This is a genomic window from Streptomyces sp. NBC_01142 (assembly GCF_026341125.1).
Taxonomy (GTDB): domain Bacteria; phylum Actinomycetota; class Actinomycetes; order Streptomycetales; family Streptomycetaceae; genus Streptomyces.
In genome coordinates this window covers 113,961-229,303 of the sequence record NZ_JAPEOR010000004.1, presented here as the reverse complement: position 1 = coordinate 229,303, position 115,343 = coordinate 113,961, and the positions used below count along the sequence as shown (strand labels likewise).

Genomic DNA, 115,343 nt, shown 5'->3' with positions numbered 1-115,343 from the left:
GACGACGCCGCGACCGCCGCCTTACGGCATGCTGTCGACTCCTGCGCGGGCCCGCTGCGCGCGGTGTTCGCCTGCATCGGGGCCCCCTCGACCAAGCAGACCGTCGCGGACACCGACGTCAGCGAGTACGAGGCGGTCCACCAGGCCAACGTCGTCAGCTTCGTCCGCACCTGGCACGCCCTCGCCGACCGGGCCCGGCACGACGGCGCCCGCGTTCTGGCGGTCGGCTCCGACGCAGGACAGGCGGCCCGTCCCGGCAACGGCCCGTACACCGCGGCGAAGGCCGCCCTCGCCTCCCTCGTCACCACCCTGGCCAAGGAGGAGCTGCACCACGGCGTCCGGGTCAATCTCCTCGCACCGTCGCTCATCGACTCGCCCCTCGCCCGGCAGATCATGTCCCTCAAAGGCGTCACCGACCCCGACGCCTACTACGAGCAACTGCCGTGGGGACGCCCCCTGTCCCTGGACGAGGTCGCCGCCACCTGCATCGACCTCGCTACCGCTGAGCAGTGGTCGTACGCCACCGGCCAGATCTATCCCCTGGGGGCGGCACTCTGATGGTCGACGCCGTCCGCGCCCGGCAGCTGGGCATCGTGCACATGCTCCGCAGCCGCACCAACGTGCCCGCCAGCGAGCTGGCCGACCGCTTCGGCGTCACCGAACGCACCATCTACCGCGACATCACCACCCTCACCGCTCACGGCATCCCCATCCAGGCCCAGCCCGGCAAGGTCGGCGGATACCGGCTCTCCCCCGATACCGCCCTCGACCCGCTCACCATCGACTCCGACCACGCCCTGCGGCTGTACGTCCTGGGATTCCTCGACCCCGACGCCGCCGCCACCGAAGACCGCGCCCGCGCGGTCGGCATCAGCGACACCGTCCAAGAGGTCATCCGGCGCCTGGCCCGGCGCATCCACTTCGACACCGCCGACTGGTACTGGCGCGACGAAGGCTCCGGGCACCTTCCGATCCTGCGCACCGCCATGCTCGCCGCGACCGCCGTCGAAGCCACCTGGCGCTCCAAGACCGGGAGCCAGGAGACCGCCCTCCTCAAGCCCTACGGCGTGGTGTGGAAGGCAGGCGAGTGGCACATGGTCGCCGCCCGCGCCACCGGCGGCCCCTCCCGGTTCCGACTCAACCTGGTCGACCGGCTGGTGCCCACCGACCTGACCTTCGCCTACCCCGAGTCCTTCTCCGTCCGCGACTGGTGGACGCAGACCATGGAGGACTACGGCAAGGGCGAGGTACGCGTCGCCCTGAACGTCACGGCTGCGGCACGCGACGAGATGCTGCGCCTCAGCCTGAAGTCCACGTCCCAGGTCCATGAACACGACGACGGGTCCCTGACGATCGTGCTGTTCGTCGACCGGTGGGAGTGGTTGATCCCGCTGGTCAGCAGCTACGGCCCGGACGTCGTCGTCACCGAACCGGAAGCGCTGCGCGCGGCGATAGCCGGCCAGCTGCGCCGCACCCTGGCCGTCTACGACACCGCCGCGCCCCCGGGCCCAGCGCCGCCGGACGGACTCCCCGACGACGACTCCCGCCTGAGATCCACCCACGGCCGCCACCCAGGAGCATGACGTGACCCCCCGCCACCTCGAACACGCCGACACCATCGAACTGCCCGTCACCGGAGACGGGCCCTTCGACTTCCTCCACACCCTCTGGAAGCCGTCCCACTACGCCACCGGGCTCGAGGCACACACCGCCACCCGCTCCTGGCGCACCTTCCGGGCCGGCGACCTCGTCACCGGCGTACGCCTGCACGCCGAAGACCAGCTCGTCATCGCCGACATCTACACCGACGGCGACTACAAGCCCAGCCACGGCGAGCACCTGGTACGCCGACTGACCACTTCCTACGGACTGGACGAAGACCTCAGCCAGTTCACCGAACTCGCCGCCGCCGTACCGCAGATGAGCGAGCCGCTCCAAGCGCTGTCCGGCATGCGGCAGAGCTGCCCCGAAGACCACTTCGAGATCGCGGTGGTCGCCCTGCTCCTGCAGAACGTCACCATCGCCCGCACCACCCAGATGACCCGCAACCTCCTCACCCACCACGGCCAGCTCGTCCACTTCGACGGCATCACGCTCCGGGCCTGGTTCACGCCCGAGGAACTGGCGCACGTCTCCGCCGAGACCTTCAAGGAACAGGACCGCCTCGGATACCGCGCCAAGACCCTGCCCCACTTCGCCGCCTTCTTCCGTGATCACACCACCGAGGAACTCCAGAGCGCCGGCGACCTCGTGCAGACCTTCCAGCAGATCAAGGGCGTCGGCCCCTACACCGCCGCGATCATGGCCTCCCACGCGTCCCGGAACAGCGACTCCTTCGGCCTGGACGTGTGGAACCGCAAGATCCTCGCCCGTCGGCTCCTCGACGCCGAAGACGCCGTGCCGGAAGCCGTCACCCGCCGCCTGAACGAACTCTTCCCCGGCCACGCCGGAACCGCCGGCCTGTACTTCGTCGAGCACGAGTACCTCAACACCCCAGTAGCGCCACTCCTCGACCCGGACGGCATCGACGCCTGGAACGAGGCCCTGGAACACCCCGCCCCCTGACCTGACCCCACCACCCACCCGGCAGCGGCCCGGCCGACGCTGCCGTCACAGGCATGCGTCCACGGCCGCGAGGACAAGTCCACGAACGGGTGACACGCCGCGTTCGAGTTCATCTCCGCCGACCCCGGGCGCGGCCCCGGCGCCCACTACCCATCAATAGAACATTCGTCCAATATCTGCCCCCGACCAAGCCGTTACGGACCCCCCACGGGGGCGTTCTTAGAGCACCAGTACCCCTCACGCGCCCAGACGGAGGACGCCATGAATCCCGTACTCGCCCTTGCACATCAGCCTCTCGGATTCGAACAGCGGCGGCCCTCGACTACTCCTCTCGCCCGCCACGCACAGCGGGTTGACGCCGTCGCCCCCCGCTCAGCACGACCGGATACGAGGTGGACCGCATGAGCGAGCCCACCCATGCAGCGACCAGCCACCGCGGCAGGACGCAGGCGCGCCGGCACGCCCCTTCGTCGATGTCGCCCGCCACCCACGACGGTGGCTGCCGGGCGGCATCTTCCAGGGTTCTGCCCATCAGCCAGCCTGTCCTGGCAACGCGGCACGCGGTCAGCGGGAGCCGATCATGACCGATCCGTTGCGCCCGGCCGCACCGAGCGCCCGATCCGTGCCGCACGCACGTACCGAGCCCGTGCCGCTCCCTCCGGCGTCTGCCCCGCCTTCGCCCGAAGGCGCGGAGCTCGGCGACGAACTCAAGGATGCCTACTGGTCGACCTGGGATGGTGAGGCCTCCCGCACCAGCATGTGGAAGATCTTCGCCAAGCTCCCCGCGATCATCCGCCGCGTATTGGGGATGGCGTGGCGCGCCGACGCACGGGCCACCTCGGCCGTGATCGTCCTGCAGCTGGGTTCGGCGGCGATGGCGGCGTTCGGGCTCCTGGCCTCGATCGGCGTCCTGCAAGCCCTCTTCGCCCAGGGCGCCACCCCAGACCGGATCCGCGCCGCGTTCCCGTCCCTGGCTCTGGTGGCTGGGCTGCTGATGTTCCGTGCCGTGCTCGATGCCGGGGTCGCCTTGTATCAGGCCCGGCTGACACCGAAGATCCGCCGCATTGTCGAGATGGATTTCCTTCGCCTGGCGGCCCACGTGCGGCTTGAGGCCGTCGACGACGCGAACTGGGCGGATGACTCCAACCGCGCCAACGACCGGGGGCTCTACTACGCGCGCCAGTCCATCACCCAGATCATGGAACTCGCGTCCGCGCTCCTCGGACTCATCGGTGCCGCCTCTGTTCTGACCCTGCTCCACCCGGTTCTTCTGCCGCTGCTTCTCGCCTCGGTGATTCCGCAGGGGCTCGCCTCGGTGCGCTCCGCACGCATGCGGTTCCTCAGCCAGGTCCGCTACAGCACCCTCCAGCGGCGCGTGCGGCTGTTCACCTGGCTGCTGCTGGACCGGGACGCTGCCGCGGAGCTGCGCTCCTCGACCGCGCAGCCGGCATTGCTGGGCGAGCACGAGCGCATCGCCCGGCGGATCGAGGAGGAGGACACCCGGCTGGGGCGGGCCGAGGCCCGCACGGCACTGTTCGGCCGAGCAGTCGGCGGTGTGGCCACCGGCCTGACCTACGCCGCGCTCGCCTGGATGACGATCGTGGGCTGGCTGCCGCTGGCCTCCGGCGGCGGCGCCGTTCTGGCAATCCGGGCCAGCCAGGGCACCCTGACCCGGATCGTCCTCGCGACCCACTACGTGTACGAGCACGCCCTGTGGGTGTCGGACCTGTACACCTTCCTGGAGAAGTGCCGCACGTTGCTCCCACGCCGCACCGGGATCGCCGCACCCGGCCAGGTCAAGACGATCAGCATCGAGAACGTCGCCTACACCTACCCCGACGGGAAGAAGCCCGCGCTCAACGGCGTGTCCCTGGAACTGGCCGCAGGCTCCACCGTCGCGTTCGTGGGGGCGAACGGCTCGGGCAAGTCCACGATGTCCAAGCTGATCGCCGGGTTGTACGAGCCGACGGCCGGCAGCATCACCTGGGACGGCACCGACGTGCTGACGATGGACGCCGAAAGCGTGCAGGCCCAGGTAGCCATGGTCCTCCAGGACCCAGTGGAGTGGCCGCTCTCGGCCCTCGCGAACATCACCATCTCCACCGGGACGATCACGCAGGCCGATCCGGAGCGGGCACACGAGGCCGCGACGGCGTCCGGCGCTGACAGGGTCATTGCCGGGCTGCGCCAGCAGTGGACGACCCCGCTCTCGAAGCGGTTCAAGGACGGCGAAGAACTCTCCGGCGGGAACTGGGCGAAGTTCGCCGTGGCCCGCGGTCTCTACAAGGACGCCGCGGTCCTCCTGCTCGACGAGCCGACCGCCAGCATGGACCCGCGTGCCGAGCACGCCGCCTACACCGCTGTGCTGCGCGGCCGCCGTCGCGCGGACCGCATCACGATCCTGATCTCCCATCGGCTGGCCAGCGTGATCGAGTGCGATCGGATCTTCGTGTTCCAGGACGGCCAGATCATCGAAAGCGGTGATCACACTTCGCTGATGGCTCAACACGGCGAGTACCACCAGATGTTCACCCTCCAAGCCGCCGCCTACCAGGCCGAGGCTCCGAGCAGGAACGGGGACAGCGGATGAGCGCCGCCGACAGGCGGATCGCGCCCGCCCCACGCACTGAGTGGCCGGAGCACTTCGAGGACCACCTGGCCGGGATCGACTGCCCGATCTGCACCAACGACTTCACCGCCGAGGACATCACGTGGGGCCTGCTGATCAACAAGGGCCCGTTCGCCAACGCCTATCTGTGGCGCAGCGGTCAGGTCCGCGGCTATGTGGTGGTGATTTTCACCGCGCGGCACGTCGCCGAGCCGACCGCGATGACCTCCGCTGAAGCCGCGGGTTTCTGGAACGAGGCGCTGGCCGCCGGTCGCGCGGTGGAGCAGTACTACCGCCCGCTGAAGCTCAACTACCAGCTCCTCGGTAATGCCGTGCCAACGGCATTACCACATCACTCCCCGGCGCTCTGCCGCCCAGGATCCAGCGCCCGGCGGGCCGCTCCCTTTCGACGTCCTCGATCACGGCCGTCAGGACGAGGAGCAGTTGCAGTCCGACGCCCGGGGCCTGCGCGAGCTGCTGGGCTGGACCGGGTCCTCGGTGGTGTCACGGTGAGCGCGGAGTCCGCCGTGATGGTGGTGGCGGGAGTCCTGGCGCTGTACTACCGCATCATCCCGACCGAGGTCTCCGAGGGGCCGTCAGGGACCGCCACCTGCAACTACGTGGCCCGGGATGCCGAGGGCCGGCGATGGTTCGTGAAGGCCTATCCGGCGAGCGCTGATCTGGTGGCCGAGCGGCGCGCCCTCGAGCTGGCCGAGTTCGCCGCGCGCGGCGGGGTCCCGGCACCGGTGATGCGCCGCACCCTCGACGGTGATCTCATCGCGGCGGGCGGCGGGTTGTCGGTGTCCGTCGCCGCGTTCGTTGAAGGTGCCGAGACAGCGGAAGACGGTCTGTCCGGCAAACGGTGGGCCGCCGTCGGCGAGACCGTGGGCCAGCTGCACCGCACCCTCGCCCGCCATCCGGACGGGCCGCCGCGCCGCGCCCCCGCCCGCGAGGTCTGCGACGTCAAGCGAGGCCGACAGCGCTTGGAGCGACTGCTCGCCCGCTATGCGAAGCAGCCCCCGAGCTGCCCCTTCGAGGTATGGGCGAGGGAAGCCGCTCGGGAGCGGCTGGAGGGACTCGCCGCCACGGCTTCCATGCTCAAAGCACTCCCGCCGACCCTCGCCGTGCAGATCGTTCACGGCGACCTTTCCTCCCTGAACTTGATGCTGAAAGGCGAGAAGGTCGCCGCAGTGATCGACTTCCGGCCGCCGTCGCACCGCAGCCCGATGTGGGAGCTGGGCCGCATCGTCCTCGACCCGCGCACGGTTCTCGCCGCCCCCAACTGGCCCGCGGGTCTGGCCGCAGCCGTCGCTGCCTACCGGGAGGCCAACCCGGCCATGTCGACGGAAGACCTGCTGACGGTGCCACGGGTAGCGGCCGGCTATCTGGCCTGCTCCGCATACCCCCTCTCCGAGCCGCTCGACGACCCGTCCGCGGTCACCTCTCAGCTGGAGGCGTACGGGCGGGACCGGCATCAGGCGCAGCGTGTGCTGTGGGAGCGCCTGACGGAAGCCGAGGAGGTGCTCCATGACCTCCTCCACTGACCCCTCCTCCTCCCCCGGCGCCCGGCTGTCGCTGTGGCGACACCGCGACTTCCGGCGCTACCTGACCGGGCAGGCAGCCAGCGTGACCGGCAGCTCGATCAGCAGCATGGTGATCCCCGTGCTGGCGGTGCTCGAACTGGACGCGACCACCGCCGAGGTCGCCTGGTTGACGTTCCTGGGCCAACTGCCGCCCGCACTGCTGGCGTTGCACGCCGGGGCCCTCGCCGACCGCCATTCCAAGCGGAAGCAGATGATCACCGGCGACCTGGTCAGCGCTGTCGCGCTGGCCAGTGTGCCGGTGGCGGCCGCGCTGGACCGGCTGTCCCTGACCCAGCTGATGGTGGTCGCGGCCGTGCAGGGCGCGGCGGGGGTGCTGCACGATGCCGCCGCGATCAGTCTTCTGCCCGGCCTGGTCGACCGGTCCCTGCTCCAGCGGAGCAACAGCCGCATCGGCGGGCTTTTCGCCGTCGCCGCCACCGCGGGCAGCAACCTCGGCGCCGCCCTGACCGCGCTCCTCGGCCCGGCCCGGGCGCTTCTCGGGGACGTCCTGTCCTACCTCGTCAGCGCCTGGTGCACCGCCCGCATCCAGGCCCTCGAAAGCCCCCGGCCGGCAGCGGAAGAGCGCCGGCTGCACACCGAGATCGGTGAGGGCCTGCGCTACGTGAACGGCGACCACCGGCTGCGCACCCTGACCCTCGTCAACGCCACGACCTCGTTCGCCCTGGCGCTCCTCAATACCTTGTGGGCGCTGTACTTGCTCCGGTCCCTCGCCCTGGGCCCGACCGCGTTCGGCGTGGTCCTGGGTATCGGAGCCCTGGGCGCGGCGGCGGGTGCTCTGGCCGCCCCGTCGCTCGCGGCGCGGTACGGGCCCGGGCCGATGATGCTCGCCGCGCTCGCGATCACTCCGCTCACCCAGGTCCCTCTGCTCCTCGCCTCCTCGGGCCTGGTCTGGCAGTTCGCCATCGGTGCCGCCCTTTTCCTTCAGCTGGCTTGCGCCGGGGCGGCGGGGACGACCCAGCGCACCATTCGCCAGGTCATCACCGCCGACGGCATGCAGGCCCGCATGCAGGCCGTGAGTACCTGGCTCACCTCCGGTGCACGGCCGGTGGCCGCGCTCCTCGCCGGCGGACTCGGCACCTGGATCGGCGTGCGCCCCACCCTGGTTGCCGGTACCTGCCTCCTCGTCGTCCCCCTGGTGGTTCTCTACCGCTCCCCGCTGCGCAGTCTGAAGGACATGCCCGGCTCACCCGCCGTGGCTGCTCCTTCAGCCGAGGCCGTCACACCTCCGACGCCGTCGGGGCCGATCGTCCCGAATCCCGCAGTCGCCGTGGATGTGCGGCACGACCGCTCTTCGGAAGGTGGCCCGTGAGCACGAACCCGGACACGGCGCCCATGGCCCGGAGCCGTCATCGGCGGCCCCGCCGTCGGGCGCGCCCCTCCTGCTCAGCACCTACTCCCTGCCCTTCAACGTCCGAGGTGATCACGTGCCGCCCTCCCGCTCTCATATCCGCGCGACCGTCGAGGCCTATCTCAGCCGGCATGCCGAGGAACGGGACGCTCTGGAGGGGTTGCTGGCTGTCCTGGACGGCACCGGGGAGCCGTCGAGCCGGGCCACGCTGCCCGGTCACGTCACCTGCAGCGCGGTGGTCATCGACCGCGACCGGCGGGTGCTCCACATCGGCCATCGGGTGACAGGGCTGACCCTTTGCCCAGGCGGCCACGTTGAGGCGGGTGACCGTACGCTCCTGGCCGCGGCCGTGCGGGAGGTGTGCGAAGAGGCCGGGCTGCGTCCCGGCGACCTGTGCCTGACCCCGCAGTTCCTCGACGAGCCGATCGACGTGGACGTCCATGACATCGACGCCAATGCGGCCAAGGGCGAGGCCGCTCACCAGCACTTCGATGTCCGTTTCGCCTTCTACCTCACCGCCGAGCAACCGCCCGCGCTCGCTCTGCAGGACGAGGAAGTCGCCGGGGCCCAGTGGCTCCCGTACGCCGACGTGCGCTCGCCCACACTGCGGGCCAAGCTCCTCGCTGCCGAGCCGCACGGCCTGGATGGGCGCCCGGAGCCCGTCAGCGCCAACGCCCTTATCCACAACGGAGCTGGCCGGTACCTCCTTCATCTACGAGATGACCGCGAAGGCATGTGGGAGCCCTGGGTCCTGGCCCTCGTGGGAGGCAAACGGTCGCGGGACGATGCCAGCCTCGAGGCGACACTGCGGCGCGAGCTCGCCGAGGAGACGCCGGGCCTGGAACCCACGGGCCTGATGCCGTTCGCCGTCCAGGAGGCGACGAGCGTCGACGGCCTGGCGGTGCCCATCAGCGTCAAACAGGACACGCGGCGGGCGCCTGGGCCCACGTGCGCCAGGGCGTGCTCACGCGGCTCCAGCAGGCGCAGGCGCTGCTCCCCGGCGGCGTGCAGTTGCTGTTCATCGAGGGCTACCGGCCCCCGTACCTGCAGCGCCGGTATTTTGAGGAGTACAGCGATGACCTCGCCCACGCCCATCCGGACTGGCCGGCCGCCACGCTTCGCGAGGCCGCCAGCCGATTCGTTTCGCCTCCGGAGATCGCTCCGCACTCCGCCGGCGCGGCCGTCGACGTGACGCTGATCCACCACCAAGGCCGCGAGCTGGACATGGGCACGAGCGTCAACGCCTCCCCGGAGGAGTCCAACGGCGCCTGCTACACCGACGCCCCCAACCTGAGCGACCGGGCCCGCACGAACCGGGCCGCCTTGGGCCGCGCACTGTCCACCGCAGGCTTGATCAACTACGGGACCGAATGGCACTGGTCGTACGGCGACCGGTACTGGGCGCTGCAGACCCAGCAGCTGGTTGCCCTCTACGGCCCCGTCGAACTGTCCTGACACCGACCACCCCGCCTTCCACCAATGAGGAGCGATCTGTGGGATACACCCGGACTGACTGGTCGGAGCACTACACCGAAGGGCGAGGCTTCCGACGGCTCGGGGACGAGGAGAAGGCGCTGCTCGTTGAGCACGCGCCGGCGCCCGAGGGCGGCTGCGCGCTCGACGTCGGCTGCGGAACCGGCGAGATGGCCGCATACCTCGCCTCGCTCGGTTACACCGTCGACGGCGTGGACTTCGCCGAGGGCGCTCTCGCGCGGGCCCGCGCGGAGCACGCCGGCGTGGAGGGGGTGCGCTGGCTGTGCCTGGACGTGGAGTACGACGACCTGGCCGACCTCGCCGAGGCCGGCTACGACCTGATCGTCGTGCGGCTGTGCATCGTCTTTATCCGCGATCGTGCTCGTGTCCTGCGCCGTCTGGCCGCGCGGCTGCGCGAGGGTGCGGTGCTGGTCATCATCACTCCGGTCGTGGAGAACACGGCGGAAGAGCGGCGCCACATCGCGCTGGACGAGAAGGAGCTCGACGCGCTCACCGACGGGTTCGAGCACGTCGAGCGGTTCGACGCGGAGGGCCTGGCGGTGCTGGCCTTGCGCGGGCCGGCCGGGTCGTTCAGCGCGGAGGAGAAACTGCGGCCCGAGCCGCAGGCCGTTTTCGGTGCTGCGATGGTGGTCACCGACGCATTCGGCAGGGTCCTGCTGGGCCGCTCGACCCGGGGCATGTGGGAGCTGCCCGCGGGCCGCGTCGAGACAGGCGAAGCCGCACCGGCTGCCGCTGTACGGGAGTTGGCGGAGGAGACCGGGCTGACCACGCGCGTGGAGGACGCTCACGTCATCACCGTGCTCCACGACGACCGGCTGGACGTGCGCCGCATCACCGCCGTGGTCCGCGTCACCAACTGGGACGGTGACCTCGGCCTGCCCGAGCCGCACCGCTTCGTGCGCTGGGAGTGGCACGACCTGAACACCCTGGACACCCTCGGGAAGATCTTCGCGCCCAGCGCCCAGGCCCTCACCGCAGTGTGGCCCGGAGTGCTGCCGGGGCTGCCGCCCGTCCACTCCTACGCGTGCATCACCGCCGTCCCGCCGCTGCCCGGAGAGCCAGCCGAGGCCGGCCGGCTGCGCGAGCGGATGGCGGACACCGTGATCGGCAAAGGCTGGGCGCCCTCGCCGCAGGTCCAGGCGGCGCTACGCGAGGTCCCCCGGCACCGGTTCGTCCCCGAGGCTCCGCTGGAGACGGCCTACCACGACGACCTCGCCGTGGTGACGGTCCGGGAGTCGCCCCAGACCGCGCTCAGCTCCGTCTCCGCGGCCTGGCTGCAGGCCGACATGATCGAGCAACTCCGGCTGGAGCCGGGGATGACCGTGCTGGAAGCCGGATCGGGCGGCTACAACGCAGAGCTCCTGGCGCACGTCCTCGGACCCCGCGGGCGCGTGGTGACCGTGGACGTCGACCCGTACGTGGTGCACCGCACCAGGCGGCTGTGCGCGGAAGCCGGCAGCGGCCGAGTCACCGCCGTCCTCGGCGACGGCGGTCTCGGCGCGCCCGGACACGTCCCCGCCCAGGGGTTCGACGGGGTGATGATCACACACAACGCGGCTGACATCGCCCCGGCCTGGCGGGAGCAACTCGCCGAGGGGGCGCGGTTGGTGGTGCCGCTGGAAATGGGCGGCTACACCCGCTCGCTCACCCTGGTGCGGCGCGGCGACGTGCTGCACTGCGAGCACTGGACGTACTGCGGGTTCGTGCGGGACCGCGGCGCCGCCGCCCGCACGGCCCCCGCCGTCCGTCTTGCCGACGCCGAGGTCACTGTGCGGTGGGAAGACGGTGGTCCTGGCAACGCCGCCGGGCTGGAGGAGGCGCTGCGCGGGCGCCGGCACGAGCTCACCACCGGTCTCGTGGTGCGGGGGACCTTCAACTTCGAGACTTTGCAGGTCTACGCCGCGACCACGCTGCCCGGGTTCTGCCGCCTGGCCGCCCCGGAAGGATCCACGCTGGTCACGCAGCGGGACGCGGCCGCGATGCTGGCGGACGACTCCCTCGCCTATCTGACCTATCGCGTGGTCAAGGGCGCCCCAGATCCGGCCGACCGCCTCACCGAGTTCTTCATCCACGCGTACGGCCCGGCCGCCGACGAGTTGGCGAAGCGCTTCGCTGACTGTGTGCGCACCTGGGACCAGAAGGTGCGCGAGAGCGGCTACCCGCCGATGACCGTCCATCCCGCTGGCACCCCTGACGAGCAACTGCCAGCCGGTGATGTGCTCGACAAGCCCTCCGCACGGCTCGTCTTCCAGTGGCCGGACCGCGCTTCCGACGGAGTGCAGGGCCTGCTTGCAGCAGGCGGACAGCGTGCCTGACGCCGACGGAGTGATCCCCGTCGACGGCCGCCCGCCCTTCGTCTGATCCCCGGCACTCTCCGCCCCTGAGAAAGGCCTCCAACCCGTGGCGACCCCCACTCCCCACCCAGCGGGCACACCAAGCAGCTCACAACGACCATCCCGAAACCAGAGGCGCACGACCGCAACACCGTGAACACACATTGCGCCTGCGTGCTCCCCTGTGCATCAAAGAATCGCATTCTGATGGTTTACGGAGACCCGATAAATTTGCGAGGGCGCGAGAGAGAAGAGGACCGCAATAGGGACCTTCCGCTCTGAATTCATTAACATCTTCCTATGACGCGCCCAGACATAGCGGAACAGTCGGCAAGTCACCTCATTCCCGCGCAGAGTCATGCGCTGGACGTACCGAACGTGCGTAACTTCCGCGATGCCGGAATCTCCTCACTGAAGACCGGCCTGCTCTTCAGGTCAGGGTCACTCAACCGCCTCACCGACGCTGGGGTGGAACGCATCCGCGAACTCGGCATCCGCACCGTGATCGACCTGCGCAGCGGTGCCGAGAACAACGTCTGGCCTGGCCAGAAGCAAGGTCTGGAGGTCACGTGGATCGCGCTACCCGCTCTGCCGGACCGGGCCGGGCTCAAGCGGATGGGGCTGAGCGACTTCTCGGGGTTCGACGGGAAGGACTGGCCGGTGGATCCCGGGAGGCTCTACCCGTTCATGGCGGTCTACGCCGGGCCCGCCATCGCGCGGCTGGTCAAAGAGCTCAGCCGTCCAGACGTCGCGCCGGCGGTCGTCCAGTGCGCCGTCGGCAAGGACCGGACGGGTCTGGCCATGGCCGTGATCCAGTCACTGCTCGGCGTGGCCTGGCAGGACATCGTCGCGGACTTCGTCCAGTCCAACATCGAGCTCGCCCTCGCAGCCGGCCCTACCTCCTTCGTCGACGAGGCGGGAGTGACGCGGTACTCGCACCCCGTGTCCGAAGAACTTCTCCGGTCCGCCATGGAGATCATCACCGCTGACCACGACGACCTCGCCGCCTACCTCCAGGCGCACGGGGCGACACCGCAAGACCTCACCGCGCTGCGGTCACTGCTCCTGCCCTGACAGAGTGCCGACCGTCTGCGGCCCACCGCCCACAAGAGCGGCGGGCCGCAAAGCAACTGGCGACTCTGCGCCATCTTGCGGGTGACGCTCCGTGCCGAGAAGGTCACCCACAGGCCGCGCAAGAGACGCGTGGAACTCGTGCTCGCTGATCGGCCCCAGTCAAAAGAGGTCGTCTCCCGGGCACGTCCCGAAATTACCGATCTTGAAAACGGCGCGCTTTCCACACCATGGTGTCGACTTCAGCGACCTTGGGCCGCCGCAGCTCCCGGCTCCGCTAGGCTCGCTCGGGTTGCAGGACGGACTCTGGATGTCCTGGCATAAATGAGTGCTGCGCGGTGCGCGCGAGCCAAATGGCGATCAAGGTGTGGGAGCGACGGCAATGACTGATGCGTCAGGTGGTGCTGTCGCACTGACAGGGGGTCGCATGGCGTCGGAAGTCCTCCGAAGGGACGACACGGTACTTAGGCCCGCGTCGGATTCCTCGGAATTCATGGCTTCCCTTCTGAAAATCTTCGAGCAGCAGAATTTCCTTGGGGCTCCGAAATACCTGGGTCAGGTGGACGGCAAAGACATCCTCTCCTATATCGAGGGCGACGTTCCGGCGAAATTCCAGCCCTGGTCCAACGACCAGGTGAGGGCAGCGGCCCGTCTTCTGCGTGAGATGCACGACGCCACGCGGGGAAGTGATCTGGCCGGCCGGTTCGACGTGGTGTGCCACCACGACCCGGGGCCGAACAACTACGTCTTCCAGGACGGTGTTCCGGTCGCGCTCATCGACTTCGAGCAGGCTGCTCCAGGAGGTCGGTTGGAGGACGTCGCGTACATGGCCTGGACGTGGTCGATCTCGTCCAAGCAGGTCATGCCCCTGGAGGACCAGGCGGCACAGGTACGGCTCATCGCCGACGTGTACGGGCTGGAGGACGCCGAGCGCCGCGCCCTGGTCGACTGCATCCTCGAGCGCCAGTCGCGCAACGTCCGCTTCTGGGCGGAGTTCTTGGCACACCCGGAGACTGCCCCTGCTGCTCCGGACGTCCTGGCCGATCGGATCGCCTGGAGCAAGCGGGAGCATCACTTCGTCTACGCGCACCGTGAGGTCTTCGACCGGGCGCTGGCCTGACGTTCGGGCTCAGCCGCCGGCCTGCGGGGCGGGGTGGCTCGGCGCCGGGGGGAGCCCGAACATGGCCCCGCTGGTGCGGGCGAGCTGAGCGATGTCGACGGTCCGTCCGTCACGGCTCACGAACGGTGGTACGGGATGGTCGAGGGGCGGGTTGGCCAGGAAGAGCACGGTCAGGCGTCGCGGGAGCCGGTGGTTGCGGACCTGGTGGTAGAGCGGGGGGATATCGTCACCGGTCATCGTGGTGAGGAGGCTGCCGGGCATCGCCAGGAGCTGGCTGTCGTGGACCGGGACGGAGCTCATCCGCCCGTCGGTTTCGATCTCCAGTCCCGGGCCGTCGGCGACGGCCAGCGTGAGCAGGTGACCGTCCTCGTGCCGGTCCTGCAGCAGGTCGCGGTCGCTGGGGTGGTACCAGTTGATCTCGAGGTAGGAGTAGTCGCGGAACGGCAGGGCCTCTTCCCGCTGTTGCCCGTAGTGGGCCGCCAGCTCGGCGAGCACGTTCTCGGTGATGGCGGCGGCCACGGCCCAGTAGTCGCGGAGCGCCTGGAGAAACGGCGTGACGGTGGGCGCGTCGTGGTGCGGGACTGTGGCGGGGTTGTCCGCCCAGTAGGTGAAGCTCTCGTTCATGTCGGGCCGGTCAGGGCTGATGGAGTACTGACGCCCGTACGGGCGGAAGCCGTAGGTGAAGTCGGCGCTGCCGTGGTTGCGCTTGACGGCCTCGTCCTGGATGAAGAAGTCGGTGGCCGCCGTGTGCAGCGCGGTCAGGGCCTTGGCGGCGTCCGCGGGCAGGTCGATAGTGGCGCGGGCGTGTGCGAGAAGCTCGGCGGTGATGGCGCTCGGGGTCATGGCGGACTCCTTCGGGCGGGCGCGTTCGGTGGGGCGGCCGGTCACAGGAAGTAGAGACGGCTGAGAGCGGTGTGCTCGGCGGGCGGCGAGCTGATGGGGGTGTCGTCGAGGGTGACGCGGCCGTCGCCGGGGTCGACCCGGACGTGGCCGGTGCGGTCGTTGAGGCGCATGGTGGCCAGCCCGATGCTGCGGGTGTCGCGGACGGGGACGCGGCGGCGGCGGGTGGGCAGCTGGTCGGCACCGCTGGCGTGGGCGGCCTGGCTAACGAAGGCGACGGACAGGTCGGCCGCGGTCTCCCCGAACGCGCCGAACTGCGGCCCCAGCACGAGGGGTTGGCAGGTCTCGGTGGAGGCGTTGGGGTCTCCCGTGACCCCGTAGGCGGGGTACCCAGCCTTGAGGACGAGGTGGGGCTTGGCGCCGAAGTAGCGGGGGTCCCACAGCACGATGTCGGCAAGGCGCCCGGGGGTGAGGGCGCCGATCTCGTGGGCCATGCCGTGGGCGAGGGCGGGATTGATGGTGAGCTTGGCGACGTAGCGCAGGATGCGCTCGTTGTCGTCGGTGGTCGGCTCGGGATCGAGGGTCTTCATCTTGGCGGCGACGGCGAACGTGCGGCGCACGGTCTCGCCGATGCGGCCCATGGCCTGAGAGTCCGAGGACGTGATGGGGATGACGCCGAGGTCGTGGAGGACGTCTTCGGCGCCGAGGGTGCCGGTGCGGATCCGGTCGGCAGCCAGGCGCAGGGCGTCGGGGCTGCCGGGGTCGAGCCGGTGGACGGTGGCGATCATGTGGAGGTGTTCGGCGGCGGTGTCGCGGGTGAAGGGCAGGCCGGGGTTGGTGGATGAGCCGATGATGTTGGGGACGCCGGCCATCTGCAGCACGTTGGGGGCGTGTCCGCCGCCGCAGCCTTCGACGTGGAAGGCGTGCAGGGTGCGGCCGGCGATGACGGCGAGGGTGTCGTTGACGTAGAGGGCCTCGTTGAGGGTGTCGCTGTGCAGGGCGACTTGGACGTCGTGTTCGTCGGCGACGGTCAGTGCGGTGTCGAGGGCGCGGGCGTGGGCGCCCATGTCCTCGTGGACCTTGAAGCCGGACGCGCCGCCTTCGGCCAGGGCCCGGACGAGTCCGGCGGGGTGGGAGCTTGAGCCTCGGGCCAGCAGGGCGATGTTCACGGGCCAGGCGTCGAAGGCGCGCAGGGCGTGGTGCAGTTCGGTGGGGGCGGTCACGCCGCAGCCCCAGGTCGGGCCGAAGTTCTGGCTCACGACGGTGGTGACGCCGGCGGCGAGGGCGGCGTCCAGGATGCGCGGGGAGACGAGGTGGACGTGGGTGTCGACGATGCCGGGGGTGGCGATGAGGCCTTCCCCGGCGATGACGGTGGTGCCGGTGCCCACGACGACGTCGACCGCGTCGAGGGTGTCCGGGTTTCCAGCCCGGCCGATCGAGTGGATGCGGCCGTCCTTGATGCCGAGGGATACCTTGCGGATGCCGGCGACCGGGTCGACCAGGACCACGTTGGAGACGACGAGCTCGCAGGTATCGGGGGCGAGTTCGGCCTTCATGTGCATGCCGTCGCGGGCCGTCTTGGCGTAGCCGGTCACGAACTCCTCACCGCGCAGCTGCGCGTCGTCCTCCACGCGTAGGATCAGGCCGGTGTCGGCGAGGCGGATCCGGTCGCCGATGGTGGGGCCGTGGAGCTCGGTGTAACGCAGGCTGCTCATACGGGGTGGCCTTCCTGGGCGGTGGCGGAGCCGGTGTCGAGGTAGCCGTCGGTGTGGGCGCGGTGCAGGCTCCTCTCGTGTGCGCCGGGCGCGTCCAGGGGGCCGTCGACGAGTCCGGCGAAGCCGATGACGATGCGGTCGCCGCCCAGCGGGGTGAGGGTCACGGTCCGGGGTGTGCCGGGGTCGAAGACGGTGACCGAGCCGACCGGGAGGGCCAGGCGGGTGCCGTAGGCGGCGGCGCGGTCGAAGGCGAGAACCCGGTTCGCTTCGAAGAAGTGGTAGTGGCTGCTGACGCTGACGGGCACGTCGCCGGTGTTGGTGACCGTGATCGTGACCGGGGCGGCGTAGTCGGGGGCAAGGGCGGGGGCGGCAAGGACGGCGCCGGGCGCGGTCTGCGGGTCGTCGGCTGCCGGGATGGGGTCGGTGATGACGATGAGCTTGGTGCCGTCGTCGAAGACGGCCTCGACCTGGATCTCGGTGAGCAGGTGCGGCACGCCGGGCAGGACGTCGGCGGCGGTGAGGACCTGGCGGGCCTCGGTTGCCGCTTCGTCCACGCGGGCTCCGTCCCGGGCGGCCTCGCAGGCGGCGTGGGCGATGAGCGCGGTCGCCTCGGGCACGTTGAGCCGCAGACCACGGCCGCGGCGTTCCCGGGCGAGCAGGGTGGCCAGGTACAGCTGGAGCCGGTCGCTCTCGGCGGGGGTCAGGCGCATGCGGTCCTCCTCGGTGCGGCACGGTGGGCTGGCGGGGTGGCTATTCGCCGATGACGACGCCGCAGGCCTTGGCGTGGGCGCGGATCGTCACGCGGGCTTCGGCGAGTTCCTCGAAGGACACCTCGGGCATCAGCGCGGCGGCGTAGTCACGCATAGCGTCCTCCGGGGGGATGACGGCCTGCCCGCTCCAGCGCTGGGCGATCTTGGTGAGGACCGGCTCGCAGGCGATGCTCAGGCCCAGCCGGGATGCGGCGGCCTGCGCGGCGGCCGGGTCGGTCAGGTAGGTGTAGTCGCGGGCGCCGGGCTGCGGGGAGAGCACCTCGACGTCGACCGCGGAGAAGACGCCGCGGGTGCCGCCCTCGGAGATCAGCGCGAGGATCCGCTGCAGGTTCTCCTCCAACAGGGCCCGGGTCATGCCGATATGGCCGACGACGAAGCCGGCCCGGATGAGCAGGCCGTGGTCGCGGGCGACGGTGATGGCCGTCGAGTTCTTTTCGTACAGCCGCTCGGCCTCGACCAGGACGTCGCGGCGGCGGCCGCCGACAGGCTTGTTCATCGCCGCCAGCGACAGGGGCGCCCCGGCGTCCATCCCGATCATGATCTGGCGTACGCCGAGGCCGGTGAGCAGTGCGGTGCGCCGCGGGTCGGCGATGCCGTCGGCGCGCCCGTAGCCGACCAGCACGGGCCGGTCAGTGTTCGGGAGTGCCTTCCACCAGGCGGGCTGGGTGGCGTTCATGGCGGTGAGGAGCTTGGCGAACGTGAGGGGCAGTTCGTCGGCGGTCAGGTAGAGGTAGTCGTAGTCGGCCGTGACGGCGGCTTCCACGACGTCCCAGGCCTGGGCGGCGGTCAGTTGGTTGCGCCACAGCATCCCGGGGTGGATGGAGCAGAAGCTGCAGGCGTCGTCGCCCGCGAATTTGACGCAGCCGCGGCCGATCTCGACGGGGACGCCGGCGCTCACCTTGCGGCCCAGCAGCTCGTGCAGGCGCGGCGCGATGCGCTGCTGGAAGTGCCCGGTGTAGAGGGGGGTCTGATGGAAGGCTCGGTCCACGAGGGAGTAGTCGAATCCCGTGAACACGGGCTCGGCGCCGGGCGGGGTGAGGTGCGCGCCGCCGCCGGTGCGGTGGACGAGGCCGGGGAAGGCGCCGGGGTCGATGTCCGCGCCGGTGCGCAGGGCGGCGATCAGGCGGGTGAAGGGGCCGATGATCTCGTTGCCGACGAACCCGTAGTCCAGGCAGGGCGCGGCGGCCATGCACTCGCGCCACAGGGAGGAGAAGTGGTCGTTGCCCGCGACGGTGGTGATGTGCGGGTCGGTGTCCTTGGTGTGGCGGGCGATGAGTACGCCGGCCTCGAAGTTCGCGGTGAGCATGCCCAGGCAGACCGCCAGGATGCGATCGGCGTGTTCGGTGATGTAGGTCAGGACGTCCCCGAGGTCGATGACCGTGCCGTCGATGTAGAGCGGGGTGAGCTGAGGGTTCTTCTCCAGGGCGGAGGCGAGGGACAGGGCGCCCAGGCACAGGAAGTCCGACCAGTCACTGTGCTCCTCGGGCCGGGTCACGGTCAGCAGATGTCCGTCGATGACGGTGTTGGAGTTGGGCGGGACGATGACGAGGACCTGATCGCGGGGCATGGCGGGTCACCTTTCTGCTCGGGGCGAGGACTGCGGTGCGGCGCATTCGGCGGCTCAACGCCCGGCGACCTCCGGCCAGCGCTGCTCCAGGTCCCGCGCGCTGCGGGCGAGGACGGCGTGCGAACGGGAGGAGTTGGCGGGCAGATGACCTTCCTGGCGCCACTGGTAGCGGCGCAGGGCGACGAGGACGGCCGCGTGCAGCGCGGCGTCCCGGACCAGAGCAGAGTCGAGGACGATGCCGCTTCCGGTGCGGTAGCCGCGCATCAGGCGGCGTGCACGCCGTACCGAGAACCCGGTGGAGGAGCAGCACAGGCCGATCAGCGCCATGCCGACATCGACGACCGGAAGGTCCGCGGAGCAGTCCTCCCAGTCGATGAGGACGACTCCACCGCTGCCCGTGACGATGACGTTGTCCGGGAACACATCGGCGTGCACCGCCACGAGCGACTCGCTCTCGCTCTGCGCGGTCACGTGGGCGACGGCTCGGTGGGTGGCGCGGGCCCACCGGGCGAAGGGGGTGTCGGGCAGGTTGGCGAGGAGCGCCGCCTCGGAGCTGGTCAGCCGAAGGTGGGGCGTCAGCGTCGCGTCCGGCGCCGGTACGGTGCGGTGGGTGCGGCCCAGGACGGTGCCGACGTCCTCGACGAGATGCGGCGGGAGCACCGCGTGGTGGCGGCCGGGGATGTAGCCGCACACGATCACGGGGTGCCCGGTATGGCTGGTGACCCAGCCGCCGTCACGGTGCCGGCGCAGGCGTGGGGCCGGGATGTCGGCCTGCTCCAGCCGGTGCAGGAAGCGGGCGTACTCCTCGGCGGCCTCCGGGGCCTTCTTGCGGAGCTGGGTGATCACGACCAGGCCGTGAGGGGTCTCGGCGAGCGCGTGGGTGTTCTCCATGCCGCCGAGTAGCGGTCGCAACCCCGACGGAGTCAGCCCGTACGCGTCGAGGACCGCGGTGAGGCCGGGGTCCGTGGTCTGTGCGCGGTGGCCCGGGGTCATGTCCTCACCCCTGGGTGACGGAAGGCGCTGGTGATGGCGGCGACGGTGGGGTGCCCGGCGGTGACGGCGGCGATGGCCTGGTCGAGGTGGCCCAGCGCCATGCGGATCTGCGGCGGCGTGAACGTGCCGGCCTGGTAGGTGAGCGTGCCGCTCAGGGCCCCGGCCCGCTCCTCGATGACCCAGCGCTGTTCGATGGTGGTGGGCGCCGTCCGCGGGCCGGTCTCCTCCATGTCGATGTCCTGGCAGTCCGCTCCGTCCAGGGTCAGCGTGTGGGTGCGCATGGTGTTGAGGGCGAGGGTGACCTGATACAGCGGGGCCGCGCCCTGGTGCAGGTCCCGCTTGAGGTCCTGGATGGGCAGGGCCTGGTGCTCAAGAGCCTGGCGTACGGCCTCGTTCGCGGCCTCGGTCAGCCCGGCGGCGGTCAGCTCGGGGTGGAGTCGGAGCCGGATCACCGCGGTGTTGACGAAGTAGCCGATCAGGTGCTCGGTGTCCGGCCGGGCCCGGTTGGAGATCATCATTCCGATGCGGATGTCGGTGGCCGCGCTCTGGTGGTGAAGGAGCAGGGCGAGCGCGGCGAGGAACGGGCCGGCGAGCGGGCCGCGTGCGCCGCCACGTGCGCTGGCGCGAAGACCACGGACAGCAGGGGCGGGAATGTGGACGCGCTGGACGTTGACCGGGCGCCGCCCGGTGTCCTGCTCGACCGGCTCGCGGGTGAAGGCCATGGCCGGGCCAAGATGTTGGAGGCGCTCTCGCCAGAAGGTGAGTTGGCGGCCCAGCTGCGGGCTGCGGCGTTCGGTGCGCATGTCGCGGCTCACGGCGGCGAAGGTGCGCGGCAGTGGCGGCAGGTCGGCGGGGCGGCCGGTGCGGGCGGCGTTGTAGAGCTCGGCGAGGTCGCGGTAGAGGATGCCGATCGACCATCCGTCGCTGACGAAGTGGTGGATCTGCAGGAGCAGGACGTGCCGGTGCTCGCCGAGGCGGATCAGGTGGGTGCGGAAGAGAGGATCGATGCGCGGGTCGACGTGGAGCGGCTGGCTCTGGGCGAGCAGCGTCTCCCGGCTCGGATGGGTGCCGTGGGACAGGAGGCTGTGGTGCACCTGGTCGGGCAGGGAGCCGGCGACGAGCTGGATCGGGGTTGTGTCGGCCAGGCGGTGCAGGCGGGTACACAGGGCGGGTTGCCGGATGATCAGCGCGGATACGGCTCGCTGCAGGGCTCGGGTGTCCAGCGGGCCGTCGATGAGGACGGCGCCAGTGTCGATCGGCCGCAACCGGGTCGGCTCACCGAGCTCGGGCCAGACCCCGCCGGGGCGCGCGAACTCATCGGCGATCAGCCGCTCTTGCCCCGGGGAGAGCGGCGCCGTCTCCACGATCACCGACCGGGCCGTCATGCGCTTTCCTCCGTCCCGTTGGTCCCGTCGGCGGGGATGCCGCCGAGCAGGGTGTGCAGCAGGACGAGGCGCTCGCCCTCGGGCAGCAGCCAGCGCACCGGGTCGAAGTCGACGCCGTGCACCGGGCACAGCCCGAGATCGGCCTCGGCGGCCCGCTGGCACAGCAGCTGCCCCATGTATCCGGCGTTCAGGAGGGCGAGCGGCTCGGCGTCCGGCCCGTACAAGGGCGCGGAGTCGGTGGGGTCGGTGACGAGGAACAGGGCGAAGGCGGCGCTCATGGCCGCAGGCCGGTTGACCGGGCCCAGGTGCACGGCCGCCGGATCGAGGTCGATGCCGGTGGCCTGTGCGATGAGGTCATGAGCGTCGGGGTGGTAGCGGTAGACGCCGCCGTCCAGACCGGCCACACGTCCGGGGTTCGCGTAGAGGTGGAGTTGGACGCTGTAGAGCCCGCCGGCCGAGGGGTACAGGAAGCCGCTGCGCCCGGGGGCCGGGTCGCGGCGCAGGCTCTCCAGCAGGTGTCCCAGTGCGTCGGCCGTCACGGGCTGGTCGCTGAAGCGACGCGGGGTGAAGCGCCGGGCACGGGGGGATGTCGCGCTGGGCGGCGCGGCGGGCAATATCCGGTGGGCTGGAGCGGGCGGGTAGGCGGGCCGGGCGGAGCGGAAGGTCTCCCGTTCTTCGGGGTCGGTGAGCGTCGGGAGGGCCGTCCACGGCGAGGTGTCCGTCACTGCCGTGGGGAGATGGTCCGTGCGGTCGCCGTCGGTGTGCTGGAGCAGGGTGCGCAGGGTGGGGGCCTGGTAGAACTCGGTGAGGTTCGGTCGCAGACCGGTGTGCTGCTCGACGAGGTTGGCCATGCGGATGACGTCGATGCTGGTCAGTCCGGCATCCAGGAGGTCGTCGTCGATGCCTGCGGGGGCGGGCAACAGCGCGCACAACGCGTCCTGCAGGGGCCCGGTGTGCTCCGCTCCCCCGCGTTCCGGGGCGGGCGCGGTCGGGTCGGGCTGGGGGACGGCGCGCGCGAGTTCCGCGCGGTCGATCTTGCCGGTCGCGGTGCGCGGCAGGTCCGTCCGCTGGGTGAGGGTGGCCGGGAGCATGTGGGCGGGCAGGCGCTGGGCGAGCTCGGCACGCAGGTCGGGCAGCAGGCGTGTAGAGACGACGACGGAGTGCAGGCGCCGGTCGGTCCGCTCGCCGGTGACGATCACGGCGGCCTGTTCGACGCCGTCCAGAGCTCCCAGGGCGGTCTCGACTTCGCGGAGTTCGACGCGGTAGCCGCGGATTTTGACCTGGTCGTCGCGGCGGCCGAGGAACTCGATCGTGCCGCCTGGCAGGAGGCGTCCCCAGTCCCCTGTGCGATACCAGGTCTGACCGGTGCGGCCGTCGAAGACGAACGCGGTCTCGGTCAGCTCGGGTTCGCCCCAGTAGCCGAGGGCGGTGCCGTGGCCGGTGATGTGGATCTGACCGGGGGCCCAGACCGGGCAGGGCAGCAGATTCTCGTCGAGGACCTGGACGCGCTGGCCGGTCATGGAGGCGCCGTAGGGGATGCTGGCCCATCCGTCCTCGATGTCTCCGATCTCGTGGAGGATCGACCAGATGGAGCCCTCCGTGGCTCCGCCCAGGGAGATGATCTGGCACTCCCCCGAGCGGTCCCGCAGCTGGCCGGGGAGCGCAAGCGGGATCCAGTCGCCGCTGAGCAGCCACAACCGAACTGATTTCAGGCTGTCTTCGGGGGTGGCGGGCAGGGCCTCGAGCAGCAGCCCCGCCAGGGTGGGCACCGAGTTCCACACGGTGACGCCGCAGGTGCGGATCAGCCGGACCCAGGCGGCCGGATCGGTGCGCTCCTCTCGGTTGGGCAATACGAGGGTGGCTCCGGCGGCGAGTGCACCGAACAGGTCGTACACGGCCAGGTCGAATGTGAACGGACTCGCCCCGAGCAGCACGTCGCAGGCGCCGACGTCGTAGCGGCGGCTGATGTCGAGCACGGTGTTCAGGGCTCCGAGGTGGGAGATCATCACGCCCTTGGGCCGGCCCGTCGAACCGGACGTGAAGATGACGTACGCGAGGTCGGTGTCCTTACGGGGCCGCGGGCCGGGCTGCTCCCCGGACGGAGCCGGGTGGCCGTCGTCGATGACGATGACCCGCGTGGGCAGCGGGGCGAGTCGGTCGGCCGCCGTGCGGTGCGTCAGCACCAGCTGTGCGCCGGTGTGGGTCAGAAGGTCGTCGATGCGCTGGGCGGGCCAGGAGGCGTCCATGGGGACGTAGGCGTACCCCGCGAGCAGCACGCCGAGGGCCGCGATGGCCTGTTCCGCCCCGGGGTCGCAGGCCAGGGCGATCAAGTCACCGTCGGGCGGCGCGGCGCTGATCAGGGCGGCCACCTCGCGGGCGCGGTCGTGGACGTCGCCGTAGGTCAGCGTCCGGCCGCCGCACCGCAGCGCGACCCGTTCGGGGTGGTCTCGGACGCGGTCCAGGAAGGGCTGGTGCAGAAGCTGCCCGCCGCCGAGCGGCCCGGGGAGCTCCACGGGGGCGGCCGGCAGGACGAGGTGCGGACGCTCACAAGCCGCCGGGTCCTCGATCAGGGTGCGCAGCACGGCGGTGTGTTCGTCCATCAGGGCCTGGACGAAGCCCTCGGGCAGTGCTCGGGCGAGGGTGTCGAGGTTGATCACCAACTGGCCGGCGGCCTCGTAGGTCTGGTAGTCGAGCAGGACCTGCGGGGTCTGTCCGATGCCGTGGACGATCCGGCCGGGGAACGGGCCAGGGTCCTCCCCGGGCACCTCCATGTCGAGGGTGCTGGTGAACACTACGGGCGCACCGGCTATCCCCTGGGGGGTGCCGCGAAGGTCGCGCAGCACGTCGACGCCGCTGTAGGTGCTGTGGTCCAAGTCCGCCCACAGCTGGTGCTGCAGCGTGCGCAGCCGCTCGGCGAACGTCGCCCCCGACAGGTCCACGCTCGTCAGAACGGTGGAGGTGAAGTCGCCGACGACCTGGTTGATCTGCGGGTGGATCGGCGGCCGGTTGTAGACGGTGACGTTGATCAGGAAGGAGCGGGTGTTGGTGAAGCGGCCGAGGCTGTCGCTGAATGCGGCAAGCAGGAGCGCGGACAGCGTTGTCCCGTGGGCGGCGGCCACGGCCCGCAGTGCCCTGAGCTCCTCGGGCGCCCACAGGGACTGCAGGCGGTGGAAGCGGGGATGGTCGTCGCCGCGGTGGGTCGGAAGGACCGGCAGCGGTGCCGGTGCGGGCAGCTCGGGCAGGCGGGCGCGCCAGTGGGCGCGGTCGCGGCCGTAGCGGTCGCTGGACGTCACGGTGTGCTGGTGGGCGACGTAGTCCGCGAACGTCATGGTGAGCGGCGACAGTTCGGTGTCCGGGTCCCGGTAGAGGGCGGTGGCTTCGCGGTAGAGGATCTGCCAGCTCAGGGCGTCGCCGATGAGGAGGTCGAAGGACAGGAACAGCCGGGTCACGCCGTCGGGCAGGAGGGCGGCTTCGATCGTGAAGAGCGGCCAGGCGGCGGTGTCGCGGCGCGGGTGGGACAGCCGGGTGCGGGCGGCTTCGAGGTGATTCCCGCAGTCGGCGCTCTGCCGCAGATCCAGGGTGCGGATCTCGTACGGAGCCACGGTGGGCAGGATCTGCTGCCGCCCGTCCTTCGTGATCACGGCGCGAAGCATGGGATGCCGGTCGATCAGGGTGCGCCACACGCGGGCGAGCCGGTCGACATTGAGGTGAGGCATCTCCACCTCGGCGTACAGGTGGGAATCGACGCCGCCGAGGTCGAAGTCGTCGCGGCGGCCAGCCCAGTAGGCCTGCTGGATGCCGGTCAGCGCGAAGGGCTCGTTGCTCTCGCCCATGCTCGCGGGCAGCGGGGGCAGCGCGCCGGGAGGCTCGGCGCCGGTGGCGCCCAGGACGAGCTTGCGCAGAAGCTGGGCCAGGGCCCGCGGGGTGGGCGCCTGGAGGACGGCGCCGAGGGGGAGGTCGACGGCAAACGCGGTCCGCAGCCGGGTGACCAGGCGCAGCGCCAGCAGGGAGTGCCCGCCGGCGGCGAGGAAGTCGGTGTCGGGTTCCGCGGGGTGGCCCAGCAGTGCGGTGAAGTGGGCGACGACGACGGTGAGGGCCGGATCCTGGCCGTACTCCGCCGCACTGCCGGAGCTCGTCGGCTGCGGCGGGGCGTCGGGGAACGGCGCGAGGGCCGCGGTGTACGTGGCGAGGTCGCCGACCTCGTCCTGGGTGCTGGGCTTCAGCCGGGCGAGCAGGGCGCACATCACGTCCAGGGCCGCGCCCGCCTGCTCGTCGCTGATCTGGGAGCGGTCGTTGACCAGGCGCAGTCGCAGTCCGGTCGTCATCTCCACGACCAGGGTCAGGGCGTGGCGGGTGCGGCCGCCGTACGCCTGGATTCCCGCAGCATCCAGAACGAGGAGCCCGCCGTCCTCCTCCGCGTCGGCCGGGTGTGCGGGCGTGTGAGGGTAGTTGGCGATGGCGATGACGTTGTCGTACAGGCTCTGTCCTTCGGGAATTCCGCCCCAGGTGTGCAGGTCGGCGGAGGAGCAGCCGCTGTGCTGGTCGGCGCGGGTCAGTTCGTCGTGGACGCGGCTGATCCACGCGCCGACGTTCTCGTGCGGGTCGGGCGGGCAGCGTAGGGGCACGGTCGAGGCCAGCGGGCCCGCGAGGGTCGCGGCGTCCGGGTAGGGGCGGGATCGCCCGGAGACGGTGACGCCGAGCGCTGTGTCCGCCCGGTCGCGCTGGCGGGCGGCGATCAGGCTCCAGCAGGCCACCAGAGCCGCGGAGGCGGTGGTGCCGTGTACCTGAGTGAAGGCGGTGAGGTCCGCGACCAGCGTGTCGGGCAGGTCACGGGTGTGCGAGGCGAACCTGTCGGCGCTCTGGGCTGGGGGTGTGCGCGGCAGCGGGGCGCAGCCCGGGTATCCGTCGAGGTGCTTGGTCCAGTGGGCCTGTTGCTGCTCGCGGGGCTGTCCGGCCAACCAGTCGGCGTACGGGCCGAACGGCGGCTGCGGGGCTGGGCAGGAGCGGGTGTTGTAGCGGTGCAGGAGTTCGGTGGCGAGAAGCAGGTGGGCGCGGCCGTCGAGGATCGCGTGGTGGTGGCTCCACACGAGCTGGTGGCGTCGGGCGTCGAGGTGTTGGACGGCCAGGCGCAGCAGCGGTGGGCGGTGCAGTTCGAAGGGGGTGTACCGCTGGCGGTGGAGGAGCAAGTCGAGGTCAGCGCGCTGCTCGGTGTCGGTCTTGCCGCTGCTGTCGCACTGCTCGATGGGTAACTCGGCGCTGGCGCAGACGACTTGCCGCGGCTCACTAGAGAGGTCCCAGAGCAGGGCGGTGCGCAGGATCTCGTGGTCCGTGACCATCTGTGTGGCCACGGCCTGCAGTCGGGCGAGGTCGAGCGGGCCGGTCAGCGGGAAGACGGTCTGCTCGACGAATACGGCGGTGTCGGGGCTGGTGAGGGTACCCAGCAGGAAGCCCTGTTGCGCGGGCGTCGTGGGGTAGAGCGCGCTGAAGGCGGTGTTACTCATGGTCCCTCGATTCCGAAGGCAGCGGTGATCTCGGCCAGTTCGTGGGCGGTGGCAATGCCGGCGCCCGGTGACGGGAGCGCTGCGGCGTGGCGGGCGAAGGCCGCGACAAGGCGGGTCACGGTGGCGTCGGGCATCCAGCTCGGGCAGGCCCGCCAGCGGATCTGGAGCGCGCCGGGCTGGGTAAAGCAGACGACTTCCAGCCCGAAGAGCGGCCCAGCCGCTCCGATGGGCGGCAGCTCCAGCGCCCCTTCCGGAAGTTCACCGAGGTAGTTCAGGGCGAGGGGTGCCAACGCCCCATGCGGTGCCGGGGAGGTCGGGGAGGTGTTCTCGAGCTGGGTGTGCACCGCGCCGACTAGGGCGGCCGGGTCGGCCAGCAAGGCACGTGCGGCGTGCACGGGGTGCAGGGAGGTGAGCCAGCCGACCGTGGCGGCGAGGTCGTGCCCGGCGCGGTCACGCCCGTGGAGCTCCACGCACAGTGCGGCGGGCAGGTCCGGCCGGACCTCGGCGACGGCGGCGAGCAGCGCACTGGCCAGGAGCGCGAGCGGTCGGCGTGAGGACTCTTTCCGTGCCGTGATCAGCGTGTCGCGGACGTCCGGGCCCAGGCGGGAGGCCGTGGTGCGCGGGCTGTCGGTGAGCCACGGCCCGGTGGGCAGCTCGGGCACGTGCTGGGCCGACTTCAGCCAGTGGACGTATCCGTCGTCGCTCGCCGCCGGGTGCGAGGCGGGGTGGTCGTAGGCGTGCCACAGATCGTGGGTGAGGATCTGCAGAGAGACGAGGTCGGCGACCAGGTGGTGGACGATCCAGGCGATCCGGGGCGCGCCCCCACCGCCGATCAAGACGAGGTCGACGAGCGGACTCGTCAGGCCGAGGTGCCCCTCGCGCTCGGCCAGGCCGCGGTCCACGACCTTGTCGTGGTCCCCGGCCTGATGCCCACTCAGGTCCAGGAGGTGGATGCCGCGCGCGGTGAACGGGGCGAGCCGGGCCGACCAGCCTCCGCTGTCCGCGAAGGAGAAGGTGGAGCGCAGCGCCGGATGCCGGCGCACGACCGTTTCGTACGCCTGCTGCAGCCGGATCGGATCGACGTTCTGGTGCGGCGCCGCGGCCAAGTACCGCAGGGTCCAGGTCCCGGGTACCGGCCGGCTGGTGAGGACGGCGGTCTGCAGGGCACTGAGCGGAACGGGCCCGTCGGCAACCGGGGCCTCGTCGACGGCCTGGGCGGTGGTGAGAACCTCCGCAATCCGGCCGAGGGTGCGGTGGTGCAGTACGTCGTGAACGGTCAGGCGCAGGCCGGCCCGCTGTACGGCGCTGGCGTAGAGGACGGCTTTGAGGGAGTCGCCACCGCTGGAGAAGAAGTTGGCTTCCTTGCTGTGCGGCGGCTCGCCCAGGACGTCGGTCCACAGCCGGGCGAGGGTGCCCAGGACCGGATCGTCGTGGTCTGGCAGGCCTCCGCGGTCGGCGGGGGCTGGGTCCGGATTGGGGGGTTGGGCCAGGGTGCGGCGGTCGACCTTGCCGCTCGGCTGCAGGGGCAGGGCGTCCAGAACGTGCAGGTGGTCGGGGCGGGCGTAGAAGGGCAGTTGCCGTTCGCACAGGGTCCGGGCCACCTCGATGACGCTGTCCTTCTGTGCCGTGGTCGCGGGGACGAGGAAGGCGCTCAGGACCGGGGTCCCGGTCGCGTTGGTGCGGGTGGCAACGACGGCGGCGTCGGCGATGGACGGGGCACCGGTCAGGACGGCTTCGATCTCGGCAGGTTCCACGCGGTAGCCGTGGATCTTCAGCTGGTCGTCGATCCGGCCGAGCACCTCCAGGTGGCCGTCGGGCCGGATCCGGGCGAGGTCACCGGTGCGGTAGGCGTGCTCACCCCGCGTGTCGGTGGAGAAGCGGGCGGCGGTCTCCTGGGGCCGGTCCTGGTATCCGGCGGCCACTTGGGGCCCGTTCACGACGAGTTCCCCCGTACCGCCGGGCGGGATGGGTTCGTTGGTGTCCGGGGTGCGCAGTTCCACGGTGGTGTTCCACACCGGCCGACCGATGGGCACCGGGTCCGGAACGGGTGTGCCGCAGCGGAAGGTGTAGGCGGTGCAGCCGACGGTGGCCTCGGTCGGCCCGTACTCGTTGGTCACCGTGAGGCCGGGCACGTCCAACCCCGACAGGGCATGGCTGGTCAGCTGCTCGCCGCCGACCACCAGGTGCCGCACTGCTCGGCCCAGTTGCTCGCCGGTGAGGAGCTTGGTCAGCAGCTTCAGTCCGCCGGGGGTCACCTTCAGCGGACTCAGGTCCCGCGCTTCGCTGAGCGTCCGGGCCACGTCTACCGGGTCGTCGGACGGCACGAGATGGACGCGCTGCCCGGTCATGAGCGGCAGCAGCAGGCCGGTGACGGTCAGGTCGGCGCCGATCGAGGAGTGGACCAGGGTCCCGGTGCCGCCCGCGGTGTCGTAGTGGTGGGAGGCCCAGGTCAAGTACTGCATCAGCGCGCCGTGGGTGATCGGAACGCCCTTGGGCCGGCCGGTCGTTCCGGAGGTGTAGATGAGGTAGGCAGTGCCGGAGAGCCGGGTGCGCGACGAGAGCCCCGCCGTTGAAGTGGTCACCGTGGGCGGCTCGTCGGCGCGGAGCTCGGCCAGCCCGGCCGGGGTCGGCAGACCGGTGGTGTCCGCGTCGGTGATCAGCAGCCGGGGTGCGGCATCGGCGAGGAGGTCGTCGATGCGGGCGGGCGGCCAGGTGGGATCGAGAGGTACGTAGTGGGCGCCGCAGCGCCATGCGGCCAGCAGCGCGGTCAGCATCGGGATGCGGCGGCTCGTGCACACGGCGATTCGGTCGCCTGGCGCGACACCCCGTTCGTGCAGGACCTCGGACAGTGCGGCGCTGGTGTCCTGAAGATTCCGGTAGCTGACCTGGGTGCGGTCATCCGCGGCCGCCGGGGCGGTCGGGGTGCGGTCGGCCTGGGCGTCGAAGGCCTCCAGGATCGTGCGGACGGGCGCGGGGCGAGTGGCCCCGGACATGCGGCTCGGGAGTGTCCCGGGGGCGTGGAGGTCAGACATCTCGGGTGGTCTCCTGTCCGTTCAGGTCGGGCAGACGCCGGGCCAGCTGAGGCGGAGCGGGGTGAGGCGGACGCAGGGCGGCGCGCAGGTGGTCCAGGGGCAGGCCAGGCCGGGAACTGACGGCGTGAAGGACGAGCGGGTAGGCCTCGGTGAACCAGTCGGCACGGTCGGGCCCGTGAGTCTGGGCGTCGATGCGCAGAAGGGCACTCGCACCCTCGGGGTGCTCTTGGAGGTCGAGCATCAGCGGGTAGGGCTGCGGCCACTGTGCGGGTTCGACGGGGGTGACCCGGCAGTTATGCAGGGTGAGGGGGTGGGACGGAGGCGGCTGCAGCGTGAAGAGGTTGTCGAACAGGCCGCCCGAGGCCGGGTGGGCTTGGGTGAGCAGCCCGTACGGCACCTCGGAATGGCGCAGTGCGCGCGTGCTGGCGCCGATCGCCGCCGTGAGGTGGGCGCCGAGGTGGGAGGACCAGTCGATGCCGGTGCGGATGGGCACCAGGTTCGTGAAGAAGCCGACCGTGCCCGTGTAGGCCGGGTCCTGCCGGTTGGCCACGGGGCTGCCGCTGATCAGCGTCGTGGCGTCACTCGCCGCAGCCAGGAGTAGCTGGTAGGCGGCCAGGTAGAGATGGAACGGCGTGGTCGCACGGCTTTGGGCGGCGGCGCGTACGCGTTGGGTCAGCGGCAGGTCCAGGGCGAACCGCACATGATGCGGCGCCGGGACCGTCTCGTGCGGGAGCGCGAGTACTGGTCCCACCGGCGTGGTTGGGAGCGGTCCGAGGGTGTGGTGGATCTTCTCGACGGCCGCGCGGAAGTCGCCCCGATCGATGCGGTCGGCCAGGGACCTTTGGTAATCCGCGAACGGTGCCGGCGTCGCGGTCTCCAGTGCGTCGGGGGCGGCGTAGGTGGCACTGAGGTCCCGGTGCAGAACGTCCATGGACCAGCCGTCGCAGGCGCTGTGATGCGCTGCCATCAGGAGGAGGTGGTCATCGGGCGCCAGGCGGAGCACGGCAGCCCGCAGCATCGGCCCCGCCTGGAGGTCGAACCGCGCCGCGAAGAATGCGCGCGCGGCCTTCTCGGCCGCCGCGTCGCACCCGGCTGCCGAGTGGGCCGTGAGGTCCCCGAACTCGAGGTTGAAAGTGCTGGGCGGCATCAGGTGGCAGCGGAGGCGTCCGTCGCTGCCGTCTAGCGCGGTGCGCAGCGCCGGATGCCGTGCCACGACGGTCTGAAACGCATGGCGAAGACGGCCGGTGTCTAGGGGCCCGGTGATGTGGTGGGCAGTGGGGATGATCTGGCTGTTGCCGTGCACCTGGATGTGCTCGGCGGCCCAGATCCGCGCCTGTCCCAGGGACGGGACCGCCTGCTCACCCACGTCAGCGGGGGCCGCGGGGGCCGGCTCAATGGGGCGCGACAGGCGGGCGCAGCCCCGAACGGTGGGCTGATGCAGCAGGTCCCCGATGGCGAGGTGTACGCCGGCCCCGTGCAGTCGGACGCAGATCACCGCCGCGGTGAGTGAGTCGCAGCCCAGGGCAAACAGGTCGTCCAAGGCACCGATGGGCTGGACACCGAGGGTCTCCTCCCACACGACGGTGATCTGGCGCTCGGTGGCGGTCTCTGGAGCGACGAACACGGTCGAGAGTGCGTCCTGTTCTCCTGGCTGGGTGACGGCGGCAGCGCGGTGCGCGACGTCGAGGGACACGGGCCAGCGAACGTGCCCGCGGTCAGTAGCGTGAGCACGGCTCGATTGGAGGCGGGGCGGGTGCGGTCGCGGGGCCTCGATCTCCCGCCAGTCCGCGCGCACCAAACGCGCCCGGTCGAGTAGGGCTCCGATAGGAGGTGATGTCGCGGCGAAGTACGTGTGTGCGGTGCGGACGAAGGCGTGGGCCGGCTGGTTGCGGGGGCCCGACGCGGCGCGCAACTCGACCGCGCTCAGTCCCGTGGTGGCCGCCTGCTCCCCCAGGACCTGGAGCAGTCGCCACTCCACGTTGCGGCCCAAGGCCCGGCAGCTGAGGAAGAAGTCGCGGACGCGCAGGATCCCGGCATCGGCATCGGCATCGGCGAAGGCGAACCCGACCAGCCCGTAGTCACCGAACCGGTCGTGTACCCGGACGGTGAGGGCGGTGCCCGGCCCAGTGAGGAGCTGGCGCACCGTGGCCGGGGTGTGGCGGCGCAGGAGGAGATTGAACTGAGTGGTACGCGCGGCCAGTTGGGAGATCCGGTCGACGTCGGCTGTGGCCGCTGGTGCGATCTCCACCGTCAGGTCCAGCTCCCGCAGGTAGGCGGCGAGATCGGGAGTCCGGTCGGCGGCGGCGCGGCGCGCGGCTTCCTGGGTGATCAGCCGGGCACGGGCGCGGTCCTCTTCGGTGGTGGTGCCGTCGAGGGCCAGCTGCCAGGTGGCGCGCAGAGCTTTCGGGATGGCGGTGGGATCCGCCGGGATGTCTACGACGGTCATCGCCGGATGCTGCAGGGCGACCTCGGTCCGCTCTGCGGGGCTGTCGTCGATGAACACCAGGCTCTCGGTGGCGAAGCCCAGGTCCTCGGCGATCACGGTCACCGCCTCCGATTTGCGGCCCCAGGTGGCTTGAACGGCCACGAAGTCGTCCAGGCGCAGCGGCATGTCGGGGTGTGCGGCGAATACCGCGTGCAGGTCGTCGAGGTTGTTGCGTGAGCACAAGGCGAGGGCGCGGCCGGCTCGGTGCTGCTGGCGTAAGAACTCCTGCACCTCGCGGTAGGGGCCGCTGGTGTCGACGTGTTCGGGGCCAACCTCGCCGCAGACCCCGCCCCACAGTGTGTTGTCCGCGTCTACGACCAGCGCTTTGGTCACCGGCCGGTCTGGTGCCGTTATGCGGCGCAGCAAGGTCTCTGCCCAGGCCAGAGGTACACCGTCAGCGGGGGGATCGACCCACGCCAGGCCGTGTGCGGCTGCTTCGGCGCGGGCTTGTGCCATGTCGCCGTCGGCGGTGCCGGGCACAGCGGTGACCACGACGGGGAGGGTGGAGGATGCGGCCCAGTGGGCGGCGGTCGCGATCTGCCGTGTGACCCATGGCTTTGCTGTCCGGGATTGGTTGGGGCGCCGGGCGTAGAGCATGCGGATCTCGGATCCGGCGAACAGGGCGTCCTGCTCCACGGTGGTGTGGAATCCGTTCGCGCGCAGCAGCGCGACCATGCGTTCCAGTCGGCTGGCGATGTCGTGTACCTCGACGACGACCTGGTCGATGAGCGGCCAGTGTTCCGGGTCGATGCCGAGCAGCACGTCCTCCTCGGCGCGCTCGACGTCCACCTTCAGCAGGTTGATCCGGTCGATGTCCTGTTCCCGGACCCACTCGGACAGGCGCCGTACCGGGACGGTCAGCGTCTGCGGCTGTGCGGTGCGCTGGTGGATCGCTGGGGCGAGGGCCTCGGCGACCTGGTCCTTCAGTGCGGCGGCGATCGCCGTGCGCCCGTCGGTCTGCTGACGGGCGTAGACGCGTACGACCTCCTCGTCGGCTGCGGGGTCGGCGTACAACCCGGATTGGAGGGAGGACTGGGGGTAGTACGTGAAGTCCGCCTGGCCGCTGTGGCGTCCGAGCGCCGCTCGCTCCACGCGCGCGGTCAGCCCGTGGGCACGGATGTTCGTCTCGAGGACGTCGGCCACGGCAGGGACGGGCTCGAAGGCGTGGATCTGGAGCTGGGATGCCTGGGAGGCGGCAAACAGCGTGAAGATGCCGATGTTCGCGCCGACGTCGAGGATCACGTCGCTGTCGTGGATCTGGATGCCGGCGCGCAGGTACTGAGCCCGGACGATGATCTCGTCGATCAGCTCGCGCGTCTCGTTCGCGTTGAGCTCTGCGATCGGTGTCCCGTCCGGGAGCCGGCCTGCCAGTTCGACGCTGCTGATCCCGGCCAGCCGGGTCTCCGGCCCGGCGGGCAGATCCAGGCCGGGGGCGATCACGGCCACATTCGCGCCCCAACGCTGGGGTTCCAGGATGCCCGGCGAAGGCTCGGCGACGTGCGCTTCTTCAGGTTCGATGCGGCGCGCCCTCAACGGCAGGCCGATCGTCGTGCCCCACGCGCTCAGCGAGGCGGCGAGGTCAGCAATGCTCGTAGAAGTGATCACCCTGATGTCGAAGCTGGCGGCCCTGACTGCACTGGCGAGATCCGTCAGAGACAGTGCGGGGTCATGACAGACGGCGGTCAGGACCGTCGTCGCCTGCTGAAGGAGCGCCTCCAACCGGGCTTCGTCCGAGTGCTCGCGAGGGGCGGACAGGGCCCACTCCACGCCCTCGTCCGTCATGGCCGCCGCACAGCGCAAGGGCAGGTCTTCCGGCAGCTGGCGTCCTTGCGGGCCCCTGCCGTCGCCGAAGCTGAATCCGGGAAAGGTCCCGGCATCGATCAGCTCGCGCAGTTCACCCAGCTGCCCCGAGGGCCGTTGGGGCTGCCGAATCGACCAGAAACGCGTGTGCTCCAGCAGGTCACGCGCCGGTTCGATGTGCAGAGACCACAAGAGCGGCTGCGTCTGGCCCGTGGCCGGCAGAGCGACGACGGGGGTCTCCGTACCGCTGTTCAGCGCGAGCACGAACGCGTAGACCGTGCGCTGCAGCAGCTCCGCGTCCCGGTTTCCAAACGCCGCGGACCAGGACGACCGGGCGCACACGACCCTCCGGGCCGTGACGTAGGCGGCCTCGTGGCTCGGCGCGGAGTCCGGCACTAGCGGGCCTGTCGATCCTGGCGTACGGCGCTGTGCAGGGTCGAGCGGTGGCGTGGGCACTGTTCCCCCTATGGCCAGACCATCGTGGTGAGGCAGCGCACTTGCGAACGAAGTGGTGGTGGACCTGCGTTGAGTGCGTTGAGCAACTGTGCAGTCAGGCAACGGGCTTGACCTCCCCATAGGAAAGCCCCCGCCGCTCCGTGCAGGAAGGGCGCAGGCGTCATCTCCGGTGGCCTTCCTGTCATCCCGGTGTCATCCAGCGCAGCGACCCTCTCCCGTGCGGCCGTACCTCCGGCGACACTGGTGAGCACGGCAAGCCCGGCTGCGGAGGCGAGCGTTGAGAGACATTGCGGTCCTGCTCGATTACCTGGTTCAGCACCACGGAGGTACCGCTGCGTCGTTCCTGCGGCGCATTGCCGAGCGGCACAAGAACCTTGGCTACGGAGGACTGGGTTCCCACCGGCAGAAGCTGGACCGGTGGAAGAAGGGCACGGAGCCAGACCGACACACGCAACTGGCTCTCGCCGACCTCCTCAACGTGTCCGCGAACGATGTCATCAGGCTCGGGTGGCCTCTCTGGCTCGAACGTGCGGTCCCCGACGTGCTCCTGTCCGCACATCACGCAACGACATCCCTGCACGACGCCCCAGAAAGGGCCGGTGACCCTGTGCAACGACGGCGCTTCCTCATCCTGTCCGCAGCCAGCGGCGTCTCTGCCGCCCTCAAGATGCCCACGCCCGCAGAAGCGGAGAGCGCCGCGACTGGCCGACGTGTAGGAGCGAGCCTCGCTTCGCTGCATGAACAGCGCCTCGACGCACTGCGCCACCTCGACGACCGCATCGGCTCCGGCCACGTCTACTCCGGAGCCGTCGGCGAGTACAACATGATCAGCGACACCCTGCGCTCGGCGTCCTACACCGAGTCCGTCGAGCACCGGCTTGTCGCCGTTGCCGCCGACGCGCAGCGCGCCGCAGGGTGGACCGCCTACGACAGCGGTGACCCGGATACAGCAGAGGAGCACTTCGCCACCGCCGCTGAACTGGCCCTCAAATCGGGTGACCCCGAGGTCATGGCAAACACGTGCGCCTTCTGGGCGATCAAGTGCTACTCGACCAACGAGCCAGGAGCCGCGGCGTCCCTGGTGGAGACCGCCCACGCCTATGGGTACGCCACAGGATCAGCGCGGATGACCGCCATGCTGCACGCCCGCGCCTGTCGCGCCTACGCCCGCGCCGCCGACCCCCGCGCCTCCGACCGCGCGGCCAATGCCGCACTGAGTGCCTACGAAAGGGCAGTGCCTCTCCACGAAGATCTGTCCTCGCTGTACTGGGTCAACCAGGGAGAAATCCACCAGCTGCTGGGGAGTTCAGCATTGAACCTTGGCCGACCCGCACTGGCCCTGCACCACTTCGAACAAGCAGCGGTGTCCAGTCGGAGCGAGACCTACGACGGAGACTCGTTCCCACGCGGCGCGGCAATCTACGAGGCACGTGCCGCTGAGGCATACCTGGCACTGAATGACCTCGACGAGGCGGTCCTCACAGCGCGCCAGGCAATCGATCACATGGGCGGTGTGAGCTCTGCACGCGGCAACAACACGCTCGCCGACCTGCGGGCAAAGTTTCGGGAGCACGGGCGGGTGCCTGTGATCAGGGAGTTCCTGGAGATGACCCGATAGCGACCCGCCTCACCCTCTGGGGCGCTGCCTGCAGCGCACGGTGGAGCGCTCACGGACTACATCTAACCCTCAGCAGCCCTTAGATTACCCTGAGTAGAATTCCCGCATGGCCGAGAAGGAGCACGCTCTCAGCGAGAACCGCGTCCGCCGGATCGGTAAGGAGGTGCACTCGGCCTGCCCGGACTTCGACGCCGAGAAGTTCGCTCGCGACGTTATCGGCGATCTTGCGCGGCTCGCGCTGAAGTCGAGGATCTCCCGCACCAGCCAAGGGCTCAGTACCTACCTCCCGTTCGACGGTCTTGAGGCGGTCGACGTCCTGCTGCGCTCGCTGCCCTCGTCCCCGGAGGAGGCCGGGGCGACCACCGACTTCGGCCTCTACATCTACGCCCCGCACTCGCACTTCGTGGCGCAGTAAGCGCTGCTGCGAGCCGCAGCCGACTGGGACCGCCCGCTGGAGGTCAGGGTCGCGGCCGCGGGCTTCGAGTCGGCCACCGGTTCGCAGGCCCGGCTCCTGGGCAGGTGCCGCGCCCTCGCGGACGCCGGAGCGCGCATCACGCTGACAGAATCGGGGCTGCCCTGGCGGGAGGTGCCCGCGTGGCTGGCCGGAGCGTCCGCCGTGATCGTCCCGTCCCTGCGCGAGACGTTCGGCCTGGTCGCCCTGGAGGCGATGAGCGTCGGCGTCCCGGTGATCGCCCACCCGGTCGGCAACCTGCCCGCCCTGATGGAACACCCGCACGTAGCTGACCAGTTGACGCCCCACGCCCGCTCCGGGGCCAACACACTCCTCGCGGTTGCCGATGCGCTCCTCGCCGATCCGGTAGCCTACGGGCGAACTTCAAAGGCCATGTACCACCTGTCTCAGGACTACAGGCCCGACCGAATCGCCCTGCAATTTCTTAAGGCGGTGTCGTGATGGGTGCTGTAGCCACCCCGTCTCGCTCCTCAGTTGCCCCGCTGTTCCTCGTCGACGGGTTCAACGTCCTGTGGCGCGGGCATTTCGGGTTCCCGGCCCCGATCTTCTCTCGCGACAAGCAGCGCAACCTCACGGGCCTGTTCGCGTTCTTTGCACTGCTGCGGGTGACCCTCCGGGACGATCTCGACACGGATGCGGCCGAGGTGTGCGTCGTCCTGGACGGTGAGCATGGAAGCGCCGACCGTAAGGACGCCGACGCCGGCTACAAGGCCAACCGCGAGTCCACACCGGAGGCGCTGGCCCCGCTGCAATTCCTCACCCCGATGAAGGAAGCGCTCGACGCCTACGGCATCGCCTGGGTCGAGATCGACGACGCCGAGGCCGACGACGTCGTCGCCACCCTCGTCCACCGCCACCCGGACCGCACGATCCGGATCATGAGTGCTGACCAGGACTACTACCAGCTCCTGGACGGCGACCGGGTCCGCATCATCAACCGCTCCCGCAAGGCTTCCAAGCGGATCGTCACCGCCGTCGAGGTCCTCGAACGCTACGGGGTCACCCCTGCGCAATGGCCCGACTACCGCGCCCTGACCGGTGACAAGTCGGACAACCTGCCGGGCGTCAAGGGCATCGGCGCGAAGACCGCCGCGGAGCTCCTCACCGGCGGCCTGTCCCTGGACGAGCTGCCCGACTCGGGGCGGCTCGTCGGGACCAAGGGGGTCGCGATCACTCAGGCGTGGGACGACGTCCTGCGCTGGCGGGACCTGAGCCAGATGCGGCGTGACGTCCCCGTCCGTTGGCAGTCCACCGGGCAGCCCAGCCCCACCCTGCCCCGCCCGGCGGAGGTCATCGAGAATCTCGGAATGTGGTGATGAGTGTGCCCGGATCCGTCTTAGCCGTCATGGCCCACCCCGACGACCTCGAACTGTGGGCCGGCGGCACCCTCGCCCTGCATGCCCGGCACGCCCCGGTGACCGGCGCTGTCCGGGCGCACGACCCGGTACGCGATGCCGAGGCCGCCGCGAGCGCCAAGGTCCTCGGCATCGGCCTCGAACTCCACGAGACCTTGGACGCCGCCGTGATCGACGGGCTGATACGCCGGCACCGGCCCGACGTCCTGATCACGCACCCGATGGACGACGTCCACCCCGACCACCGGGCGGTCGCCGCTGCGGTCCTGGAGGGCCTGCCCGAGGCTCACATCCACACCGGCAGTCCTCGCAGGCTCTACACCTGCGACAGCTACAACTCGCTGACCCTGAACGGGCCGGTCAACGCCCCGGTGATCATCGATATCACGGCGACGTTCGAGCAGAAGATACGCGCCCTGGCGGCACACCAGTCACAGCCCATTGAAGATCACTTCGGGCCGATGGCTCACAACCTCGCGCGGCTGTGGGGTGCCCGGATCGGCACCGCTCACGCCGAAGCGTTCACGCCCCTCCCCATCCTGGGGCGCCTGCCCGGCGCCACCCAGCTCTGACCTTCCTCTCCCCGCACCCTCCTGACGCGAAGGGATGCACCATGCCCATTTCGACCCTGACCACACCCCTCTACCAGTACAGTCAGCTCACCGCAGATCAACAGAACGTGATCGTGGGCGGCGGGATACTGTCCGGCGAGATCGCCACGTTCGACGGCAAGCACCTGCCCGCCCTCGAACACCGCGTCGCCGAACTCACCGGCCGCGCGCAGGCGCTGGCCGTCGACTCGGGATCCTCCGCGCTGCGCCTGGCCATGCGCGGCCTGGGCGTCGGCCCCGGCCACGAAGTGATCATCCCGGAGCTCGGGTGGGTTTCCATCGGCGCCGCGGCTGACATGCTCGGGGCCACCGTCCGCGTGGCCCCCGCCACCGACTCCCTCACTCCGACCTGGGAACAGATCCAGCCGCTGCTCACCGCCGCGACGCGGGCCGTGGTCCTGGTCCACCTGCGCGGCCGCCCCGCACCCGGCACCGCCGAGATCGCCGCGCGCCTGCGCGAGCGCGGCATCGCCCTCATCGAGGACTGCGCCCAGGCCTGGGGCGTGGACGTCGAAGGACGCCCGGCCGGCGGCTGGGGAACCCTGGCCACCTTCTCCACCCACATCTTCAAGCTCATCGCCACCGGCGAGGGCGGCCTCATCGTCGGAGACGACCTCGACACCATGGCCCTGATGCGAGCCATAGGAGGCGACACCCGACAGCCCACCCCGCACGCCGTCTGGCGGTCCAAGGCCCGGATGACCGAACTGGCCGGCGCACTCGCCCTTCCCCAGCTCGGCCACCTGGCGACCCTCGTGGCCGACCTGCGCGCGCTGCAACAGCCCGTGCTGGAAGCCCTGCACGGCCTGCCCGGTGTCACCCTCGTCCCCGAGGGCGCCGACCCCGTCGGTAACGGTTCCCTCGTCGGCCTTCGCCTGTCCGACCCCACGGCGGCCGAGCGCCTGGCGGGCAGCCTCTTCCACGAGGGTTACCGCAGCTGGTGGCCAGGCCCCGGCGACCTGCACACAGCCGCAGCCTGGCCGGTCCAGCCCGACCGCAGCCTGACCGACGCCCGCCGCTACCTCGACGTGCAGATCCCCTGGCTGCCACCGGCCAACCGGGCCTCCTGGGCAGCGGACCTGGCCCGCCACATCGAGACGACCCTCGCGGACATCCGGTGACCGCCCGCCCCGTCCGTGCCGGAATCCTCGGATGCGGCATGGTCGCCGACGAGTACGCCACCACCCTGAACACCAACGCCAGCGTCCACCTCACTGCCTGCGCCGACCTGAACCACGAGCAGGCACTGGCGTTCGCCGCCCGGCACGACTGCGCCGCCCTGCCCGTGGACACCCTCCTCAACCCGCAGAGCGTCGACCTGCTCGTGATCCTCACACCGCCGCGCACCCACGCCGAACTGGCCGAGCAGGCCATCACCGCCCGCATCCCGGCGGTGTGGGTCGAGAAGCCCGTCACCACCGACCCGCGCGCGGCGACCGCACTGATCGCCCAGGCCGCGAAGGCGGGGACGCTGCTGGGTGTCGCGCCGGACACCCTGCTCGGCCCCGCACTCGAGACGGCCGCAGCAGCACTGCGCGACGGACTCATCGGCGACGTGCGCTCCGCCGCAGCCACCCTGCTCAGCACGGGACCGGAACGCTGGCACCCCTCCCCTGCCGTGTTCTACGCCCAACACGCGGGCCCACTGGGCGACATGGGCCCCTACTACCTCTCCGCCCTCGACTTTCTCCTCGGGCCCCTGCAGGTGTCCGCCGCCACCGCCCGCAGACGTGCCGAGCGACGTATCCGCTCCGGCCCCCACGCGGGACAAGCCTTCAGCGCCGACGCTCCCACCTACGTCGCCGCGCTCCTGGAGACCGGCGACTCCGTCCCCGTCACTCTCACCGCCAGCTTCGACGCCGCCGCCACCCACACACCCCACCTGGAGATCCACGGGACCAAGGGAACCCTCGTCCTCCCCGACCCGAACTTCCACGACGGCGAGATACTCCACCGTCCCTACGGCTCCCGCGAGGCCAGCGCCCTTCCGCAGACCGTCATCGGCTTGCCCAGCAGCCGCGGCGCGGGCGTGCTGGACCTCGCCGAGGCACTGCGCGAGGAGCGGGCTCCGCTGTGCACCGCCGAACGCGCGGCCCGCACCGTCCATCTCACGCACGCGATCCTGCATGCGGCCTCACCGTCCCTCCCGGCCCAGCCGCCTAGGCAGGACACCGCACCAACCACCAGCCACTGACCGAGGAGCCACACTCATGTCCTACGGCGCCGTCATATTCGACTTCGGCGGAGTCCTCACCACCAACCTCGACAACAGCGCCCGCGCCTTCGCCCAGGAATGCGGGCTCCCCGACGACGCCTACCTCCACGCGGTCACCGTCCACCCCGAAGGCCGCCGCCTGTACGCGGAACTCGAGTTGGGCAACATCAACCAAGACACCTGGAACGCAGGCATCGCCGAGTTGATCGGGATCGACGGCACCGACCTGATGCGCCGCGCCCTCTCCACGCTGCGGCCCGAACCGCTCCTCGTGGAAGCCGTCCGAGCCATTCGCCGTGCAGGCCTGAAGACCGCGGTGCTGTCCAACAGCATGGGCACGAGTCCGTTCAACCCCTACGAACCGTGGGAGCTGACGGCCAACCATGACATGGTCGTGCTGTCGGAACAGGTCCGGCTGCGGAAGCCGGACCCGCGCATCTACCAGCTCGCCCTGGAAGGGCTCGGGCTGCAGGGACCGGACTGCATCTTCGTCGACGACATCGCCACGAACCTGCCGCCCGCGCAGGCTCTCGGGATCACGACGATCCACGCTACGGACCCAACGCGCACGGTGCAGCAGCTTCGCGGTCTTCTGGGCCTCTCTCTGACGGACTCGCACAGCACACAAGAGACCAGGTGACTGGCCGACGTGCGGGCGGCGAGATCCCGCCGGTCCTGCCTCTGCTCGTCCAAGCTGCTGACCGCCGTCTCAAGGAAGCCAAGATTCGCCTCGCCGCCATCGATGCGGCCCCGCTCGGCAGCACGGTCACGGTCCTCGGCGAGACCTTCACCCTCCCGCAGACTTCGAAACGTGCCGACGGAAGGCCCGGGCGAGTCTGGGATGAGCACGGCAACCGCAGAAACCCTCAAGCAGAGGAAAAGCGAGCATTCTTCGCCTGGACGACGATCGAGATCCTCCGCCACACGGGGATCAGGGTCGAGGAGCTTCTAGAACTCAGCCACCACAGCATCATCCGCTATCGACTCCCCAACACGGAAGAAATCGTCCCGCTACTACAGATCGCCCCCTCAAAGACCGAGAAGGAACGCCTTCTTCTCATCAACCCCGAGCTTGCGGACGTCCTGAGCGCACTCGTCGCGCGCGTGAGGCAGGGTGACGGGAGGATCAAATCCATCCCCTCCTACGACATGCATGAGAAGACCTGGAATTCCCCCATGCCAGTCCTCTATCAGTGGGAAGTTAGCAGCGAACAGCGTCCCATCTCCCTGGGTTTCATCCGAGCAGCACTTATCGACACCCTTGAGGCATCCGGGCTTACCGACAACAACGGGAAACCGTTGCACTTCCAGCCGCACGACTTCCGAAGAATCTTCATCACAGATGCCATCCTCAACGGCCTGCCACCCCACATCGCCCAGGTCATCGCAGGCCACGACAGCATCAGCACCACCATGGGATATGCCGCCATCTACCCATCGGATGTCATCGAAGCCCACCGCGCCTTCATCGCGCGGCGCCGTCAAATGCGACCCACCGAGGAATACCGGGCGATCTCCACTGAAGAATGGGATGAGTTCCTAGGGCACTGGGAGCGAAGGAAGCTCGCTCTCGGGGAATGCGGACGCGCTTACGGAACAGACTGCGCGCATGAGCATGCATGCGTCCGCTGTCCCGTTCTCATCGTTGGCCCAACCGAGAGGCCGCGACTTGAAGAGATCCGCGACAACCTTCGCGACAGAATTGCTGAAGCCGAAAGGGAAGGATGGTTTGGTGAAGTCGAGGGTCTATCAGCCAGTCTCTCCGCAGCTGAAGTAAAGATTGCGACACTCGACTCGAGACGGCAACGACGCGAGTCCGCCGTATTCCTGGGCATTCCTTCGCTTAATCAAATCACTGCCCGCACAAGTGCCCCGGCCCCCCAGCACCTGCCACCCGAAGCGACCCGGACCGCTTTGAGGAAGGTCGCCGCAGACTCCACGTGATCCGCCTGGGCGGGCCGCAGCGACGCGGCCCGCCCAGACCGTGGACGTCTAGTCGATGAAGAGCTCCTCGAGGAACTTCCGCACCACCTCCCGCGCGGTTCCCTCAGCGGCTCCCCGGGCAATGCTGTTCTCCAGGCTGCTGGCGGGCTGCCCGGTTCCACTGGGAGCCGCTGCCTGGTCGTTGCCGGCGGTCGCGTTGCCGCTCTCGGGGTCCGGCGTCTGCGCAGGACGGCGGCGGAACAGGGTCTTGATCTTGTCGAGCAGGGACATCTGTCTTCCCTCGAAAACCGAGTCGAGGGGAACGAGAGAGGCGCCGAAAGCCCTTCCAGCGGAGGGCACGCGTGATTCCTCCCCGCACCCATGGACGCGCGGGAAGCAGATCTCAACTGCGAGAAGCGAAACTTGGACGGGGAACAGGTCGTCGAACACGACCTCCCCGACCCGGCGGTCGCGCATCGAACAGCGCACCGCTGATCGCCGTGACCAGGGCGCCGACCGCCGTGACCAGCGCGATTGCCAGCTTCAAGATCAGACCCTCGGGCCACCTCAACAGGGCACGGGCCCTGGGGTGTTCGGCCTTCGAGGATGAGTACATGACCCCATGATGCCGCATCCGCCGCACACGCGCGTCGTCCGGCTCGGCTTAGTTCAGAGAAGGTCCTCACGCCGCAGTTGTGGGAGGACCTCCTGGTCCAGCACGGCCTCACCCTGGAATCGGTCACGGCGATCGACTCCCCGACGCCGGACAACGCGGTCTCCTACCGGCTGTACACGGCCCGCCGTCCGGAACGCGTGCCGAGCCGCCCCCGCACCAACGCACCTCCTCCGCCGAACACCGCCCTCGGAGTCGGTGTGATCGTGCACGGCCCGGACGGAGTCCTGCTCGGCCGACACCGGCGCCGTACCTGGGAGCTCGCCGGCGGGACCGTCGAGCCGGGCGAGACCTTCGCCGAGGCCGCCGTCCGCGAGCTCCGGGAGGAGGCCGGCCTCGTGGCCGCGTCCGACGACGTGAAGGTGCTTGGCACGCTCCTGGACCGGGTGGGCGACGTCGTACGGCTGACGGTTCCCGTCCTGATCACCCGCTGGTCCGGCATTCCCCGGCAACGAGAGGAGGCCATTGGATCCTGGCGGTTCTGGCGCCTCGACGCGTTGCCCCAGCCGCTGTTCGTGCCCAGCGCCCAGTGCCTGACTGCCTGGAACCCCGGCCTCCCGCTCGATCACCCGCCCGCCCACTTCCAGCCGTACGCCTCCCCCGGTCGGTAGCCCGGCACCGACCACCTTCCGCTACCGCGTTCGACAGAAGGGTCTTACCCGTGCCTCCGTCCTCTTCTGCGTCCCGCCCGTCCCTGCTGGGCGTCTTCGGCCATCCGGACGACGAGTCCCTCCTGGCCGGCGGCGTCCTCGCGCAGCACGCCGCCGCGGGCGCCGCGACCGCCGTGGTCACCGCCGCCTGGGCGCCCGAAAGCCACCGGGCCGGTGAACTCGCCGACGCTTTGGACATCCTGGGGGCGGGCAGGCCGCGGATGCTGGGATTCGCCGATGCCCGCATCCCTGACTCCGCGCCCGGCCGGCCCCGGCTCTGCGACGCTCCGTTGGAGGAGGTGGCGGGGCTGATCGTCGAACACATCCGCGCCGTACGGCCGCAGATCGTCGTCACCCACGACGCCTACGGCCAGCTGACCGGCCACCCGGATCACCTCCGCACCCACCAGGCGGCCCTGCTGGCGTTCCACGCCGCGGGCCTGGAGCACCTCTACCCGCAGGCCGGCGTTCCGTGGCAGCCCGATGCGTTGTACGCCGCGACGCATCCGGATTCGGGGGTGGGCGAACTGGGTGTGCTGTTGACGCGGGTTGGCAAGAAGGTGCTCAGCGTGCCGGACGGGCACGTCACCGCGACGGTCGACGTGAGCGACTGCCTGGATCGGAAGTGGGCCGCGATCTTGGCGCACCGCAGCGAAGCAGCGCGGGAGCGGCCCCTTCCCGGGATCCTTTCCCGGCTTCGCGCAGCGGAGCGGGAGTCGATCATCGCGACGGAGTACTTCACCTTCCTTGGCGGGAGGCCGGCGCCGGGCGGGGCGGTCCTCCAGCAGTCACGGTGAGCTGCTGCCGAGGGGCTTGGTCATGGCCCGGTTGACTTGGTGGTCGCGTCCGGCGACGTAGGAGGGGCAGGGCAGGTAACCGGTGCGGTGGTAGAGGGCCAGGGCGGCGGTGTTGCGCCGTCCGGTCTCCAGCATGATCCGCGTTGCCCCGCGGCTGACGGCGTGCCGTTCGAGGTGTTCGAGGAGGTACCGGCCGATTCCGTGGCCGCGGGCGTCACCGGAGACGTACATCCGTTTGATCTCTGCGGTGTGCTCGTCGAGGAGGCGTACGCCTCCGCACCCGACCGCCTCTTCGCCGAGGTGGGCGATGAGGAACAGGCCGTGGGGCGGGTCGAAGTCCACCTCGGGGGTGGTGTCCGGGTCGTCGGCGAAGCCGTACAGGCCGAGCTGTTCGGCGCGCAGGGCCTGGGTCAGGCGGCGGGCGTCCGGGTGGTCGTAGGGCGCGGCGGTCACGGAGGGCGTCGGGCGTATCGCGGCCGGGGCGTCGGGGGCGGTGGGCACGGAGGTCATGAAGCCGATAGTGCCCTGTCGACGGCGGTGAGCGCACGGGCGCCGTCCGGTGCGCGCATGCGGACGCCGGCTGAACGGCGGATCCGGCGCAGGAGGTTGCGGCAGCGGATGGACTGCACGTCGGGTACCCGGTCGGCGAGTTGCAGGAGGGTGGCTGCGGTGGCTTCGGGGTCGCGGGCGAGGAGGTGGGCGTGCGCGAGGTGGATGCCGTGCAGGAGGGCGGAGCGGGGGAATCCGCTGGTGGGGCCGTGGTCGGTGAGGGGGGAGAGGAGCGTGGTCGCCTCGGCGAGCAGGCGCCTGGTGTGGGCGGGGTTGGTGGCGGCGAGTTCGACGAGGGCGTGGCCGGCCTCGGCGGAGACCTGTTCGGGGGTGAAGTAGTACAGGGAGGGAGGGTCGTCGTCGCGGCGGTGTTCCAGGAGGGTCCGGCAGCGGTCGGTGGCGTCCCGGAAGGCGCTGATGTCGCCGGCCGCGGCGTGGGCGGTGGCCATGCGGCCCCAGGCGCGGGCGCGGACGATGGGGCTGCTGCGGGCGGTGTGGTCGACGGCGGCTTCGGCGTAGCGCAGGGCGGCGGGGGGCTTGCCGGTCGCGGCGTGCTGGTAGGCCAGCATGCCTAAGACGTTGGCGACCGTGGTGGTGTCGCCGGCGGCTCGGGCGAGGCGGATCGCGAGGAGCTGGTAGCGCTGGGCGGCCGCGTTGAGGTCGGCGTCGAAGGCCATCCACCCGCTGAGCTGGGCCATGCCGCTGGCGGTGGCGAGGAGGCGGGTGCCGACGTCGGTGGTGTAGCTGCTGCTGCGGACCAGGTCGAGGACGCCGGCGAGTTCGATGCGCACGTACCGCTGGGACAGGGCTCCGCCTCCGGCGGTGTCGTCCAGCCGCCGCAGGCGGCCTAGGTGGCCTTCGAGGACGTCGACGAACGCGGGCAGGACCTGCTCCTGGGTGCCCGGTGCGGCGGTGCGCAGCGGGCTTTGCCGGGTGGCGTCCCAGACGGCGCTCAGGAGTTGGCTGTCGCCTGCCGGGTGGAGGATGGCCTGCTCTCGCGGGTCGGTGGCGGTCCACGCGGTGGCGGTGGCCAGGACATCGGCGACCGAGCGGCGGCCGACGAGGTCGTCGGTGGCAGTCTTCTCGGCCGTCGCGCCGCCCACAGCGGGCTCTCCCCAGAGGCCCGCCGCGTTGAAGGGGTCGCCGGTGGCCTCGGTGAGGACCGTGGCCGCGAGCCGGCGCACGGTCGCGGAGCGGGGCCTGGTGCCGTTGAGCCAGGCCCGGCCGGCGGTCAGGTGCAAGGTGGGCTGGCCGACGGCTTCCAGGCGCGGGTTGAGTGCCCGGACGAGATCACGGGGTGTCCACCGGGCTGCCCGGAGGGCGGCGGCCAGGGCCTGGTTCGAGGGGGGCGCGGACGCCGACCCGGCGTCCGCCGACGTCGCGTCGCGGAGGGTCATCACGCCCGGACGCTACGTCAGATCTCCTGTGTGGGGCGCGAATTCTCGGCTTTTCTCGCTCTCGCCGCGAAATTCTCAACGTTCTCTCCGGTCTTCTCTGCCGCGGCCTCTTCGGGCGCTGTGTGCTGGTGAGCCCGCCGCCGGCCGACCGCGCCGACGGCTTGGCCGGCCACCATCTGGGCCGTCGCCGCCACCTGTCACGACGCGTACGGCCGCCTACCGGCGGCCGGTGCGCGGGAGTTGGAGGACGCCATGCCGCACCGTTTCGAGCCGGGTCCGCAGCGCGAGCGGATCGCGGCGGCGCTCGCGGATTACGTTCGCGCGGGAGGGCCGCTGTCGGTGGCGGACGGCTCCGGCGTGATCGGGGAGCTGGAGCAGCGGATCGAGAAGGTCCTGGGCCTGCCGGATCCGCTGTCGTTCTCCTCGGGCACCGCCGGGCTGCACGCGGCCTATCTCGCGCTGGACATGCCGCCCGGCTCGGAGGTGATCGGGCCGGTCACCACGTTCCACGCCTCGTTGAGCCCGGCGCTGCACGCCGGTCTCACCGCGGTGCTGGTCGACGTCGAGGCGGCCACCGGGAACCTGTGTCCGGCGGCGTTGGAGGCGGCGATCACCCCGCTGACCCGGTGCGTGACGGTGACGCACTACCTGGGGCATCCCGCCGCGATGGAGGAGATCACCAGGATCTGCCGCGAACGGGACCTGCACCTGGTCGAGGACATCAGCCACTCCTACCTGTCGACGCTGCACGGGCAGCGGGTGGGGACGTTCGGCGACATCTGCGTCGGCAGCATGCAGGACAGGAAGTCCTGGCCCGCCGGGGAGGGCGGCCTGTTTAGCGCCGCGCGCCCGCAGTGGCGCGAGCGGGCGCTGCTGGCCGGCCACTACCGCGGCCGCGCCCTGCTGCTGAAGGACCTGGAGCTGGCGGCGTTCGGGGAGACCGGGCTGGGGCTGAAGATGCGGATGCACCCGCTGGCCGCGGTGGTGGGCCTGGCCAACGCCGAGGACCTGGTGGAACGCCTGGCGGCCCGCCGCGCGCTGCTGGAGCGGCTGAGCCGGGGCTTGGAGGGCCTGGCGGGGGTGCGGCCGCCGGTGGTGCGGCCTGGCGTCGGCATGGGCGGCTGGTTCTCCTACCGGCCGCAGATCCAGCCCGGCGAGCTGAAGCCGGGGGCGGACGTCGACGCCTACCTGCGGCGGCTGCAGGACGCCGGGGTTCCGGCGCACTACCCGTCGGTCGGCTCGCTGGCCGGCATGCCACTGTTCACACGTCCGGTCCCGCTGCACGCGGCGGCCGGCACCTGGCGGCCGCGGCGGTGCGGGCCCTTCCACGGCGAGAGCGCCTACAACGCGGGCCGGATCAGCGTGAGCGTCACCGGCGAGGACACCGAGGAGACGATCGACGCCTACGCCGCCGCCTTCGCCGAGGCGTCGCAGGCCCTGGCCCGGCCGGTGGCGGCATGACCGCCCGGGCAGCCGTCCGCACCGCACCCGCCGAGCCCGACCCGGCGGACCTCGCGCTGCTGGCGCGGCGCCGGCTGTTCGGCTGGTCGCGGGAGATGGCCGCGCAGCGCCGGGAGTTGGAGCGCGGCTGGACGGCGGCGCTCCAGGCCGGCGGCGCGATCAGCCCGCCGCCGGGTGCCGGGGCGGCGCAGCATCTGGCGGACGGCGGCGGGTTCCGTGTTCCGGCCGCGCTGGAGGACGAACTCCCATCGGCGGCGCGGGCGTTCTTCGACGACCGGGTGGTGCGCGAGGGCTGGGTGTATCTGCGGGGCTTCGGCTACTACGCAGCCGACGCGCAGATGTACCTACCCGGCCGCGCTCCCGCGCCCGGCCGACGGTTCGCCGCCATCCAGCGGCGGTGGCCCCGGTACGCGGAGTCCGCCCGCCCGCTGGCGGAGCCCGCAGCGCGGGAACCGGCCGGGTGGTACGCGTGGTTGGCCTGGCTGGCGTTCCTGGAATCGGCGGTGCAGGACGTGTGCACCGCGCGGTGGAGCGCCGCGGTCCTTGGCCACGGCGGGGCGGCCGGGGTGCTGGACGAGGTCCTGGAGGGGCTCTGCGCGCTGCTAGCCGAGGCGGCCTGGAACCGGTGGCAGCCGGACGGCCGTCCGGCCGGTCCGTGCGATCCGGCCACCTGGGCGGAGCGGGCCGGCGCGTTGAGCTCCGATGCCCGGATCCCGGAGGTCCTGCGCGAGCTGGCGCGGGCGCTGGAGGGGCCGGAGGTAGCGGCGGACGCGGTGCGCGCCGTGCGCGAGGGCGACGTGCTGTGGCAGATCGCCGCGGTCGCCCAGACCCGCTGGCCGGCGCTGGCCGCAGCGCATCCGGGCTCGCCGGTGCTGCTGGTCAGCGAGGCGTTCGGCGCGATGGCCGTAGGTCCGGTGCTCGCCGGGATGCTGCCGGCCGGTCAGCGCGGCCGGGTCCGGCTGGCGCTCGCCCGGGGTTCCGTCCACGAGGAGGAGATGGCCCGGGTCTCGGGCACCGCGTGGCGCACCGGGCGTCTGGAGGCGGACGGGCAGGTGGTGGTGCACCTGGACGACAGCGTGTTCACCGGCCGCACCCACGCCGGACTGCGCCGGGCCCTGACCGGCGTCTCGGCCGCGGTGTACCTGGTGCCGCTGACGCTGGACGTGGGCACGCCCTTCAACCACCCGGAGGAGATCACCGCGCTCGGCCGCGGGGTCGGCGAGCACCTGGCCTTCCTGGAAACCGCCGTGCGCGCCGTGGGCGGGGTGCTGCCGCCCGCGCCGAGCCTGTGGGCGCGCCGCAAGGCTCCGGCTCCGCCCCTCGGTGCCGGCGGTGGTCCGGCGCAACCGTGGGAGGAGGCGTTCGCGCGGGTGGCGGGCGGCTCGGACCGGCTGCTGGCGCTGCTGTGGGACCGCTACGCCCTGGAGGTCCGCGATGCCTGACCGCCCGAGCCCGCGACCGTCGGCCGAGGTGCCGGCGTCCGACCTGGTGTTCACCGCGGCGGCCGGCCGCCGGTCCCGCATGGTGTCCTGGCTGGCCTACCAGCAGATGGCCGCCGACGTGGCCGGGCAGATCCGCCGCGCCCACCCCGGTGCGGTGACGCTGGTGGGGATCTTGCAGGGCGGGTGGATCACCGCTCAGTCCCTGGCCGATCTCCTGCCCGCCTCGACGGTGCTGGCCGCCGCCGCCCGCCGCCGCGGCGAGCGTACCGACGGTCTGGAGCTGCTCGCCGCGGCCGACGGGCTTCTTGCCCCCGGGACGCTGCCGCAGGGGCAGCCGCTGATCGTGGTGGACGAGGTCGTCGACTCCGGCCGCACCGCCCGTTTCTTCCTCGGCCACCTCGCCCTGTACGAACCGCAGTTGGCGTGCCTGGCGGCCTCGGACACCGCGGACCCGGCGCCGCACTTCACTGCCTGGTCCATGTCCGACCTGCCCGCGCTGGTCTTGCCCTGGCGGGTCCTGCGCGACGCCGACCAGACCGCGGCGTGCCTGCTGGCCGCCGGCCCCCTGACCACCGCCCAGCTCGACGAGAGGCTGCGTGACCTCGGCCATGACATCGACCCCGTCCTCCTTGAGTTCCACCTCGACCATCTCGCCGCCCGCGACCGGCTCCACCGCGACGGGGACCTCTGGCTCCTTCCCGGCGGGCCGGACGGCGGCTGATCCCGCGACCGTCAGCGGCATCGAGCGGGTGGCCGCGTTCTACGACGCGGACCCCGAGCGGGAGTGGCAGCGCACCCGGTCCGGCCCCTACCACCGGCTGGAGACGGAGGTCATCCACCAGCAGGTCCTGGCCGGGCTGCGCCCGGGAAGCCGCATCCTCGACATCGGCTCGGGCCCCGGCGTCCACGCCCTGGAACTGGCCCGCCGCGGGCACATGGTCGCCCTGTCCGACCTGTCCGCGAACAGCCTGGACAGCGCCCGCGCCCGCTTCCGCGAGGCCGGTCTGGAAGGGCACCTGCTGGGCACGCAACACGGCCCGGCGCAGCACCTGACGCCGCTGCCGGGCCAGTTCGACGCGGTGCTGATGTTCGGCCCGCTCTACCACCTGCTCGACGACGCGGACGCCGTCGAGGCGGTGCGCCGCGCCGCGACCGCGCTGGCGCCGGGCGGCCGGCTCCACGCGATTTTCCTGACCCGCACCTCGGTGCTGCGGGACCTGCTCAAGCGCGGCCGGTTCGCGGAGATGACCGCGCTGACCGGCGGCGGATACCTGGACCACGGCCGCTACGAGCCGCTGTCGACGTTGGCGGCCGACGACTACATGCCGCCCACCCGCACCCACCGCCTCACCGAGGCCGAGGACCTGCTGGCCGCGGCCGGACTGGAGGTCACCGACCGATACTCGCTGGAGGGCGTCGCGGCGTGGATGCGCCCGTACGTCGACCAGTCCGCCGCCGACCAGGCGGCGTTCACCGTGCTGAGCCGCGCGGTGCGGGAGACCACCCAGGTGAGTGAACTCCTCGAAGCGGGCGATCACTTCCTGCTGTCCGCCACACCGGCCGGACTGCCGCGCCCGCGCACCCGGCCCCGCCCGGCGGCGGGACGGGCGGACGTCGTGGGGCGCCACCGCGGCGTGCTGGCCGGCGCCGACGGCCTCATCACCTTCGCCCCGGCCCTCATCCGCCACCGCGGCCGCCGCCTGCTGGCCGTGACCACCGGCCCGGCCGACGCCCGGACCTACATCCCCCGGCAGCTGCCCGGCCGCGCCCCCGAGCCCTGGTACACCGGCGGCCGCAACCGCATCGTCCTCACCGCCGTGCCCGAGCCCGGGGGCGGGCCGGTGTCCCTGGACGGTGCCCGGCCGCTGCCGGTCCCGGACGGCTGCGGCGACGTCACCGGCGTGAGCCTGGTCGTCCACCAGGACGCGCTGCACGCCTACTTCAGCGCCCGGCCCGACGGCGGGGCCTGGGCGATCTACCGCACCGTCAGCCACGACGGCGGAACCACCTGGGCCTGCCCCCACCTCACCCTCGCCCCCGCCGCCGAGGACGGGGCGACCGACGGCGAGCACGTGCTGCTGCCGGCCGTGCTTCACCGCGGCGGCGCCTGGTGGATGTGGTACGCCGGACGCGACGGCCACCACCGGCGCATCCACCTGGCCACCTCCACCGACGGCCTCACCTGGCAGCGCCACGGCGTCGTCGTCACCACCGGCCCGGCCGGCGCCCCGGACGCGTACGCCGCCGACTGCCCCGCCGTCGCCGCGACGTCCGACGGGGGCCTGCTGATGGTCTACGGCGCCGGCACCTCCCGCTCGTTGGCCGCCGAGCACTCCCGCGACGGCCTGACCTGGCGACCGCTGGGCATCGTCCTGCACCGCGGCGGCCGCGGCAGCCCGGACTCCCGCTACGCCTTCTACCCCGCGCTGCTGCCCGAGGGCGGCGGCCGGATCCGGCTGCTGTACGCGGGCGAGGACGAGCAGGCGCGCTGGACGGTGCTGGACGCCGGGCTGCTGGACGCCGCGCTGCTGGCCGAGCGCCCCGCTCCGCTGCCGCTGACCGACGAGATCGCCGTGGCCGTCGACCGCGTCCGCGACGAGGTTCCCGCCCCGTACTGGGAGAGCCCGGAGGACTGCCACGCCCCCGCGCCCGCCTACGCCTCCCCCGACGGGGCGCTCGCCCAGCTGCGGCCGAGCAGCACGCCGGTGTTCGCCGCCCGCACCGCGGCGGGTGCGGTCATCATCAAGCCCGGTCGCGGCCGGGCCTTCGCCGAACGGGAGCACACCGGTCTGCAGGCCCTCGCCCGGCATCTGCCCGTGCCCGCCACCGCGCTGCACTACCGCGGCGAGGACGCGACGCTGGTCTCCCAGGCCGTGGACGGCGTCCCCCTGCGCGACCTGGCCGCCACCGACCCGGGGCGGTTCCTGTCGGTCCTGGGCGAGGTGGCCGCCCGGCTGGTTCACGGCGCCACCGCGACGCTGACCCCCCGCCGGGAGGACGACGTCGACCACTCGCTCCAGACGCCCGCGGTGCTGTCCGGCTGGGTGGAGGACCTCGCCCGCCGGCTGCGGCCCTGGGCCGACCACACCCTGCACTTCAACGGCGCACCGGCCCAGCTCAGTTGCCGCTCACTCATCCACCTCGCGCGCCGCTCCCTCACCCCGACCGCCCTGGGCGGCTGGCTGGTCCACGCCACCGGCGACCTCCACCTGGGCAACGTCCTCGTCCACCCGACCGAGCCGCGCTGGTGGGTGATCGACGCCGAGTTCGCCGGCCTGCACGACCTCGACCAGACGCTGGCCAAGCTGGCCGGCTCCTGCCTGAAGCACACCGGACTGCTCGCCGACGCCGCGGTCCGCGAACACCGCGGCGTCCTGGAGGTCACCTGCCCGCTGGCCGATCCGTTGGGCGGACAGCTCCTCGGCACGACCTGGCTGCTGGACCGGTTCGACGGCCTGCCCCTGGACCGGGCCCGGATCCTCGGCCTGCTCATGCCGGACTTGTACTTCCGCCTCACCCGCGACGAGAACACCCCCGCCGCCGCCGAGGGCCTGGCCGCCCTCGCCCTGGCCGCTCGGATGACTGGCCACGGAGCAGCCCAGTGAACCCCACCCCCCACCAGCCGCTAGCGCCGCCGATGCCCGCGGTCACCACCGTCCTGTTCGACATCGACAACACGCTGATCCCCACCCGCGCGATCTGGCAGAGCGCCCTGGACGCCGTCGCCGCCCGCCTCGCCGGCGCTCACCCCGGCGTGAGCGCGGCCGTCATCACCTCCACCTACGTGAACACCTCCGACCGGCTGTGGGGCGACTATGACCGCGTCCTGGCCCCGCTCGGCTCGCACACTGCCGCCCGCCGCCACGTCTGGGAGGCCGCCCTGCGCGAAGCCGGGATCGAACTGAGCGAGCGGCAACTGGACGCCCACGTCGACGACTTCGCCCACCGGCAGATGCGCGCGATCCGCCCCGTCCCCGCCACCGTCGACGCCTTCCGGCGCCTCGCGGAGGTCTACCAGCTCGGCATCGTCACAAACGGCGACGCCGACCAGCAGCACGCCAAGCTCGAACAGGCCGGCCTCGACCCGTACTTCGAGACCGTGGTGTGCGCGCTGGGCAACGGCCACCGCAAGCCGCACCCCGCGCCGTTCCACCAGGCCTGCGAGGACCTGGCCGTCCGACCCGAGCAGTGCCTGTACGTCGGCGACGAGTGGACCGCCGACGTCGTCGGCGCCCGCGCCGCCGGACTCCACCCGGTCTGGATCACCCCCACCGGGCAGCCCCCGCCCGGGTCGGCGCCGATCACCCGCTTCACCAGCCTCGCCTCCTGCCTGAGAGCGCTGTGCGACCACGCCGCGCGCCGGCCGATCCGCGAAACGGAGCCCACGTGACCACCACGGCTACCATCCTCCCGCCCCCACCCCGGGCGAACACGGCCCACCCCGCCGGCCCCACCCCGCCAGATCCCCGCACCGGGAGCGCTGTCGCCTGCGATCTGCTGGGCCTGGTGCGCATCCCCGCCACCGAGCTGCACCTCGCGTCCCGCGCCGGCCTGGACCCCGCCCTGCTGGACACCTTCCTCCCGGCCGCCAGCGGATCCCGGCCCGCGGCGGGCGCGCGGCACATCCGGCTCGGCCGGGGCCCGGTCTACTACCAGCCCCGTACGGCGCTGCCGTCCTGGGCGACGCTGGGCGAAACCCTCGGCCGCCTGGACCGCCAGGCGCCGGGGCAGGCCCCGGCACTGCGGCACGCGCTGCTCGACAACCTTCACAACCTCGCCGCCGCCGGCGCCTACACCCTCTGGCACAGCCTCACCGACCGCCCCAGCCTCACCGACGATCCGCGCCCGGCCGCGCTGGAACGCCTGCTGGAAACCGCCACCTCCACCGCCGCCGCGCTGCACGGCCACCCCGCCACCGGCCCGTTCGCCCCGCACCCCGGCGACCTCGCGCTGCTGCAGGCCCACGAGGCAGGCTGGCGGACCTTCCGGGAGCTCGACAACACGGTCAAGATCGGCAACGAGCTGCGCTTCCTCGCCGAGCACGTACTGGTACCCCGGCCCGACATCACCACGGTCCTCGCCCCGCTGTACGGGTCGCTGTCCCTCGCGCTGACCGCCCGGACCGTCCTTCCCGCCCTGCTCGGCCGGCCGATCGACGTGCACCTGATCCGCCTCGGGTTCCACGACCAGGGGAACGTCGCGTACCTCGGCGCCGGCGGCACCGTCCGCCACCGTGCCACCGCGCCCCGCGCCTACCGCGACCGCCTGACCGCCGCAGCCCGCGACACGACCGTGCTGGTCATCGACGACAACGTCGGCTACGGCAGCACGCTGCGCGCCGCGCGCACCCTGGTCGAACAACTCGGCGGACGGGCCGTCACCCGCAGCGTCGAATCCGCCTGGACCCTGTACCACCGCTCCGGCCGGCACGACATCGCCGACGCCGCCGACCTGCCGAGCCTGCGCCCCAACCTGCACCACAGCATCCAGAAGCGCCTGACCGGACACCTGCTGCGCGGCGACACCGATGCCTACCTGAGCGACGGAGCCCACCGTGCGGCGGGCACGCTGCACCGGCAGATGGCCGCCAGCTTCGACCTCGCGGTGAGCACCGGCACCTGGACCACCGCCCAACTGGCCGCCATGCGGGCCGAACTCGCCCACGCCGCCTCCTGGAACGAACCGCCCGTCCCCCGCCCGGCCGCGCTCGCCGCCGCCTGAACCCGGAGGCGCCCGCATGCCCACCACCCCCACCCCGGCGACCGCCACGGCCCCCATGGCCGATCCCGCCGGGCCGACCGGCCCGTGGCGGGTGAACGTCGACGTCCGCCACGGCACGGTCACCTCCCTCCCCGGCCTGCCGCCGGGACGGCTGCTCGCCGACCTCCTCGACGACAACGTGCCCACCGCCGTCATCGACCTCGACCGCTCCACCGGCACCAGCACTGCGCTGCTGGAGACGGCCGTGCGCCACCACCCCGGCCGGCTGTGGGCCGGCGGCCGCCTGGCCCCGCGCGACCCGGCCGTCCGCCGCCTCCTGGACGCCGGCGCCGCCGGTGTCCTGCTCGGCTCCACCGGACTGGTCCCCGACGGCCGCCTCGACCCGCACGCCTGGCCGGACTTCACCACCCTCGCCGACGCCGGACAACTGATGCTCTCCCTCGACGCCGTGGACGGACGGATCGTCACCGACGGCTTCACCCGAACCACCAGCGTGCCGCTGACCGACGCCCTGGACGCCCTCCTCGACGCCACCGGCAGCACCCAGCCCATCCTGATCACCGACGCCCGCGCGGCCACCCACCGCACCCCGCCCCCCTGGCACATCCTCGACCGCATCGCGGACCGCCGCCCGCGCTCCCACCTGTGGTACGCCGGCGGCCTGGCCGGATGGGCCGACCTGACGCGCCTGTGGCACGCCGGCTGGGGCGCCGTCGTCGGCCGCGCCTACCTCACCGCCCCCCGCGGCCTGCCCGACGCCGAAGGCCGCCTCCACCGCACCCCGCCCACGGAGAACCCGACATGACCCAGCCCGCCCCCACGCCCGACCGTGACCCGTGGTGGATCAGCAACTACCGCGGCACCGGCTACCTGGAGCGCTACGGAAGCCACGACGGTGCCACCACCCGACGCGACATCGACTTCCTCACCGCCCGCCTCGCCCTGCAGACCGATCACACGATCCTCGACCTGTGCTGCGCCTTCGCCCGGCACACGGCCGAGCTGACCCGCCGCGGCTACACCCACACCACCGGCGTCGACCTGTCCCAGGACCTCCTCGACCACGCCGCCGCCACCGCCGCGGCGGACGGCGAGCGGATCAACCTGCTGCACGCCGACGTCCGCGACCTTCCCCTGGACGACGGCTGCGCCGACGCCGTCCTGCTCCTGTTCAACTCCTTCGGCTTCCTCGACACCACCGACGAGGACCTCGGCGTCCTCCGCGAAGCGTTCCGCGTCCTGCGCCCCGGCGGCCGCATGGTCATGGACCACTTCACCCCGCACCCCGACACCACCGGCATGGGCGCCCGCACCGTCCGCGGCGACCACGCCGAAACCACCCAGCAGGTCACTTGGGGCCCGGTCACGCGCAGGCTGAACCGGCACACCACCACCGCCTACGACGACGGCACCACCGACACCAGCCACAGCTCGGTCCGCCTCTACACCCCCGCCGAGCTGACCGACCTGCTGCACGCGGCCGGCTTCGTCGTCGACGAGCAGTTCGGCGGCTACGACGCCCGCCCCCTCACCGCCGACAGCAGCCGCCACCTCGTCACCGCGCACCGCCCCTGACCCGCCGCACGCCCGGGACGGCCGTGCGGCGCCGGAAACGAAGCTGGGCCCGGCCGCATTGTGCGACCGGGCCCGGCTTCGTTTCCGGGAGGGAGCGTGGTCAGGTCAGGCGGACCGGGAGCCCGTACCGCTTGGCGAGCTCGGCCTTGATCTCCCCGACCGGGACGGTGCGCTCCATACGCGGCGAGTACAGCAGCGAGCTGACGATCGCCGCCGACGCGCCCGCTTCGGTGAACGCCGCCGCCGCGTGCTCGGCTGAACCGGCGCCGCCGGAGGCGATCACCGGCAGGTTGACCGCCTCGGCGATCCTGCGGGTGATCTCCAGGTCGTAGCCCTCGTGCGTGCCGTCCTGGTCGATGGAGTTGACGCAGATCTCCCCCGCGCCCAGCTCCTCGCCCCGGCGCGCCCACACGATGGCGTCCATGCCGGTGGCCTGCCGGGCACCGTCGATGAACACCTCGTACCCGCTGGGAATCTCGGCCGTGACCGGGACGCGCTTGACCTGCATGGACTGCACGATGCACTGGCGGCCGAACTCGGCCGACCCCTCGGTGATGATCGAGGGATTGCGCACCGCCATCGAGTCCAGACTGATCTTCTCCGCGCCGGCGGCCAGCACGGCGTGCATGTCCTCCAGCGACCGGATCCCGCCACCCACCGTCAGCGGCACGAACACGGTCTCGGCGACCTTGCGGATCGTGGCGAGGTCCGCCTGGCGGCGCTGAGCGCTGGCGAGGATGTCGTAGAAGATGATCTCGTCGATGCCGTCCGCGTACACCGACGCGGCGACCTCGGCGGCGTCGCCTACGTCGATGTTGTCCTCGAATCGGCGGGCCTTGGTGACCCTGCCGTCGATGATGTCGAAGCAGGCGATCAGCCGGGTGGTCAGCCCCGTCGTGATGGTCAGGCCGGGCACAGTTCCTCCTGCGGGGTCTTGGCGAACCGCTCGAGGAGGTCCAGCCCCAGCGGGCCGGACTTCTCGGTGTGGAACTGCGTGGCCATGATGTTGCCGCGCGCGACGGCAGAGGTGAACGGCAGACCGTACTCCGTGGTCGCCGCGATGTCCCCGGCGTCCGCGGGGTCAGCGTAGTAGCTGTTCACGAAGTAGAAGTGGCCCGCTTCCGGCAGACCGGCCAGGAAGGGATGGGCCGAGGTGCGGTGCACCTGGTTCCACCCCATCTGCGGCACTCGCACGTCGGCGCCGTCAAAGGCCCGTACGGTCCCGGGCAGCCAGCCCAGGCATGTCGCGTCCTGTTCCTCGCTGGTCTCGAAGAGGACCTGTAGGCCCACGCAGATGCCCAGGAACGGGGTGCGGCCTTCGATAACCCGGGCGTGAAGTGCCTCGGGCCATCCGGCTTCGGACAGGTAGGTCATCGTGGTCCCGGCTGATCCGACACCAGGAAGGATGATCCGGTCGATGCCGTCCAGTTCCGATGGCGAGGTGAGCAGACGGTTCGGCACACCGAGGAAGTTCAGCGCGTGGACCACGCTCTGGCTGTTTCCGGTGCGGTAGTCGATCACGCCGACCACGGGTCGGTCGTCCTGCATGAACGCCTCAATCTAAGGGCCGTCGAGGGCGCCCCGGTTGAAGTAGCTGGCCGCCGTCACATAGACGGCAAAGGTCACTGTGAGTCTATCGGCGGCGACTAGCCGATGCTGCTTGTTCCGCCCGGGCTCTGCGAGTCAGGGCGGAAGAACTGCCCTCTTCCCCAAGCCGTCCCAGTCTCGAGCGCTTCAGCCGACGGGGCTGCTCTGGATGTCCGGCACCTGGGGCAGCCACTGCACGGCGTTGTCGCGGAAGCTCTGATTGACTGGATCGAGGTCAGCTCCGTTGGTGTCGTCTAGAGCCGTTACGACAATGCCGAGTTCCGGGACGTCGCTATCGATCGCCGCGAGGCTGCCGCAGTGGGGGGTGAAGTCGCCGGCCAGTGGACGCGCGGTCAGCCAGCCGCACTGTGCTCGGTCTCCGGCACTGGGGGCAGCCAGTGCACCGCGTTGTCCTTGAAGGACGCGTGGATGGGCACAAGGTCTGCGCCGCTCGTGTCGTCGAGGGCGGTGACGTTGATGCCGATCTCCGGGATGGTGCTGTCGATCGCCGCGACACGGCTGCCACAGGTCGGGCAGAAGCCGCGTTTCGCCTCGCCTTCGAAGGTCTCGTACCAGGTCGGCTCGCTCTCTCCGGTCCAGGTGATCGTCTCGAATCCCACCCACCACATCACAGGGGTGCCACCGAGTTTCTGGCAGTGCCCACAGGCACAGGTGTGAGGGAAGACGGCCGGACCCCGGGCGGTGAAGCGGATGCGGCCGCATAGGCAGCCGCCGGTACGTCCCTCGGCTTCTTCGGCTCCCTGGGCGTCGGCGGTGAGAGTGGCGTTCATCAGCTGATCTCCTGGGATCGGTAGGTTAGTTGAGTCCACCAATGTGCCATCCCTTCCGTAATCGTCAGGACGCCGTCGGCGGCCTGCGGAGGCGTCGCGGGCCGGGCGACAAAGCTCCGGCTCAGGGGCGGCCGAGGGCGCGGACAGCCCATCCGGCGTCGCGCCAGGTGTCGGCGTTGAGGGTGCCGCGGCCGTCGATGACCCTCGGGGTCCCGGCGCGGGTGGCGAGGCGGTGCGGGTCGATGTGGGAGAACTGCGGCCACTCGGTCAGGTGCAGCAGCAGGTCGGCGTCCTGGACGGCGGCGATCGGGTCGTCGGCATAGTCGAGTTCGGGGTGTGCCTTGCGGGCGTTGTCCAGGGCCTGCGGATCGGTGACGGTGACTTCGGCGCCGAGTTCGTGGAGCTTCTGGGCGACGGCGAGGGCGGGCGAGTCGCGGATGTCGTCGGTGTTCGGCTTGAAAGCCGCGCCCCAGACGGTGATCTGCTTGCCCATGAGGTTGCCGCCGAGCTGTTCGCGGGCGAGGTCGCCAATGGCTCGCGGCGCCGGCTGTTGATGGCGTCGACCTCACGGAGGATCGTCAGGGCCTGGTCGACGCCGAGCTCGCCGGCGCGGGCCATGAAGCCGCAATGTCCTTGGGCAGGCAGCCGCCGCCGAAGCCGAGGCCGGGGCGCATGCCGCGGCGGCCGATGCGTGCATCGTGGCCGAGGATGTCGGCGAGCTGGCCGACGTCGGCGCCGGAGGCTTCGCAGACCTCGGCGATCGCGTTGATGAAGGAGATCTTCGTGGCGAGGAAGGCGTTCGCGGACGCCTTGGCGAGCTCGGCCGTCGCCCAGTCGGTGACGATCGTGGGTGTCCCCGCCCCGATGATCTTGTCGAAGCACTGCCGCAGTACCGCTTCGGCCCAGGAGTGTTCATTCTCGAATCCGAGGACGAGCCGGTCGGGGCGAAGGGTGTCCTCGATGGCGAACGACTCGCGCAGGAACTCCGGGTTCCAGGCGACCTCGGTCGCTTCCCCCGCCGGTGCGAACTCGTGCAGGAGGTCGCGGACGCGGGGTGCGGTGCCCACTGGGACGGAGGCTCGGCTGCTGACGCCGCTTGTCGAGCAGCAGCTGGGATCTTGAGTGGATGGCCTTGTCGGATCCGCGGCGTCCCTTCGGCCGGCGCTGCGGGCGGTCCAACAGGCCCTTGGGGATCCACGAGTGGATGAGCCGCGCGTTGGCCTCGTAGCTGGCCGAGGTGGCGTCGGCGACCAGGTCGTCGATCGTCCGGGGCTCCGTGATCTGCGTCCAGGGCTGGTGCACCGTTTGAAATTACATCGGTTCGCCTCGAACCCGGGCGGCATATCGCGCAGTTGAAGCCCATCGGGATGCCACCTCGAAGGGCAAGGCGCGAAGGGCCCGGTCGCTGGATGGTCTGGCCGGCCTCAGCCGATCCGGGCCCCTCGCGCGGAGCGCGATCACCTGTCCGGAAGAGAGACGAGGCACTCCATGACGCTTGACCCTATCCCGACGCCCCCGAGTGCCCGAGCGACCCGGGCTCGTCGGCGGAAGCCGACTCGCAGGTACTTCCGCCTGGTCACCGCTGGCCTCCTCAAGGGCGCCGCCCAGGCCGTCGGGGCTGCGGTCGTCACCGCTGCTCTCTGGTGGTTCCGCAACACCTGACCTTCCGCTATGTGGGCCTGCGTCGACCACTCGGGCGCCGAGATGGCCACCGGCCACGGTCTGCCCGCGACCAGCCTCTGTCCACAGACGCGCAGCCGTACGGTCCCGCTCCCGATCAAGGAACAGAAGGGTCGCGTATGTCCACAATGGCCTGCTTCGAGTCGCTGACGATCGGCTAGTTCGAGCCGATCACGTTGTCGCCGTCGATCTCTGGGGCCCACCTGCCCATGACGAGCGTCAACCCACCGAGGCGGTGCTGGGGCAGCCAGCGCGGATCGTCGTCCGTGTCTCCGGGCCCAACCCGTCCTGGGTTCACGTAGCGACCTGTGCGGCTGCGCGCGGTGGCGAGTTGGTCGTCGGGCTGCTCAGCGCGCTCGCCTCAGCCGGCGCGCGTCCTCCGGGCGTCGCGTTCGTCTACGGGCTCCACAATGCCGGTGAACTGTCGCGCTGGATGGTCGGTCCGACGATTCCTCTCACCGACCCGCGGGTGCCGCCCTTTCAGGAGGTGCGGGACTGTACGCCGACGAGGCGGGGCGCAGGAAGGTTCCTGAGCCCCGCAGTGTCACGCTCCCGTCGGTGTGAAGGGGTGCTCGCACGGTTCGGCGGGGCGTTGGGCTACCCATCCGGATCCGTAGGCGGCCGGGCCGTTCACGGTGCGCACGTGGGTGAAGCCGAGGCGCTCGTAGTAACCGTGCAGGCGAGGGTTGGTCGTCCAGGCGTCGAGCCGCAGCCACTTCATCCCACTGCGAGCGGCCTGGTCTCCGCACCAGTCCAGAATTCTGGCCCCCAGGCGGTCCCCGCCGCCCGGTCGAGCCAAGGTCAACTTATGTACGTAGAAGGATGGTTCGCGTATCTCGTCCTCAGTCCACAGGGCAGGTTCCGCCCTCTGGTCGAGGGTGACCGTAGCCACGGGCGGCGCACTGGGCGACGGCCGGAAGAGGAAGGCCTCGCCGGCCAACACGCTCTCGGTGAGGAGCTCGGGCGGGTAGGGCGTGGACCACTGGTCACTGCCCTGGTCACGCAGCCAGTTCGCCGCATCCACGCGGAACTGGATGAGTCGGGGGATGTCGGCCGTCTCGGCCCGGGCAACGATCACTCGCCGCCTCGCCCCGTACTGCGGAACCGCTCGTACACCGTGATGTTGCGGTGGGCCGGCAACGTGAAGAGGGTGACCTGCACAGGCATGTCGTCCGCGTCGTAGTTGGTGCTGACGATCTTGATGGCAGGCACCGAGTTGCCCTCACCAAGGCCTAGACGCACGTTCTCCCCCGCGGTCGTCGTGTGGGGGTGGATCTCGTCTATGGAGCGGACGATCTCGTGTCCCAGCTCGGCAAGGACTCGGTTCGTGCCGCGGTCGACGTTGTCCTCGAGCATCCAGTCGCTTCCCTCGACGATCCGGAGCGCAACGTACGAGTCGTCGGTGTGAGCCGCAGCCCCGTCCACCATGTTGGTCCTGCGCCGGACGGCGACGAACTCGCCGTCCCGCAGGCAGAGGCGGCTGCGCACCAGTTCCTCTGCCGGCTCGCGCGTGATCTCGTCCATACGCGCGTCGCCCTTGCGGTGCGCGGCGTCGAGCAGGGACGTGTAGACGTCGACGTTGGGCGCCTTCTCGTGGAACTCCGATTGCGGGAAGAAGACCAACGGCTTCCAGTCGTGCACCCAGGCTCCTGAGCCTTTCCGCGTCCGCACGATGCCCTCGGCCCTGAGTTTCTCCAGGACGCGCACCATCGACTGCCGGCTCAGCCCGTACTCGGCACCGAGACTCTGCGCTGCGGGGAGCTTGTCTGGAGATCCGTCCGGCTTACGGAAGTCCCCTTTTTGGATGCGCTTGCGCAGCAGGATGACGACATCGTCGACCGTCGCCTTCTCCTGCGCATTCGGCGGGCGTTTTGTACTCATGGCCGCACCTTAGCAACCTGTCGCGACAGGTTAGCAAGAGTCGCATCGAGCCGTACACCGGCACCCATAGAGGATTGCCCCTCCTGCGGCGCTGTTGCGCGCCCCATCAACTCAACCTGTCAAGACAGGTATTGACGGGCTGCCAGGTGATCGCCTACCTTCGTGATCGGCGCCACAACCTGTCTTGACAGGTTTGGGTATCTGCGACCGCATTCTTCGGGTCTAAGCAGCTCAATTCGGCGCACTGCCGGGCTCGCGCGATGCAAGCCCGCTCCTTGAGAACTGCACAGCGGACACAGGACTGAGCGCCCGCGGGCTACCCATCGGCATCGCCGAACGGCCACCCGAGCGGGCGCGATTGACAGTCCAGGCAACCAAGGCCCGGCACACCCTGCGTGTGCCGCGGCCTTGGCCGTCTGGCCAACACAACGGCCCCGGCCAGGAGTTATCTCCCGGCCAGGGCCGCCCTCGGCCCCTCTGGGGAGTCGCCACTCCCGCCAGGGCCTCATCCGAACACCTCACTCAGCGAGGAGTCCGAACTGTGTCCCAGATTAGTGATCGCCCCGCTCGCGCCGCCGGCCAGGTCGGAGCGACGAGCTCCGCACACTCCAAGACGATCGCCGCCGCGGTGGACACCGCTACGCGTGCCCGCGCCGCCGAGGTCGCGGGGGCGTACCTGTCCAACCTGGCCCTGGCTGCCAAGACGGCGGCCGCCAAGGGGGCGTGCTGATGTCCGCGCCCGCTCCCTTCGAGCCCGTGCACTCGAGCCTGGTCGAATTCGTGGGAATGGCCCGCAGTCGACTCGGCAACCTGAGTCCGACCGAGCGCCGGGTGAGGGCGGCCGAGGCTGCGCGCGACGTGCTGCGCCGCGTGATCAAGCTCGATCTGAAGAGCATGTCGGCGGACGAACTCGTCCTGGAAGTAATGGAGATGCGCGGAGCCCTGACCGGCCTGCTGACCGTCACGGTCCCGGCCGCCACGCCGCCTGCTCGGCCCGAGGACGGTGGACTCACCGACGACGACCTGGTCGCCAGCCTCTTCAACATGATCAGCGATGTGGCGCCGCTGGAGGCCGACGTGGCCGTCCACGTCGGGCGCCCGCTGCCCAACCCGCTGATCGACTCCCTGGTCAGGGCGATCAACGCGCCGGGCCTGCATGACGCCGGCGAGTACCTGGAAGCCCGCGGCCACTGCGGGACCTCCACCGTTCACATCACCGCCATGGCGGCAGCCGGAGGTACGCGGTGACGCAGAGCACGCCCCAGGCTCCGCAGCCTCGCGAGAACCAGATCCTGGCCGAACCCGCCACGGTCGACCGGTGCCGGCAGGACTACAACCGCGGATCCGCCGACCGGGCGACCGCCTTCAAGCAGATGCGCCGGGCGGGGGCGCCTGATCCCTCGTGATCACGGCGCTTCGCCTGCTCCGACCGCCGCCGCCAGGGCGCGGGCGGTGACCCCACGGGCGGCTAGAGCGCCGGTGATGGCCCTTCAGCAACTCGCGGGGGACGGCAGAACCCCGTTACCCCCGCGTCTCCGCCCCTCGGAGCCGCCTCGCACAGGAGAAGTTCGGTGACCACCACCTCCAGCACTCCCCCTACGACATTCTCGGAGGCCGCGGCCGACGAGCCGGGCCGACAGCCGCTCAACAAGGCGCAGCGCGTGATCGTCGGTGTCGTGGTCGGCGGCGCGGTGGTGATCGCCGGAATCGGGTTCGTCGGCTCGTACGCCGCGGTCCGGGACCTTGCGATCCGCAAGGGCTTCGGCACATTTGCCCACGTGTTCCCGCTCGGAGTCGACGCGGGGATCCTTGTCCTGCTCGCGCTGGATCTGTTGCTGACCTGGCTTCGGATGCCGTTTCCCATGCTGCGGCAGACTGCTTGGCTGCTGACTGGCGCAACGATCTCGTTCAACGGTGCCGCGGCCTGGCCCGACCCTCTGGGGGTCGGCATGCACGCGGTGATCCCGATCTTGTTCGTGGTGACGGTCGAGGCCGCCCGGCACACGGTCGGGCAGCTGGCGAACATCACCGCCGGCCGTCACATGGAGCCGGTCCGGCTGATCCGGTGGCTGCTGTCGCCGCTTCCCACGTTCAAGTTGTGGCGGCGGATGAAGTTGTGGGAGCTGCGTTCCTACGACACGGTCATCAAGCTCGAGCAGGAGCGCCTCGTCTACCAGGCCCGCCTGCGGAGCCGGTTCGGTCGCGCCTGGCGCCGCAAGGCTCCGGTCGAGGCTCGGCTGCCGCTGCAACTCGCCCGCTATGGCGTCCCGCTCAGTGCGGGCCGCGACCTCGTGTCGGCATCTCCGCAGACGCCGGAGGGGAACGCGCTGGAGACCCACGTCGCCGACGCGCTCGCGATCACCTCCGCCGGGGACGACCTGCCGGAGGTCCCCACCGGCGAGAGCATGAACGTTCCTCCGCAGCCCGTGAACGCGGGCGCCGCCGGTGGCGTGAACCCCCGCGACGGGAAAGGGCCAACGCAGCGGCGGGCAAACGTGCATGCAGCGGCCGAGCGTGAACCGGGCACCGTGAATCCGGACGTCGGCCCAAGCGTGAACCCGCCTATTCACGCGCCGGCCGACGCCCTCGTGAACGGTTCACGGCAGGGCGGTTCACGGCCGCCCGTGAACCGGTCGGCGAGCGAGGCCGATTCACGCATGAAGCAGTTCACGGCCACCGTGAACGGCATCGCCGTGAACCGCGTGAACTCCGTGAACCCGCTGCTCACGGGCACCGTGAACGGGTTCACGCCGATCGTGAAGCCCCGTGAATTCACGCGTGAAGCCGAGACCGTGAATCGGCCGGACTGGAGCGTGAAGCCGCCGGTGCAGGTGCCCGTGAACCGCTCGTCCGACCGTGAATCGGACGGCGTGAACGACGCCCCCGACACCGTGAAATCGGCACCGGACAAGGCCGTGAACGAGCACCCCGACGATCGTAAAGAGGAGAGCGTGAACGACGGCGAGGACGGCGTGAACGCCGGTGCCGTGAATTCACGACGCACCCGTCGCCTGCACGCCGCGAAGGCGCCGGCGCCGAGCTCGGTTCACGCCGCCGTCGGCGCCCCGAGCCCGGAGGAGGCGGAGCGGGCCAAGGCGGCGGCCGACTGGTTCGCCGCCAAGAAGGCGAACCCGAGCCTGACGCAGAAGGCCTTCGTGGAGGGCCTCGGCCGCTCGCCGGGCTGGATGACCAAGGCCCTCAAGGAAGCGGCACGGAAAGCCGAGGCCGCGGCCGATGACTGAGCCGGTCCGCCAGGACCATCCCAGCGCGGCGCACCTGGGGCTGGGCGTCCCGCCCGGCTCGGGAAGGCCCCAGGCTGCCCGCCCGGCAGGGCCGCTGACCTGCGAAGACGCCGACCACAACGAAGAGTTCATCCGCATGCTGATCCACTTCGCCCTTCAGGGAGAGCGGATCACCGGAGCCTCCGAGGAGGGAGGATTCGTGACCACCGCAGACGAGAAGTCCGACCCGTTCCACGTGCCGCTGCCCGTCGAAGTACCGGCAGCCGCGCCCGTCGTGCCAGATGGCACGGGCATTCCCGAGGGGGCTCCGCCTCTTCCGTCCAAGGCGCCGTACGTTCCCGCGCAGACGCGGCCGGCCGCCTCGACTGAGTCGCTCCGGCCGGTGCGTGCGGGGCGAGGCGACGACTGGTGGACGAAGGGGAAGGACCCGAACAACCCGTGGGCTTCCCCGACGTCCCTCACCCCCCAGGAGGACGACGAAACAGCTGGTCAGAGCCGCGAACCGGCTCCTGTTGAGGACGAGCCGGGACGGGAGCACAGCCGCGGCGAGCGCGAAGAGACTCCTGTGATTCCCGGGCCGATCGTGAAGGAGCCGGCCGACGAGGACAGCGGGCAGGGATCGGTCACCGCGCAGGTGCGCGAGGCGTTCGCTCCGGTGGCGGCCGAACTGCGGGAGCTGCGTGGTCGGTTCGCCCGCCCGTACGAGCCCAGTGACGACGCGGTGGAGAACGGAAAGCGGCTGCGCTGGATGCGTATCCGCCGGTACGGCATCCCGCTCGGTGTCGCACTCATCCCCCTGCCGCCCACTTTGCCGGGCGTCGGGGATGTGGTCGGCGGATACTCCTTGGCCGCCATGTACGCATCGATTCCCCAGTCGTTGCAGGTCAGTTCCGGCTGGTCACTGGGCTGGGCGGCCGTGGCCGCGCTCGCCCCCACCTGCTTTGTGGTGCTGCGGTTCGCCCGTCACCTCAAGGCCCGGCGCAAGCCGGGATTCACGCTGCGCATCGTCACGTCGGCGATGGTCTGCGGCTCAGTCATGTACGGGCCGGTCGGCGCGTACGTCCTCTACCTCATGAATGGACATATCGCGTGAATACCCTTGCTGCAGGAGAAGCGGGAGCTGCCGGATTCGGTGCCGGGGCGACCGTGGTCGGCGTCCTGATCCTGGTCTACGTGATCCGCCTGTGGAAGGGCGGGAAGACGTCCGGACGCGGGTCGTTCCTTTGGGGTGTTTGCGCCGGAATTCTCCTGGGTCTCGGGGGCGGCATCCTCGGCACCATCGGGGCCACCGCCGGCTGGGCGGCCAGCACCGGCGGCGGCATCCTCTCCGGCACGGGTGGAGGCGTACCTACCGGTGGTGCCCCGGCCTCGCCGAAGGTCAACAGCGGGGAGAAGGGCAGCGTCGGGTCCTTCCTGACCGGCGCGGTGATCGTTGCGTGGAACGCCGCGGCCTGGGCCTCCGACCAGAAGGACGGCAAGAACTGGTTCTTCGTCGGAGCGCTCGTCGGTGTCTGCCTCGGCGCTGCCGGCGGCATCTTCGGCACGCTGTCGGGTGCCATCTCCACGACCGGAAACAGCTTCGGCCAGGTCCTGGGAGGACTCGCCGGATAGCCCGCCACTGATCCGGATCTGATCCGCCGGTGATCCGCCCCTGATCGGCCGGCCGATCGGTCCCTGATCGGCCGGCCGATCGGTCCCGGCGGATCACCGGCGGATCACCATCCCTGTCTCTGACCTGCGGAAACACCATCAGACGTATCACTCGCCCCTCCCCCGCTTCCTGCTCTGCGAAAGGCCGACCGTGGCTGTGGATCTCACCAAACACTCCGACTCCGGCAGCGACGCCACCCCGTCCGCGCACGCTCCCGAGCCCTCCACGGACACCACCGCAGACCCCGTCGAGCCGACGGTCGACAGCGGCGAGGACCAGGACGCCGGCCACGCCACGGAGACAGCACGCTCCACCGGACTTCAGGTGTGGCGGGACGGCCTCGGCCACGTCGCACGCCAGCACCTCGGCCGCTGGTGGAGCGCCGAAGACCTGCCGGACGAGCAGCTCCTGGCAGTGCTCCTCAACCGGCAGCACAAGGACTTCAACGAGCGGATCAAGGTCCGCACGACCGCTGCCAAGGAGCAGCTGAACACGGCCCGCTCCGCCGAGCAGCAGACCCTACAGACGTGGAAAGCGGCCGACCGGATCCAGGGCACCCTCGATGAACTCGCCGACCAGGAGTTCACCCCCCGGATCCCCTCTGAGCACCGGGTGCGTGCGGTCCGCCGTGAACGCGCCCAGTCCCGCCGGACCCACACCCTGATCGCCGCGGGCGTGGCCGGTGTACTGACCTGGCAGGCGCCGGCGGCAGCCGTCGGGGTCTCGGTGTTCATCTCCCTGGCTGGCACCGCCTGGGTCTGGGCGATGGGTCGATGGCCCTGGACGTGGACCGTGAAGACCCCTGCGTTGAGTTTCGATCCGGACGACGAAGTCACCGCGGTGCTCGAGGCCGCCGCCGGCACCGAGCCGGACGCTGGCGCGGACGAAGAGGACGGTGAGGCAGAGATCGCGGCGACGCTGCCGGTCGCTCCCGGGTGGGACCCCGCACCCGGCGGCCCGGAGGACACGCCGGCCGCGGCGGATGCCACGGTCTCCGCCGGTGAGGTCGCCGCTATGGTCCCCGGCAGCGCGGCCCCGGCACCGGCCGCCGCGGGGCCGGTGCCCGGCGGGCGCCCTCTGGAGGGGACCGCGCCTGCAGCGGACGCCCCTCCGTACCCGATCGCGCTGGCCATCACCCCCCAGGCGGCAGCCGACTGCCTATGGCGTGCGCTGCGCGCCGAGGGCGTCGACGTCTGCTGGGTCGGTGACGGCGAACACTTCCCCTGGGGCTGGCAGCTGACCGTGCGGGTCAAGTCCGGCTCCCCGGACGACATCAGCGCGAACAACACCCACAAGGGCCTGATCACTCGGCTGCGCCTGCCACGCAGCAGCGGCGTCCAGGTCGAGCCGTGGGAAGACCCGGGCGACACCTGCACCGTCCGCCTCGTGCAGCGCAACCCGTTCGCGACGCTCGGCGAACTCCCCTACCGGCCGCCGCTGTCGAGGTCGATCAACGACGTCGCCGACTTCGGTCTGGTGATGGACACCTCGCCGCTCGCCTACTCGCTCGCCGGGCTCATGCTCCTCATGGTGGGTGACTCCGGGGCCGCCAAGTCCGGGATCATGCTGGCCATGGCGGAGGTCACCACCGCCTGCTACGACGCGGTGACCTTCAACATCGACCCCTACGGTTCCGGCGTCGCCGACCTGGGCAACGCGATCACCGCGAGCGCGCACAGCGACGAGCAGATCATCGCCGTGCTCCGGTTCTTCCTGAACCTGGCCAAGTCCCGCGCCCGGATGCGTCACAAGTACCGGATGGGCAACACCTGGAAGCCCAGCCGCGAACACCCGGCCGTGTGCCTGTTCGTCGACGAATGGCCCAAGCTGTCCGACGAGGCCAAGAAGCTGCTGATCGAGCTCCTGCTGGTCGGCCGCAAGGAGGCCATCTGGGTCTACGCCGGCTCGCAGTTCGGAACCTCCGACTACCTCGGTGCTCCCATCGGCCCGAAGGTCGCCGCGCGTCTCCTCGGTGCCTGCCGCGGCGACGACGTGACCGCGCTGCTCGGCGCGGGCGCGCTGGCCGAGGGCTACCGGGCAGACCGGCTGACCCCCGCGGTGTCCCCCAGCGACCTGCGCGACGCCGGCGTCATCTACGCCAAGGGCCTGCCCCAGCTGCCGGACCGGCCCGTGCGCTACAAGTTCCGGGAGGTCACCGTCGACACCGCCTCGCGGCTCGGTGAGGAGCGGGCCGAGGCCGGGCTGCCGAGCATCGCCGCGGACTGCGCCGAGGCCGGGCTCGACCTTGCCGCGCTGCTCGCCCTGTGCAGCACGGACCCGGACGAGAGGCCGCTCCCGTCGATCCTCGCCTCCATCCAGTACGCCATGGAGGCCACGGACTCGGCCTACCTCGGCTACGTCCCGGTCGAGGACGTCGTCGCCCGGCTGCGGGAGGAGGACGAGAAGGCGTGGGCCCGCTGGGACCACATGGCCGACGCCAGCGCCCGGCGCCGGGAGCAGGGCAAGGAGATCGCACGGCGCCTCAAGGAGCACGGGATCGGGCTCACGACCGATCGCGTCCCCTCGGTGTCCGACCCGCGGCGCAAGATCACCGCCTATAGGCGGGTGGCGATCGAGCAAGCCATCAAGGAACTCCCGTGAACACACTCGAGGCCCCTCCACGTGGATGGGCCGCTGACCGGAAGGAACTGCCGATGAAGGTGCGCTCCACGGCCCCCTCCCCAGGGCCTGCAGGAGTGCGGGCCCTCACGGGTCGCGTCGCTCGGCACCACGACCGCCCGCGCGCCCGTCCCGGCCAGTCGGCGAGGGCGCGCCACTCGCCGGACGGACCGTGAGGAGGCCGGATATGCCGGATGAGGACCTGCCGGAGAGCCGGCCGGGCTGCGGGAAGCCGAACAGCAAGATCGGCTACGTATGGGAGGTGATGCGGGAGGTGCTCCAGCTGATCGTCAAGCTGGCGCCGATGCTGCTCGGCATGATCGCCCTGGTGGCGCTGGCCCTGTCGCCGCTGGCGCTGGGCTTCTACTTCCTGTACCAGGAGTTGGGCCTGCTCGGCGCCATCGCGTTTCTCGTTCTGATCGTGTCGGTCCTTCGTCTGCTGACTGTCTAGGACGGCCTCTTTTGGCCCCGGGAGAACGGGCTCGGCTGGACCGGGGTGAGGAACGGATTGTTTTGGCCCCACCCAAGAGCCCTTGGGGTCGGATGCACTCTTTTGGAGTAATGCCGGATTGACCCGGGATCGCGGCCGGGATCACGCTGTGCGGGTTGTCGGCTGGCCGTGTCAGGAGGCCGGGTTTTGCAGCGTGTTGAGTTGTTCGAGTTGATTCGTCGTGACCGCAGGCTGGAAGGCACCTCGGTCCGAGGGCTGGCGAAGCGTTACGGAGTGCACCGCCGGGTCGTGCGCCAGGCGTTCGACAGCGCGTTGCCCCCTGCGCGGAAAGCGATCGAAGTGCGCCGGTCGGTTCTGGAGCAGGGCAAAGGCTGGATCGACGAGATGCTGCGGGCAGATCTGACCGCACCGCCGAAGCAGCGGCACACCAACAAGCGGATCATGGAACGGCTGCGGGACGAGTACGGATTCCCGGTCGCCTACACAACGCTCAACGACTACCTGCGGGTGCGCCGGCCGCAGATCCGCGAAGAGGCCGAGCGGTCCCGGATGCTGACCGAGGGCATGGTCCCGCAGTTCCACCGGCCCGGCGAGGAGGCGGAGGTCGACTTCGCCGAGGTCTGGGTGAGGGTCGACGGCAAACCGATGGCCTGCCAGTTGTTCACGCTGCGACTGTCGTATTCGGGCAAGGCGGTCCACCGGGTGTTCTCCACGTCCGGCCAGGAAGCCTTCATGCAGGGGCACGTGGACGCCTTCCGGATCCTGGGCGGCATCCCGACCCGGCACATCCGTTACGACAACCTCAAGCCCGCGGTCTCGCAGGTCTGCTTCGGCCGCTCGCGGGTGGAGTCACAGAGGTGGGTGGCCTTCCGCTCGCACTACGGCTTCGACGCCTTCTACTGCCGCCCCGGCATCGAGGGCGCCCATGAGAAGGGCGGGGTCGAGCACGAGGGCGGACGCTTCCGTCGTTCGCACCTGGTCCCTGTCCCCGAGGTCGACACGCTCGCGGAGCTGAACGAGAAGATCGAGCAGATTGAGCTCGCCGAGGACGTCCGGCACATCGACAACCGGCCCACCTCGGTGGGCTTCGACTTCGACTACGAGGCTCCGCTGCTGGCCCCTCTGCCGTTCGAGGAGTTCGACATCGGGCTGACGCTGACGCCCAAGGTCGACAAGACCTCCCGGATCACCGTCCGGCAGAACAAGTACTCCGTCCCGGCCCGCTTCATCGGCACCAACGTCCGCGTCTCGCTGCGGGCGGACGAGGTCTGGGTCTTCGAGCGCAACGAGCTGGTGGTCCGCCATCCCCGGCTCGCGGGCCGCTACGGCTTCCGCGATCTGCTGGACCACTACCTGGAGATCCTGCGGCACAAGCCCGGCGCCCTGGAGCACTCCACCGGCCTCGCCGCGGCCCGCGAGAGCGGGAAGTTCACCGAGACCCACGACGCGTTCTGGGCAGCCGGCCGCGAGTCCCGGGGACGCTCCGAGGGCACACGAGCCCTGATCGAGGTCCTGCTTCTGCACCGGCGGCTGCCCGACGAGGCGGTCGTCGCCGGCATGAAAGCGGTCCTGGAGGCCGGTTCCGTCTCGCCGGACCTGGTTGCCATCGAGGCCCGCAAGGCCCTCGCCGCAGCGGGTGGTCCACCACCGGTCGTGATCGCCCCGCAAGCCACCGCCACCACGGTCACAGCCGAGCCCGACACGGCGGAGCCGACGGAACCGAAACCCGAATCGGCCCAGGTCATCACGCTGCCTCAGAGGCGTCCTGCCCTGCCCCCGGACTCCCGGCCCGAACCATCGCTGGCCGCCTACGGCCAGTTGCTCTCTATCCAACCGAAAGGCTCAGCATGACGCAGAGCACCACCCCCACCCCTGCGACCACGGGGCGGTGGGGCTCCTTCGGCCTGCCCGGCCAGCGCGGGCCGAACCCGTCAGAGGCAATCGATGCAGCCTGCCGGAGCCTCGGCCTGTCCGGGATCCGCGCACGCTGGGACGAGTTCGCCGCCCAGGCCCTGCGCGAGCAGGCGTCCTACGCAGACTTCCTGGCGGACCTCCTGGAGAGCGAGTGCGAGGACCGTGACGCCCGCCGCAAGGTCCGCCGGGTCAAGGAAGCCAACTTCCCCCGCCCGAAGCGGATCGAGGACTTCGACTTCTCGAAGAACCCGAACATCCCGCAGGAGGTCATCAACACCCTCATGCAGCCCGCCTGGGTGCAGGCCGGGAACCCGCTATGCCTGATCGGTGACTCCGGCACCGGCAAGTCCCACCTGCTGATCGGCCTGGGCACCGCGATCGCGGAGGCCGGCGGCCGCGTCCGCTACACCACTGCGGCGAACCTGGTGAACGAACTGGCCGAGGCCGCCAGCGACAAACAACTGGGCCGCACGATCAAGAAATACGGGCGGGTCGACCTGCTCTGCCTGGACGAGCTCGGCTACGTCAAGCTGGACCGCCACGGGGCGGAACTGCTGTTCCAGATCTTCACCGAGCGCGAGGAACGACATGCGATCGCCGTCGCGTCGAACCGGCCGTTCACCGAGTGGGACCAGACCTTCACCGACAAGCGGCTCTGCCAGGCCATCGTCGATCGGCTCACCTTCGAGGCCCACATCATCGAGACCGGCACCCAGTCCTTCCGCCTCGCCAGTACCACTGCCAAGCGCAAGGCGGCCACCGCCGCCTGATCTCACCTTCACCACAAGCGGGCGGGCGCCACAACACGGCGCCCGCCCTTTCGCGTTCCTGTCAGGGGAAGCGGCCGGGCGGGCGTCGTGAATCACACGCTACCGCCACCAACCCCGACCAACGGACACCATTCGGCTCCACCTCAGGACAGCCAGGAAACGTCACCCGATCGAGGGTCGTCCTACGTGGCAGAAAGTCGGGTTTCCGCTCCTCCAGTCTGTGACGGTTCCCAGACCGAGCAGTCATGGGCGAAGAACACACGTCGTGGGTCGAAGTCGGCGAGTCGATCCAGCCAGTGCCGATAGGGAGGAAGCGGCTGTTCCTCGCCGCGAAGTGTCGCGTGGCGGGCCAATTGCTCAGATGCGAAGTGAGAAGCGAGGTCGTATGCCTGACCGGCGAGTACTACTGTGCCGTCGCTTTGCCGGAGGGCCAGCGACTGGTGCCCTTGGGTGTGACCAGGCGTCGGAATGATCCAGATGCCGGGCCAGACCTCGATCTCGCCGGCGACTTCCTCGTAGGTTGCACCGGGGAAGTCGATCAGCTCGTCGACTGTGTAGTTGCCCCGGCGTGCGGTGGCCAGTTCGACGTCCTGCACCAGGATGGGCTTGCCGCCCAAGAGCGGGTTCCCGCCGATGTGGTCGAAGTGCAGGTGGCAGTTCACGATCATGGAAACGTCGGCGAGGGTGACTCCGGATGCCGAGAGGGCGTCCTGCAGCGCACGGCGGCGCGGCCGATAGTGCGCTTCGGTTTCGGGGTCTGCGTCCCCGATGCCGGTATCGAAGAGGAGCAGCCCGTTGTCGTGTTGCACCAGGTAAGCAAGAACGGGTTCGACTCGTGGTTGCGGGCCGCCCACTTCTGAGGCAGGCCGGATGAAGTACCCGAGGTCGAGTCGACGCACCGCCATGTTCTTCCGCATGCAGTCATCCTTGCGGGCCACCGTCTGAAATCCAGCCGGTCTGCTGACAGCGGAACCATCATGGGCCCCGCTGAGACTCGGCAAGGGTGGGGCCAGAAAGATCCGTTCCTTCCGCGACGCGTCGGAGCCCTTCACCCGGATGGGTCAAAAGTGGGGCCAGAACAACTCGTTCAAGTGGGGCCAAAACTGCCCGGCGAAAACAGCTGACCATCTACAGCCAGAGGAGCAACCGGCCCCGGCCGTAGTCCGCCGTCCGCCTGCGCAGGGGGTGGTGTCTCCAGGAGTTCCTGGAGACACCACCCCCTGCTCGTTGTGAGGTGGCCGGAATCGCCCCGCTTCCATGGGCCCAGGCCCGACACTGGGGCTTTCCGAAGAAAGGATGCTCCGCCGTGGCACGAGTCGTTCCGACCTACCGCGCCCGCTATGCCCACGAGGCCATGCGCGATCTCGAGAAGGAGGTCTCCACGGGTAAAGCGGTGTACGAGGACCCTCGCCAGGTGACCGAGTCGGTGGAGCTCCTGCAGAAAATCGCCGGCCACGCCGGGCCGGTGATCCTCCAGACGGCCACGGCCTATCGGTCGACCTCCCGCCATCCCAACAGCGATCAGAACCAAGCGGCCGACAAACTCCTGGGTGAGGCAGCGATCATCGCCAACCAGCTCACGCAGAAGCTAAATGAGGTCCTGCAGCAGGCCCGCTCCATCAAGTAGCGGCCGGCGCGTCCCCTGAAACGCCGGTGAGGCCCGACCAGACGTCTGGTCGGGCCTCACCGGCGTTTCAGGCGCGGCCTGGACACGCGGGAGTTCAGCCGGCCATCTGGAAGGCCTCGTCCAGGCGGCGGGTGTGATCCGGGGCCAGGAGGTCGGCCACGGGCCGGTTCAGGTCGCCAACGCGGTCGTGTTCGTACCGGATGACCTCGCGCAGCTGCTTATTGGAGTGGATCTGCTGTCGCAGCACGAGTCCACCAGTCACCCGGATGTCATCGATCAGTGGATGGCGCTGGCTGACCTGATGGGGAAGCACGGCAACCCCCGCGCGGCGATCGCGCTCTACGACGAGCTCGTCAAGGAGCTGGCCGAGCAGCTCGGCCCGCACGACGCGCGGCTTCTGGATGCCTACGAGGGCATCGCCCGCTGGGTGGGGGCGCAAGGCCGCGCCTGATCGGACGTACACGGACCGAGGGCGGCAGGGCCTGGGCCGCACGGCACCGGCCCGACCGCCCTCGGTCAGCGGATGCCGGTGTAGGAGTGCCGAGGCAGCTGCGCGTAGTGCTGCTCCTCCGCGGGAGGCATCTCGGCCAGGCGCGCTTCGTCGTGGGCTTGGCGTTCTTGCTGCTGCAGCCGAAGGTCTGCGGCGACCTTCCTCGTGCGGCGACCTTCTTCTTCCTGCTCGCGCAGCCTCGTCTTCCGCTGGAACTCCTCGAGCCGTGCGTCTTCCATTGGGCGCGTCCTTTCGCGTGGGGATGTGTGGGTGGTGGTCAGCGCACGCCGCCGCCGACGGTCTGCTGGTTCTGCTGGGCGTTGTGCTGTGCCTCGTCCACGTTGGTGGTCTTGGCGGGCGCGTTCTCGGCGGGTGCCGGATGGGCGGCCCGGGCTTCCGTGCCGGCGATCAGCTTTTGGCTCACTTCCTTGACCCGGTCCTCCTGGCCTTCAAACAGCTGGGCGAGGTCCTGATCGGTTGGGGCCTCAGCAGCGGGTGTCGGGCGGGTGCCCAGGTTGCCCGGGTGGCGGCGGTCGGCGGAGCGGTCCCGGCGCGGAAGCTCCGGCGCATCGGCCGCCGGGGCCGGGACGGCGGGGGCGGGCGGCGCGGGTGCGGCCGGTGCCTGCGTCGGCTCGGGCTCGGCGGGGGCGGAGGCTTCGGCCGTGGGGGCGGCTTCCGGCTCCGCCACCGGGGCCGGGGGAGCCGAGGATGCCGCCACGGCTGCGGCGCCCTTCTGTATTTCGAGCAGGTTCGGCAGGCGCTGCTCGAGCAACTCCAGTTGGGCGGGCAGCTCCTTGCGGGAGACGGTGAGGGTTTCGCGCGGCTTGAGGCCGTTGGGCGGGCCGACCACGCTGAGGGTCTGAAGCACGGCCAGGGCCCGCTCCGCCTGCGCGTGGGTGAGGTTCAGCTCGTCCGTCTCGCTCAGCACGAGCGGTGAGGCGACCGTGCCCTGCTCGACCACGTGCGCGGCCACCGCGCGGACCTGCTCGGCGCTGAGTTCGGCCTCCAGGGCCTGGGCGGTGAGCTCGGGCGGCCCGGCGATCTCCTGAGCGAACCGGTCGGCGACCTTGTTGAGGAACTGCGCGTCACGGTGGAAGGGGTTGTTCTCCACCCGTCGGCGCAGCGCGTCGACGAGGGCGAGGCGGGTTTCCACCGGATTGTCGGCGCGCATCCCGGCGACGAATTCATTGGGCGGGAACGTAGCCTGAGTGCCCCACTCCTGGACGCCATCGGCTCCGGCGGCGGCGATCTCCTTCTGGGCCAGGAGGAAGCGGATCTGCAGGTCTGTGCGTTCCTGGGGCGTGATGTTCTTGGCGCGCAGTTCCTGGCCGACGGTGCGTGACTCCTCGAAGAGCGCGTCCATGTACCGCTCGGGAGGGTCGGTCTCGTAGTGGCCGAAGTCGCGCTGTTCCTCTGCGCCGAGCGTTCCGCGCATGCGTTCCAGGCGCTGCTCGGCGTAGTGGAAGATCATGGCAGCGATGTTGCGGCGGCCGTCGGTGCCCCGGCCCTGGTTGTCGTAGCGCCGCATCACGGCCTGCGCGATCCCGGAGATCATTTCAAAACCGCGGAGCTGGGCGGTCTCCACCATGCCGTGCAGGCGCACGTCGAGGGCGAGACGGTGTCCGCCACGGCGGGCACGGCCGGCCAGCTCGCTCAGGGCGGTCATCAGCTGGGAGGCTTCGGCCAGTTCCGGATCGGCAGCCGCACCGGTGGACAGCGCGCTCTCCAATGCCGGGTCGTCCGGGCCGTCCACGCCCAGGTCCAGCTCGGGGTCGTCCGGCTCGGCCCGCCGCAACTCCTTGTTGAGCTTGAAGACATGGGCGATGAGCAGACGCGGGGTGTCCAGGGCCTGCACGGAATCGAGACCGGAGGCGCGGGCCGCGTGGTCTTCGGCGACACGCGTCAGGGTGCGCATGGCCTGCCCGCCCGGTGTGTCGCGCCGCCCCCCTGCGTCGAGGTGGGCGCTGACCTTGGCCGCGTGGCGGGCGATGAGGCTCGCAGCCAAGGTGGTGATCTTAGCCGCGTTAATCGCTGCCTGGGGTGTGATCTCTGCTTGCTCGTTGAGGCGCGCGAGTACGTCGTTGACCTGCTGGCGGATGTCGCGGATGGCATGCCAGTCGGGGTGGCTCCAGTACCAGGCCTCGTTGTTCTGCGCGGTGTTCATCGCGGCATCGATGCCGGCCAGATCGCGGGGGCCCGCCTCGGGGGGAGCGGCCGCGTTGTCCAAGGCCCGCGCCATGCGCATGCCGCGCTGGTTCTCGCGCTGTGCCCTGCGGACGAGCTCTGCCTCAGCGATATCACCCCGAGTGCTCTCGTTGAGGGGCATCTGCGGGTACGCCGAAGGCGGAGCACCAGCCACCGGACTCTCGTTGAGGGGCATCTGCGGGTACGCCGAAGGCGGAGCACCAGCCACCGGACTCTCGTTGAGGGGCATCTGCGGGTACGCCGAAGGCGGAGCACCAGCCACCGGACTCTCGTTGAGGGGCATCTGCGGGTACGCCGAAGGCGGAGCACCAGCCACCGGACTCTCGTTGAGGGGCATCTGCGGATACGCCGAAGGCCCAATCGGGGTCGTCATAGTCTCTCCACATCAAGGCTGGCTGGGTGCGAGCGGGGTGGTCTGGCTGGCGGCGAGGGCGTTGGCCTCGGCTTCCCTGTGTGCGCTCTTGCGGGCGCGGGGTGCGGGCGCTGTCCGTTCTGCCTGCTCGGCCCCGCTCCGGGGCTCGCTGCGTTTCTGCTGGTCGGCGAGGATCTTGCTGACCATCTTGCGGATCCGGTCCTCATCGAGTTCGGCAGGGTCCGCGGCTGGGGCGGGCGCCGGTTCGGCGACCGGTTTGCGCAAAGCGGGTGGGGTGGCGGGACGGGCGAGCAGGGAGTCGATGTCGGCGGGCCGTGCCAGCACCGTCCGAGGCGCATCGGCCCGGTAGGGGCCGAGGATCTGCTGTTCCTCCAGGCGGTGAAGGAGGCGGTCGGCCCGCTCGGCGGTGACGCTCATGGCGCGCCGGAGCGTGAGCGGGGAAGCGTTCTGGTGGGAGGTGACGGTCAGTGCAGCCTGCCGCAACTGGGCGGCGGGGATGGGTCCTTGCGGGTCCTCTCCGGTCGGGACGATCCCGATCAGGCGCTGCTGGTAGGCCCAGGCCACGCCGTTGAGGAGGTCGGCGGTGGGCTCGTAGGGATTGGACTCCTCTCCGGTGTGTGGGTCGGTGTCCCGCAGTTCGACGACCCGGGCGGACAGGCGCTCCGCCAGAAGGTCGTGCGCGGCGATCAGGTTCGGGACGGGCGGGGCGCCGGCGACCAGGCCGTTGTCGGGCAGGAAGTCCGCGCCCGGGGGCTGGCCGTGGAGTTGTTCGTAGCGGGCCCGCCAGCGTGCCCGGTTGATGATCCACTGTTCTTGGAGTTCACCGCGCTCGGCGAGCGTGGTGGTGGGGGCGGCCATGCGGCGCTCGAGGTCGCGCTCGATATGGGCGAGGTCCTGCATGCGCCGGTCGGTGCGCACCGCACGGGGGGCGGGCGGGGTGTCCGGGTCCTGGCCGCGCAGGCGGGCGACGGTGCGTTCCAGACGGGCGTTCAGGCCGGTGAGCCGGATCTTGGAGGCGACGGTCGCCAGTCCTTCGAGGATCCGGATGAAGGACGTCTTGGCCCGGTTCATCAGCTGCTCGCCGTCTGGGCCGTGTAGTCGGCGCAGGGCGGGCTCGCTTGCGTCCATCTGGGCCACGAGGTCGGTGATCTTCTCGTAGCGGGTGTTGGGCAGGCCGATGGAGTATGGGCGGAGCGCGGCGAGGGCTTCGTGTGCGCTGTGGTGGGCGACGGTGAGGTCGGCCGGCATCGGCGCCGGATCGCCGGGTGGCTGGGCGGCGGCGGCCTGGGCGATGTCGTCGAGCTCGGCTGACTCCTGGCTGAATCCGTTGTCGAGTTCCTCCCAGCTCAGCTCGGTGCCGATGGCCTCTTCCTGGATCCAGGAGCCGTCGTTGCGCAGGACCCAGATGTGGTCGTCGGCTGCGAGGACGTTGAGGGCCAGGTCGGGGTGGCCGGCGGTGTACAGGGCAAGAGCCTGCTCGGCGCGGTGCCGGGTCCGTTCCGCGCTCCCGTCGGGGCCCTGGGCGATCGTGTCGAGGAGGTCGGCGAGCTGGGCGGGGGTCGGCTGGGCGGGGAACTGCGGCGGGAGGATGCTGCGCACCGCATCCCGCCAGGTCTGGCTCAGAGGGGCGCCGAGCAGTCCGGCGGCCTGGGCGGCGCGCCACTCGACCGCGGCGAGCAGTTCGGGGCCGGTCATCTCGACGAGGCGGCTGTAGGACATGCGCAGTGAGTCGGTCCGGGAGGGGCCCAACCACACCACGACGGTGGGGTCTTCGTTGGTCTGGTCGTCGCCGGACGTGCTCAGATCGACGCCGTAGATGGTGCCCAGCTTCAGGGGCTGGGGCAGCCGGTTGGGTTCGGGGTTCTCGGTGGTGTGCTGGCCCAGGCGTTCGTGCACGGCGGTGTGCAGGGTGTACGCGGCGGTGGTGCGGTCGGTGTGCTCGACCGGCTTTCCGTCGACGGGTGAGGGCAGGACCATGCTCAGCACCAGCTCGTCGCGGGCGGGGTCCGGTTCGTCTGTCGGAGCGCTGGTGGAGGTCACGGGGCCGCTCGCGCGTGTCCCGGCGGGCCACTGCCCGGGCCGGGCGGCGGCGGGTCCTGTGCCGTCGGGGGATGCCGGTGCTGTCGCGGGAGCTGGCTCGGTGGCGGATTGGCGGCTGCGGACGTGGGAGTCGTTCGCGAAGTACCCCTCGGGGTCGGCGGCGAGCAGGTCCAGGGCTTGCTCGTAGACCTCGTTCTCGTAGTCCTCATGGTGCTTGCCCGGCCCGAGCAGCACGGCGGTGGCGGTCATGTGCCCGGGGATGCTCCACTCCTGGTCGAGCCGCTTCGCCCAGTCGAGCGCGGCCTGCTCCAGCGCGGCCGTGTCGCCGGGGGCCTGCGTCTGCATCGTCTGGTGGATGTAGCGCGCGGCCTGGGCGGCAATGGCCCGAGTGCGCGGGAAGAACTTGGCGGAGTCGAAGGCGTGGTTGACGCGTTCGCCTTCATCGGCGTTCTTCATCAAAACCGCCTCGACGGCGGCGTTGAGGAGCGGCTGACGCTGTTCCAGGACGCGCAGCACGGGACTGGCGCCGTCACCGTCGGCGTTGATGCCCTCCTCCCACAGCTTCGCCGCGTCCTTGGCATCCGGGGCACTGGTCACCGTCGTCTCGCCGGCGGCCTGCAGCAGCAGGTCCCACTTGTCGAGCAGGACCTTGCGGCCGCTGTCGTCCGCGTCCAGGAACACGATGTGGGAGCGCGGATTGTCGGTGTCAAGGCCACGCAGGACGGTGAGCTGGCGCTCGGTGAAGGCGGTGCCCATCGGGGCGCCGACCACCGGCCGCTGTTCGAGCGGCACGGCGGCGGTGGCTCGCGCGACAGCAACCGCGTCGAGATAGCCCTCGACGCTGACCCGCGGCCCACTGCTGCTGGCCAGGGCCTGCGCCTGGGCGGGGTGGTGAAGCCCGAAGACCATGTCGCCCTTGCTGAACAGGGCCGCGTCGTTCGAGGTGTTGAAGTACTTCGGTCCCCCGCGCTCCTTGGCCTGTGCCTCGGTCTCGCCGGGCCGATCGATGCGCCGCCCGCTGAAGCCGACGATGTCCCCGTGCTCGTCGTGGATCGCGAACATGATGCGGTCGCGGAAGGGGTCGATGAGAGTGTCGCGCCGACTCCGTGTGGCAAGGCCCGCCTGCAGGAGTTCCTCATCCGTGAAGCCCTGGTCCCGAAGCGCGCGCACGAGAGGGTCCCAGCGGCCTGCACGAGGGTCGGAGGGCGCGTAGCCCAGGCCCCATTCCTGCTGTACTTCGGGGGGAAGCTGCCGCTCCTCGGTCAGGTAGGTGCGTGCCAGTTGGGCGTTCGGGTCGCTCTGCAGCCGATCGGTGAAAATCTTCGCGGCTGCGTTGTTGGCGGCGATCAGTCGCTCGCGCGGCACTGGAGCCGCTGTCGATCCGGTGGCGTCCTGCAGCGCGCCCTGGCCTACCTGGGGGGTGTGCTGGAAGTCGACGCGGTAGGCGGCCAGTCCCTGCTCCGGGTGCTGACGGATCGCCTCATGCAGGGCGGGGCGGAGGTTGTCCGCTACTTCGCGGTCCTGCTCGGCGTTGCCGCTGGTCTCCAGGGTGATCACGACGGTGTGGTCGGCGGTGAGGACCCCCGTTGCCTCCAGGGTGACGCCGAGGTCGGTGAGGGCGGAGCGAGCCAACGCCGTGAGCTGGGCGACAGGGTCGGCCAGGGCGGGCGGGGGCTGTTCCGTAGCCGCAGGGGTGGTCTCCCTCTGCTCGGCACCGTCCTGCGACTGCCCCTGGGTTCCCTCGGGGCCCGCCGCGGAGTCAGCATGGACCGAGGAGGCACCTGTGCTGATCGGCGCCGCTGCCTGTTCCTCCCCGGTGCCGGAGCCCGGGGCCTTGGGGGTCTCTTCCGCCAGGGGCGTGGCCGCCCCATCAGTGGCGGCTTCCACTCCGGGGTCCGGCGCTGCCACGGTCGCCGGGGCAGCGGGAGCAGACATCTCGGCGGATCCCGGCGGGTTCCGCGGTGCGACCGCTTCGGCCACAGGCGGTGCGGGCGCTGTCGTGGTGTCGGCAGTCGTCGCGGCCGGGGCGGCGGGCGCGAGTGCCGGTGCGGGCTGCTCCGCCTCGGCCGGGGCAGGCTGACCCTGGTCCGGCCCCGGAGCCACAGCCATCTGTGCGGCTGCGGAAGGCACGTAGTCCAGCAGCGGGCGGTCGCCGTCATCGCTCGCGTTCATCCACGCGGTCACCGCCGCAAGCAGTACCTCCGGGGTCACCCGCGCAAGGTGATCCGCCCCGATGCTCACGGTTCGGGCGTTCGCTTCTTCATCGGGGAGGGCGAGCCCCAGATAGAGCGACCGGACGGATTCGGCATCCAGGGTGACCATCGCGTACACCGGGCGCCCGTGAATGTGGGCGAGCAGCTCGATGCCCGGGGCGCCGCTGGCCAGATGGGTCTGCGCCTGGGCCTGCAGGCGCGGCGCGGCCTCCGCAGCGCTCATGAGGACCTCGCCGGGCGGCAACTCGAATATGGGCATCTGGCTGTCGTCATCCGGGTCCACAGCCATCGCGGTGGCCTCCTCTGCCGTCTCGGGCGTCTCTTCGGCGGGGTCCTCGGTGCCGACGGGTTGCTGGGGAACCTGCTGAGCGCGGTGCTTGAGGTACTGGCCGAGCTCCATCTCGCCGTCCTCGGTCTGCTGGACGAAGGCGATGAACTCGCCCTGGAACGCGATCTTGTGCAGCTCGCGCAGTCGCGGAGCGTGGTTGCTGCGCCCGGCCTGGCCGAGGACGAACTTGGCCATGGTCAGCTGTGCGCACCGGATGTGGTGGCCCAGTTGTTGTGCGAGGCGTGTGCGCTGGTTGCCGTCGTCCGCGCCCGGGGCGAGAGCAGCCTGCAAGGCGAGCAGGGCGGTCAGGCCGGGAAGGCCGAGGGCGCCAGCACCGGCCAGAGTGGTTGCTGCTTCCTCTGCTGCCGGGGTACGCGAAAGCCATTGTTCGTGCTGGTCGAGCTCTGTCAGCAGGGCCTCGTGAGCGGCGGCGTAGGTAGCCGCGTCCGGGTAGGGCTCAGCGGCGTCCATGTCCAACCGCGTGTCCCGGGACTCGGTGTGGCCGGGGGCGGCGGGGTCTACGGCTGCGGCCTCGCTCGGCTGCGCGCTGGTGGCCACGGTGCCCTCCTCACGTACGGCGGCTGATGGGCGTGGCGGTCGGATCCCGGACTCGGGAGTGGCACTCCCCGGCCGGTCGCCGGGCGCGACGGTGGCGGCGTCCGCTGCCGTGGGATCCGGCTCGGTACCGGGAACCTCCTGTGTGCCGGTGGGCGCGGGTGTGGTCTCGGCGAGCAGAGTGGAGGTGTCGGGGCCGTCCTCCGGTGCCGCGTCCTCCGGCACCGGCCCGGGGACGGCCGGGCTGATCGCGGAGGGGGCGGTTATGGAGGTCGGCGGCGCCTGGGCGGCGCCGGCCTCGGACCGTGTGGCCGGTGTCGAGGCGAGGGGAGCCTTGCGAAGGCCTTCGTCGGTGCGAGTCTCCGTCGGCTGTTCCAACGTCGCCTCACCGACTTCGGGTTGGGCCTGCGCGGCCTGGTCCTGGGCCGGGTCCCGGGGGGCAACCTGTTGGGTGAGGGTGCTGTCGTCGGCCGCGGTCGGAGCTGATGCGCCGGCCTCGACGACGGTGCCGTCGTCGGTGTTCGGGGTCGCCTCTGCGCCAGCGCCTTCTACGTCCGGTGCTTCCGGTCCAACAGCCGGCTGATCGAGTAGCGCGCCCTCCTCCACCTGCGCAGGCACGAGCCCAGCGGCCGCACCAGCAGGCCCGACGTGGTCAGACGGGCTGGCCGCCGAATCGGGCAGCGACTCACCCTCGACCAGGGCCACGTCAGCGCCTTGCTGGTCCGGTTCTTCAGAGGCGGCGGGGACCGGACGGGGTTCGACAGTGCGCCAGGTCGTGCGGCGGTCGGCCACGGTGTCGACCGTGTCGGTCTGGCCCAGCGCGTACGCGCGGAGTGCGTTGGCTACGTACTGGGCGGCTTCAGCCACATTCTCCGCAGCGGGCAGCTGCGGGTACTTGACCGCCGCATTGCCGAGCTGGCGCAGCTCACCCGTCCATCCGGTGGCATCCTCCAGCACGTTGACGATGGTGTCCGCGTCGAGACCATAGGCCTTGGCGTGTTCACGGACCGCGAGGAGGTAGGTGACGACGATGCCGGTGACGCGGCCGCGGTGGACGTCGTCGGCCTGCACCCCCTGCGTGGTCTTCCACTGCGGGCTGCGCACGTTCTGCACGTAGTGGTCGGTCGCCTCCTTGCCCGCCTCCTCCAGCGCAGCGCGCAGGTTCAGTACGGCCCGGGTCGCGTACCCGTGGGTGGCGGGGTCGGCCAGGGTTTCCAGCGCGGTGGCAGCGTTCTCGTCGTACTGAGCCAGCGGATACTGGTACGTCCAGTACGCGTGGTCGGGGCCTGCCGCGACGTCCGCGACGTCGCGGGCCGTCGAGCGTGCGGCTCGTTCAGCGGCCTCTGCCGCCATGGCATAGGTGGCCTCGACGCTCTCCTCGCTTCGCCCGCCACCTCTCCTGTGCCAGGCCGCGGGCAGGGGCGCCGGGGCGGGTGGCAGCGGAGTTCCTCCGCTCGCCTCGGGTACCGGGAGGACGGCCAGGGTTGCGTAGTCGATGGGGGGCAGCGGCGCCTGATCGACGGTCTCCGTGTCCCGGGGGACGGCGGGCAGGGTGAGGTTGTGGTGGGTGCACCAGTTGAAGCCGCGCTCGGAGAGGCGGACCTGCCCGCCCGCGTCTTGTGCCAGCCCCTCGTCCAGGACCGTACGGAAGTGCCTCTGTGAAGGGGCCTGTCGGGTGGGGCGCCGTGGGTTGGTCAGCATGAACACGCCGTCGACCACGCTGATAGTGCCGCGCGCGATTTCGGCGAGGGCCTGGTGCCGCTCCCCGGAAAACCGCGGCAGTGCCGCTTCCGTCTCGCCCGTCGAGGGGGCGGATTCCGCTGCAGCGGCGGCTTGATCGTCAAGCTCTGGTGTCGCGGCGGACACCGGCTCGGCGAACATGGCGGTCTGTTCCTGGACGCCCGGCTGCCGGGTGTCGGCGGTCGGTTCCCCTCGCGGCGCGGCGTGCCGCCGCTCGCCGAGTTCCGAGAGCCTTGCGAAGCGGTCCTTGGGCCGGTCGGGGTCTACAGGGGGTACATGGATGAGGCCGAGCGCACTGAGGGTCCACAGCGCGTGGGTCGTCCAGTCGTAGGTGGGTGCGTTGCCCCTGCCTTGGGGGTTGTGGCGGTACCACTCGCCCAGGGACCGGGAGATGATCCCGCGGGCCACGTCGTCCAGGGCCTTCTGCTCGTGCTCGTTCAGTTCAACCGCGAGCGGGTCGCGCTGATCGGCATGCCTGGCGGCGTGCCTGCGGACCATGGGCATGATGTCGCGCTCGCGGCTGACCGTTCCGATCTGCTTGGAATTCGTGGTCGAGGTGGGATCGGGGATGTACCGGACGCTGTACTTCTTGCGGGTAAAGCCCGGTGTGCGGTAGCAGTACCGGCCGTTGGGCAGGGTGATGTCGTAGTCGCCATCGAACCGGCCGGCGTACCCCTCGAAGCTCTCCCCCGCGCTCGGGTCGATCCCGAGGACTTCGCCTGCCGCCGCGATCTGGGCCAGCCTCGCGCGCCCACGTGCCTCGAAATCGGTGGCCGGTGCCGCGGTCTCCTCACCGGTCTCGGCTGTCGCAGCGGCCGGGCCGGACGGTGCCGGTGCGCCGGGGAGGATCGGGGCGGGGCGTGCTCCCTCGCTCGCGGCCTCGGGTGCCGTCGGGGCAGAGGTGGCGGTGCTCGCCGGTGCGGCACTCGGGTCAAGGGGCGGCGGTGCCGTACGGGAGGGCATCGGAGCCGGGCTCGGACGGCCGCTCTCGGGTGTAGAGGAGGCAACGGGGACGCCGGGTATCGTCTGCGGTGCGACGGTGGATTCCGGCTGGGGAGCGTCGGCCACGTCCTCGCTGGGTTCGTCAGCCGTCACGGTCGCGGGCAGGTCCGCGGGCATCTGCAGCGCCGTGTCCGGCTGCGCGGGCGTCTCCTTGGGTGCGCTGGTGGGAGCGGCGGCGGCCTGCTGCGTCTCCTGCGGGCGGTAGGACCGGGCCCAGGGGTCGGGCTCGCCGGGCGGGGGAAGCGTCGAAAACGCCCCTTCCGCGGCGTGGGCTTGACTGCGGACGTTGGCGGCCAGGCGCTGCAGCACGCCCTGTCGCCGCCGTCCCTGCGGCGTCGTGGTGTCCGTGTGCGCGGCGACCTCGTCCACGGCCGTGGCCAGGCGGCGCATCTGGGCCGTAGAGACTTCCTGGGACCACTGCTCGGCCGCGGTCCGGAGGTCCGGGTCGGCGACGGTTTTCCACTCCTCTGCGAGTGAGCGCAGTTCGCGGGTCTGGGCCTCACTGAGCATCGAATAGAAGATCGGCGATGTGACTTCCTCGGGCCGGATGTGTCGGAACGCCTGCCCGCCGGGCATGGTGTCGCTGGTGGTCCCGAGGACGACGAAGCTCGCCATGAGCTCGGCCGCGCGCAGCGGGCCGCCCTTGCTGTCTTCGGCCCAGGACGTGCTGCTGCGAGTACCGCCGCGCGCGTCCTGCCCGTACCAGGTGCGGCCACGGCGCCGGATCCAGCCGATGACCTCTCCGGCGCTGTCGATGACCTCACCGTGGCCCTCGTCCAGGTTCAATCGCGCCAGACGTGCGTCGTGCCCGTGCAGCGCCATGCCCTCGGGCGACATGGCGGCGGCCAGGTCCTGGGCCCTCCGCTCCTGTCTGGCCAAATCCACCGGCTCAGGCGGGCGCGCTTCGCCCGGCCGGGACAGCCGCCCGGTCGGGTAGAGCTCGTACGTGCCGCCCTCGTTGACGAGAACGCCGTCGGGGCTCTGCGCAACGACATATCCGCTGCCGTTCGGTGTGACGACCTCCTCGTACGTGTCGTACGTCCGGGTCTCGTCCTCCGTGGTGCTCGAGTCGGTGTCCCCGCCTTGGCCGGTCTCCGGTTGGGTTTCGGCGTCGGGCCGCTCGGCCGATGCGTCGGCCGGGGCAGGGCTGTTCGCTGTGGCGCGGGCAGGCGGCGCCGGTCGCCGCGCGAGGTTCTCTCGCTCGGAGGTGCTGTCGCTGGCAGCCGAGCCAGCGGGGTGAAGTGCGGGTGCGTCTGGGTCACCGCGGGCATCGGCGTCCCCCGCCTGGCTGTCGGTGCTGCGGGGACTCCTCGCCCCAGTGCGGGGAGCCCCGGTGGCCGCACGGTCGTTCGTCTGGGCTGTGGTGCGGGCGTCGGCGGGCATGTCCTGGCCGGGCAGGTTGGTGCGACGGGATCCGCCCGGAGGCCTCTGCTCGGGTGCGAGGACGCGGGGAGCGTCGTCCGCTGCGGACCAGCCCGCAACCGGGTCGGGAACCGTCAACCCTGACGGCGGCTCCTCCTCCTCTGCCCAACCCGAATCCGGCGTCAGGACGCGCGGCGCGTTCTGGTCGCTCGCCCACCCCTCGGCCACAGCACCAAGAGCCGAAGGCGCGTCCTCATCCCACCAAGCATCATCTGCGCTGCCGGTGAGCGCCGCACCGCCTGCTTCGCCCGCGTCCCGCTCGGGTGCGAGGACGCGGGGAACGTCGTCCGCTGCGGACCAGCCCGCAACCGGGTCGGGATCCGCCAATCCCGACGGCGGCTCCTCCTCCGCCCAACCCGAATCCGGCGCCAAGGCGCGCGGTGCGTCTTCCTCACTCGCCCACCCCGCGGCTACAGCATCGAATGCCGACGGTGCGTCCTCCTCCCCCCACGCACCATCTGCACTGCTGGTGAGGGCCGCACTGCCTGCTTCCCCGGCGCGCTGCTCGGGTAGGAGGACGCGCGGGACTTCGTCTGCTGCGGACCAACCCGGAGCCGATGCGGGGACCGCCAGCCCTGACGGAGACTCCTGCTCCCAAACTGAATCAGGCGCAGTCGCGGAGACCGGCTCCGCTGCGGACGCGTCAAGGACGCGCGGCGCGTCCTCGTCGCTCCCCCACCCTTCGGCCACTGTGCCGAGTGCCGAGGGGGCGTCCTCCTCACCCCACGCGTCAGCCTCGTTGGTCGGGACAGCGCGTTCGTCCGTTTCGCCGCCGTCCTGCCCAGGCGCGAGGACACGAGGTACATCGTCCGCGGTGGACCATCCTGGGCCCGCGTCGACTGGGGTCAAGCCGGACGGCGGTTCCTCGCTTGCCGTCCAGCCAGATCCAGGCGCAGTCGGGGAAGACTCCGCCGCGGACATGTCCAATACACGCGGCGCGTCCTCGTCGTTCCCCCACCCCTGGGCCACAGCACCAAGTGCCGAGGGCGCGTCCTCCTCACTCCACCCCCCGTCGGCATTCGTGATGACGGGGGGACCGGATGCTTCCCCGGCGCCCTGCTCGGGTGCCAGTACACGAGGTACGTCGTCCCCTGCAGACCAGCCCGGGGCCTCATCCGGAACGGCCAGGCCAGACGGTGGTTCTTCCGTTGCCCAACCAGTTCCAGGCGCCAACCGGGAAGTCGGCTCCGCCGCGGATGGGTCCAGGACGCGCGGGGCGTCCTGGTGGCTCGCCCATCCTTCGGCTCCGGGGCCGAGAGCTGAAGGGGCGTCTTCGTCTCCCCACGCGCCGCCCCCACTGCTCGGGGCGGCGGGGCCGTCGGCTTCCCCCGCGTGCTGCTCGGGCGCGAGGACGCGAGGTACGTCATCCACCGCAGACCAGCCTGGGGCCTCATCGGGAGTGACGAGGCCCGACGGTGGCTCCTCCTCGGTCACCCACCCTGGGGCAGGCGTCAGGACACGCGGCGCGTCTGCCTCGTGCGTCCATCCTTCGCCGACGGCATCAAGTGCCGAGGGTGCGTCCTCTTCGTCCCAGCCGGCGTCTGTGCTGCGGGTCGGGATCGGGAACTCCTCGGGGGCAGTGGCCAATTCGTCACCTCGTTGATGATCACGGGTGGCGGCCGGGCCGCCTGCATTCCCTGGGGCAGATCAAGTGCCTTTCGACGCTAGGGATCACGGGTGGTTGGGGGTGCCGCCTACCTGCGGCCCTCCCGCCTGGGGGGATTGGCGGCTCAGAAATCTTGTGGCCGATTCCCCCAGGCGGTCCGTGTGCTCCGTCACCGGCTCGGCGAGGCGGCCTGAGCGGCCTGCCGTCCGTGCTCGTCCGGACGGGGCTGCCGCGGTTGTCCTGAAGGAGTGGCCGGGGAAGGCGCCTGGGGCATCTGGCGTTGCTGGGCTGCGGCCTTGAGGCGGTCACGGACCCGGCGCGCGCGGTCGGCGTCGTAGCGGTCCTGAACGAAGGCTTCGCCGTAGCGCTCCACGATCTGGACGACCTTGTCGCTCGTGGCTCCCTGGAGGTCGGCCCGGGTGAACAGGCCGGAGGCCGGGGCCTGGGCGTCGAATCCGAAGCGCAGCACGTTCCCGTGCTGCGGGTGTCCGGTCACCGCGACGTACAGGTTCAGGGCGCTCATCGTGTTCTGGAGAGTGGGCACGCTGGGTGCGTCCGGGTCGTCCATGAGCTTCAGGAGGTCCTCACGCAGTCGGTCCGGGGCGATGGGCCCGGGATCCATCGTGCGGGGCTGCCGCTGGGGCTCGGGCTGGGGACGGCGGGCCAGCACGCCGCGCAGTACCTGTTCTCCAGTGGCGCCTTCGAGCTCCGCAGCAGTGAACTGAGCTGCTGCGCGCCGTGTGGTGGGATCGAACCCGAACTGCACGACCCGCCCGTGCCGGGGACTCTGTGCGACCCGCACGTAGAGCGGGAGGCCGCCAGCGACCCCGTGCTCGGTGGGCGTGGTGGGTGCGCCGGGGGCGTTGAGCAGGCGCAGCAGGCCCCGGCGCAATTCCTCACCCTCGGACCGCTTGGTGGGCAGCGCCGTCACGTTCTGCGGCTCTGCCTCCTCCCGCGGCTCGGGCTCAGGCTCGGGTTCCAGCTCGGGCTCCGGGTCCGGGTCCACGTCGGCGTCCGCTTCGTGCGCGGACTCCAGCTCGTCGGCCTCGACCTCCGGGTCGGCCTCCGGCTCCAGGTCTGCGCCGGCTTCGAGTGCGGATGCCAGCTCCAGAACTGCTGCGAGCTCCGCCTCGATGTCCAGGTCCCGGTCGGCGCCGGCTGCGAGTTCGGCTGCCAGCTCCGCCTTGAGTTCTGCGGTCAGCTCCAGTTCCGCGTCCGGGTCCGGCGCGGCCTCTGCTTTCGGCTCGGGTGTGACGACCGGCTGAGGTGTCGGCCGGGCCAGGGCGGTGGGTTGCGGCTGTGACTCCTGCGGTGCGAGCGGCGCGCGCAAGGAGAGCCGGTAGACGTGCTCGGGCAGTTCGAAGGCCGTGGCCTTCAACTCGACCGAGGCCGGCTGGATGTCCGCGCCGTTCACGATCGTGGCGTCCATCAGGTAGGTGCGCTCGCTGCCGCCGTGGGGGTGGTTGTGGGTCACCATGGCGCGGCCGCGGATCCGGATGGTGTCGGCGACGGCTATCCCGGCGGCGCCGGTCGGTGCAAGCGGTGTGCCGTCGGGAGCCAGGTCGAATTCGATGACGTCGTCGTTGAGCACGTATTCGGCGTCCAGGCGCAGGCCGATGGGCTCGCCGTCGGCGTCGAGGACGGTGTCCGCGCCCGGGCGCTGTACGGGCAGGTTGCGGGGCAGGTGCCAGGTGCTGTCGTCGTCCAGGTTGATCGCTACGGTGCCGAACTCGGTGTCGGCGCGCTGGGTGACTTCCCAGGCCTTGTCCTCGTCGTTGATCCGCAGCCAGACCCAGTCGCCGGGGGTGAGGGAGTCGGCCCAGCGGAGGGTGTCGTCACTCTGTTCGGGGCGCTGGGGCTGGGCCTCGAAGAGCTGCCACATGGCGTCGCTGGGGGAGTTGTGGTTGTCGTTCGCGCGGTCGTGGTGGGCGCGCTCCTCCAGGATGGTGTGGTTGAGGTGGACGACGTCCGCGGCGCTGAGCTGGGTGCCCAGCCGAGGGTCGCTCCAGTCGATCGGCATCCCGGTGGTGGTCTCCAGCTCGGTGAGTCGGCCGGCGAAGGCGCGCGCTTCTTCCAGGGTGGGCAGTCCCTCCAGGGGCTGGGGGGTGACGGCGAGGTCGCGGGAGGCCTCGGGGGTGAGGTAGAGGTCGGGCAGTAGTCCGTCGAAGGGCAGGCCGCTGCCGGCGGGAAGCACCTCGAAGGTGTCGCCGGTGCGGCGGATGGCGAACTGTCCGTCGTCGGTGAGCTCCACCAGTTCGCGGTCCTGGGCGAGTTTGCGCACCTCGATGCGGCGTCCCGGGCTCAGTCCGGGGATCCTTGCCGATATCAGGTGGGTGCGGACTTGGCCGAGGGAGACGAAGCGTCGCTGTCCGGAGGCCGTCTCGCCGGAAGCGAGAGGCGAGGCGACCAGGACGTGGTCGGTGGAGCGGATGTTCTTTATCTGCTCGCCGGTGGCCGCGTCCAGAACCTGGATCCAGCCTATTTTCGCGCCCTTTTCGTCGGGGGATTCCTGGATCCGGACGAGGACCGGCACCTCAAGGGGGACAAAGTGCGAGCGCAGTTGGCTCGTCTGGGGATTGTTGGTCTCTCCCTTCCACCAGAAGGTGCCGTCCGCGGCGGCCACCTCCCCCAGGACCTTCTTGACGGTGGTGAACTCGAAGGCGGCCGGGCCCGGCATAGAGGGGTCGGTCTGCTCGGGGGCAGGCTGGGGCGCCTTCTGGGGGGTGGGCGCGTTCAGGCGCTCACCGGTGCTCTCGTAGTACTCCTTGGCGTAGCGGCGGTCACGCTCGTCAAGGCCCTGGGTGACCAGCGCGTGCAGGATCGCCTGCTTGATGTCGTGGCCGTGCTCGTCCCTCCAGTGGACGGCCTTGATCTGCAGGGCACGGAAGGTGGGGTTCTCCATGTCCCAGGGGAAGGGGTGGCCTTCGGCGTCGCGGATGCTTTCCAGGGCGTCCGCGATCCGGTTGGCCCGCTCCCGGGTCTTGATGTTCTCGCCCCAGGGGCCGAAGACCTGGGTGAGACGGTCCGGCGCGCGGACCGCGTAGCACTCCTTCTTGATCGTGATGATCGCGAGGCGGCCGTCCGAGCTCAGGTGCGTTCCGGCCTCGGGCTTTCCGTGCTTGTTGCACAGCTCGGCGATGGTCCGCTGGCTGCGCTGGTCCGGGTCGGCCTTGTAGCGGACGACGCTGCTCAGGTGGGCCTTGAGCAGCATGTTGGAGTCGGCTCCGGTGGGGATCCTCTTCCCGTCCGGTGTGCGGGCTATCACGCCGTCGGCGGTATGGACGAACTTGTCTTCGTCGGTGAGGACGAAGCGCGGGGCCGGGGCGGGGGCGGGCTTGGTGGTGGGCTTGGAGAGAGGCTGATTCTCGGGGACGCCGGCCAGGTACCGGCTGAGGGCGACTGCGGCGCCTTCGGGGCTGGCGTACGCGGTGCCCTCGGCCAGCGCCAGCTGGCCGTCCGCGACGAAGTGGAAGCCCTCGGCGCTTGCCACGATGGTGCCCAGGCTGGTGCCGTTGCGCAGGACGCCCCGGACACCACTCGGGTCGGCCGCCTCGAGTACGAGGGTGCCCAGGTCGCGCCGGAAGCCGTCCGGGCCGCCGAGTTGTTCGGCGTCCTTCTGCTGTTGGCGGCGCTGTTCCAGCTCGGCGCGCAGCGCATCGCGCAGTTCAACGGCGCGGACACTCGGGCCGGTGTCGCCCTGCACCGCGTATGCGTTGAGCCACTGGTCCAGGGCCGTGGCGCGGGTTTCGAGCTCGGCGACCGCCATGCTCTGCGGCGAGCTGGAGAAGAGCGGGGGCTTGGGTGTGCGGTCCTGCACGAGAACGGGGGCTGCCGCGCCGGGGCGCGGTGCGCGCTCGCGACGGTCCAAGAGGGTCACGAGCTGGGTGGCGTCCCGCCAGGCCAGCACCTCTTCGAGCCCGTGGAAGTGGCCGCGCTCGTCGCGCAGGGTGTGCGGTCCGACCTCGACCGCCTGGGCCCACTCGCCGCTCTTGCGCAGCAGGACCTCGACAGGCGAACCGTCCTCGCGCGGCTCGAGATCGGCGACCGCCCACCGGCCTGCCCGCTGGGGGTAGGACAGCTTCATCAGGTCAGTGAGGAGGGCGGCGGGAACTTCACGCGTGGCAGTCGGCTCTGCAAGGGGCGCCGGTGCCGGGACCTGCTGCGGCTGCGGCAGGGCGTCGGTGGTCTGAACCGCGCTGACCTGGTCGCGGGTGAAGACCAGGACGCGGCCGTCCGCGCTGGTGCCGGCGTACGAGCTGGCGTCGGCCAACTCCACGGTGATCGTGCTGTACAGCTGCTGCGGCCCCTGTTGGCCGGTGGCCGCGTGCGCGGGGTGGTGCGGATCGAGAATGCGGACCTGCTGGCCGACCTCGATGTCGGGCCGGGCGCTCGGGTCGGCGGCGATCCACCCCTGGGGGGCGGGCTGGGTGCGGTTGCGGCGGTCGTGGGCGGCCGCTTCGCCTTCCACGGTGCCGCCCTCGACGGCCGTTTCGATCCGCCCGTTGAAGGGGCGCTCTGCACCCAGGGCGCCGGAGAGGTACACCGCCTGCTGGAGCTGAACCTGGTCGCCGCCGACGGGGTTCCAGGCCACGAAGATCCGCATGCCGGTGCCGTCGCCGACCTGGATCTTCACGAGCTGGTCGGTGCCGCGGGTGTCCTTGGCGATGACCTTGCCGAGGACCGGCGCCAGGGCGGGGCCCGGCCGGTGGGCCTGCGCCTTCGCGGTGCCCGGGTCGGGGGCAGGGACGCGCAGGTCGGGCGCGAGGGTGAGGCTGTCGCGGATGCGTTCGGCCTCTTCCTTGTCCGGGAAGAGGGCTTCGAAGGGGTCCTCGCCTTGGTGGCGGATCCAGACGACGTCGCCGCTGGTGCGGTCCAGCACGGCCCAGCGACGGCCGGCGTCGGTTGCCCGGGCCCGGACCTGGAACGCCGGACCGTCCCCGGCCGGCGGCTGGGCCGTCGTGGCTGCGGGTTCGGGCTCCGGTGCCACTTCCGGCGCATTGCCGGATACGTCGCTCTGCGCGGCGGGTGCGCTCTCCTTGACGGGCTGAGGGGCGGCCTCTTGACCGGCGGCCCCCGTGTGCGTCTCCGGCTGCGGCACGGGCGTCGCCGGTGCGGCGAAGAGCTCTGTCCCGGTGCGGATGCGTTCGATGTTCTTGCCGGTTGCGACCTCTTCGACGTCGACGACGCCGCGCGGCCCGAACTGGAGGCGGACGAGGACCGGTTCCTTGATCGGGTTCTTGCGGCTCGCTGCCTTGCCTCCCCACCACAGGGTGCCGTCGGCCGCGGCGAGTGCGTTGGCTTCGCCCGGCTTCATCACCGCGAAGGTGGAACGCGCAGGAACCGCCGTCTCGGGCGTGGTTCCCTCGCGGGAAGGAGCTGGTCCCGTCGCGGCGGGCGCCGGTGTGTCGGCGGCGGGCTCCTCTCGGGCGTCCTGCGCGGCGTTGGTCTGCGGGGCCGGTGAGGGGGCGCCGTCGGTCATTGCGGCTCCTCGGGAGGCGTAGCGCTCTTCGGCGAGGACGCGCAGGTCCTCGATGTACTGCAGGGATCCGAGGTCGAGTCCGCGCATGCCGCGGGTGGCGGCGACGTAGGCCAGGCGCAGTTCCTCGTCCTCGGGCAGTTCGACGGGCTGGCCGGGTTCGGTGCTGGTCTTGGGTCCGCGGAAGTCGGTGCCGATCTGGACCAGTTGCCACTCAAGTCCCTTGGATTTGTGGGCGGTCGAGACGATGAGGTCGGCCTCGTCGGCGTTCTCGGTGAGCTCGCCGACCATGTCGATCAGCGTGTCGGCTCCGTGCTCGTCGACCAGGCGCACGAAGCTCTTGAGCTGCTTGGCGCTGTCGTGCTTGTCGACGTAGCGCTGTACCTGCTGCCAGGAGCGGAAGGGCACCAGTTCGGGGTGTTTGCGGGTCTTGCCCTTCTCCTGGAGTTCCTTGGCCCCCTCGGCCATGCGCTGCAGTTCGTCGCCGCCGCCGACCATGTGTACGGCGCGGCCGTCCTCCAGGGCGGCCAGGACGGCGGCGACCACGCCGGTGTTGTTGCGGCCCAGGACGGCGTTGGGGGTGTCGATGGGGCCGATGGGCGTGGCGATCGCGTCGTTGCCCTCCATCAGGTACGGCGAGCCGAGCAGCTTGAGGAACACGTTCGCGATGTCGGCGACCTCGGGGCCGAACCGCCAGCTCTTGTTGAGCGGCAGTTCGATGTCGGCCGGCCAGTCCTCGAGCGCGTTCTCCGCGCCGCGGAAGCCGTAGATCGCCTGGTTGGGGTCGCCTACGATGACGACCTGCGCGGCTGCGCCCTGGGCGGGGCGCATGTTGTCGAACACGATCTTGCGCAGCACCGGGTTGATGTCCTGCGCCTCGTCAAAAATGATCGTGTCCGCGTGGATCTTGGGACGCGACAGGGCCCAGATCTTGAGGTAGTCGTCGTGGTGGAAGTTCAGCTCCCGCGACGCTGGGTCGGTCTTGTCGGCCCAGGCCTCACGCGCGTAGTCGAGAACCTCACGGCGCAGACGGCTGGGCCGGGCCGCGACGTCGAGCAGGGGATGCTCGAGGTCGGGTACGTGCTCCAGGCCGATCCCGTCGGCGTCGCTGTTGCGGAAGTTCTTGATGGCTTCCTTGACCAGGACGACGATGTCTTCCGGCGCCAGTTCGTCGCCGCCGTCGATGTGGGGATGCGAGCGCACCCCGAGGAGCTCAGCCCAGTCGGCGTTCGCGTTGGTGCCCACCCCGCCGTCCTGCTGTCCGTCCGTCACCTTCTGCGCGAGGTCGGTGGAGCGCATGTCGCGGGCCGCGAGGGAGTGGGCGGTGGAGACGCTGACGTGCCGCAGACCCGCAAATTTCTTCCGCGCGTCCTCGGCGTTGGCGGAGTTGAAGGCGAGGTACGTGATGCGCCGGTTGAGCATCCTGCGCGCCAGGGCGACCATCGTGCTCGTCTTTCCGGTGCCGGCCAGGGCCTGGACGGCCACGTTGAGGCCGTTCTGGGCGGCCACGATGATGGCGCGCTGCTGGGCGGTGAGCGGGTAGCCCTCGGCCTCCTGGGCCGTCTGCTCGTACTGGGCGCGCAGTTCCAGGGTCAGCGCCTGTCCGAGCCGGTCCCGCGTCTGCTGCCAGACGGCGTCGAGGGCCTGGATCCGGGTCCGGACGGTCTTCTCCAGGCGGCTCGCGATGATGGCCGTCTTCGGGTGGTTGCGCCAGCTGTCGTGGTTGGATTCCCAGCGGCCTTCTCCCTGGTAGCCGAAGTGCTCCTTCTTGAGCCACTCCCGGAGCTCGGCGTCGTCCTCTCCCGGCTCGGTGCCGGTCACGATCACATTGGTGCGCAGGGCCTCATCGCGGAGGACGGCCAGGCGCTGGGACGGGCGTGGGTTGGACTCCTCCCAGCGCTGTCCGGCCTCCGGGTCTGCTACCGGCACCGTGTCGGACTCAGTGAGCACCGCCGTGGCGGCTACAGCCGGGGCAACACCGGTCTCGGTCGGGGCGGCCTGCGGGCCGACCACGGGCGCCGTGGAGTCTGCTGCTGCCGGTGCGTCGGGCGCGGCGTCCTGGGACGGCCCGGGCGCCGGGACCTGGGTCTGCACGGGCGCGGTCACGGTCTCGTGCGGCATGTTGCTGGAGGCGGTGTCGGCGATCGCGGCGACGGCCGCCTCGAGTTGCGGGTGGGACAGCTGGGGCTGCGCGGCAAGGGCGGCCTGCAGCGCGGTCGCGGCACCGTGGAGGACGGTCAGGGCCTTCGTGGCGGCCTCGGCGCTGGCGACCTTCTCGGGCAGCTGATCACTGAGCATGATCCGGTCCAGTGCGAGCGCGGCTGTGGCGACGTCCCCGTCTGCGCCGGGGTTGAACCCGGAGCTGTTGAGGGTCCACCAGTGGCCCCGCGCCTGGGCGTGCGCCCGCTGGTAGGCGCCGAGAGCGGTGTCGTCGGCCATCGGAGTCTTGAACACCGCCGGCCAGGTGGTGGGCCGTGCCGCGGTGGCGAGGGTACGTTCGGCCAGTTGCCCGGCCAGCGCCGCGAGCTCCTGCACGTGCTGGTGGAGCGTGGGGGAATTCTCCCCGCGCAGCCGCTCGGCGACCATGCCCGCCGCCCGGGCCAGCTCGATGGCGCGCGCGACCGCCAACGGCTGTGGGACCGTGAGCAGTTCTGCATCCCGCACCAGGGCGATGGCGGCGTTCAGGCGCCGCATATCAGGACGGTCGTCCCGAGTCGTATCGGTCATGCGCTGCCAGACGGTGTTGTAGCGCAGGCCGGTGTTGTGCAAACTCTTGACGTCGCGCAGGAGTTTCTGCAGCTCCGCGGTGGTGTTGAACGTCTCACCCGGCTCGATGTCCGGGACCGGCACCAGGCGCAGGGCGTGATTGTCCACGGGCGCTGTGGCGCCCTCCGCGGCGGCCTGCTTGGCCTCCAGGCTCTCGAAGACGGGTATCTCGCGACCGCGTGCGGACATCAGCGCCCGCAGCGTCTCTACCTTCTCGGTGCGGGTCTCGTACGTCAGGTTCTTCGGCATGGCGTGCCAGTTCAGTCCGTGCTTGCGGTGCTCCCCGTCCACGTTGCGCGGGTTGAAGCCCCGGGGTCCGCCGGTGACTTCGAGCGCGAAGACGAGCTCGCGGTACTGGGGGGCAGCTCCCCACACATAGGTGTGGTCGCGGTGGTGCTCGATCCATACATTCGTCCACGGCTTGCTGTTGGGCACGTCGTTGAGCTCGGTGTGCACCTCCACCAAGTGCCTGATGGAACGCTCGATGGTGTTGTGGCCCTTGATGGGGCTGTCGCCGTACAGGGTCTTGTGCTTGCCCTGGTTGTAGGTGCGGTTCTCGACGGAGCCGATTTGCTTCTTGTCCGGCCCGTACACCACGGTGCCGGGGTAGACACTGGCCTGGTGGTAGCCGGGGTGGTCGGGCACCGGGATAGCGCCGTCGGGCAGTTCGCCCTCGGGGGTGGCCGACGTCTGGTCGAAACCGAGTTCTCGGGCGCGGGCTTCGCGCTCCTCGCGGGTGGCCTCCCACTCGTCGTAGGACTGCACGACCTTGGCGGCCGCGCCGTCCACCGACTCGTACGGGTCCTTGGTCGTCCAGTTGTCGATGGTGGTGGCGGCGTATTTGCCCCCGGGGCGCGTGACGACGGAGCCGATGACCTCGCTGTCCAGCAGTACGGGCGCACGCATGAGGAGTCCATCGGCCGCGAAGTCACCGACGGTGGCCCGAGCGGCCAGCGACCGTGCCACTTCCTGACCGCCGAGCCGCATTGCGTCCCACAGCGTTATCGGGCTGCTGAGCGGGGCGTCCTGTGAGTTCTCCTCGGCGGGTGCTCCCTGCCCCACGCTGTCGTCGGTCGGCGCGGGCTGACGTTCCTCTTCCGCCTCGGCGTCTGCTGCCTGCGGGGTGGCATCGAGGGCCATCTGCCCCTGCGGCGGCTCGGCCGCATCAGGGACGTCGGGCGTCTGGCTGCCCTGGAAGTCCTCGCGACTCATCTGGGTCCAGGGCCTGCCGACCGGCGCATCGCTGTGGGCAGTCTCCTGTGCGGGGACCGGTGCTGCGGTGGAGCTCGGCTCGGCAGTGGATGCGTCAACGGGGCTCTGCAGGTCGGTTGTCGGCCCTGCTGCCACCGTCAGGCGCGCGGCGGCCGGCTCGAGATCTTCAAGCTGTGCAGCCCAGTACTCCATCACCTCGACTCCGGCACGGGCCCGCTCGGGCATCACGTCCACGCCGTCCGCGCTCGCCACCTCAGCCAGGCGGGCGAGGGCGTCGCGCGCCGTGAGGATCTGCTCACGGAGCTTCGCCACCGATGTCGGCCGGCTCTCGATCGCCTTGGCGGCGGCGTTGACGGCCTGCAGGCTGCGCATCAGGTCGTTGTGGCCGAAGATCGGGTAGGAGACACCGTTGCCGGTGGGGTGGTCCAGTGCCGTGAGAAGGGCGGGCCTTGCCGCGCGGGTAACGATGGTCTCGGGGAGCAGGGCCAGTTCGCCCACGGCCTCCCTCAGGGGCCGGGTTTTCGCCTCCGTCGCGCTCAGGTGGTAGCTGACGGGGGTGCCCTGGCGCGTTCCGTACACGGTCACGGAACCGTCGGCGCCCCTGCTGATGCTGGTCACGGTGAATACCGGGGTCCAGCTCTCCGGTGTGAGTCGACTGCCCTGCGGTGCGGGCAGGCGCACAGATACTCCGGGTGCGATCTGCGTCCAGGCATCGCCCCGCCAGCCCACCGGGGCGACCGCGTGGAGATCATCTTCGCGGTCGATCGCGTACTGTTCCGCGTCGCCCTTGCGGTCCAACTCGCCCACGGCGTTGCCGTCCACGTCGACGAAGATCCACTTTCGGCTCTCCTTCCGGGTCCGGGGCGGGTCGGGCATCCTGTCCCGGCTGACGACGGCCCCGAGAAGTTCGCCGACCTCGTTGTGCACGAGCCGGCCGCTCAGGTTCTTGAGCTCCTTCGGGTTGCCGAGGATCGCCTGCAACTGGGCACGACGCTTCTCCCTGCGGGCCAGGCCGCCCGACACCCGTTCCCGCTCGGTGGTGATCTGTGTGCGGCGGGCTTCGACGAAGGGAGCGTGCGCGGCATCGGCCAGCGGCAGGTTTAGTCGGGCCTGTTCGGCTTCGAGGATCTCGGGGGCTTCGCCGCGCAGGTCGATGGTTCCGGGGCGGGCGGTGATGATCTCACCGACCGGGTCGGTGGCGGTGAGCAGGTCCTCGCCGCGGCGACGGGCCAGGACATCGCCGTAGACGACGGTCTCCAGCTCCACGGTCAGCCGCCCGGGCTTGACATCGGTGACCGTGTGCCACCAGCTGTGCGAGCCCTTCAGGAGTACCTGGTCCCCGGCCTCGAACTCGATCGGGCTCCAGTCCCTGCGCTCCCCGTGGGTGAGGGCGTCGAGTTCGCCGCGCCGCGCGTCGTCGAGCTCGGGCAGGGCGGTGTCGGCGGGTGCCCCGTCGCGGTTGTAGTGGACCGCGATGGATCGGCCGTGCTTGAGCATGCGCCGTACGAACAGGCCCGTCTTGTAGGCCCGCGTCTCGGGGCGGGTGCCCTTGCTCTGGACCCATGCGCCGGCGCTGCGCATACGGATGAAGTCGGCGGCTTCCAGAGCAGCCAGGGTGTCCTTGTCGCCCCCGGCGACACCGAATACGTAGGTACGGGTCTCCTCTCCATGCTCCCGCTCGTGATGGACCCACACCGTCTCCGCAGGCCTGGGCCCGGTGACGAGAGCGGCCTCCTGCAGAGCCTGGTGGCGTTCGGCGATCTTCTTCGCGCTGGCGGAAGGGGTGCGCTCGCCGGGCATGTAGTCGGTGCCCACCGAGATCCGCCACTTGAGCGCGCCATCCCCGACGTTGGGCCCGTGCCCGTGGCCGATCTGCTCGGTGCCGTGGCCCACGGTGATGCGCTCGACGTCGTCGCGGGAGCCTTCGCGCGGCGGCTCCAGGCGCCACCAGTAGCCGGGCATGCCCGCGACTTCCTGCGCGTCGAACGGCATCGCGGAGCTCTCGTCCGGCTCGGCCGCGGCGCCGGACTCCTCAGCCGGTACCTCCTGTGCCGTCTCCGGCTGATCGGCGACGGCTACAGGAGCGACCGTCGGCTCAACCGCAACCTCCTGCTCGGCGGAGGCTGCGGCGGCATCCTCTTCGACAGGGGCGGGAATCGCCTGGTAGCGGCGCATGGCGTTGAGGGCGTCCGCGATCGTGGGGTGGGTCTCGCCGCCGCGCGGTTCGGTGCGGCCATCGGGCCACAGGGCGAAGGACCGCTGCTTGTCGGCGGCGAACCGCCCCTTGCGCGGGTGCCACTCCAGGCTGAAACTCCAGCGTCCGACCACGGTGTGGGCTTCGAGCTCGACGTTGAGGCGCTGGCTGGCGAAGCGCGCGTCTGTGCTCCGGGTCATGGTCCAGCCCTGGGCCTGGGCGGTCGTCCACAGCTGGCCAACCGTCGCGGGGACGGGGTAGTGGGGATCCCACACGCCGCCTTCCGTCACCGGTGCGCCGCCGTCCTCGGGTGCGGGGCTGGTAGTCGTCGCGGCCTCCGGTGCGGGGGCGGCCACCTCGGGCGTCGGGGCAGCAGCGGGTTCGGGTGCGAGGGTGGTGCGGGAGCTGGCAAAGGTGCGCAGGCGCTCCGGCATCTCGTGGGCGCGTCCGGACAGCACCCGGGTGAGCCCGTACAGGTCGCTGGTGTGCAGCTGCTCGTCCTCGAGCTGGATGCGCAGCGTGCGTACGGCGGGGGCGAGTTGCTCGATGGCATCGGCCTTGGTGCGGATCTGCTCGTCGTCGAGCCCGGCCCGGTCGTGTGCCTGCACCTGGCTCAGTGCGTTGAGGACTCGGGTGAGGGCGGGCTGCTGGGTGTGGGTGAGCGGCCAGGCGTGGCGGCCGGCGGTGCGCAGTGCGGCGGCGTACGGGTCGAGTTCGGCGAAGGCCCAGGACAGGCGCATGGCATCGGGGTACGTGGCGTGGCCGGGCAGCGGCCGGTTGTGCTCCTCGGCCCAGACGCGCAGGGCGTTGAGGACCGTGTGGTGGAAGTTGTCCTGACCGAACGGCTGCGGGGGCAGGATGGTGAGCGTCTGGTCGGTGTGGTGGGGCAGGTGCTCCCCCATCACGGTGTGCCAGCCTTCCCCTTCCTTCACGAGCGTGGCCACGATCGTGTCGTCGGGGGTGCGCAGGGTGTAGGCGGGGCCGTGGAAGATGCCCGGCGCCGCCAGCACGGTGAACCCGTCGGTGCCGGGAACCGCGTACGCCGGCCCGTCCGGGGCATCGGTGTGAGTGATCTGCTCGTAGGTCTGGTTTCCGCCTGCCTCGTAGTCGTTCAGCGGTTCCATGGCCTGCGCCTGGGGGCTGATCGGGCGCGGGTCGGCGTAGCCGAGGCGGGGCAGCAGGAACGGGTCCTCGCTCCAGGGTTCGGCCGCGGTGGGGAACACCTGCCGCCACGCCTCGCCCCATGCGGTGGCGGCGACCCGGTCGGCGTGCTCGTGGGCACGGTCGGCGAGCGTGGTGAACAGGGGACGCACCTGCGCCGGGAGGATCTCGGGGAGGCGGGTGTCCTGAGTGGCTCGGGCAAGCCCGAGGATCGCGCGGACGGCTTCGGTCGGGGTGGTGGTGCTGGCTGCCCGGACGGCCGCGCTCGCCTCGCGCAGCTGCCGGGTGCGCGGGTTGTCGGTGGGCCACTGCGGGTGGGCGGTGAGCGCCCACGTGGCGGTGATGAGGTCCGCGGTGGCGCGGGTGAAGTCCTCGATACTGGTGTAGGGGCCGTGGGCGGGGGTGGTGGGCTCCAGGTCGAACAGCGCGTCCGGTTCCGGTGCCGGCTCGGTGGTGCGGTAGCGGTTGAAGGAGGCGGCGAGGGCTTCGGCAGCGGGCTCCCCGGCGGCCTGCAGCGCGTCCCAGACCGTCAGCTGGACCTGGCCGAGTCGCTCTCGCGCCGCCTGGCTTCGGGGTGCGGCGGCCAGGGCTTCCTCGGCGTCCAGGAGTTCGCGGCGCGTCTGCTCGCTCAGGCCGAGGTCCAGCCAGGCGGGGAGTTCTTCCCACCGCATCACCATGCTCATCGCGGGCCGGTCGTCGGTCCCCTGCGTGCTGAACAGGATGCCGTCGGGGGCGGGGTCAAGCCGTGCGATGCCGCGGAAATCTTTGCGGTTGCCGATCCAGATGCCACGGCCGGAGGCGACCAGCTCGGTGCGCCATGCGTTCATCTGGGCGGGGTCGTCCATCCGTCGGACATACGCGGCGAGCCCGGATCCGGCCGGGTTGGGGGCGGGGGTGAGCGTGCCGAATTCGTTGATCACGGCGCGGAGGGCGGCGTGCTGCTCGGCCAGGGTGATGCCGGGCACGGCGGCATCGGTGATGTCCCAGGCGGCCGGTTCGGCGGAGCTCTGACCGTCCGGTGCGGGGGCGGGCTGTGTCTGCGGGAGGCTGGGGCGGGGCGCGTCGTTGAACAGGGTCTCCCAGGCGTCGGAGGTGGCGGTGGCCCGCCACACGGCGGTGAAGGAGTCGGCTGCCTGTGCCAGCTCGGCCAGGGCCTGGGCGGCGTCGTCGGGCACCGTCGTGTCCCGCCAGGCGTTCGTCACGGCGGTGACGGCCGCGTGGACGCCGTCGACGGCCGCGTGGAAGGCTGCGGGATCGCGCAGGGAGACCCGGGTGAAGGTCGCGAGGGCGTCGCTCAGCGCCGTCTCGGGGCCGCTCTGGGCTGCCCGCTCCTTGAAGTGGCCAGTGCGCGCTACTGCGCGGATGGCCTGGTTGAGGGCGCGGCGCGGTGCGCTGATCTCCTTGAAGTGGGTGAAGGCCCCGGCCTGCGGCTGCTTGCCCCCCGGCTGTCCGGCGGGCTGGTCGGCCTCGTCGTTGCCGCCAGGCGCGGGGGGCGGCGGAGTGCCGGGGCCGGCGCCGCCCCCGGAGAGCGGCTCGGCGGTCCGCTGGTCGTGGTCGCTGTGTTGGCCCTCGCCGGGCCCGGCGGCGGGGCTGGGGGGTGCTTCGCCCGCGGGGCTGGCACCGGACTGCGCCTGAGCGGCCGCTGTCTGCGGCTGCATCGCAGGTGCGGGGGCTGCGGCGGGAGGGTTCTTTTGGGCGGGCTGGTGCGCTCGATCGGGCGACGTTGGCAGCCGCAGGAGTCGCGGCGAACGCTCGACCAGCCCAGTCAGCGGCACGAGCACCGAGCTGAACGGGCCGCTCAAGCTGTGCGCGAGCGTGTAGTTGCGTCCCTTGCCATGCCAGCTGCGGAAGGCACTCAGCCTGTCGCCGGCGGCGGTGAAGCTGCCTGGTGCGGTGACGCGGCCGTGGACATTGCTGGTGCGCTGCGAGGTGGAGCTCTCAAAGCCATCCGCCCAGACCTCGTCACCAAGCTGCAGCTCCCAGGGGTAGACAAGGTCCCAGCCGTGGCGGCCGCGCCCCCGGGCAGCCCGGTCGCCGGGCTGGTACAGGTCGGCGGCCACGGTGATGTCGTCCGCCAGCTGCCGCGCGTGCTGCCGTGTCTGGGCATAGGAACCGGAACCGGTCCCCAGACGCTTATCGAAGTCGCGGAGCAGGTCACTGATCAGGTGCAGGTCCTGGGAGGGATCGCCGCTGTAGCTGGCGCCCTGGGCCAGTCGGGTGAGGGCGCCCTGAGCCAGGCGCCAGGGGGCGCTGGGCCGCACCTTCTTGAACAGGCGGCGATCGGCGTCGCCGTCCGGCGCCGGGCTGTCGGGCAGCCGGTTGAGGAACGCAGTGGCTCGTTCCTGCAGGAGATGAGGCATGCGGGTGTGGCACCGCAGTTGGTACCGGGGCCCCGGCCCATGGAGCCAGGACGCGGGTCCGCTGCGTCCCTGGTGGTCGCTCCAGGTGGCGTCGTCCAGGCTGATGACCCTGTGCAGGTCGACAGGCTGGCCATGCTCGTCGGTGCGTTCGCGCAGGTTCGGAGCCGCGGTGACGGTGCCCCGCACGGTCACCCATTCCCCCTCGGCGGGCGCCGTCGCACCCCGCAGGCGGCTGTCGGCCACGTCGGTTGCGGTGACCTGGTGGCGGAAGCTGATCCGGTCGCCGGGGGTGAGGTCCCGTGTGAGGGCGATCGTGGTGTATCCCGCGGCGAGTTCGGTGTCCTGCCGGGTGAGTCGGGCTTCAGCGTCGTGCTCTGGGTCGGCTGGCAGATGCCGGTCTTCGACCGCTATTGCGTGGACCGCCTCTTCGACGGTGTCACCGGAGCCGGTGCGCCACAGGCGGGCGACGTGTCCGGCCAGGGGGGAGGCGAATGGGAAGGGGGTCTCGGAGGGGCCGGCGAGGACGGCCTCAACACGGGCGGCGAACCGCAGGGCGGTGCGCTTGTCGGCCAGGGCCGGAGCCCCGGGAAGGTCGGCCATCGGGCCGGGCAGGGCCATGTGCCACTGCTGGTCGTCGGGGTGCTGGTAGACGGCGAGGTTCCCGCTTGGGGTGAGGGCCAGGCGGCCGGAGTCGGCGATCTCCCTCAGGTGTGCGGCCCGGGGGGGAGAGAGGGCGCTCTGGCCGGGTTCGGCCAGCTCCGGGCTGGCGGAGCGAAGGTGGTCGAGGAGGTCGTCGATGAGTTCGAAGCGGGTGCCGTCCGTGCGGGCGGCGAACCGCGGCAGCGTCGCCAGGTGGTCCAGGGTTGCCTGAGGATCCAGGGGGGTGAAGACCAGGCGGTGTGTGCGTACCGCGCCCGGATGGGCCGGGATGTCGACGACGACCGCGCCGTCGGTGTCGGTGTAGGCCAGGGCCCCGGACGCGATCAGTGACCTCGCGGTGTGCGTGACGTCGTGGCCCTCCCAGGGCCCGGCGTCAGTGCCACTCAAGGGGGCATACAGGCGCCAGGGATCTGCGGTGAACTCGTGTGAGCGTGCGGCGCGCTGCGTACGGCGGGCGTTGCGTTCCTGGGCACCGGGCGGGACTCCCCGGGGCAGGGAGGCGGACAGGTGCTGCCAGTGGCCGCCCTCTGCGGTCTGCTGCAGTCGTTGTGCACTCTGTCGCATCACGGCCGCCCATGCCGTGGCCTGTTGCCAAGCGTGTTCGGATGCGCCCTGGTCGGTGAGGAACGCACCGAGCGCGTCGGCGGCGTCGGCGAGCTGGAACGCGTAGGGGACGGTGACCTCAGACGGGGCCGGTACCTCGCCCGGATGCAGGGCAAGGTCGTTCAGCCCGGTGGTGAACAGCAGTGCGTGTGCGACCGGGTCGGCCGCTCGGAAGGCTTCGGCCAGGTCGTGGTCCGCGTCCCAATGCAGCGGGGAGACCGGAACTTCGGCGAGGTGGTCGCGCCACTCCTTCGCGCTCGAGTAGGGACGCATCGTCTCCCCGGCTTCGCGGGTCACGGGCTCACGCCCGGCCGGAGGGAGGGCACTTTGCTGGTCGCCCTCGGGGACTGGGTCGCGCTCGGCGCGCGCCGAATCGCTGGACAGCGCGGGGCCCGCCGTCGGCTGGGCGGCCGGGGCGTTCGTCTGGGCCGTCGCGGGGGTTGGGGTGGATTCGTGGTCGCGGCTGCGCTGCTCCTCTTCCCAAGTGGGGCGGGGGTTGGCGAGTCGGGTGCGCGCCCGGTCGTCCCGGCCGCTGGCGTACTCGTGCAGGAGTTGCTGCAGCGCCCCGGCGAGCTCGTGGACGTGTCGGTCGGCGCCCTGCCCGTGCGCCTCGATCAGGGCACGGTCGAGGGTCTCGTTGTGGGGTGCGCCCTCCCGCTTCAACCGGTCGAGCAGGCCGTAGACGACGGTGCGCTCCAGTGCGTGGCGGCGCGGCGACCGGTCCAGGACGTGCGGCGGGTTGCCGGCCAGGGGGAAGTCCTGGTCGAGAGCGTCCAGTTCGGCGCCCAGGTCCCTGAGTGCGTCGAGGCCGTTGAGGCTTGGGTGCGAGTCCTGGGCGGCGGCCAACAGGCTGGTGAGCTGTGCGTGCAGCGGCCGCAGGGCCGCACTCACAGCGGCGAGGCGCACCGCGTCGGGCCGGGTGGTGTGGGCGGGGCTGTACGGTCCGATCGGCACCGCGCCTTGTGGCCGGCGCACCACCACGCCGCGTTCGCCGAGGCGTTCGGTGGTGTATCCGGCGCGCTTGAGGTCGGAGTCGAGGGTGATGCGTCCGGTCGCGATGACGGCCGTGGTGGCAGCGGCGCCGGGAAAGTCCTGTTCGGTGGCCGGGCGCACCTGGAAGGTTTCGGTGCGGTCGCCGCGCCGGCGGCGGGCGTCCAGGATGGCGTGGACTTCGGTGGCGAGGTGGTGGCGTTCGGCGTCCAGGCCGCGGGGCGGGGTGACGGTGACGTGGCGGGCCTCGCCGCTATGGGCGCTGCGCGGGTTGTCCTCGTCGACGGTGACGGGCTTCCAGCCCAGATCGTGCAGGCTCCAGATGCGGGCGTCGCGCTCATTGGGCGCTTCGAACCGCATCATCGTCATGGTGATGGCGACGGTGCCGTCCAGGTTCGGCGCCAGCGTGTATCCGCCGCCGCCCCATGCGGCGGGTACCAGCCCGCTGTTGTCCAGGATCTGGGCGATGGCGCGTTCGGTCGTGGTGACGGTGCCGGTGGGGGCGGTGGCCGGGGAGGGCGGGCACAGCGGGGCCTGCGCGCCGTCGGGGAAGATGCGGGGCTCGTCGGCAGAGGCGATCCAGTCGGCTGCCAGCCCCTGTGCGGGAACCACCAGGGCGGCGATGACCTTCTGGTCGGCGTCCGGGAGCTGGTGGTGAGCGGCGCGCTCGGCCAGGTAGCGGGCGGCCCGGGCCACGTCGAGGGTGGCGCGGTAGACGCTCTCGCGATCGTCCAGCTTCTCGTCGCGGGCGAGGATGCGCGCCGGGCGGCGCAGCCCGGCCGCGCCGAGGTCGTCGGTGTGCGGGCTGGCGAGCTTCTCACGGACCGCGTCCAGCGCCAGAACCTGCTCGATCCGGTCCAGCAGCGGGGCGCGCCGGTTGCGGAACGCGGTGATCGAACCGCGTACCGTGCCGCCGGGGAACTCGCTCCGTAGTGCCGAGGTGACGGCGGCCGGGCGGGTGGCTTGGAGCGTCTGCCACCAGGCCGCGAGCGGCCCGTCGCCCAGCACGTCTCCCCCGCCACGCTGGATGACGTCGGTGAGCAGGGTGATCTGCTCGGCGGGCAGGTCGTGCTGCAACGCGGTGCCGTACAGCCAGTCGGCCGCGGCCTGCCGGGCGGCCTGCGGGTCGGCGCCGGGTTCGGCGTGAGCGGCGAGCTCGGGATCATTTTCGGCCCGGCGGCGCAGTTCGAGCAGCGCGAGGTACAGGCGCGGATCGGCGTCCCGCTCGGTGGCGGCGAGGTTCCCGGCGTGCGTGGAGGCGGCCTGGGCCGCGGCCTCGAGCCTGCTCGCGTCGTCGATGTTGTCGAGGCGGTGCAGGTGTGCCTGGCCTCGCACCTGTTCGGCGAACGCGGCCAGGGCGTGGTGGTCGCTGTAGACGATGCCTTGGTCGCGGGCCTGCATCAGGCCAGCCAGCACGATGGGCGCATGGCCCGCGGTCAGGGGTCGCCGGTCCGGCAATACCGCGGTCCGCACCAGTTCCAGGAGGTCCTCCTGCGCGGCGAGCCCCTCCGCGGTACCGGCGTAGGGCTGCGCGCCCTGCGGGACGGGCGTCGCATCGTCGGCCGGTGTGCTCGGGGCAGGTACGCGGTGGGCGTGGGCGCCGTCGGCGGGAAGGGTGAGCAGGTGGCGGCCGATCCGGTCGACGTGATGGCGCGCCAGGTTGTGCAGCGCCAGCGCGAAGAAGCCGCGCTGGGTTCCGCTGTTGTTGAGCAAGGTCTTGGCGGCGTCCGCGACCTTCTGGTGGCGGTGGAGCTCTCCGGCGAGTCCTCCGACGTCACGGTGCCCGTCCCGCAGGCGGAGGGCCGCCTCCAGGTCCCGGCCTGCCTCGGCGGGCATGTTGTCGGCGAAGGAGAGGTGGTCAAGGAGGTAGGCGAGCGCGGTGATGCGTTCCTGGGCCTGCTGCATGTCGCGGGCCGGGTAGGTGGCACCGGTCGTGGCGAGGCGGTCGGGCACCAGGTGCTCGGCGAGCCGGTCTGCGGCCTCCCGCACGAGGCGCAGGGCGTGGTGGGCGGGCTGCGCCGTGTGGTGCCTGCTGGTCCGTCCGATCACTTCCTCGACGGCGCGGAGCGCCTGTGCGGCGGCCTGCGACAGCTCCCTCATCTGGGTCGCTTGGCCGTGCCAGGAGCTCGCGCCGCCGATGAAGGGCAGAGCCTGCTCGAACGCGGTGATCTGCTCGTTGTCCGCCAGCACGGTGCGCAGGTGGCGCACCGCGTCCTTGTGCAGCGCGTGGAGCGCCGCACCAGTCTTGTCGAGTTCGGCCGCGATGGTAATCGGCTCGGTGAGGGTGGACTCGAAGGCCTGGGCGTGCTCTTCGAGCGGGGCGCCGATGGGGCGGCGCCGGGCAAGGCGCATGGTGTCGCTGCCCGTCTCGCCCACGGGGGTGAAGATCCGCGGCTCGCTGTCGGTGCCGGTGACGGTGAGGACGCCGTTGTCCCAGGCCGGGGTGCTGGCGCCGGTGCTCAGCGCGAGCGCGTACAGCTCGGGCGCGGTGTAGGTGACGGTCTCGTCCCAGGTCGCGGATCCGGCGGTGCGCATCAGCTGGGAGTCGGGCACGTGTGCGGCGATGCTCTGGGCGAGGGCGCGGGCGCGCTGCTGCTCGCCGTCCTCCGCTCCGGTCGGCCAGGTCTCTGCTCCGGAGGCGGCCAGGGCCTCGGTGGTGACGTGCATGCGGGCGGTGTGCTCGTAGGCGGCCGAGGCCAGGGTGCTGATGCTGGACTCGTGGATGCCGTCCTCTTCGAGGCGGAACTGGAAGGCGTGGGCGAGGTCGACGAGCGTGCGGCACCAGCGCGCGGCCTCGGGCCGTGTGCCGACCTGCTCGGCGGTCGCGTCCTGCCACAACGCGGCGGCCGCTTCGTCGGCGATCTCCTTGACGGCCTTCTCGCTGGCGTACTGGCGTCCGCTCCAAGTTCGGGTGAACTCCCCCAAGGCGGCGATGAGTTGGAGTGCGCCGGTGCGGGCGGCGGCCTGGTCGGGGTAGGGGTCCTCCGTGTCGCCCATGCCCTGCGGGTCCGCCAGGTGCCAGGCGGCCAGCGCGGCCGCGGGGACCGGCGCCCCGGGCGTCGGGGCATCGGGGGCCGTCGTGGCACTCAGGCGTGCGGTGACTTCGCGGACCAGGTAGGTGTGCAGGAATTCGGCGGCGGTGGTGGGCGCGTCGTCTTCGGCGAAGTACAGCTCAAGCAGGCCGGCGGGCAGGACGTCCTGATGGGCGGCGAGGTGTTCCTCGGTGAAGCGGCTGATCAGGTCCTCGCCGTCGTCGCCCAGGCCGCCGGTGACGCGCAGGCGCAGGTCGATGTCGCTGCTGGCCGCATCCGCGAGCGCGGCCACCTGCTCGGCCCACGGCTGCCACAGGCCGGGCAGTTCGGTGCCGGCGGCGGGCAGCGGGCTCAGGGCCGGTGCCGCATCGGCGGGGGCGGCGTCGAGCAGGGTGCGCCACATGGTGCCGAAGAGGCCGACGAAGTCGCCCATCGGACCGATGTCGCTGTGCAGGGCGCGCCGCAGGCGCGGTGACATGTCCTGTTCCCGCGCTTCGAGCCACGCCCACAGGGCGGGTGCCTGGGGGACCTCGGCGGTCGGGGAGGCGGTGTAGGTGATGGTGGCCATCACCTGCTGGTCGGTCGCGGCGAGTGCGGCGGCTTCTTGCTGCACCTGCGTGTCGGCTTCGTCGACGAAGGTCTGCATGATGGCGGCGTGCCGACTCGCGATGCTGCTCAGCGACGTCAGGAGGTCGCCGTGATCGCGGTGGCCCTCATCGGCTTGGACGTGCCAGACCTTCAGTGCGCGCTCGCTGATTTCGTGCAGCAGGGCGGGCAGCACCGGGGACAGGCTCTCGGTGATGTCGGCGTGCTGTTCGGTGACAAGGTTGATCAGCCGCAGCAGGGTGCGTTCGTCCGGCCGTTCCTCGGCGCGCAGTCCCCGCTCCGCGTCCGTCAGGCGCTGGGCGAGGCTGATGACGTAGGTGTGCCGGGCCGCGAACTCCACGGCTTCGGTGGGCGGCGGGTTGGCCGGTGCCAGCTCGGGCCGCGTCAGGTGCAGCACCCCGCTCTGGCGTGCCGCGTCGGCGGCGAGGCTGGGGGCGGAGCGCATGGTGGCCGCCCACCGGTTGCGCGTCTCCTCGATGGCGTCGGCAAGGCTCGCCCACCCGAGCATCCGGTCGGAGACCTTCCGGGATTCCACCCGGGCGAGGTCGCCGGCCCGTGCAATCAGGGCGTACCAGCCGTTGGGCGTGGCGCCGGGCTTCGGGTCATCCAGGAGGGCATGCAGGCGGATGACCGCGTGCCGCTCCACGTCGGCCAGTTGCTCGATGGGGCCCAGCTCCTGGGCCAAGTCGCGCCAGGTCTGCTGGAGGCCGGCAAGGGCGGCCGTGGCGTCTTGGGCCTGTGCGAACGGTGTGTGTCCGGCAGCCGCCGCGATCTCTCCGTGGCTGGGGGCGGGGATGCCTCGGGCGGCGGCCCGTGACACGTAGTTGTCCACCGAGCGCAGCACGGTGGTGAGCTCTTGGAGTGTCGGGTGCAGGGGGCGGGCGGTGTCACTGTCGGTCAGGCGCTGGTGGATCACCCGCAGCCATTGGCCGGCCACGGCGATGGCCAGCCAGTGCTCGGCGGGACCGCCGTTGCCGCCCGGCTCGGGCAGACCGAATTCGGCCTCTTCTACCGCGTCATGGGCGTCGTCGGCAGGCCACCGCACGAGCTCCTCGAGCAGGTCGGCGTGGACGGAGAGCCATTCGCGTATGTCGGAGAGCAGGATGTCGACGCTCTGCAGCGCCTGCGATCCAAGCGGGTAGGGCGTGGGGTGGAGGATCTCCACGTCCCACTCCCCCGGCTCCGGTTCGGTGACCGTGATCGCGATCTGCGGTGGTGCGGCTCCCGGCCGGCTTCCGGGCGGGAGGGTGGCGAAGGCAACGAGCGCGTCGCGCACCGGCTCATCGAGGGCCGCCAGGCCGGGCCAGGCGTCCGCCTGGTCCCGGAGCAGGGCCGCGGCCTGGGCGGGCGTGTGGTCCTGGACGGTGGCCGCGAACTGCTCGGCCTCCGGCTGCGGGAGGGCTTGCAGGGTGCCGATGCGGACGTTGCCCGGCGACCACAGCGCACCCGCCCCGTCGGCGGGCAGCAGCCTCAGCCCACTGTCCGGGCCGAGCCACTTCTCCAGCTCCCGGCCGCGGCAGACGAAGCGCTGCTCCCCCTTCTGCACGGCGAACAGGGCGGCGGGTTCGGGGATCAGGGCCGTACGCGCCGTCTGGGCGGTCTGGGCGGTGATGTGGGTGACGAGGGAGTCCAGCGTGTGGGTGTCGCCGAAGAACGCGGCGATCAGTTCCTGGTCCCCGGGCGCCCCGGGCTCGGCGAGCTGGTTGGCTACCTGGTCCTGGATCCAGTCGCGGACCTCGTTGAGGATGAGGCTGCCGGAGGGGTTGTTGCTGATCACGAGGCCGGTGATGCGCGGGTCGTCGGCGGCCGCGTCCAGGAGGGCCTCGACGACTGTGGCGTGCTGCTGCCACTGCGGCGGGATGGGCAGACGCCGGCCCGTGCGCGGCACAGCGGTGCCGGTGGCGGCCTCGTCCAGTGTCCTTGCCAGGCGGCCGAAGGCGCCGGTGAATCCGGTCGGGGTCGCATCCGCGGCCAGGGTGTGCCGTAGCAGCGGTGACATCGTGTCGGCGCGTTCGGCGAGCCAGGTGTTGAGGGCCGGGGCGAACGGCACGGGGGCGTGGTCGGTCAGCGCGGATGCGGGCGTGCCCAGGGCCTCAAGAAGCGTCTGGTCGGCGAGCGCGGCGCGCGTGAGTGTCTGCAACTCCTCGTCGAGGGAGCCCTCTTGCTCGATAAGGGTGCTGTGCAGGCGCCGCGCGTGCCCCATCGCCGCTTCGGCGAAGCCGGAGAAGTCCCGCTCCCGGTATGCGTGTTGTCCCTCGTCGTCGTGCTCGCGCATGACCTGGCGGGCCAGGTCGGCGGCGGTGGCCAGCAGGTGCGGCCAGAACGCGTGGATGTGCCCGTCGTCCCCGGTAAGGGGCCGCTGCTGGATCTCCGAGCACGCAGCGGCCAGGCGCCGCTCGGCGGCGGACTCCTTCTGCTTGCGGCACTGCTCGGCCGCGCGCTGGGCCCAGTCGGTCACGCTCTCGTGGGCCTGCCGCATCCGGGCGTCATCCACCACACCGTCGGAGGTGGTGAACGGCGCGGCCGGGGGCAGGTCGCGGTAGACGGCCTCCAACGGCTGCGGGTGCCCGGCCAGGGCGGTCTCTGCCAGGTCGGGGTTAGTCCACAGGGTCTGAGCAAGCCGGGCAATGTAAGTGGGCAGCGCACCTGTCACAGGAGGCTTGTCGAGCCCGATGGCGCGAGCGAGGCCGTCCATGGCCGTCAGGTGGGCGGCGGCTGTCTGCGGGGTGCAGGCGGCAGCAAGGAGCGCCCGGCTCAGCAACGCGGCTTGTTCGTCCCGTTCCCGGCCTTCGGCTCTGACCGACTGAGGGACATCCTGTTTGAGGGCGTCGAGGGCGTCTGTGATCTCCTCGGCGGTGGTGTAGGGCGGGTTACGCCGGGCAGAGCCATACACGCCGTCGCCGAGGTACTCGAGAAAGCTCTCGTCGAGTTCGGGCTGAGGCGTATGGCCGAGGCGGTCGACGTGCAGTTCGGCTCGGTGGGCCAGGTGACGCAGCCGGCCTGGCACCGTCGTCCCGAGCTCCCTGCGGCCGGCCAGGGCGAGCGTGGCGACCTGGGCGCGGGCGTAGGCCTGCAGCCCAGCGGCCCAGTCGTCACTGTCGAGGGTATGGGTCGCACTCCAGGCCGCGTTGAACTCGGCCAAGGCTTGCGCGAGTTCGGGGGCAGGGTCGGCGGGCAGTTCCTTGGGGATGTCGGAGTGAGCGAGCACCACCAGGGAGTTCAGCTCACCCACGGCGGAGGAGAGGGTGTCGAACTCCGAGCGGTAGGGCTCAGGCCGGTCTTCGACGATCGTCCACCGCGTCGTCGCCGGAGGGTACGCCCCCACGTGGGCGTCACGCGGCGCGTCCGGTGCGGCGTCGGCGTCTGGCTGGGGGGCCGGGGTGGGCGCGGGAACGGGAGCGGGGCTTCGGTTGTCCTGACGGTTTTGTGTGGCCCGCGCGCGGATCGTCCGCAGCTCGTCGCGCAGTTCGGTCAGGGCGGGCTTGGCCCGGCCGGAGAAGTCGACGCCCGGCCGCTCCTCGATCTCCTCGAGGATGGCGTCCGAAGCCTCCAGGGCCTCGCGCAGTTCGCGCATCTTCGGCCAGCCGGGCTGACGTAGGCGCTCGATCGCCGCTGCGTGCTGGTGGGACTCGGTGTGGGAGCCGCGGATGAACAGGTCGTCGCGAAGACCGGTAGCGGTCCACCTGCGCAGCGGCTCGTCCAGGCGGGCGAGGGCTTCGGCGATGTCGTCGTGCGTACGGAACGGGGGAGGCGGATCTGTCGGCTCCGCCTGCGTCACGTTGCTGCTCCCACCGACGGCTGCTGTGGGAGCGGCCGTGTCCGGGGTGGCCGTGTCGGCATTTGGCGTGCCCGGGCTCGACGGGGCGGTGGGCGGCTGTGCTGCACGTGCGGCGGTGGTCTTGGCGCGGAGTGTGTCGTCGTCGGCGCCGTCGCGCACGGCCTGGATCAGCTCGGTGTTCTGCTCGCTCCACGTGCGCACGAAGTCGTCGAACTGGGCGCGTGCGGCAGCCTCGATGGTGCGGGCAAGGTCGTCCTGCCCGTCCCGGTGGGCGAGGGTGGCCCGGTGACGGGCCAAAAAGGTCTGTGTCAGGTTCGCGAAGGTGTCCAGGGGCGGCCCCATGGTGGCGCGGTCGCCTCCGCGCAGGGTGCGCATCAGCCGTTCTGCCTGCTGCAGGCTCTGGGTCAGCGAGCTTTCGGTGTCGTGGGAGTCGCCGTCCTCCATGGCTGCGACCGCGGCGAAAAGGTGCTGGCGCAGTTGCGTGAAGGTGTGGGGGATGGCATCCCTTGCCCATGTGTCGCTGGCGGCGCGGCTCAAAGCGATCTCGGCGGCGTCGACCGCGACGAAAGCGTCCTGCCACTGCTTGTGAGTGGTGAACACAGGGACCGCCTGCGGCGCCCCGGCCTCCTCGGCGTCGGGCGCGGGGGCATCCTGTGCCTGCTGTTCTTCTGCGGAGAAGAGTTGCAACTCCTCGGTCGCGCCTTCTGCGGTCCTCGTTGGCCGCTCTGGCTGTTGGGAGGCGCTGGAGGACCGTTCTGGTGCTTCTGGGGCGGTCGCCGTCGACGCGTGCTGGCCGCCCCGGCCGATCGCCGCTTCGAGCTCGTTTCGCCCGTCGGCCAGGCCCAACCGGTCGCCGATGTGAGGTGCTCCCCAATCGATGGGACGGCCCCGGACGTCGCGGGCGTCTTCCAACTCGTTGGCGAACTCCAGTGCGTCGGCACTGGTTCGGTAGGCCGCCCGGTCGGTCATGATGGTGCCCGAGCCGACGTGGTACACATCCCACTTGCCTTTGCCCTCGCGGGTTATCAGGAAGTTTCCCAGGGCGGAGAGTTGCGAGTTGCGGGCCAGGTCCATGTTCCGGCGGGCCGAGTATGTGTCGATGCGGACCTGTGCCTTCTCGTGCTTGGTGGCGCCCTTCAAGGCGACACCGTTGTGGGTGCGCGGTGGCCGCT

The 115,343-nt window shown here is 71.1% G+C and carries 62 protein-coding genes and 3 pseudogenes (2 of these 65 cut by a window edge); 42 read left to right on the top strand and 23 right to left on the bottom strand.

Annotated features, from left to right (window positions below; translation table 11 throughout):
• From OG883_RS43405 to OG883_RS43355, 11 genes and pseudogenes are all read left to right on the top strand, one after another.
• Positions 1-558, top strand: partial view of an SDR family oxidoreductase gene (locus OG883_RS43405; protein WP_266553837.1) — the 3' portion only. Its footprint begins 174 nt before the window's first position; 558 of the gene's 732 nt are visible here — the last part of the coding sequence; the start codon falls outside the window, past its left edge; it ends in the stop codon at positions 556-558.
• Positions 558-1,583 carry a YafY family protein gene (locus OG883_RS43400; protein WP_266553835.1) on the top strand — a complete coding sequence of 342 codons (1,026 nt, stop codon included), beginning with the start codon at positions 558-560 and terminating at the stop codon, positions 1,581-1,583. Before OG883_RS43405 ends, OG883_RS43400 begins: the two co-directional genes overlap by 1 nt.
• A gap of 1 nt (position 1,584) precedes the next feature.
• Positions 1,585-2,565 carry a DNA-3-methyladenine glycosylase gene (locus OG883_RS43395; RefSeq protein ID WP_266553833.1) on the top strand — a complete coding sequence of 327 codons (981 nt, stop codon included), beginning with the start codon at positions 1,585-1,587 and terminating at the stop codon, positions 2,563-2,565.
• A 580-nt stretch (positions 2,566-3,145) separates the two neighbouring features.
• Positions 3,146-5,155: an ABC transporter ATP-binding protein gene (locus OG883_RS43390; RefSeq protein ID WP_266553831.1), complete on the top strand. Its 2,010-nt coding sequence runs from the start codon at positions 3,146-3,148 to the stop codon at positions 5,153-5,155.
• Positions 5,152-6,717 carry an aminoglycoside phosphotransferase family protein gene (locus OG883_RS43385; protein ID WP_266553829.1) on the top strand — a complete coding sequence of 522 codons (1,566 nt, stop codon included), beginning with the start codon at positions 5,152-5,154 and terminating at the stop codon, positions 6,715-6,717. The genes OG883_RS43390 and OG883_RS43385 overlap by 4 nt, the downstream gene beginning before the upstream one ends.
• Positions 6,701-8,086: an MFS transporter gene (locus OG883_RS43380; RefSeq protein WP_266553827.1), complete on the top strand. Its 1,386-nt coding sequence runs from the start codon at positions 6,701-6,703 to the stop codon at positions 8,084-8,086. Before OG883_RS43385 ends, OG883_RS43380 begins: the two co-directional genes overlap by 17 nt.
• A pseudogene (locus OG883_RS43375) lies at positions 8,049-8,960 on the top strand (NUDIX domain-containing protein); the annotation flags it as partial. The gene OG883_RS43380 and the pseudogene OG883_RS43375, both read left to right, overlap by 38 nt.
• 92 nt (positions 8,961-9,052) lie before the next feature.
• A pseudogene (locus OG883_RS43370) lies at positions 9,053-9,580 on the top strand (M15 family metallopeptidase); the annotation flags it as partial.
• 38 nt (positions 9,581-9,618) lie between these two features.
• Positions 9,619-11,934, top strand: a complete 2,316-nt coding sequence (gene fxlM / locus OG883_RS43365) for a methyltransferase, FxLD system (RefSeq protein ID WP_266553825.1) — start codon at positions 9,619-9,621, stop codon at positions 11,932-11,934.
• 318 nt (positions 11,935-12,252) lie between these two features.
• On the top strand, positions 12,253-13,026 hold the full coding sequence (locus OG883_RS43360; protein ID WP_266553823.1) for a tyrosine-protein phosphatase: 774 nt from the start codon (positions 12,253-12,255) through the stop codon (positions 13,024-13,026).
• 490 nt (positions 13,027-13,516) lie between these two features.
• The gene (locus OG883_RS43355) at positions 13,517-14,143 is read left to right on the top strand and encodes a phosphotransferase (RefSeq protein ID WP_266553821.1); all 627 of its coding nucleotides are present in this window, start codon (positions 13,517-13,519) and stop codon (positions 14,141-14,143) included.
• A 9-nt stretch (positions 14,144-14,152) separates the two neighbouring features.
• Here OG883_RS43355 and OG883_RS43350 read toward each other — a convergent pair whose 3' ends face one another.
• From OG883_RS43350 to OG883_RS43310, 9 genes are read right to left on the bottom strand one after another with little or no spacing between them, the layout of a single operon-like run.
• Positions 14,153-14,986 (bottom strand): hypothetical protein, encoded by an 834-nt coding sequence (locus OG883_RS43350; RefSeq protein ID WP_266553819.1) that lies wholly within the window; start codon positions 14,984-14,986, stop codon positions 14,153-14,155.
• A gap of 41 nt (positions 14,987-15,027) precedes the next feature.
• Entirely contained in the window at positions 15,028-16,698 is a 1,671-nt protein-coding gene (locus tag OG883_RS43345; protein WP_266553817.1) for an urease subunit alpha, read from the bottom strand.
• Positions 16,695-17,408 (bottom strand): urease subunit gamma, encoded by a 714-nt coding sequence (gene ureA / locus OG883_RS43340; RefSeq protein ID WP_266553815.1) that lies wholly within the window; start codon positions 17,406-17,408, stop codon positions 16,695-16,697. The genes OG883_RS43345 and ureA overlap by 4 nt, the downstream gene beginning before the upstream one ends.
• Before the next feature lie 40 nt (positions 17,409-17,448).
• On the bottom strand, positions 17,449-19,035 hold the full coding sequence (locus OG883_RS43335) for a radical SAM protein (RefSeq protein WP_266553813.1): 1,587 nt from the start codon (positions 19,033-19,035) through the stop codon (positions 17,449-17,451).
• A gap of 54 nt (positions 19,036-19,089) precedes the next feature.
• The gene (locus OG883_RS43330) at positions 19,090-20,028 is read right to left on the bottom strand and encodes a phosphotransferase enzyme family protein (RefSeq protein ID WP_266553811.1); all 939 of its coding nucleotides are present in this window, start codon (positions 20,026-20,028) and stop codon (positions 19,090-19,092) included.
• Positions 20,025-21,413 carry a condensation domain-containing protein gene (locus tag OG883_RS43325; RefSeq protein ID WP_266553809.1) on the bottom strand — a complete coding sequence of 463 codons (1,389 nt, stop codon included), beginning with the start codon at positions 21,411-21,413 and terminating at the stop codon, positions 20,025-20,027. Before OG883_RS43325 ends, OG883_RS43330 begins: the two co-directional genes overlap by 4 nt.
• Positions 21,410-26,914, bottom strand: coding sequence for a non-ribosomal peptide synthetase (locus tag OG883_RS43320; protein WP_266553807.1), 5,505 nt, complete (start codon positions 26,912-26,914; stop codon positions 21,410-21,412). Before OG883_RS43320 ends, OG883_RS43325 begins: the two co-directional genes overlap by 4 nt.
• Positions 26,911-29,946, bottom strand: coding sequence for an amino acid adenylation domain-containing protein (locus tag OG883_RS43315; protein ID WP_266553805.1), 3,036 nt, complete (start codon positions 29,944-29,946; stop codon positions 26,911-26,913). Before OG883_RS43315 ends, OG883_RS43320 begins: the two co-directional genes overlap by 4 nt.
• Positions 29,939-34,627, bottom strand: a complete 4,689-nt coding sequence (locus OG883_RS43310; RefSeq protein ID WP_266553803.1) for an FkbM family methyltransferase — start codon at positions 34,625-34,627, stop codon at positions 29,939-29,941. The genes OG883_RS43315 and OG883_RS43310 overlap by 8 nt, the downstream gene beginning before the upstream one ends.
• A 337-nt stretch (positions 34,628-34,964) precedes the next feature.
• Between OG883_RS43310 and OG883_RS43305 the strand changes: the two genes are divergently transcribed.
• The 9 genes from OG883_RS43305 (at position 34,965) to OG883_RS43265 (ending at position 42,902) form a co-directional block, all read left to right on the top strand.
• Positions 34,965-36,305 (top strand): transcriptional regulator, encoded by a 1,341-nt coding sequence (locus OG883_RS43305; RefSeq protein ID WP_266553801.1) that lies wholly within the window; start codon positions 34,965-34,967, stop codon positions 36,303-36,305.
• A 106-nt stretch (positions 36,306-36,411) separates the two neighbouring features.
• Positions 36,412-36,720 carry a hypothetical protein gene (locus OG883_RS43300; RefSeq protein WP_266553799.1) on the top strand — a complete coding sequence of 103 codons (309 nt, stop codon included), beginning with the start codon at positions 36,412-36,414 and terminating at the stop codon, positions 36,718-36,720.
• Positions 36,721-36,723: 3 nt separating this feature from the next.
• On the top strand, positions 36,724-37,218 hold the full coding sequence (locus OG883_RS43295; RefSeq protein WP_323181085.1) for a glycosyltransferase family 4 protein: 495 nt from the start codon (positions 36,724-36,726) through the stop codon (positions 37,216-37,218).
• Positions 37,218-38,093, top strand: a complete 876-nt coding sequence (locus OG883_RS43290; RefSeq protein WP_266553797.1) for a 5'-3' exonuclease H3TH domain-containing protein — start codon at positions 37,218-37,220, stop codon at positions 38,091-38,093. The genes OG883_RS43295 and OG883_RS43290 overlap by 1 nt, the downstream gene beginning before the upstream one ends.
• Positions 38,094-38,122: 29 nt before the next feature.
• The gene (locus OG883_RS43285) at positions 38,123-38,704 is read left to right on the top strand and encodes a PIG-L deacetylase family protein (protein ID WP_266553795.1); all 582 of its coding nucleotides are present in this window, start codon (positions 38,123-38,125) and stop codon (positions 38,702-38,704) included.
• Between the two features lie 41 nt (positions 38,705-38,745).
• Positions 38,746-39,864: a DegT/DnrJ/EryC1/StrS aminotransferase family protein gene (locus tag OG883_RS43280; RefSeq protein ID WP_266553793.1), complete on the top strand. Its 1,119-nt coding sequence runs from the start codon at positions 38,746-38,748 to the stop codon at positions 39,862-39,864.
• Entirely contained in the window at positions 39,861-40,937 is a 1,077-nt protein-coding gene (locus OG883_RS43275; protein WP_266553791.1) for a Gfo/Idh/MocA family protein, read from the top strand. The genes OG883_RS43280 and OG883_RS43275 overlap by 4 nt, the downstream gene beginning before the upstream one ends.
• Before the next feature lie 16 nt (positions 40,938-40,953).
• Entirely contained in the window at positions 40,954-41,598 is a 645-nt protein-coding gene (locus OG883_RS43270; RefSeq protein WP_266553789.1) for an HAD family phosphatase, read from the top strand.
• Entirely contained in the window at positions 41,595-42,902 is a 1,308-nt protein-coding gene (locus tag OG883_RS43265) for a site-specific integrase (protein WP_266553787.1), read from the top strand. Before OG883_RS43270 ends, OG883_RS43265 begins: the two co-directional genes overlap by 4 nt.
• 48 nt (positions 42,903-42,950) lie before the next feature.
• Here the strand turns inward: OG883_RS43265 and OG883_RS43260 are convergent, their stop codons facing one another.
• Positions 42,951-43,172 (bottom strand): hypothetical protein, encoded by a 222-nt coding sequence (locus tag OG883_RS43260; RefSeq protein ID WP_266553785.1) that lies wholly within the window; start codon positions 43,170-43,172, stop codon positions 42,951-42,953.
• Positions 43,173-43,574: 402 nt separating this feature from the next.
• On the opposite strand from OG883_RS43260, the gene OG883_RS43255 reads away from it, so the two are divergent.
• Together OG883_RS43255 and OG883_RS43250 are read left to right on the top strand one after the other, a co-directional pair.
• Positions 43,575-44,165 (top strand): NUDIX hydrolase, encoded by a 591-nt coding sequence (locus tag OG883_RS43255; RefSeq protein WP_323181083.1) that lies wholly within the window; start codon positions 43,575-43,577, stop codon positions 44,163-44,165.
• A gap of 50 nt (positions 44,166-44,215) precedes the next feature.
• Positions 44,216-45,001, top strand: a complete 786-nt coding sequence (locus OG883_RS43250) for a PIG-L deacetylase family protein (protein ID WP_266553783.1) — start codon at positions 44,216-44,218, stop codon at positions 44,999-45,001.
• On the opposite strand, the gene OG883_RS43245 is transcribed toward OG883_RS43250, so the two are convergent.
• Both OG883_RS43245 and OG883_RS43240 read right to left on the bottom strand, forming a co-directional pair.
• Positions 44,993-45,511 carry a GNAT family N-acetyltransferase gene (locus OG883_RS43245; protein WP_266553781.1) on the bottom strand — a complete coding sequence of 173 codons (519 nt, stop codon included), beginning with the start codon at positions 45,509-45,511 and terminating at the stop codon, positions 44,993-44,995. The two genes, OG883_RS43250 and OG883_RS43245, sit on opposite strands and share 9 nt — an antisense overlap.
• Positions 45,508-46,947, bottom strand: a complete 1,440-nt coding sequence (locus OG883_RS43240; RefSeq protein ID WP_266553855.1) for a hypothetical protein — start codon at positions 46,945-46,947, stop codon at positions 45,508-45,510. Before OG883_RS43240 ends, OG883_RS43245 begins: the two co-directional genes overlap by 4 nt.
• Positions 46,948-47,199: 252 nt before the next feature.
• Here OG883_RS43240 and OG883_RS43235 point away from each other — a divergent pair, with 252 nt between their 5' ends.
• From OG883_RS43235 to OG883_RS43200, 8 genes are read left to right on the top strand one after another with little or no spacing between them, the layout of a single operon-like run.
• Positions 47,200-48,408, top strand: a complete 1,209-nt coding sequence (locus tag OG883_RS43235) for a DegT/DnrJ/EryC1/StrS aminotransferase family protein (RefSeq protein ID WP_266553779.1) — start codon at positions 47,200-47,202, stop codon at positions 48,406-48,408.
• A complete protein-coding gene (locus tag OG883_RS43230; protein WP_266553777.1) occupies positions 48,405-49,850 on the top strand; it encodes a hypothetical protein in 1,446 nt (481 codons plus the stop codon). Before OG883_RS43235 ends, OG883_RS43230 begins: the two co-directional genes overlap by 4 nt.
• The gene (locus OG883_RS43225; protein ID WP_266553775.1) at positions 49,843-50,571 is read left to right on the top strand and encodes a phosphoribosyltransferase; all 729 of its coding nucleotides are present in this window, start codon (positions 49,843-49,845) and stop codon (positions 50,569-50,571) included. The genes OG883_RS43230 and OG883_RS43225 overlap by 8 nt, the downstream gene beginning before the upstream one ends.
• Positions 50,480-53,455 carry a methyltransferase domain-containing protein gene (locus tag OG883_RS43220; RefSeq protein WP_266553773.1) on the top strand — a complete coding sequence of 992 codons (2,976 nt, stop codon included), beginning with the start codon at positions 50,480-50,482 and terminating at the stop codon, positions 53,453-53,455. The genes OG883_RS43225 and OG883_RS43220 overlap by 92 nt, the downstream gene beginning before the upstream one ends.
• Positions 53,452-54,240 carry an HAD family hydrolase gene (locus OG883_RS43215; protein WP_266553771.1) on the top strand — a complete coding sequence of 263 codons (789 nt, stop codon included), beginning with the start codon at positions 53,452-53,454 and terminating at the stop codon, positions 54,238-54,240. Before OG883_RS43220 ends, OG883_RS43215 begins: the two co-directional genes overlap by 4 nt.
• Positions 54,237-55,571, top strand: coding sequence for a hypothetical protein (locus tag OG883_RS43210; protein ID WP_266553769.1), 1,335 nt, complete (start codon positions 54,237-54,239; stop codon positions 55,569-55,571). The genes OG883_RS43215 and OG883_RS43210 overlap by 4 nt, the downstream gene beginning before the upstream one ends.
• A gap of 16 nt (positions 55,572-55,587) precedes the next feature.
• The gene (locus OG883_RS43205; RefSeq protein WP_266553767.1) at positions 55,588-56,376 is read left to right on the top strand and encodes a HisA/HisF-related TIM barrel protein; all 789 of its coding nucleotides are present in this window, start codon (positions 55,588-55,590) and stop codon (positions 56,374-56,376) included.
• A complete protein-coding gene (locus tag OG883_RS43200; protein WP_266553765.1) occupies positions 56,373-57,146 on the top strand; it encodes a class I SAM-dependent methyltransferase in 774 nt (257 codons plus the stop codon). Before OG883_RS43205 ends, OG883_RS43200 begins: the two co-directional genes overlap by 4 nt.
• Before the next feature lie 100 nt (positions 57,147-57,246).
• Here the strand turns inward: OG883_RS43200 and hisF are convergent, their stop codons facing one another.
• The 6 genes and pseudogenes from hisF to OG883_RS43170 form a co-directional block, all read right to left on the bottom strand.
• The gene (gene hisF, locus OG883_RS43195) at positions 57,247-58,062 is read right to left on the bottom strand and encodes an imidazole glycerol phosphate synthase subunit HisF (protein WP_266553763.1); all 816 of its coding nucleotides are present in this window, start codon (positions 58,060-58,062) and stop codon (positions 57,247-57,249) included.
• Positions 58,050-58,694, bottom strand: coding sequence for an imidazole glycerol phosphate synthase subunit HisH (gene hisH / locus OG883_RS43190; RefSeq protein ID WP_266553761.1), 645 nt, complete (start codon positions 58,692-58,694; stop codon positions 58,050-58,052). Before hisH ends, hisF begins: the two co-directional genes overlap by 13 nt.
• Positions 58,695-59,086: 392 nt before the next feature.
• On the bottom strand, positions 59,087-59,524 hold the full coding sequence (locus OG883_RS43185; protein ID WP_266553759.1) for a GFA family protein: 438 nt from the start codon (positions 59,522-59,524) through the stop codon (positions 59,087-59,089).
• 121 nt (positions 59,525-59,645) lie between these two features.
• A pseudogene (locus OG883_RS43180) lies at positions 59,646-60,606 on the bottom strand (UDP-glucose/GDP-mannose dehydrogenase family protein); the annotation flags it as partial.
• Between the two features lie 1,142 nt (positions 60,607-61,748).
• Positions 61,749-62,282 carry a GNAT family N-acetyltransferase gene (locus OG883_RS43175; RefSeq protein ID WP_266553757.1) on the bottom strand — a complete coding sequence of 178 codons (534 nt, stop codon included), beginning with the start codon at positions 62,280-62,282 and terminating at the stop codon, positions 61,749-61,751.
• Positions 62,279-63,085 carry a GntR family transcriptional regulator gene (locus OG883_RS43170; RefSeq protein WP_266553755.1) on the bottom strand — a complete coding sequence of 269 codons (807 nt, stop codon included), beginning with the start codon at positions 63,083-63,085 and terminating at the stop codon, positions 62,279-62,281. Before OG883_RS43170 ends, OG883_RS43175 begins: the two co-directional genes overlap by 4 nt.
• Positions 63,086-63,626: 541 nt before the next feature.
• Here OG883_RS43170 and OG883_RS43165 point away from each other — a divergent pair.
• The 10 genes from OG883_RS43165 (at position 63,627) to istB (ending at position 73,732) form a co-directional block, all read left to right on the top strand.
• A complete protein-coding gene (locus tag OG883_RS43165) occupies positions 63,627-63,815 on the top strand; it encodes a hypothetical protein (RefSeq protein ID WP_266553753.1) in 189 nt (62 codons plus the stop codon).
• Positions 63,815-64,333: a hypothetical protein gene (locus OG883_RS43160; protein ID WP_266553751.1), complete on the top strand. Its 519-nt coding sequence runs from the start codon at positions 63,815-63,817 to the stop codon at positions 64,331-64,333. Before OG883_RS43165 ends, OG883_RS43160 begins: the two co-directional genes overlap by 1 nt.
• On the top strand, positions 64,330-64,491 hold the full coding sequence (locus OG883_RS43155) for a hypothetical protein (protein WP_266553749.1): 162 nt from the start codon (positions 64,330-64,332) through the stop codon (positions 64,489-64,491). Before OG883_RS43160 ends, OG883_RS43155 begins: the two co-directional genes overlap by 4 nt.
• Before the next feature lie 270 nt (positions 64,492-64,761).
• Positions 64,762-66,327 (top strand): DUF2637 domain-containing protein, encoded by a 1,566-nt coding sequence (locus OG883_RS43150; protein ID WP_266553747.1) that lies wholly within the window; start codon positions 64,762-64,764, stop codon positions 66,325-66,327.
• Positions 66,320-67,420, top strand: a complete 1,101-nt coding sequence (locus tag OG883_RS43145; protein WP_266553745.1) for a hypothetical protein — start codon at positions 66,320-66,322, stop codon at positions 67,418-67,420. The genes OG883_RS43150 and OG883_RS43145 overlap by 8 nt, the downstream gene beginning before the upstream one ends.
• Positions 67,417-67,938 carry a hypothetical protein gene (locus OG883_RS43140; RefSeq protein WP_266553743.1) on the top strand — a complete coding sequence of 174 codons (522 nt, stop codon included), beginning with the start codon at positions 67,417-67,419 and terminating at the stop codon, positions 67,936-67,938. The genes OG883_RS43145 and OG883_RS43140 overlap by 4 nt, the downstream gene beginning before the upstream one ends.
• A gap of 190 nt (positions 67,939-68,128) precedes the next feature.
• Positions 68,129-70,579 carry a hypothetical protein gene (locus OG883_RS43135; protein WP_266553741.1) on the top strand — a complete coding sequence of 817 codons (2,451 nt, stop codon included), beginning with the start codon at positions 68,129-68,131 and terminating at the stop codon, positions 70,577-70,579.
• A gap of 205 nt (positions 70,580-70,784) precedes the next feature.
• Positions 70,785-71,048, top strand: coding sequence for a hypothetical protein (locus OG883_RS43130; RefSeq protein WP_266553739.1), 264 nt, complete (start codon positions 70,785-70,787; stop codon positions 71,046-71,048).
• Between the two features lie 168 nt (positions 71,049-71,216).
• On the top strand, positions 71,217-72,899 hold the full coding sequence (istA, locus tag OG883_RS43125) for an IS21 family transposase (protein WP_266553737.1): 1,683 nt from the start codon (positions 71,217-71,219) through the stop codon (positions 72,897-72,899).
• Complete coding sequence (gene istB, locus OG883_RS43120) at positions 72,896-73,732, top strand: IS21-like element helper ATPase IstB (protein WP_266553735.1); 837 nt, start codon at positions 72,896-72,898, stop codon at positions 73,730-73,732. Before istA ends, istB begins: the two co-directional genes overlap by 4 nt.
• A 182-nt stretch (positions 73,733-73,914) precedes the next feature.
• On the opposite strand, the gene OG883_RS43115 is transcribed toward istB, so the two are convergent.
• Positions 73,915-74,649 (bottom strand): N-acyl homoserine lactonase family protein, encoded by a 735-nt coding sequence (locus OG883_RS43115; RefSeq protein ID WP_266553733.1) that lies wholly within the window; start codon positions 74,647-74,649, stop codon positions 73,915-73,917.
• 389 nt (positions 74,650-75,038) lie between these two features.
• Between OG883_RS43115 and OG883_RS43110 the strand changes: the two genes are divergently transcribed.
• Entirely contained in the window at positions 75,039-75,359 is a 321-nt protein-coding gene (locus tag OG883_RS43110; RefSeq protein WP_266553731.1) for a hypothetical protein, read from the top strand.
• A gap of 133 nt (positions 75,360-75,492) precedes the next feature.
• Complete coding sequence (locus OG883_RS43105; RefSeq protein WP_266553729.1) at positions 75,493-75,810, top strand: hypothetical protein; 318 nt, start codon at positions 75,493-75,495, stop codon at positions 75,808-75,810.
• A gap of 65 nt (positions 75,811-75,875) precedes the next feature.
• Here OG883_RS43105 and OG883_RS43100 read toward each other — a convergent pair whose 3' ends face one another.
• The 4 genes from OG883_RS43100 to OG883_RS43085 form a co-directional block, all read right to left on the bottom strand.
• Complete coding sequence (locus OG883_RS43100) at positions 75,876-76,088, bottom strand: hypothetical protein (protein ID WP_266553727.1); 213 nt, start codon at positions 76,086-76,088, stop codon at positions 75,876-75,878.
• Positions 76,089-76,126: 38 nt separating this feature from the next.
• The gene (locus OG883_RS43095; protein ID WP_266553726.1) at positions 76,127-78,208 is read right to left on the bottom strand and encodes a hypothetical protein; all 2,082 of its coding nucleotides are present in this window, start codon (positions 78,206-78,208) and stop codon (positions 76,127-76,129) included.
• A 231-nt stretch (positions 78,209-78,439) separates the two neighbouring features.
• Positions 78,440-87,805: a toprim domain-containing protein gene (locus tag OG883_RS43090; protein ID WP_266553725.1), complete on the bottom strand. Its 9,366-nt coding sequence runs from the start codon at positions 87,803-87,805 to the stop codon at positions 78,440-78,442.
• A 1,697-nt stretch (positions 87,806-89,502) separates the two neighbouring features.
• Positions 89,503-115,343, bottom strand: the 3' portion of a protein-coding gene (locus OG883_RS43085) for a UvrD-helicase domain-containing protein (RefSeq protein WP_266553723.1). It continues 6,604 nt past the right edge of the window; only the last 25,841 of its 32,445 coding nucleotides appear in the window; its start codon lies beyond the right edge, outside the window; the stop codon is at positions 89,503-89,505.

Coding starts and splice junctions, on each gene's coding strand:
- OG883_RS43400 (WP_266553835.1), top strand. CDS start 558: ATGGTCGACGCCGTCCGCGCCCGGCAGCTGGGCATCGTGCACATGCTC.
- OG883_RS43390 (WP_266553831.1), top strand. CDS start 3,146: ATGACCGATCCGTTGCGCCCGGCCGCACCGAGCGCCCGATCCGTGCCG.
- OG883_RS43385 (WP_266553829.1), top strand. CDS start 5,152: ATGAGCGCCGCCGACAGGCGGATCGCGCCCGCCCCACGCACTGAGTGG.
- OG883_RS43380 (WP_266553827.1), top strand. CDS start 6,701: ATGACCTCCTCCACTGACCCCTCCTCCTCCCCCGGCGCCCGGCTGTCG.
- OG883_RS43360 (WP_266553823.1), top strand. CDS start 12,253: ATGACGCGCCCAGACATAGCGGAACAGTCGGCAAGTCACCTCATTCCC.
- OG883_RS43355 (WP_266553821.1), top strand. CDS start 13,517: ATGGCTTCCCTTCTGAAAATCTTCGAGCAGCAGAATTTCCTTGGGGCT.
- OG883_RS43350 (WP_266553819.1), bottom strand. CDS start 14,986: ATGACCCCGAGCGCCATCACCGCCGAGCTTCTCGCACACGCCCGCGCC.
- OG883_RS43345 (WP_266553817.1), bottom strand. CDS start 16,698: ATGAGCAGCCTGCGTTACACCGAGCTCCACGGCCCCACCATCGGCGAC.
- ureA (WP_266553815.1), bottom strand. CDS start 17,408: ATGCGCCTGACCCCCGCCGAGAGCGACCGGCTCCAGCTGTACCTGGCC.
- OG883_RS43335 (WP_266553813.1), bottom strand. CDS start 19,035: ATGCCCCGCGATCAGGTCCTCGTCATCGTCCCGCCCAACTCCAACACC.
- OG883_RS43330 (WP_266553811.1), bottom strand. CDS start 20,028: ATGACCCCGGGCCACCGCGCACAGACCACGGACCCCGGCCTCACCGCG.
- OG883_RS43325 (WP_266553809.1), bottom strand. CDS start 21,413: ATGACGGCCCGGTCGGTGATCGTGGAGACGGCGCCGCTCTCCCCGGGG.
- OG883_RS43320 (WP_266553807.1), bottom strand. CDS start 26,914: ATGAGTAACACCGCCTTCAGCGCGCTCTACCCCACGACGCCCGCGCAA.
- OG883_RS43315 (WP_266553805.1), bottom strand. CDS start 29,946: ATGTCTGACCTCCACGCCCCCGGGACACTCCCGAGCCGCATGTCCGGG.
- OG883_RS43300 (WP_266553799.1), top strand. CDS start 36,412: ATGGCCGAGAAGGAGCACGCTCTCAGCGAGAACCGCGTCCGCCGGATC.
- OG883_RS43290 (WP_266553797.1), top strand. CDS start 37,218: ATGGGTGCTGTAGCCACCCCGTCTCGCTCCTCAGTTGCCCCGCTGTTC.
- OG883_RS43285 (WP_266553795.1), top strand. CDS start 38,123: ATGGCCCACCCCGACGACCTCGAACTGTGGGCCGGCGGCACCCTCGCC.
- OG883_RS43280 (WP_266553793.1), top strand. CDS start 38,746: ATGCCCATTTCGACCCTGACCACACCCCTCTACCAGTACAGTCAGCTC.
- OG883_RS43270 (WP_266553789.1), top strand. CDS start 40,954: ATGTCCTACGGCGCCGTCATATTCGACTTCGGCGGAGTCCTCACCACC.
- OG883_RS43260 (WP_266553785.1), bottom strand. CDS start 43,172: ATGTCCCTGCTCGACAAGATCAAGACCCTGTTCCGCCGCCGTCCTGCG.
- OG883_RS43245 (WP_266553781.1), bottom strand. CDS start 45,511: ATGACCTCCGTGCCCACCGCCCCCGACGCCCCGGCCGCGATACGCCCG.
- OG883_RS43240 (WP_266553855.1), bottom strand. CDS start 46,947: ATGACCCTCCGCGACGCGACGTCGGCGGACGCCGGGTCGGCGTCCGCG.
- OG883_RS43235 (WP_266553779.1), top strand. CDS start 47,200: ATGCCGCACCGTTTCGAGCCGGGTCCGCAGCGCGAGCGGATCGCGGCG.
- OG883_RS43230 (WP_266553777.1), top strand. CDS start 48,405: ATGACCGCCCGGGCAGCCGTCCGCACCGCACCCGCCGAGCCCGACCCG.
- OG883_RS43225 (WP_266553775.1), top strand. CDS start 49,843: ATGCCTGACCGCCCGAGCCCGCGACCGTCGGCCGAGGTGCCGGCGTCC.
- OG883_RS43205 (WP_266553767.1), top strand. CDS start 55,588: ATGCCCACCACCCCCACCCCGGCGACCGCCACGGCCCCCATGGCCGAT.
- OG883_RS43200 (WP_266553765.1), top strand. CDS start 56,373: ATGACCCAGCCCGCCCCCACGCCCGACCGTGACCCGTGGTGGATCAGC.
- hisH (WP_266553761.1), bottom strand. CDS start 58,694: ATGCAGGACGACCGACCCGTGGTCGGCGTGATCGACTACCGCACCGGA.
- OG883_RS43185 (WP_266553759.1), bottom strand. CDS start 59,524: ATGAACGCCACTCTCACCGCCGACGCCCAGGGAGCCGAAGAAGCCGAG.
- OG883_RS43170 (WP_266553755.1), bottom strand. CDS start 63,085: ATGAGTACAAAACGCCCGCCGAATGCGCAGGAGAAGGCGACGGTCGAC.
- OG883_RS43160 (WP_266553751.1), top strand. CDS start 63,815: ATGTCCGCGCCCGCTCCCTTCGAGCCCGTGCACTCGAGCCTGGTCGAA.
- OG883_RS43145 (WP_266553745.1), top strand. CDS start 66,320: ATGACTGAGCCGGTCCGCCAGGACCATCCCAGCGCGGCGCACCTGGGG.
- OG883_RS43130 (WP_266553739.1), top strand. CDS start 70,785: ATGCCGGATGAGGACCTGCCGGAGAGCCGGCCGGGCTGCGGGAAGCCG.
- istB (WP_266553735.1), top strand. CDS start 72,896: ATGACGCAGAGCACCACCCCCACCCCTGCGACCACGGGGCGGTGGGGC.
- OG883_RS43115 (WP_266553733.1), bottom strand. CDS start 74,649: ATGCGGAAGAACATGGCGGTGCGTCGACTCGACCTCGGGTACTTCATC.
- OG883_RS43100 (WP_266553727.1), bottom strand. CDS start 76,088: ATGGAAGACGCACGGCTCGAGGAGTTCCAGCGGAAGACGAGGCTGCGC.